Here is a 107,062-nt window from a genome sequence, read left to right on the forward strand (position 1 = left end):
ATACGACTTCCGCTTCTTCGACGCCATAACAGACATCCTCTCCGGCAGACCCGCAGGCCCGCCAACAAGGTGTCCGTCAAACAGGGTCAACCCCAACACCTCGAGTGGTGGGAGTGTGTTGTGGGTTTTCGTGATGGGCCGTTGTTTTTCGAGATGGGATCGTCGTTGCGGTTGGCGGCGTTTTGGGATGCTCGGGCGATGGGACAGTCGTTGGAGGTGATCGCTGCCGATCTTGGTGTGGGTGAGGGGACTCTGCGGCGGTATCTGGTCAGGTCGGGGGGTGTGCGGCCGAGGATCGTTGCTGATTCGAGGGCGCGGTTGTCTTTGGAGGAACGGTTCCGGATCAAGGAGCTGTTGGTCGAGAAACGGTCAGTGCGTTCGATCGCTGCGGTGTTGGGGCCGGCGCCGTCGACGATCTCGCGTGAGATCAGACGCGGCAGTGTGTCGGGCTATCGCAGCGAGTACCGGCCGATGCGTGCGCAACGACTGGCCTGGGAGGGGCGACGGCGGCCGAAGACGTTGAAGATTCCGTCGGAGCCGCGGTTGTTGACAGCGGTGAAGGCCGGGCTGGCCGAGCGGTTGTCGCCCGAACAGATCGTGGGACGATTACGGCGAGATTTCCCCGACGATCCGGCGATGAGTGTGAGTCACGAGACGATCTATCGAACCCTCTATCTGCAGGCCCGTGGCGGTCTGAAACGTGACCTGCAAACGAGCACTCGGACCGGACGCACGATCCGGCAACCGCAACGGCGTGCTGGTCACCGCCGATCCCAGATCAAGGACATGGTCTCGATCTGGGACCGACCGGTCGAAGCGCTGGACCGCACCGTGCCCGGCCATTGGGAGGGTGACTTGATCGTGGGCAAGCACGGCGAATCAGCGATCGGCACGATCGTGGAACGACACTCGAACTTCTTGATCCTGATCCACCTCGACCCGGCCAAGGAGAACCGGGTCATCGCGACCCGTGACGGGCTGATCGCCAAGTTGGCCGGCCTACCCACCACGCTGAAACGATCCCTGACCTGGGACCAGGGCCGAGAGATGGCCCAGCATCGACACATCAGCGACATGACCGGAATCGACATCTACTTCGCCGACCCCCGCTCACCATGGCAACGCGCGAGCAACGAGAACACCAACGGGCTACTGCGCCAGTACTTCCCCAAACGCACCGACCTGTCGATCCACTCCCAAACCGACCTCGACCACGTCGCCGACCAGATGAACCGACGCCCCCGCAAACGACTCGAGTTCGCCACCCCCTACGAAGTACTCTCCCAATACCTGTTGCACTGACCCATTGAATCCGCCGCACGAATGGCGACCATAAGTGACGACAGGACCGGTGGGCCGCGATCACCACCGAAGCAGCCCGCTAGATTCGGCGGATGCTGGACTCCTTGCTCGCCGACCCGCTGCTCGAGGACCTGTCGTGGAGCATCATGATCGTCCCACCGTCCGGGACGCCGCTGCTCCACGACCCCGACCGGCTGCTGCGTACCGCCAGTGTCGGCAAACTCTTCCTGCTGACCCGGACCGCAGAGTTGATCACCGAGGGCTCGCTCGATCCGGCCGAAGAACTCTCCCGGTCCACGGTCGAACCGGTGGCCGACTCCGGGCTGTGGCAGCATCTGCGCACCGACACCCTGCCGATCGCCGACATCGCGACCCTGATCGGCGCGGCCAGTGACAACTGGGCCACCAACGTCCTGCTGCGGCGGGTGGGGCTGGACTCGGTGCAGCGGCTGGCCGCGACACTGTGCGACGGCGGTTCCCAACTCTGGGACGCGGTACGGGATCATCGTGGCCCCGACCAGCCCGAGACCCTCAGCACGGGCTGCGCCCGGGACTTCGTGACACTGCTCGCTGCCGCCCACCACGGCAGCTTGGTCAACCGCCGGGTGAGCCAGCTGCTGCTGGACTGGCTCGCCCCCTCCTTCGACCTGTCGATGGTCGCTTCGGCCTTCGACCTGGACCCGCTCGCCCACGTACCCTCGGGCGCCGCGCTGGCGGCCCGGAACAAGACCGGCACCGATGACGGGGTACGTGCCGATGTCGGACTGCTGAGCGGACCGGCCGGATCGCTGACCTATGCGGTGGTCTGCAACTTCTCCGATCCGTCCGCGCTCGGGGCGGTGATGGCCACCATGCGAGAACTCGGTGAGCTGGCTGTCCGCAGCGTCTCGACCTCCCCTAAGACTGGAACAGTTCCAGACTCGGTCTAGACTGGGTCCCACAGGACCGGCCTACCCCCACCGCCTGTGCGGCCGAGGCGCCGCGATCGACCGTGGCGGAGGCCGGCACACGAGGAGAGGACCCCATCCCATGCCGACCAACGATTCCCAGCCCGGCACCGAGAACTTCGGCGTCACCACCAATGACTTCGGCGCGCCGGCCGGAAGCGACGAGCATTCGCTGACCGTCGGTCCGAACGGACCGATCCTGCTGCAGGACCACTACCTGATCGAGAAGCTCGCACACTTCAACCGTGAGCGGGTGCCCGAGCGCGTGGTGCACGCGAAGGGATCCGGCGCCTTCGGCACCTTCACCGTCACCAATGACGTCTCCGAATGGACCAAGGCCGCGCTCTTCCAGCCAGGCGCACAGACCGAGATGCTGGCCCGCTTCTCCACCGTTGCCGGTGAGCAGGGAAGCCCCGACACCTGGCGCGACCCGCGCGGCTTCGCGCTGAAGTTCTACACCACCGAGGGCAATTACGACCTCGTCGGCAACAACACCCCGGTGTTCTTCGTCCGCGACACGATCCAGTTCCCCGACTTCATCCACTCCCAGAAGCGCCGTCCCGACAACGGGTTGCGGGACAACAACATGCAGTGGGACTTCTGGACCCAGGTACCGGCCTCGGCCCACCAGGTGACCTGGCTGATGGGTGACCGCGGGATCCCGAAGACCTGGCGGAACATGGACGGGTTCGGCTCGCACACGTACCAGTGGATCAACGCCAAGGGTGAGAAGTTCTGGATCAAGTACCACTTCAAGACCGACCAGGGCATCGAGTTCTTCACCCAGGCAGATGCCGACGAGATGGCCGGAATCGACGGTGACTTCCACCGCCGTGACCTGTCCGAGGCGATCGAACGCGGTGACTTCCCGAGCTGGACGCTGAAGATCCAGATCATGCCTTACGACGATGCGCGCGAGTACCGCTTCAACCCGTTCGACCTGACCAAGGTCTGGTCGCAGCAGGACTACCCGCTGATCGAGGTCGGCAAGATGGAGCTGAACCGCAACCCCGAGGACTTCTTCACCGAGATCGAGCAGGCCGCGTTCGCCCCGTCGACCCTGGTCCCGGGTATCGGCCTGTCGCCGGACAAGATGCTGCTCGGGCGGGTGTTCTCCTATGCCGACACCCACCGTTACCGGATCGGCCCGAACTACGCCGAGCTGCCGGTGAACAAGCCGCGCGCGGCGAAGGTGACCAACTACAGCCAGGCCGGGCCGATGCGCTACACCAACTACCCCAAGGGGCAGATGCCGTACGCACCGAATCACTACGGCGGCCCGCATGCCGACCCGTCGCTGGTCACCGAGACCGACTCCTGGACCACGGACAGCGAGTTCGTCCGGCAGGCCTACACCCTGCGCGCCGAGGACGACGACTACGGTCAGGCCGGCACCCTGGTCCGGGAGGTACTGGACGATGCTGCCCGCGACCGGCTGGTCGGCAACATCTCCGGTCACCTGCTGGCCGGTGTCACCGAGCCGATCCTGGAGCGTGCCTTCCAGTACTGGAAGAACGTCGACATCGACCTCGGGACCCGGGTGGAGACCGTGGTACGCGAGTCGCTGGCCAAGGGCGCTCGCGACACCGCCGGCAACTCCTCCCCCGGCACCTCGGTCGACGAGGAGCAGCTCAGCGAGGCCTGAGCACGCCCCACCTGATCGACCGGTCGCTGCGGGTCGGACCTTCGAGGTCCGGCCCGCAGCGCGTTTCGTCTACACGGCGCTGATCCGGCGCGAGCCGGTCGGGGGTGGCGGTAGGGTCGGGCCAGCCGGTCGGCACCGATCCGTACCCGCCGGCCCCGAACGAAGTGTCGTCGCCCCGAACGACGCCACGCCCGAGAGACGAAGGACACCATGAGCGCTCCCGCCCGGATCCTGGTCCTGAACGGTCCGAACCTGAACCTGCTCGGTACCCGGCAGCCCGAGGTCTACGGCGCGGCCGGACTGGCCGAGGTCGAGCAGTTGGTCCGCACCAGGGCAGCCGAACTCGGGGTGGAGGTGGACTTCCACCAGTCCAACCACGAGGGAGAGCTGGTCGACCGGGTACAGGCCGAACGCGGTCGGGCCGCCGGAGTGGTGGTCAATGCCGGCGCCTACACCCACACCTCGATCGCCCTCCGGGACGCCTTCCTGGCCGCCGAACTGCCGTTGGTGGAGGTGCACATCAGCAATGTGCACGCCCGCGAGGAGTTCCGGCAGCGCTCCTACCTGGCCGACATCGCGGTCGCTGTGATCACCGGCGCCGGGATCCTGGGCTACCGCTTCGGCCTGGAGGTACTGGCAGAACGGCTCGCCGCACAGTCCTGACGCCGAGCACGGGGCCGACGCGAACACCGTGCGCCCGAGCCGTGGCGAATCATCACGCCCACACCCGCGGCGATCTGCCGGCGCTCCTCGGTTTCGGTCACGCCCAGACCACCACCCGGTTCGGTGCCGCCAGCCGGGGCCGATCAACTCAGGTAGGCGGCCAGGTGTTCGCCGGTGAGTGTGGAGGCATTGGCGACCAGTTGTTCGGGCGTACCTTCGAAGACGATCCGCCCACCGTCATGTCCGGCGCCAGGGCCGAGGTCGATGATCCAGTCCGCATGGGCCATCACAGCCTGATGGTGCTCGATCACGATCACCGTCTTCCCCGACTCCACGAGCTGGTCGAGCAGCCCGAGGAGTTGTTGCACATCGGCCAGGTGCAGACCGGTGGTGGGTTCGTCGAGGACGTAGATCTCGCCGGGCTCGCCCATCTGGATCGCAAGCTTCAGCCGCTGCCGTTCACCACCGGACAGGGTGGTCAGCGGCTGGCCGATGGTCAGGTAGCCGAGGCCGACATCGACCATCCGCTGCAGGATCCTGTGTGCCGCCGGCACCTTGGCCTCACCGGAGGCGAAGAACTCCTCGGCCCGGGCCACCGAAAGCTCGAGCACCTCGGCGATGTTCAGTCCGCCCAGGGTGTAGTCCAGTACCGATGCCTGGAACCGTCTGCCCTCGCAGACCTCGCACGGGCTGCTGACCGTGGCCATCATCCCCAGGTCGGTGTAGATCACCCCGGCGCCGTTGCAGGTCGGGCAAGCACCTTCGGAGTTGGCCGAGAAGAGTGCGGGTTTGACCTTGTTCGCCTTGGCGAAGGCCTTCCGGATCGGCTCGGACAGACCGGTGTAGGTCGCCGGATTGCTGCGTCGGGAACCCTTGATCGGGGACTGGTCGACCGTCACCACGTCCTCGCGGTGGGAGACCGATCCGTGGATCAGTGAGCTCTTCCCCGATCCGGCGACACCGGTGATGACGCTCAACACGCCCAGGGGGATGTCGACGTCGACCGATTGCAGGTTGTGCTGCTCGGCCCCGCGTACCTCCAACGTGCCGGTGGGGCTACGCACCCCGGCCTTCAGTTGCACCCGGTCGTCGAGGTGGCGGCCGGTCAGGGTGTCGCTGGACCGCAACCCCTCGACGGTGCCCTCGAAACAGATCGTGCCGCCCTCGCTACCGGCACCCGGCCCGAGGTCGACGACATGATCGGCGATGGCGATCGTCTCCGGTTTGTGTTCGACCACCAGCACCGTGTTGCCCTTGTCCCGCAGCTGCAACAGCAAGGTGTTCATCCGGTCGATGTCGTGGGGATGCAGTCCGACGGTCGGCTCGTCGAAGACATAGGTGACATCGGTCAGTGACGAGCCGAGGTGGCGGATCATCTTCGTCCGTTGCGCCTCGCCACCGGACAAGGTGCCGGCGGGCCGGTCCAGACTCAGGTAGCCCAGACCGATCTCGGTGAAGGACTGCAAGGTCGCATGCAGGTTCTGCAACAAGGGGGCGACGCTCGGCTCTGCCAACCCGGCCACCCAATCGGCGAGTTCGTTGATCTGCAGGCGACAGGCATCGGCAATGCTGATGCCGTTGATCTTGCAGTTCCGGGCGGCTTCGCTGAGCCGCGTACCGTCGCATTCGGGGCAGATACGGAAGATCGCCGCGCGTTCGACGAAGGCTCGCACATGCGACGGCAGCGAGTCGACATCCTTGGAGAAGATCGATTTGTGCAGCCTCGGGATCAAACCCTCGAAGGTGACGTTGACGCCGTCGACCTTGATCTTGGTCGGCTTCTTGTGCAGCAGATCGTCCAGCTCCCGTTTGCTGTAGGACTTGATCGGCTTGTCCGGGTCGAAGAATCCCGAGCCGATGAAGATCCGCCCGTACCAGCCGTCCATGCTGTACCCGGGAATCTTGAACGGGCCCTCGTTGAGTGACTTCTCGGCATCGTAGAGCTCGTCGAGATCGACATCGTTCACCCGGCCACGCCCCTCGCAGGTCGGGCACATGCCACCGGTACGGGTGTAGCTGACCTTCTCGGCCTTGCCGTCACCGACCTTGAGCGCACCGGATCCGCTGACCGACGGGGTGTTGAAGGAGAAGGCCGGCGGCGGTCCGACATAGGGCTGACCGATCCGGCTGAACAGGATCCGCAGCATCGCATTGGCGTCGGTGGCGGTACCGACGGTCGACCTCGGATCCGCACCCATCCGTTCCTGGTCGACGATGATCGCCGTCGTCAGCCCCTCCAGCACGTCGACCTCCGGACGGGCCTGGTTGGGCATGAAGTTCTGCACGAAACTGCTGTAGGTCTCGTTGATCAACCGCTGGGACTCCGCGGCGATGGTGCCGAACACCAGCGAACTCTTGCCCGAGCCGGAGACCCCGGTGAACACGGTGAGTCGCCGTTTGGGGATGTCCAGACTGACCTCGCGCAGATTGTTCTCCCGGGCTCCGATCACCCGGATCAGGTCATGGCTGTCGGCGATGTGGTTCCTGGTCGCGGCCACGGGGCCACCTCTCTGTCGGCTTTGCAGGGATCGTCGACGATCCTGCCATCCGCTGCGGACAGGCGCTGTCCGCCATCGGGTCGGGATTCAGAGCTCCATCCCAGCAGGTTCACCCCAGCAGGTTGACGATGGGTGAAGGCAAGGGGTGAAGGCAAGGGGTGAAGGCAACGGTGTCCGGATCAGAACAGTTCACCGGTGCCGGGCGCGACCACGAACCCGTTCTCCCCGTTCAGGCAGATGATCGTCTCCCCGGCCGACTCCTCCACCACCGTGCAGCCCACTCCGTGCGCGGCGAGCACCTGCCCGTAGGCCAGCGTCTGGGGCTGATCGATGCCCCCGAATGCCAGGTCACCGTAGCTGGCATAGATCGCTTCGTCGCCGCGGCCGACCAGCACCGTGTTCGCCTCGCCGTCAGGGACCGGACCGTCGGCGACCGCATCATCGGGCAACGATCCGTGACAGCCGGCAACTCCCGGGCCCCCGGCCGAATCGGTGACCAGGATTCCGCAGATCCACTCTCCACCCGGGCTGGTGAAGACATAGTCATAGCTGTTGGCGGTGTTGATGGTCGCCGAGTAGCTGCCGAAGTTGGCCCAGTCCCCTGCCGGTACGGGACTGTCGGCCGGCCACAACGAGAGGGTACGGCCGTCCTCGGCAGCACAGGCGGTGAAGGTGTCGTAGATGGTGGCATTGCCCGGACCGTCGGCGGTTCCACAGTGGTAGTCACCGACCTCGACACCGGGGATGTCGTCGCCGTCATCGCCGATCTGCAGGAACTCGGTGATCACCGCGTTCGCCTGATCGCAGTCGACCTCGCCTCCGGTGACCATGATCACCAGTTCGTCATTGCCCGGCATCGGGCCGCAGTCCGGCGCCACCTGGTAGACCGATTCCGGCGTCGGCGAGGGGCTGGGGCTCGGCGTCGGCGACTCCGTCACCGGCGCGGTGACCGCTTCGTCGTCCTCCTCCGGACCGCATCCGCCCACCAGTGCCACCACCGCAAGACCCACGAACATCCGCGCTGCCACCGTCGTCTTCTCCCCCATGCGCCGGAGTCTAGGCAACTCCTGCCTGCCACGCCGCCGGTCGGCAACCAGATGCCGCGCGAGCGGCAGATACCGACGCACTCACCATCACGCTCAGGCCGATCGGATCCGTCCGGCCAATCAGTCCGGGCAGATCAGATCAGGCCAAGGGGATGTCGTTCTCGGCCTTCGATGCCTGGTAGTCGGACGACAATTGGTCATAGGTCTGTCGCAGCGCGCTCACCTGTGCCTGCAGCGGTGCCGCCTGCGCGGGAGGCAGCGCGGCCAGCTCCTCGGTGATCGCATGGGCGCTCCAGTAGGCATTGCTGCGGGCGTACCCACCCGGTGCGACACCGAAGACCTCCTGCAGGATTCGCAGGTCATGCGGAATGGCGAAGCTGTCGCGGGAGTCGGTGTGGCTGAACAGGAACCAGAAGTTGTCGAACCCGGTCCAGGTGATCGCCGACAGGCACAGCGAACACGGCTCATGGGTGGCCAGGAAGAGGCAGTCGGAGGTCGACGGTCGCTCCGAGCGCGGGAGTTCGTAGAACTTCTTCAAGGCGTGCACCTCGCCGTGCCACAGCGGGTTGTCGATCTCGTTGTTGGTCTCGGCGATCACCACCGAGAGGTCGCGCTTGTCCAGGATCGCCGCACCGAACAGTTTGTTGCCCTCGGCCACTCCGGCGGCGGTCAACGGAACGATGTCGTCGTTGATCACCTGCAGCAGGCGAGTGATCAGATCGACCTCGGATGTCACGGCTGGATCCTCTCCCCGATGGAGTTCCAGCCTAGACTCCGGGCACCGGCTCCGGGCCGGTTCCGCGGTGCACACCCTGCCGCCGGACCGTCGAAGATTCCACCAGCGCGAAGACGGGTATCTGCTCGGCATGGGCAGCCAGTTGGGCGGGGTCGGTGGGATCGTCCAGTCCCTCGGGCAGGAAGCGTCCGACCTCCCAGCCCCAGCGGCGCAGGTACGCGGCGATGATCGGTACGCGATCGGCGGCCGGCACCTCGCGAGCCGACAACCGACGAGTCCGACGACCACGGCTGAGCTCCAGTTCACCGGCGGCGCGCAGGTTGCGTACCCATTGACCGTTTCCACGTACCGACACCAGATACTCCGCGCCATGCCAGTGCAGCGGGTTGACCGGAACGGCCCGCGGTTCGCCGCTGTACCGGCCGCGGACGGTCAGATTCTGCGATCCGGCCAGACCCACACCGCGGTCCCCCAACCAGCGGACCACGGTGTTGAATCGGCGGTCGGTCGCACTCGGCGGCCGGTGATGATTGATCTGCATGAGACCTCCCCAGATTAGTGAGCACCGCTCTTGTTATTAGTGTGCACTGCTCTCTACCGAAGGTCAAGAGCAGTGTTCTTCTCTGTGACAGGATGATCCGGTGACCGAGCACCATCGCATCGTCCCCGGCAACCGGGCCGAGAACCGCGCCGCCATGGAGGCCGAGATCCTGCGGCTGGGCCGCGAACATCTCACCTCGGTCGGCGCCTCGGCGCTGTCATTGCGGGCCGTGGCACGCGATCTCGGGGTGGCCTCCTCCGCGGTCTATCGCTATGTCAGCAGCCGGGACGAACTGCTGACCAAGTTGGTGGTGGAGGCCTACAACGATCTCGCCGACGCTGCGGCGCGAGCGATCGCCCCGATCGCGGACCCCGGCGACCGGCTGCGCGCGACAGCACTGGCCATGCGCGCCTGGGCCGTGGCCGACCCGCCCCGGTGGGCCCTGCTCTACGGCAGCCCGGTGATCGGGTACGCCGCCCCGGCCGACCTGACCACCGTGCCGGGCACGCGGGTGATCGCCTTGGTGCTCGCCGAGTTGGCTGCAGCCGGCGATGCCCGACTGCTGCGCCCGGACCTGCAACGGCCACCGGCGGCGATCACGACCGACCTGCAGCGCGCGGCCGAGGAACTGCAGGTCACGACCTCCGCGTCCGTGGTCGCCGCCGGTACGCTGCTCTGGTCGGTGATCATCGGCGGAATCAGCCTGGAGGTCTTCGGCCAGTACGGAGACGAATCCTTCTCCGATCCCGAAGCCTTGTTCGCGCACCAGATCCGGCAGGTGCTGGCATCGATCTTCGTCGACGCCGCCGATTCCGCCACCGGCGGAGAACCGGGCGCCCACTAGCATCGGGCAGATCCCGCCCGGCCAGCAGTGGCCGCCCGGCGGTGAACCAGCCTTTATCGCAACAGACAGCCGTATCGCAGCAGACAGGAAGGTGCCCGATGCTCTCACGCGCCCGAGCCAGGGCGATCGTTGCGTCCAAGGGATTCCAGCTGGCGGTGGTCGGGACGATCTTCGCCAATGCGATCGCCGTCGGTCTGGAGTCCTCCCCGACCATCCTGGAACGTCATGGCACCGCACTGCGGGTGGCCGAGATCCTGATCGTGATCGCGCTCTGCGTCGAGCTCGGCCTCCGCCTGTGGGCCGAGGGCAAGCGCTTCTTCCGCAGCGGCTGGAACTGGTTCGACCTGCTGATCGTCCTGGTGGCCCTGATCCCGGCCGTCAGCCATCTCCGGGTGCTGCGCGTGCTGCGGGTGCTGCAATTGGCCCGGTTGGTCTCGATCCTGCCCAGTCTGCGCCGGATCGTCTCGGCGATGATGTCGGCGGTACCGAGCATCTTCACCGTGATCATGATGCTGGGCGTCGCGCTCTACAGCGGCGCGGTGATCGGCACCCATCTGTTCTCCGATGTCGATGAGTACTTCGGCAGTCTTGGCCGGTCGATGTTCACCATGTTCGAGATCATGACCATCGAGGCCTGGCCCGATGTCGCCGCAGCGGTGATGGACAAGCACCCGGCCGGCTGGATCTTCTTCGTCATCTATCTGGTGATCGTCGGCTTCATCATGCTCAATCTGCTGATCGGTGTGATCGTCTCGGCGATGGAGACCGAGGTGAACCGGGAGCGTCTGGAAGCCGACCAGGAGCTGGAACGGATCCAGTACGAGGCGATCATGGCCAAGCTGGAACGGATCGAACGCCGGCTCGGCCCCGAGGGCAGCGACAAGGGGACGTGACCGCCGGTCACGTCCCCTCGTATCGCGTTCAGTCCTGGATCAGTTGCCGCCCTCGGTGAGGGTCACCTCGATCGGCGTGAAGGACTCCCCGGTCAGATCCAGATCGGGTTGCTCCTCGGCCAGCTCATCCAGTGCCCGCTGCATGTACTCGGTGGTGTAGGCGGTCTCCGGCGGCGCGGTGGTGATGATCTGTTCACCGTTCTCGTTGGTCGTCCGCAACGCCAGATCGACCGTCCGGTCCCATGCCTCGGGATCCATCATGCCGATCCCGTTCGGCGACGGCCAGATCAGCTTGTTGATCTCGTTCACCATCCACTTCTCATGGGTGAGCGGCCAGCTCGACCCCTCCTCGATCACCACATCGGCCATCTCCTCGGGATTCTGTGCCGCATAGGCCCACCCCTGGGCGACCGCCTTCAGGAAGGAGACCGTGGTCTCCTGGTAGGCGGGGTCGGACTCCAGCCGCCCGGCATCGGCCCAGATCGCATCCTGCAGCATCGCGCCGCCGGTGTCTTCCTCGTAGCTGATCACGTTGAAGTCCTCCGGGGTGTACAGCGCACCGGTGTCGGGATTCACCGTCTCCAGCAATTGGGCGTACTCGTTGTACGTCATCGCCTGGGCCGCATCGATGTCACCTTGCAGAAAGGCGTTCATGTTGAAGTCCTGGGTGATGATCTCCACCGAGTTGGAATCGAGGCCTTCCTCGGCCATGGCGGCGAAGATCTCCCACTCGTTGCCGAATCCCCAGCTGCCGATCCGCTTGCCCTCGAAGTCGGCGACGCTGGTGATCCCGCTGTCGGCCATCGAGACCTGCAGCGTGCCCGAGGTCTGCAGGATCTGGGCGATGTTGGTGATGTTGGCACCGGACTCAATCGACCCGAGCACCTTCGGCACCCAGGCGATGGCGTAGTCGGCCTCACCGTTCACCAGTGCATCCTGCGGCACGATGTCACCACCGGAGGGGACGATCTCGACATCCAGGCCCTGCTCCTCGAAGAAGCCCTGCTCGAGTGCTGCGTAGTACCCGGCGAACTGTCCCTGCGGCAACCACTGCAGTTGCAGGGTGACCTCGGTCAGCTCACCGCCCCCGTCACCCCCCGGTTCGGACCCTCCGTCGGAGGAACAGGCGGTGAGCGCGAGTGCTGCACTCGCGGCCACCAGGCCGGCCGCAATGCGGCGCATCGGTGTGGTCATGGATCTCCCCTTCATTGATGATCACCGTCAATGGCTGCTTGCCGACGGACGCCCCCCGCGGGCTGTTGCCCACCGCTCCATTGCGGCGGTGACGAGAAAGAACACCAGTCCGAGCAGGATCGCCACGGCCACATAGGCCCAGGCGCGTGCGTACTGACTGGAAGCCGAGGCGGTGGTGATGAAACTGCCGATACCGCCTCGCGGGCCGCCGAAGTACTCCGCGACCAGTGCCGAGATGACCGCCAGGGAACTGGCGATCCGGACCCCGGTGAAGATGAACGGTACGGCCGCCGGCAGGGTCAGCACTCGCAGCGTCTGCCAGGTGCTGGCGGCATAGGCCCGCAGCAGTTCCCGGTGCACCGGCCGGGTCTGCCGCAGACCACGCAGGGTGTTGACGAAGACCGGGGTGAACGCGGCCAGACCGGCGATCATCTGCCGGCCGGTCTCGGCGTCGGCACCGAACATGGTGTTCAGCACCGGCGCCAGGGCGACGATCGGTACGACCGCGAGCGCGGCGACCACCGGTGCGGCCATCGCATCGATCGGTTTCGCCATCGACGCGGCCAGGGCGAGCACCACCCCGATCACGGTGCCGCCGACCAGACCGACCAGGGCATTCCAGCCGGTCACCTTGGCGGCGGCGAACAACTCCGGGGCGAAGGCGACGAACTCCCCCGCGATCGCTCCCGGGCTGGGCAACAGGTAGTCGTCGACCACTCCGGAACCGGCCAACGCCTGCCACAGGCCGAGCGCAATCACCCCCAGGGCGACCGGCGCGATCACCCGGGTGGCCGGCGCTTCGGCGATGCTGGCCATCAGTGTGCCGCTCCTGCGTGCAGCGCCTCACGTACCGCGGTCACCATGGCAAAGTACGGGGCACTCTGGCGCAGTTCCTCGTCGCGGGCAGCGCCGTCGAACTCCATGGTCACGATCTCCTGGATCCTGCCCGGTCGTGGCGACATCACGACCACCCGGTCGGAGAGGAAGGCCGCCTCGGGGATCGAGTGGGTGACGAAGACGACCGCCGCCTCGGTCTCCTTGGTGATCCGTACCAGTTCGGACTGCAACCGCTCGCGGGTCATCTCGTCCAGCGCACCGTACGGTTCGTCCATCAGCAGCAGTTTCGGCCGCTCGGCCAGCGAGCGGGCGATCGCGACCCGCTGCTGCATACCGCCGGAGAGCTGGTCGGGATAGTGCTTGGCGAAGTCGGGCAGACCTACCAGTTCCAGCAGTTCCTTCGCCCGGGCGGTCCTCGCCGCCTTGCCGACCCCGTGCAGTTCCAACGGCAGTTCGATGTTGGCCAGGACGGTCCGCCAGGGCAGTAGCCCCGCCTGCTGGAACGCGATGCCGTAGTCTTGGTCGAGTCGTGCCTGCCGGGCGAACTTGCCGAACACCCGGACCGCTCCGGTGGTCGGTTGTTCCAGATCGGCGATCACCCGCAGCAGGGTGGACTTGCCACATCCGGAGGGGCCGATCAAGGAGACGAACTCACCGGCCGCGATCGTCAGCTCGATCCCCTGCAGGGCGACCACTTCACCCGAACCGGTGGCGAACCGCTTGTCCACCGCATCGACGGCGACAGCCGGTTCCCTGGACTCAGCACTCATGCATTGACCTCCGCGCGTCGATAGTTCTTCAAGATCATTCCGAGGATGCCGACCGAGCCGGCGGCGATCAGGCCCAGCAGGACCGCACCGATGATCGGCGCCCAGGCCTTCTCCGGGTCACCGGATGCCTGACCGGCGAAGGTCACCAGCATCCGGCCGATCCCGCCCTGCATACCGGTGGATACCTCGGCAACCACCGCGCCGACGACGGCATTCGCTGCGGCCAGTCGCAGCGCCGGCAGTAGGTAGGGCACCGCGGCCGGCAAGCGCAATCTGATCAAGGTCTTCGACCATCCGGCGGCATAGCTGCGGAACAGCTCGTTGTGGATGGCATCGGGGGAGTTCAAACCGCGCAGGGCACCGATGGCGATCGGGAAGAACGCCAGGTAGGAGGCAATCACCGCCACCGACATCCAATCGGCCCACTCGAAGTCACCGATCTCGATCTGTGAGCCCCAGGTTTTGACCAAAGGAGCGAAGGCGATCAGCGGTACGGTCTGGCTCAGCACGACCCAGGGCAGGACGGCGGCCTCGGCGAGCTTCCAGCGCTGCATCAGCAGGGCCAGTGCCATGCCGATGACCAACCCGACCAGCCAGCCGACCGCCGCGATCCCAAGGGTGACCGCACAGGCCAGCAACACGTCCAGCCACAACGGCTCCGAGCGGGAGGAACTGGTCGTCCCCTCGCTGATCCGGATGAAGATCTCCCAGATGTGGGGCATCGCCAGGTCGCTGGTACGGGGCAGCACCCGGACGCCGCCGATCACCAACCCGTCCTCGGGTCCGATGGCCTTGTAGCCCTCCCAGAGCAGCCCGAGCAGCAGTACCCCGGCCACACCCCAACCGATCCGCGACCAGTCCGGCCCGCGGCGGCGGGCCCGTACCGCAGGTGCGGTGTCAGCTGCGCTCATACCGCGACCCGATCATGATCACTTCGGACCACCGAAGATCAGGCACGGGCGGTCACCGTCTCCCGCAGTGCCGGGATCACCACCTCACCGTAGACCCGCAGGGTCTCCTCCTTGTTGTCGTGCTGGAGATACCCGGCGAACTGGTCGACTCCCAACGCCTTCAGCGCCTGCAGCTTCTCGATGTGCTGTTCGGCGGTGCCCAGCAGGCAGAACCGGTCGACGATCTCGTCCGGCACGAAGTCGACATGATCGTTCCCGGCGCGACCGTGGGTGTTGTAGTCGTACCCGGTCCGGCCGGCGATGTAGTCGGTCAGGGCCTGCGGCACCGAGCCCTGGTCGCCGTACTTAGCGACGATGTCGGCGACATGGTTGCCGACCATTCCGCCGAACCAGCGGCTCTGGTCCCGCATGTGCTGCAGGTCGTCACCGATGTACATCGGTGCGGCGACGCAGATCTTCACCGTCGACGGATCGCGTCCGGCATCGGCGGCTGCGGTACGGACGGTGTTGATCATCCATTCGGCGATGTCCAGATCGGCCAGCTGCAGGATGAACCCGTCCCCGACCTCACCGGCCAGTTGCAACGCCCGCGGACCGTAGGCGGCCACCCAGACATCCAACTGGCTGCCGCTCGACCAGGGGAACTGCAAGGTGGCGCCGTTGTACTCCACCGCCCGGGAGTTCGCCAGCTCCCGGATCACATGGATCGATTCCCGCAGCGCCTTCAAGGTGGTCGGCCTGCCACCGGTCACCCGTACCGCGCTGTCGCCGCGACCGATGCCGCAGATCGTCCGGTTGCCGTACATCTCGTTCAGCGTGGCGTAGAGGCTGGCGGTGACGGTCCAGTCCCGGGTGGCCGGGTTGGTGACGAACGGCCCCACCTTGATCTTGCGGGTCTCGGCCAGGATCGCCGAGTAAAGCACATAGGGCTCCTGCCACAGCAGATGGGAGTCGAAGGTCCAGGCATGACTGAAACCGTGCTGTTCGGCCAACTTGGCCAAGGCGACGGTCCGGCTGGCCGGAGGGTCGGGTTGCAGTACTGCGCCGAATTCCATGATCGGTTCCTGTCTCAGTTGAGGTACTGGCTGAGGCCACGCTTGATGTACTGCCCGTGTCCCTTGGTGCCGATGTAGTTGCCACCGTCGACGACCACCTTGCCGCGGGACAGCACGGTGTCCACCCGTCCGTCGATCTCGAATCCCTCCCAGGCCGAGTAGTCCATGTTCATGTGATGGCTGCGGCCGGTGGGATTGCCGTCGGCATCGACCGGCAGCCCGATCGAGGTGTGCCCGTTGGGGTCGTAGATCACCACATCGCCGTCGGCACCGGGGGCGATCACGCCCTTCTTGCCGTACATGCCGAACATCCGCGCCGGGGTGGTGGAGGTGATCTCCACCCACCGCTCCAGCGTCAGCTGACCGTTGACGACACCTTGGTACATCAGGTCCATCCGGTGCTCGACGCTGCCGATGCCGTTCGGGATCTTGGAGAAGTCACCGATCCCCAGCTCCTTCTGCTCCTTCATGCAGAACGGACAGTGGTCGGTGGAGACCATCTGGATGTCATTGGTCCGCAGGCTCTGCCACATGTGGTCCTGATGACCCTCGGCCCGCGAGCGCAGCGGCGTCGAGCAGACCCATTTGGCTCCCTCGAAACCGGGCGCACCGAGCTGTTCTTCCAAGGAGAGGTACAGGTACTGCGGGCAGGTCTCACCGAAGATGTTCAGGCCCTTGTCCCGGGCTGTGGCGATCTGGTCGACCGCCTGTTTGGCGCTGACATGCACCACGTAGAGCGGCGCACCGGTCAGGTCGGCGATCATGATCGCGCGGTGGGTGGCCTCCTCCTCGGCCTGCCACGGCCGGGTGATCCCGTGGTAGTAGGGGCCGGTGTTGCCGGCGGCGATCGCCTGCTGCACCAGGACGTCGATCATGGCGCCGTTCTCAGCGTGCATCATCATCATGGCGCCGTTCTCGGCACCCTTCTGGAAGGCCCGCAGGATCTGTCCGTCGTCGGAGAGGAAGACCCCCTTGTAGGCCATGAACAGCTTGAAGCTGGTGACGCCCTCGGTGATCAACTCATCCATCGCCTTCAGCGACTCGTCGCCGACATCGGAGAGGATCTGATGGAAGCCGTAGTCGATCGCGCAGTTCCCACCGGCCTTCTCCTGCCACAGGTGGTACTGGTCGAGCGGACGCTGGTCGGGGTACTGGACGACGAAGTCGACGATGCTGGTCGTACCGCCGATCGCCGCTGCCGTGGTCCCGGTCTCGAAGGTGTCGGAGGCGAAGCTGCCCCCGAAGGGCATCTCCATGTGGGTGTGGGCATCGATCCCACCGGGGATCACGTACTTGCCGGTGGCATCGATCACCTGGTCGACATCGGCGGCCAGATCCGTACCCAGCAGGACACTGCCCGGCGCCAGTACGGCAACGATCTTCTCACCGTCGATCAGGACATCGGCAGCGGTCCTGCCGGTCGCGCTGACCACGGTTCCGTTCTTGATCAGGATGGTCATCAGAATCTCCTCACGGGGCGACGATGTCGCCGTAGCTGTCGGGACGACGATCGCGGTAGAACTGCCAGTCGTCGCGCATCTCCTGCACCAGTCCGAGATCGAGATCGCGGATCAGCAACTCCTCGGATTCACCCGAACCGCGCTCGCCGACGAAATTGCCTCGCGGGTCGATCACCTGGCTGGTGCCGTAGAAGTTCACCGCCTCGTCCCCGTACTCGTTGTCCTCCAGGCCGACCCGGTTGGGTTGCAGCACGAAGTAGCCGTTCGCCACCGCTGCGGCCGGCCCCTCGATCTCCCACAGCCGGTTGGAGAGGCCGGGTTTGGTGGCGTTGGGGTTGAAGACCATGTGGGCGTCGTTGAGCCCGAGTTCACGCCATCCCTCGGGGAAGTGGCGGTCGTAGCAGATGTAGGTGCCGACCCGGCCGACCGCGGTCTCGAACACCGGGTAGCCCAGGTTTCCGGGGCGGAAGTAGAACTTCTCCCAGAACTTGTCCACATGCGGGATGTGGTGTTTGCGGTACTTGCCCAGGATCGTGCCGTCGGCGTCGACGATCACATTGGTGTTGTAGTAGACGCCGGTCTGCTCCTCCTCGTAGATCGGGAGGATGGTGACCATCGACAGTTCCTTGGCCAGGGCGGCGAAGCGCTGCACGATCGGGCCGTCGGCCGGCTCGGCGTAGCGGTAGTACTTCTTGTCCTGGGTGATCCCGAAGTAGGGACCATAGAAAAGCTCCTGGAAGCAGATCACCTGCGCACCCTGGGCGGCGGCATCGCGCATGAACTGCTCATGCCGGTCCAGCATCGACTCCTTGTCACCGGTCCAGGTGGTCTGGGTGATTGCTGCCCTGACTACGGTCATCGTGGCCCTCCCCGGCAGTACAGCGCTTCCAACGAAACGTCACTGCCTCGTCCTGTAAGTTTTGTTATGTTCACCGTTGAACATTTCGCCGTTGTTTCATCAGATCACACGGAGGTAAATGTGCGCCAGACGGTGGCGGAAAGAATCTCCGACCGTTCTCCCCACGGCATCGCCGCGGGTATCGCCTCCTTGATCAACTCCGGGGAACTGGCTCCCGGCGAGCGCCTGCCGACGGTTCGCGAACTCGCCCTCGACCTCGGTGTCAGCCCGGCCACGGTCAGCGCGGCCTGGCAGCGACTGTCGGGGCTGGGCCTGATCATCTCCCGGGGACGCAGCGGGAGTTTCGTCCGGGCGACCAATCGGCAGTGGATGCCGCCTCGCTTCCGGCCACTGGCCCGCCAGTCCGATGCCACCCGGCTGGACCTGTCGACCGGTACGCCGGACGCGCAGCTGTTGCCACCGCTGGACCATGCACTGTCCCGGATCTCACCGGGTGCGGCCACCAGCAGCTACCTCGACCGGCCGGTGATCGACGAGCTGGACCAATTGTTGCGCAAGCAGTGGCCGTACCCGGTCGAGTCCCTGACCGTCGTCGACGGAGCCCTGGACGGCATCTCCCGGGCACTGGACTCGATCCTGCGCTTCGGTGACGGGGTGATCGCCGAGGATCCCGGTTTCCCGCCGGTGTTCGACCTGCTCGACCACCTGGGCGGCGTCCGGCTCCCGGTCGGCCTGGATCACGAGGGGATCGTCGTCGATGATCTTGCCCATGCGTTGAACCATCACCCTCGGGTGCTGGTGCTGCAGCCGCGTGCGCAGAACCCGACCGGTATCAGCATGAGCCACCGGCGCGCCGAACAACTCGCCCGGGTGATCGGTGGGCACCCGAACGGGGAGGAGCTGATCATCATCGAAGATGATCACTCCGGGTCCATCTCCAGCTCCCCGTTGATCAGTCTCGCCGAGTGGCTGCCGCAGCAGGTGCTGCATCTGCGCAGCTTCTCCAAGTCCCACGGACCCGACCTGCGCATCGCCGCCCTGGCCGGGCCGCCGCGGCTGGTCGATCCGATCGTCTCCCGCCGGATCCTCGGCCCGGGCTGGACGTCGCGGATGATCCAGCAGTTGCTGTACGAACTGCTGAGCCGGGCCGAGTCGATCACCCAGGTTGCCCGAGCCCGGCGCGAGTACCGGAACCGGCAGCAGAACCTGGTCAGCACGCTGCAGCATGCGGGGGTGCCGATCAATCGTCCCGGTGACGGGTTGAACCTGTGGCTGCCGGTCGGCAACGAACGCAGTGCGGTGGTGCAACTCGCCGCCAGCGGGATCAAGGTGGCGGCCGGCAGCGCCTTCCAGGCCGAGGCCGGTGAACCCGGTGAGTTCATCCGGATCAGCCTCGGCCAGTTGCGCGGTGACGTGTCCGAGATCGGCGGCCTGATCGCCGATGCCGTCCGTTGAGGTGAGCGAAATCTGCCACTCGATCGCGAATTCGGCACCGGAGCGGCAGATCGGGCGATCGAGTGGAGGATCTCGCTCAGAAGCGGGCCCAGACCCCGTCGAATCAGACCCCGTCGAATCAGCCCCCTCGATTCAGACCCCGTCGAATCAGACCCCGCCGAAGAAGTCCCGCAGCAACTGTCCGCACTCTGCTGCCCGCACCCCGCCGACCACCTCCGGGCGATGGTTCAGCCGCGGATCGCGGACCACATCGAACAGGGAGGCGATGGCCCCCGCCTTCGGGTCGTAGGCGCCGAAGACGATCCGGTCGAGCCGGGCCAGCACCGATGCCCCGGCACACATCGCGCAGGGCTCCAGGGTGACGACCAGGGTGAGTCCGGTGAGTCGCCACTGCCCGACCCGTTCGGCGGCCCGCCGGATAGCCAGTACCTCGGCATGGGCGGTCGGGTCGCCGGTCAGCTCCCGCTCGTTGCCGGCCCCGGCGACCACCCGCCCCGCTGCGTCGATCACCACCGCCCCGATCGGGACGTCATGGTGAGCCAGCGCCCGTTCGGCATGATCCAACGCCTCGCCCATCGGCGGGTCGAAGCGGGAAGCCATCAGGAGAATTCGTTGTCGACAACCCGCCGGACGACCGGGCCGATGCCGATCCGCTCGGCGATCGCCAGCACCACCTCGACCGAGTCGGCATCGTCCTCGAGCTCGGCCAGCTGGGCCTCCAACTCGAAGTCGCTGATGCCGATGTCGCCGAAGATCCCGAGGTCGCCGATCGGCTCGAAGTCGTCGGAGTCGATGTCGTTCTCGTTCAGGTAGTCGGCGACATCGCGGGCGATCGGCCAATCCTCACTGGCGCCGCCGTCGGACAGGACGGTCTGCACCATCCGGCCGCGTACCCGTACCAGCACGATCAGTTCACCGACCAGGGAGACGAAGCCGATCGCGCCGGCATCACCGGGCAACCGACGCAGCTGGACGATCAACTCCTCCAGATCGTTGGCGAGTTCCAGGTCCAGCGCCCGGGCGACCGGCATGCCGTCCTCGCGATAGGCGGCGACCACCAGATCGATCTCGTCGGCGGTCGCGTCCTCGGGCTCGTCGAAGGCGTCGTCATCGAGATCTTCGTCGTCGGGATCGATCTCGGGCTCATCGGGGTCCCGAGCACCCGCGTCGTCGGCTGCGCGCCCGAGTTGGAAGGACTCGTAGTCCTCGGAGTCGTAATCGCTCACCAGGGTCTCCCGCTCACCGCCCCATGGTGCCAGATCGACGGCGATACCGGTACGCCGATCCGGGCCGGACCCGCGCATCGACGGCCCGTTTGTGGGAAAGTGCTCGGTGTGGAACTGCGCGTCGTCGATCATCCGCTGGTAACGCACAAGTTGACCGTCCTGCGGGACGAGTCGACCGATTCGGCGACCTTTCGGCAACTGACCGAGGAACTGGTCACCTTGCTGGCCTACGAGGCGACCAGGGAGATCCGGGTCGAGCCGGCGACGGTGCAGACCCCGGTCGCCCCGGCCACCGGGGTACGGCTGTCCGACCCGCGGCCGATGGTGGTGCCTATCCTGCGTGCAGGGCTCGGAATGCTGGAGGGCATGACCAAGCTGATCCCGACCGCCGAGGTCGGTTTCGTCGGCATGGTCCGCAATGAGGAGACGCTGCAGCCGGTCACCTATGCCGAGCGGCTGCCGCACAATCTGGCCGGCCGCCAGTGCATCGTGCTGGACCCGATGCTGGCCACCGGCGGCTCGCTGGCCGGGACCGTGCAGTTCCTGGTCGACCGCGGTGCCGACCACATCACCTGTATCTGCCTGCTGGCCGCCCCCGAGGGCATCGAGCGGCTGAAGGAGCTGCTCGAACCGCTGCAGATCCCGACCACCCTGGTGGTCGCCGCGGTGGACGAGAAGCTGAACGAGAAGGGCTACATCGTGCCCGGCCTCGGCGATGCCGGTGACCGGTTGTACGGCGTCACCGACTGAGGCCGTCCGCGCCCGGCGCCGGCTCCCGTCCTGCGAGTCGCCCGCCGACCAGCCCGGTCAGGGCCTCGCGTGCAGCCGGGCGAGCACCCGTTCCAGATCGGCCGGATGCCGCAGGCGCAGTACCGGTACGCCGTCGGGCGCGGCCTCCCAGGCACGCAGCTGCGCGCGTTTGCGACCGAAGGACTTGAAGTGCCAGATCAGGATCGAGTCCCGCGACAGGATCTGACCGAGGTTTTCGACGTTGCCGTTGCAGACAGGTTCACGGGTGAGCCACCGGCGGGCGGTACGGCGCAGCAACCGCCCGAAACTGAGCCGGCGCGAGTAGTCCAACCCCACCACCACCTGTGCCCGGGGAAGCACCTGATCGCGGAATGTCTGGTAGCTGGAGTCGAAGACCCAGGACGGGGCGGCGGCCAGTTCCGCAGCCAGTGATCGTTGCTCGGCCGGATCGCGATTCACCCAGCCGGGCAGCCAGCCGATCTCGTCGTCGACCAGGTGCACCGGCAGGTCCAGCAGCTCGCCGAGTCGGTGCGCTGCGGCGCTCTTGCCCGATCCGGTCACGCCGTGCAACAGGATTCGCCTTGCCGAGCGAAGATCCTCAGTGGTCGCGGCAGGCATCGGAACACGCTATCGCGCAGGCAGCGATGGCGCAGCCAGCTCTGCGACGTACCACCACCCGCACCGAGAGCGCCGGACTCACAGTCCCTCGTTCTCGGCCCAGTGTCGGAGCAGGGCGGTCAGTTGTTCGACCTCGTCGGCGCTGAGCGAACCGAGCAGCAGGCGCTCGTTCTCCATGTGGGCGGTGAAGGTCTCGTCGATCAGCTCGCGACCGGCGTCGGTGAGGGAGACGGTCCGTCCGCGCTGGTCGGCCTCGGAGACCCGGCGGGTGATCAGCCCGCGCGATTCCAGTCGGTCCAGTCGCTTGCTCATCCCACCTGTGGTCACCACCGTGTTCCGAGCCAGCTCACCGGCAGCCATTGCGTAGGGCACCCCTTCGCGGCGCAGAGTCGCCAGTACGTCGAACTCCCCCTCGGTCAGTCCGTACTCGGCATAGAGGGCGACCAGTTCGACCGTGAGGTGATTGGCGATCCGGTGCAGGCGCCCGATCAGTCCCAAGGGAGCGACATCGACACCCGGCCGTTCCCGCTGCCACTGCTGCTGCACTCGTCCGATGAAATCCACGCTCTGGAGTTTAGCTTCCGTGGAAGCTATCTTTATCTTCCATGGAAGCTAAATTGCGGGACGTCCTCATCACCGCGATCGCACCGATCGCCTGGGGCAGCACCTATGTGGTGACGGCTCAGCTGCTCCCGGCCGATCTGCCACTGTGGGGAGCTGCGCTGCGTGCAGCCCCCGCAGCAGTGTTCCTGCTGCTGCTGTCCCGGCGCCGGCCGCACGGCGCCTGGTGGTGGCGCGCGGCACTGCTCGGGGTGATCAACGTCGTCGCCTTCTTCATCCTGATCTACCTGGCCGCCCATCACCTGCCCAGCAGTGTGGCCTCGGTGATCATGGCCGCCTCACCGCTGGCAATGGTCGGCGCGGCGTGGCTGCTCGCCTCCGAATCACCCAGTGCACGGGTGATCCTGGGGGCTGCCGTGGGGATCATCGGCGTACCCCTGGTCGTCGGCTTCGCCCACGGTGGTGACCTGATCGGACTGTGCGCCTCGATCAGCGCGATGATCATCTCCGCGATCGGTTTCGCGCTCACCAAGCGTTGGAGCGGGCAGGTACGGGTGATCGATGCGACCGCCTGGCAGTTCGCCTTCGGCGGCGCAGCGCTGGTGGTGGTGGCGATCCTCGGCGAAGGTACACCTCCGGTCTTCAGCACCTCAGAACTATTGGGATTCACCTATGTGGCGGTGATCGCCACCGCTGCGGCATTCGTCTGCTGGTTCCACGGGCTCGCCGTGCTGCCCGCCGGTGTGGTCGGTGTGATCGGCCTGCTCAACCCGGTGACCGGGGTGCTGCTGGGTGCCCTGATCGCCGACGAGTCCCTGACCGTCGGCCAACTGGTCGGCATCACCATCGTCGGCATCGGGGTACTGATCGGGCAGCATCGCCCACGGCGGGTCGGCGCCGCGCCTCCCACTGCGAGTACGTGCATTCCCGGAGGCGAGCGATGACCAGTCCCCTTGCGAGTGCAGTGAACAGCCGGCACCCGACCAGACTCCGAGGGCGCGTACCCGCGCGAACGTACCGAGACGGTGCTCCACTGCCGGGTGGCCGGGTCACCTGCGGCACGTCGGCCTCAGGAACCGTCCAGAGCCGACCCGATCGTCACCGGCGAACCACAGGCGGAACAGTCGGCGCTGCCGAAGGCGTACCGAAGCATGGCGGCAACTCCACGACGCCCGTTGACCGTTGCCAGCCTGATCAACTGCGCTTCTCCGGGCCCTTCCGGATCGGCCACCGGATCGACGACCGTCGGTGTTCCCGGACCTTCCCACGGGGCCAGGGTCACCGGTTCGTCCTCCGTCCGCAGGACCAGCAGGCGTCGACAGTTCGGGCAATCGAGCAGTGCCTCACCCTCGCCGAGAACACCGAGGCAACGCGACCACGGCCCCCCGTGCGCGAGGGCCATCCAGGTCTCCAGCCCATAGAGGAAGTCGGCATCGGTAGCGCTCAGCGGCAGGCACTGTTCGGCCAGTTCGGCCAACTCGGCCAGTTCCCGGGCATAGCGCCGCCGTACCTGCGCGGGATCCTCGGGTCCGTCCTCGGCGGCAACGATCGCACCGACCAGTTGCAGCGGCGCGATGTAACCCCGTGGTCGCTGCTGCAGACAGATGTCGGTCAGCGCACCGATCGCGGCGTAGCTGGCACTCGCCACGGTCCCCTGATGACAGAGGTGGCTCCACAGCTCGTCCCAGACCGGCCCGGAGTCGTCGGCTTGTCGTGCCCGGGCCAACAACTCACCACCTTGGAGACGATGACCAATGCCCGGCTGGCCACCGGCATCAGCGCCGCGTTGCCGTACACCGTCTGCAGTTGCGTCCAGTCGATCACCCATCCTCCTCAAGGCATGTGGGCCCCTCAGGGCATGCGGGTCGGTACGCCCACGCCGGCCTGGAACAGGTCAGTAGTAGTAGGGGAAGCGCGACCAGTCCGGATCACGCTTCTCCAGGAAGGCATCGCGACCCTCGACCGCCTCATCGGTCATGTAGGCCAGCCGGGTGGTCTCGCCGGCGAACACCTGCTGACCGATCAGCCCGTCATCGATGGTATTGAAGGAGAACTTCAGCATCCGTTGCGCGGTCGGGCTCTTGGCGCAGATCCGGGCCGCCCACTCCAGGCCGACGGTCTCGAGTTGATCATGGTCGACGACCCGGTTGACCATTCCCATCCGGTGCGCATCCTCGGCATCATGGACATCGCCGAGGAAGAAGATCTCCCGGGCGAACTTCTGTCCCACCTGCCGCGCCAGGTACGCCGAGCCGAATCCGCCGTCGAAGGAGCCGACATCGGCATCGGTCTGTTTGAACTTCGCGTGCTCGCGGGAAGCCAGGGTGAGATCGGCCACCACGTGCAGGCTGTGCCCGCCTCCGGCGGCCCATCCGTTCACCAGGGCGATCACCGGTTTCGGCATGAACCGGATCAACCGCTGCACCTCCAGGATGTGCAATCGGCCCAGCTTGCCCGGGTCGACGCTCTCGGCGGTCTCCCCCTCGGCGTACTGGTAGCCCGCCCGGCCACGGATTCGCTGGTCGCCGCCGGAGCAGAAGGCCCAGCCGCCGTCCTTCGGCGACGGCCCGTTGCCGGTCAGCAGCACACACCCGATGTCGGAGCTCATCCGTGCATGGTCGAGCGCCCGGTAGAGCTCGTCGACGGTGCCGGGGCGGAACGCGTTGCGTACCTCCGGCCGGTCGAAGGCGATCCGCACCGCCGGGACGTCGATCGCCCGGTGGTAGGTGATGTCGGTGAAGTCGAATCCCTCGACGGGTTTCCAGACCGCGGTGTCGAGGTTCGAGCGGGAATTGGCTGCTGCGTCGTTCACCCCGCACACGCTAGTCGCCGCCCGCTCCCGGAAAACGACGGCCCACGCTGCCGCGCCCGCCCCGGACACCCTGATCGGCGCGGTGACGCCCCCGCGGCGCGGCGGCGAGCCGTCGAAATCCCACCAGTGGTGTCGCGACCCGGGACGCGAACGACCGCGCAAGGCCTCCCCTCTCCGCCGAGTTCCCCGACGAGTCCGCCGAGTTCCCCGCCGAGTTCCCCGAGTTTCCCCGACGAGCCGTCGCCGGCCGGGCTCGGGAACTCGGCATGATCTACCCTCGGGCCATGGCCGATTCGCTGCGCACCCAGCTCACCCGGGCCGCCAGCGGCCTGGCCCGGCGACTCACCCGCGACCTGATCCACAGCCGCGCGGCCAAGTCGAGCGCGAAACCGAAGCCGCCACGACGTCGACCTCGGCAGGGGCCGGGGCAGGATCGGCCGACCGACTACCCCGGTGACTTCGTCGGCGTCCCCGACTTCGCCTACAACCCCGAGCTCGACGGCGAGGCCGACCCCGGCGAGATCGTCTGGACCTGGGTCCCCTACGAGGAGGATCACCACCAGGGCAAGGACCGGCCGGTGCTGCTGATCGGCCACGACGGGCCGTGGCTGCTCGCGCTGCAACTGACCAGCAAGGACCACGACCGCGACACCGACACCCGCACCGGTCGTCACTGGGTCGACATCGGCTCCGGTGACTGGGATGCCGAGCGTCGCCCGTCGGAGGTACGGGTGAACCGGATCATCCGCGTGGATCCGAACGCGGTACGCCGCGAGGGCGCGATCCTCGACCGCGCACGCTTCGAGCAGGTGAGCCGCGCAGTGCTGGAACACCGGTGACGACGGGCTGGCTCTGGCCCACGCGGACTGACCCCCGGTCACCCCGGGCCCCGGGGAACCCTGCCGACTCCGAATCCCTCAGGATTCCAGGAGCTTGTGACTCAGGGCTGCGACAACCCCGGGGATCAGGACTTCAGGAACTTCACCGCCGCCGCGGCCAGCTTCTCCGGTGACTGCAGGGGCAGCCCATGTGTCCCCCGTTCGATCTCGACCAGCCCCGAGTTGGGGATCAGGTTCGACAGTTCCCTCGCCCCCGGGCCGGTGACCACCGGATCCCAGGTACCGCGAACGACCAGGGTCGGCGCGTTGACCGAGTGCGCAGCGTCCTCGACGCCGGTGCGCAGCGCCTTCTTCCAGGTCTGCCACATCAGCCTCGGCGTCGACCGCAGATAGTCGAACGTGGCCTGCCGGATCACCTGGGTCGGTTCCATCAGTGCATCGGAGGCCAGCCGCAGCGCGGCCTGCCACGCACGCGGCGCCGCCGGGTCGGGCGGGCAGGAGACCACGACGGCCTTGCGTACCCGTTCGGGGTACCGGGCGGCCAGCCGGACCACGATCTGCCCGCCGAGTGAATGCCCGAGCAGGTTGACCCGGTCGACCCCGATCTGGTCCAGCCAGGCGATGATCCCGTCCACCATTTCCGGCACACCGTAGGCACGCGGCGGTGTCTGGCTGTGCCCGCATCCCGGCAGATCGATCGCCAGGATGTGGAAGTCCTCGGTCAACCGGGGTGCCAACTCGGCGAAGGCAGCGCTCGACATCCCCAGCCCGTGGATCAGCAGCAACGGTTCCTGCTCGGGGCGAGGGTCGCGCTCCTCGCGGTAGGAGATCCGCAATCCGCCGACTGTCGCGGTCTTGCGCACCACCACCCGGCGCAGCTTCGAATCATCAGTCATCGAGACCCACATGGTGCCAGTTTCGGGCCGTCGCCCGCGCCTCGACGATCGGCGCCAGCCAACCCCGGTCCGTTGGTCTCGGCATGGACGGCGAGGCGGACAAACGCCTGGACGCGATCGGCGGCAACACGGAAACGGGTGCCACTATGGAGGCGTGCGTGCCGAGGCCAGTGTGCTGCATCTCGATCTGGATGCCTTCTTCGCCTCGGTCGAGCAGCGGGACAAGCCCTCGTTGCGGGGCAAACCTGTCGTGGTCGGTGGGCTCGGCCGCCGGGGAGTGGTCTCCACCGCCTCCTACGAGGCCCGGGTGTTCGGTGTGCATTCGGCGATGCCGATGCACGAGGCGCGAAGGCTCGCCCCGAATGCGGCCTTCCTGTCGGGCCGGTACGCCAAGTACCGCGAGACCAGCGCGGTGGTGATGGGCATCCTCCGGTCGATTTCGCCCCTGGTCGAACCGCTCTCCCTCGACGAGGCGTTCGTCGACCTCGCGGCAGCAGCCGATCCACCGGCCTTCGACGCAGAATCCCTGACCGAGTTCGGCGCCGAGCTGAAGTCGGCGGTCGCGAAGGCCACCGGCGGCATCTCCGCCTCGCTGGGCATCGGCACCTCGAAGTTCATCGCCAAACTGGCCACCGAACTCGGCAAACCCGACGGTTGCCGCATCGTCGCCCCCGGCACCGAGGTGGAGACGATCGCACCGTTGAACGTGGGGGTGATTCCCGGCGTCGGGCCGGTCACCCGGGACAAGCTGGCGCGCCTGGGGGTACGTACCGTCGCCGATCTGCAACAGCTCTCCCCCGCCGAACTCAACCGCGAACTCGGCCAGGCCCATGGCACCGGGCTGCATGCCCTGGCCTTCGCCCGCGACGAACGGGCGGTCGAACCGGACCGGGAGTCGAAGTCGATCTCGGTCGAGGACACCTTCGAGGACGACATCAGTGACCGTGCCGAGTTGCGGGCGATCACCGAACGACATGCCCGGCTGGTGGCGAATCGGGTACGGGAGGCCCGGCTCTTCGCGCGGACGATCTCGATCAAGATCCGCCGCCCCGACTTCTCCACCGTCACCCGATCGCGGACCCTGCACGGTGCCACCGACCGGGCCGAGGTGATCGCCGCCCAGGCCCATGCACTGCTGGCCGCGCTCGACCTGGGTGGCGGGGTACGCCTGCTCGGGGTGGGAGTGAGCGGTTTCGCCGGGTCGGCACAGGAGGAGCTCTTCGAACTGGCCGACGCATCGGCCGTCGGCGAGACCGACACCCAGACCACCAGTTGGGAGGAGACGCCCCGGCGACGGGTACCGACGCTCCAACCGGGTGCCGATGTCCGGCACACCCACTACGGGCAGGGGTGGGTCTGGGGCACCGGACTGGGCCGGGTGACGGTCCGCTTCGAGACCGTCGACACCGTCGGCCCGATCAAGACCTTCGCCATCGACGACCCCGAACTCGAACTGCTCGACTGATGCGGCCGGTGCGCCGCGCCCGGTAGGAGTCCCGAAGACCTGCACAGGGCGTTTACTGAGCGTTCGCAAAGGGGTTAGTCTTGGGCCCAGGAGGCCAACGATGCATCGCAAACTCAGTGCCGAGGACGCTGCCTTCCAGCAGCGCATGCGGGACTTCTTCACCCATCAGGTTCCCGAGGAACTTCGCCAGGGACCCAGCCGCCGGGAGCTGTCCCCGGAGGATCAACGCACCGCCCAGCGGTTGCTGAACTCCCACGGACTGGCCGTACCGGCCTGGCCACTCGAGTGGGGCGGACAGGACTGGTCCACCCTGCAGCACCACATCTTCCGCGAGGAGATGCAGCTGGCCGGGTTCCCGATGCCACTGGCCTTCAACGTGAACATGGTCGGGCCTGTGATCGCGACCTTCGGTTCCGAGGAACAGAAACAGCGATTCCTGCCGGCCACCGCGAACCTCGACATCTGGTGGTGCCAGGGGTTCTCCGAGCCCGACGCGGGCTCGGACCTGGCCTCGCTGCGCACCTCCGCGGTCCGCGACGGCGATGAGTACGTGATCAACGGCCAGAAGACCTGGACCACCCTGGGCCAGTACGCCGACTGGATCTTCGTCCTGGTACGCACCGACCCCGAGGCCCCGAAGAAGCAACAGGGCATCTCCTTCGTGCTGGTCGACATGCAGGACCCCGGCGTGACGGTCCGGCCGATCAAACTGATCGACGGCGGGCACGAGGTGAACGAGGTCTTCTTCGACAACGTCCGGATCCCCGCCGACCAGTTGGTCGGGGAGGAGAACAAGGGCTGGAACTACGCCAAGTTCCTGCTCGGCAACGAACGCGTCGGAGTCGCCCCGGTCGGATCGATCAAGCGGATCCTGGCCAAGGCCAAGACCTTCGCGAAGTCGGTCGCCACCGACCAGGGAACCCTGCTCGACGATCCGCTGCTGCGTACCCGGATCGCCGACCTCGAGTCGGAGGTGCTGGCACTCGAACTGACCGTGCTGCGGGTTGCCGGTTCGTCGAAGGAAGGCAAACCCGACCCGGCATCCTCGATCCTGAAACTGCGCGGATCCCAACTGCAGCAAGACATCCTCGAGTTGATCACCGATATCGCGGGTCCGGCGGGATTGCGCTGGAGCCACCCGGATGACAGCGAGGTACCCGACTGGGCCGAGGTCGCCAACCCGACCTACCTCAACTACCGCAAGGCGTCGATCTACGGTGGGTCGAACGAGGTCCAGCGACAGATCATCTCCACCGGCATTCTCGGACTGAAGGGCTGATCATGGACTTCACCATCGATTCCGATCTGCGCGCACTGCAGAGCGCGGCAAAGCAGCTCGCCTCCCGCCACCCGCGGGCGGCCACCGGTGGCGAGATCGCTGTCGGGCCCGGTGTGCACGACCCCGCGACCTGGCAGGCACTGAGCGAACTCGGGGCGCTGGCCCTGCCGTTCGACGAGGAAGCCGGCGGACTGGGAGCCGGCGTCGTCGAGGTGTCCCTGGTCGCCGCCGAACTCGGCCGGGCCAATCTGTTGACCGCCTACGCCGATGCCCTGGTCGCCGCCACCGTCCTCGCCGGCGCCCTGGAGGATGCCGAGCTCGGCGAGGAGCTCGCCGAGCTCCTGGAGCAGATCTTCGCCGGTGAGCTGCTGGTCGTACCGGCTCTCACCGAGCCCGGCCGGGCATGGAGCCTGGCCGCGACGGTAAAGGCCGAGCAGTCCGGGGACGGCTGGACCCTCAGCGGTGTGAAGGAACCGGTCCCCTATGCCGATGCCGCGCAGAAGCTGCTCGTCTCCGCCGACACCGCCGACGGCCCCGCCCTGTTCCTGGTCGATGCCGAGCAGCTCGGCACCGGCGGCCGCGTCGAATTGAACGGTACGCCGGGCAGATTGCTGGCGATCGGCGAGCAGGCGAGCAGCCTGCTGCAGCGTGGCATCAACATCGGCACCGCTGCCCTGGCCGGTGAGGCACTGGGCGCGATGGAACAGGCATTGGACCTGACCGTGGAGTACCTGAAGTCGCGCAAGCAGTTCGGCGTACCGCTGATGACCTTCCAGACCCTGTCGCAGCGGGCAGCCGATATGTACGTCTCGGTCGAGCTGGCCCGCAGCGCGGCGCTCTTCGCGGCGATGGTCGCCGGTGAGGATCCTGACGACACCGCGTCGATCTCTCGGGTGAAGGCAGTGATCGGTCGCACCGGCAGGCATGTCGGGCAGGAGGCGATCCAGCTGCACGGCGGCATCGGCGTCACCGCCGAGTACGCGGTGGGCCACCTGACGGCGCGACTGACCGACATCGGCCACACCTTCGGCGACCGTCGACAGCATCTGGCGTCACTCGCAGCCGACATCGATGGCTACGAGCACGTAACAATCCTCAGTTGAGGCGACACATCACCCTTCGTCGCTGAGTCAATCGTCGTACGGCTCAGCGGTTGTTGTGCGGATCTGTCCGTCGATGTGGGATCACGGCCCACGAGGACAGCAGCGCACACCGTCGCTACAGTCGGAAGGTCCCACCTGGCGTCCCGCCCGGTGGGCTACCGCTGCCCCCGAAGGATGGTGATGCGCCATGTCCGCGCCGACAGAACCCGCCGGCCCTCCGACACCGGAAGACGATCTACGCGAAGTGCTGCTCAGTGCTCGCACCACCGAGCAGGTACGTTCGACTGCCTTGGGCCGGGGCAAGCCCCGTATGGACTGGGTGGTTTTCGGTGTGGCGGCGATCGCCTCGGTGCTGTTCGTCATCTGGGGCATCGTCGGCCAGGACTCGCTGTCGAGCGCCTCCAGCGCAGCCCAGGGCTGGGTGATCACCAACCTCGGCTGGTTCTACGTCCTGGCCGCATCGGTGTTCGTGATCTTCGTGCTCTGGCTGGCGGTGAGCAAGTACGGCGGTGTGCGGCTCGGCGCCGATGACGAGAAGCCGGAGTTCAGGACGGTCTCCTGGATCGCCATGATGTTCTCGGCCGGTATGGGTATCGGCCTGATGTTCTTCGGCGCTGCCGAGCCGCTCAGCTTCTTCACCACCCAGATCCCCCCGGGGACCGAGGGGGGCACGGAGGCCGAGGCCATCCGTACCGCGATGGCGACCTCCTTGTTCCACTGGGGTCTGCATCCATGGGCGATCTATGCCGTGGTTGCCATCGCGATCGCCTACGGCGCCTTCCGCAAGGGCCGCCGACAGTTGATCAGTGCGGCCTTCTGGCCACTGTTCGGGCGCAAGTCCGAAGGCTGGTTCGGCAAGGTGATCGACTGCTTGGCGATCTTCGCCACCTTGTTCGGCTCCGCCGCTTCGCTGGGTCTGGGCGCGCTGCAGATCGGCGCCGGTATTCAGTTCCTCGGCTGGGTGGAGAATCCCGGCGTGATCCTCCTGGTGGGCACCATCGTGGTCCTCACCATCGCCTTCATCGCCTCGGCCGTCTCCGGTATCGCCAAGGGCATCCAGTGGCTGGCCAACATCAACATGGTGCTGGCGCTGGCGCTGGCGATCTTCGTCTTCGTCGCCGGCCCGACCCTGTTGATCCTGAACCTGCTGCCGACCACGCTCGGCGAGTACCTGGACCAGATCATCTACATGTCCAGCCGAACCGGCGCCGATGGGGGTGACGCCGCCGAATGGCTGTCGGGCTGGACCATCTTCTACTGGGCGTGGTGGATCTCCTGGACCCCGTTCGTCGGTCTGTTCATCGCCCGGATCTCCCGTGGCCGGACCATTCGCCAGGTCGTCACCGGCCTGCTGATCGTGCCGACCCTGGTGTCGCTGGTCTGGTTCTCAGTCTTCGGCGGTACGGCGATCGACCTGGAACGTTCCGGCTCCAGCCTGCTGATGGACGGGGAGGTGCAGTCCGACTTCGTGCTCTTCCAGCTGCTGGAGAACTACCCGCTCGCCTCGGTGACCACCGTCCTGGTGATGATCTTGGTGGCGATCTTTTTCGTCTCCGGCGCTGATGCCGCCTCGGTCGTCATGGGCGGTCTGTCCGAACGCGGCGCCGAGGAACCGCGGCGGTTGACCGTGGTCTTCTGGGGCGCGGTCACCGGCGCCGTGGCAGCGATCATGCTGTCCATCTCGCCCGGTGGTGATGCCCTGTCCGGTCTGCAGAACCTGACCATCCTGGTCTCCCTGCCCTTCGTCGTGGTGATGCTGCTGCTCTGCGTCGCGTTGGTGAAGGACCTGGCGAACGACCCGTGGATCGCGCGGCGACGGGTCGCCGACCGGTTGACCGAGGATGCAGTGGTCACCGGTGTCACCGAGCACGGGCCGAGCTTCGCCGTCAGCCTGGACAAGGCTGAATCGGTGGTCGACCACGACGATCTGACCAAGTCGTTCGTCGTCGATGAGTACCACCACCGCCTCGAGAACGGGGAGGAGCTGCCCGACGACGAGCCGACCGAGAACACTGATCCCACTGATCGACCTTCGGGCCGCAGCGGTACGGGCCCGGTCGGTGAGCATGTGGCGCCCGGAGACCCGGTCCCGGGCCCGGAGGATCCGGATCCGAAACGGGAGGCATGATCGGTTTGCCGATCTGACCTGACAGCAGGGCGTCGCCGATTGGCGGCGCCCTTGCTGTGTCCCGGGATCAGTGGCCGTCCACCACTCTTCGGTCATCAGCTCGCCCGAGACCCCTGTGGTTGATCAGACGCGGTCCGAGTCAGAACGAGTCCCCCAGTAAGAACGAGTGCCCGAGTCAGAATGAGGCCCCGATCAGAACAAGACCCCAGTCAGGACGAGGCCCGGTGGTCGATCAGGATCAGCAGCCGATCACTCCCGGAGGGTCGGTCACGCTGTCCGATCAGTGCCTGCTCACCCTCGAACCGCAGCCCCACCTCCCGGCTGCGCCCGGTCATCGGGTCGACCACGCGTGCACGATCCGCGGGCTCCGTCGGGGCGAGCTCGGCCGGCAGGCTCACACCGCGTCCATCCGTGGGTGCGAGTGATCCGTACCAGGCATCACCGCGGCGGGCGGACGGATCCGGTGTCTGTGGCGGATCTCCCTGCCAGGTCGGCGATTGCCCGGTCGGCGCCAGGGATCGCGCATTCGCGATCAGCGTGAGGTACTCCGATCCGGGCGGGCGTGGTGGCAGGTCGCGGCAGGTGGTGAAGGTGTAGACCGGCGCATCGGCGTGGTCGTCCAGACGGAGGATCGCGTTGTACTTGCCCCGCCAGTCGGCCGCGCCGCCGGGAATCAGCATCCGGATCCACTCACCTGGTTGCAGACCCAGCAGCGACGGGTCCGGCGGCAGTTCACCGACGAAGTTCTCGCTGCCGAACAGTGCGGCGAAGGTCGTACCGGTCATCGGGTACAACCGTGCCGGGTGGAGCACACCGGTCGGGATGAGCGTGAGGAAGGCGACACCACCGTGCCAGCGACGCGAGTTGCCGGCGAATTGCACACCATGATCAATGGTGGTCCACTGCGGCTGCCTGGCGGTCGACTCCGCCAGATGCCTGCCCAGGCGCTCGGGATCGAGATTGGATCCATAGGCCAGGTAGTACAGCTCCGTGGTCATGCGGGCGATTCTGTCGTCTCGGTCGGGGGTGATCGGCGGGCGCCGCTGAGGAACACCGCCGTCACGGATTGTGCGACGCGCCGCAGTTGATCATGGGTCTCTGTTCGCAACTCGGACAGGGTACGCGGACCCGGCGCGATCGAGAACGCGATGAGTCCGCGATCGGCGAGCTGCGCAGCGTCCAGTGCGACTTCGCCGGCGAGCACCACCACCGGGGTCGTGGCGGGTGTGAGCCTGCGGATCGTGTCGATCACCTTGCCGTTCAACGACTGCTCGTCCAATCGGCCCTCGCCGGTGACCACCAGGTCCGCAGCGGCGAGGGTTGGGCGCAGGTCGAGGACGTCGGCCACGAGCTCGGCGCCGGGCAGCAGTTCGGCGCCGAGGACGCCGTGCAGTACCAGCGGCATTCCGCCGGCGGCACCCATTCCCGGCTTGTCGATGACCGATTCGGGGTCGTCGAGCAGGGTCCGGGCGAACCTGTCCAGGGCGTCGTCCAACTGGCGTACCTGATCTTCGTCGGCCCCTTTCTGCGGACCGAAGACGGCCGCCGCCCCACGGGGACCGAGCAGCGGGTTGGTGACATCACAGGCGACTCGCCAGCTGATCCGGTGCAGACGTTGATCAAGGCCGGTGAGATCGATCCGGTCCAGCTGGGCGAGCGCACCCCCACCGTCGGGCAATTCCTCACCGTCGGCGTCGAGCAACCTTGCGCCGAGTCCGGCCAACAGTCCGGCCCCTGCGTCGGTGGTGGCCGATCCGCCGATGCAGAGCAGGATCTCACTCACCCCTCGGTCGAGCACGGCTTCGACCAGCGCCGCGACCCCGCGGGTGCCGGCCCGCATCGGTTCGAACTCGGCATCGTCGATCAGCGGCAGGCCGTTGGATTCAGCCGCTTCGATCACGCCCAGCCGCCCGTCGGGTGAGATGCCGAATCGTGCGCTGACCGGGCGGCCGAGCGCATCCACGGTGGGTACCGATCGGGCCTCCTCGCCCCAGGCCGAGAGCAGTGCCTGCAGAGTTCCCTCACCCCCGTCGGCAAAGGGCACCACCGTGATCTCGACCGGTCGCCCGGCGTTGTCGCAGGCTGCGCGTACCCCGGCCTCGATGCCTGCCGCCACCTCGGCTGCGGTGGCGCTTCCCTTGAAGGAATCCGGCACTGCGACCACTCGCAACGGATCCACGGTGTCGGCCATGGGAGCATTCTGCCGTCCGGCGACCGAGCATCGGGGCGACGGGGTACGCGAAAACCCCTGACACTCGGTATCAGGGGTTCTGTTGCGCGCTCGGAGGGATTCGAACCCCCAACCTTCTGATCCGTAGGTCGAGGCGACGCATCCACGACAGTCCGCTGACGGCCTTGGACGCACGGTCTTCGGCAGCGCCAACCGGGCGCCGTCGCACGAAACTCGTGTGCGTTGCTGTCACTGCTGCTGTCACCGGCTCAGCACCACCTGGGACACTGTTCGGCCGACCTAGGAGCCGTTTGACCCCAGCATCTCCTGTTGATTTGTGTCGGTGATTGTGCCCGCGTGGCGTGGCTCCCAATTGGCGCTGTACATGCATGCGGTGGCCGCCACTGGACCAGGACCGACGGGTATCCAGTAGCGCGGTGGAGAGCACGAGTCGCGAGCATTGCCCTCCACTACCACTGGGCCACCCAGCCCCGGGAACTGCCGATTCACGCTTGGGTTCTTGACAAGACTCCTGCCACGAAAGACTCTTGTCACCGATGCCCCCCAAGGATCGGATCCTAATGAAGTCACCAAGTCTAATCTGTTTGAGCATCGCACTGGTAGCAGCAGGAACGGTAACGACCGTGGGACCTGCTCCGGTAGCCGCAGCTGATGCAGAGTGCCCTGAGTTTTCGAGAGCTTCCTCCATGGCGGCCGTCAATCTTGCTGGAACTCAAGACTGCGACCTGACTGGAATTATTCTCGATTTTGACAATGGAACTTCGATATCCATACCGGAGGCGGGCTCTATGGTCACCCTGTCCGGCACCAGCGCAGACGAAAGCCCCGGAATTGAAATATCTGTAATGCACGACCAAGACGGTGTCGCAGTACTGCGTGATTCAAATATCAGCGAAAGCAATTCCAGCAAGACCGCAGCAGCGCTTCGGAAAGCTCACCGGCAATCCACAGCCGGACAGTCTTCACGGCGTGAACCTCAGGAGACAAAGTCCGCGTCCCGACGCTGCTCCACAGACGCGCCATATGTAGCCCGCACATTCTACTCGTCGAAGCGTTACGCATGGGGGTACAATTCCACAGGCCAACCAAAATCGTCGGCAAGGACGGACATCGTAGATGCGGGCCGCAGAGTCGGGTCAGGGACCAGCAATTCGTGCGGCAGCGACAATTCAGGCTTGGTAATCACGAGCGCCGGGAACACGTCCGACCGCCCAGGAATTTCCGCATCCGGAAAATGTACGTCGTTTGACGGGAAAAGCGTGGTTGGATTTGGGGACGTGGATGGCTCATACCTCGCTTGGGCCTGCACAAAGGTTACGACTACCAGCCAACGGTTGACCCAATCCGACATCCTCTTTGACAATAGTAGCCGCGCGTGGCATATCGGCTCCGGATCATGCAGCAGCGGGCATGACCTCAAGGCTGTCGCAATGCACGAGTTCGGTCACGCTGTCGGGTTGAGCCACACGGACGAATGGGACCCGGACGACTACTATGACCAAGTTATGTACTCCAAAATCGCCCGTTGCAGCTCAACCACTCTGAGCAAGCAACGCGACCTTGGCCGCGGTGACCAGAACGGCCTGTTCTCTCTCTACGGACCAGCGTGAATAAGACGCCTGACTGGATCAAACTAGACCCCGAGTCGCGAGTCCGAGTAATCAGGTGGGCCCTAGTCGTTGGCGGGGTCTTGGCCCTGCTTGTAATAGTCCTCGGCGTGCTGAGTATGGGATTGGGAATTGCGGAGAGTTGCTCTGCCGGGACGAGAGACTCTGGCTGCACCAGGACCTACCACTGGGATTGGCCGTTCTAGGCAGCCGGTTTCTCACACATGTGATCGGTGTGGAACGCGATAACGATAAATTGATCATTGGCTACTCGTAGGCATATAACCTAAGCCGCCATGCGGATCGGGATCATCGAATCTTTGACCGATGTTCAATAGCAGGCTCCCTGATCACCCGTCCTCAGCTCGCGGAACTTCTTGGCACCGGGCCCAGCCGACGATCGATCCGGGCTTCCAGGTAGCAAGGCGTCGAACGGTCGGCTTGACCCCTGAGACTAAGCGTCATGGCGCGGATGACGGGAAAGGATGTATTCCCAACTTGGGAAGGCGATCCGAGATGATCTGAGGCGTGCGGCCTCGGTGTTCCCGGGGGTTGGTTGTTGCGCAGCTGGGTGCCTGTGGGCCGATTCCGTACACGTCGTCGTACATACGATTCGACCGCGTGCCGGCTCCTCAGAGCAGCCACCGGTACAGACCGGATTGCGAAAGACCAGGTCGCGTTCTCCCTGCGACGGCAACGCCAGCAGACCTTCGGTGTCAGTCGTCGGTGATAAGAAGCTGGCATGGAACGACGCAATGAGCGACACTCCCTCTGCTACCGGTGCCACCAGGAAGTTGCCCCTAACGAAGGGTGGTTGCGCAAGTCCGTGACGCGATGGCTGGTCGTATGCGACTCGTGCAGCCACCCACCTGAGGGAACACACTCCGGCTGGCACACCGAACCCATGGTTGCGCTCGATCTGGAAACGACCGGGCGTGATGTTGCCGCTGATCGAGTAGTCAGTGCATGTGTGGTCCTCGAAGACGGAAACACTAAGTCATGGCTGGTCAATCCCGGTTGCAGTATTCCTGCTGAGGCGACAGGGATTCACGGCATCACGACCGCGATGGCCCAAGCTGATGGAGTCACCACCGAGGTCTTCCTTAACGAGATTCGCGCCCTTCTTGAAGTCTGGATCACTGAGCGATGGGCAGTCGCGATCATGAACGCTCGATTCGACCTGAGCGTTCTGTATTACGAGTTCGACCGGATGTCGGTCCCGCAACCCGACTGGAGCGGCGTCTGTGTCGCGGACCCGCTCATTCTCGATTGGCACATGGACAAGATGCGGGCTGAGCCTAGACAGCTCCCTGATCTGTGTTCCCGGCATGGCGTCGAGCTGGGGCAACACCACGATGCCACCGCTGATGCGCAGGCGGCTCTAGCTGTCGCAAGATCGATCGCTCGAAAGCACGTTCCAACTGCCCAACAACCAACTGGATATCTGACGTCTACACAACGGCGGTGGCGCCGCGAGTACTTCGAATGGGCAGCGAGAAAGCGTCGGATATCGTACGAGCCGGAGGCCGAAGGGTGGCCGATTACTGCGATCCTCGAGCATGCACCAATCGCCAAGAAGAGAGACGGGCAACGAGTGCCGGCAACACCACATCGGAAGTGGTCTGAAGAAGAAGCCAAGCTGATCGGCTCTGAGTACCAGAACGGTGCCAGCATCGAGGATCTCGCCAGACGCCACGGTCGATCCGAGCGAGCTATCGACGCCCGCCTCCGGAAGATCGGACTTCGCAGCTGGACTGCCGCGGTGGTTGATTAGATAGCACGCGTGAAAGAGGCATCAGGCTTGGAGCAGTCCTAATTGCTCCACGCTCGAGGCGGGACGCGGGGACACCGCGTGCACCCGTAGTAGTCTGCCCGCGTGGCCATACCAGCACTCGTGAACGGCACACTGCCGCTCGGGCGGTGGCCAGCGTCCGAGGCCGATCTGGATGCGTTCGCAAGCGCTCACGCCAGCACAGCCCGGCGGGAGAAGCTTCTGCAGGATTGGAGGACGCTGACTGATGCCGTCCGAAGCGCCGTAGATGAGGTCGCCGCATGTTGGCTGAGCGGGAGCTTCCTCACGGACAAGGAGCAACCGGGTGATATTGACGCAGTATTCTTGGTAAACCACGAGAGGATCAACGAGGCCAATACGGATCCGAAGAAGGCCCTGTTTCTTCAAGTCGTCGCGCGAAGCCAGGTGCGGCAACTCGGCCTAGAGGTCGACAGCTACATGCTGGCCTGGTGGCCCCGTCCCGGGGTTTTCCAAGGCACCACTGACAGACGGGAGAGCTATCTTCAGGAGAGAGGCTACTGGGATGATCTGTGGTCTCGAACACGCGAGACTGCGAAACCGCATGTGGACAAGCTCCCGCGCCGGGGATACGTGGAGGTGATCCTGGATGGCTACCGGTGAAGCTCCGTTCGAGCAGCTCCTGCGACATCTCGAGACTGATAGCGAACGTGTTGAGTGGACCGATTCAGCGGACCTCGCACGCATGAGCCTCGAGGCACTAAGCGGTAACGCTGACGAGCGTCGCGGTAGGTCGAGAGGAACTGTTCGTCTGTTTGGAGAGGCCGTCGATCGCAACTCGGCTGCCCTCGAGGACGTCAGTGCGGTCCTGCTGAACTGGCAACGCGCGGTCACAGCTGTCGGTGCGTCACTCGAAGGTGTCAAGACCCTTCGGGGCCGCTTATCTTCCACGCTCCTGACTAGGACAGCCATGGAACTCTCCGGCGCGGGGACTGGTTCCCTCGCACTTTCGATCGCCGCGAAACCTGATCCAGAGGCAGAGATCTCGCCAGGCGGACAAGACGCCCTGGTGTCGCCGCCGCGCCCACTTGTGGACCGCGCATCTGAGGCTCTGATCGGGGTGATGGCTCAGTTCGCGACGCGCGACGCTGTCGATGACACGTTGGCAGCCACATTGACTCTGCATGGCTCGAGATTCACAAGCGCACTACGCAATCTTGCAGACGCTATCGCCAGAGGTGGATTCGACTTCCAGGCTCGCTGGGAGGAACCATACTTCCCAACCCAGCGGGTCACTTGGACGACTTCGACCGCTCGTGATGCGCGAGGGTTCATCGACGGCCGCGACCTGGATGCTGAGGAAACCGAACTGGCTGGAACACTCGTCACGATCAGTAATCGTGAGCGGTGGCTGCTAGACACAGCTGATCCAGACTCCGACGACGGTGTTACAACAGTGAAGCTGTCCGCAACGAATATCACTGACGAGGTCGCACGATCGCTGTCCGTCGGCGACGAGGTCACGGTGCACGCAATCGTCAAAACACGTATGCAACCAGACGGGCGAACTCATTCCTCCTATCAGGCGCTGGCCGTAGAACGTCGAAGCGAGGACCGGCCCGCAGCCGAGTGAGGAACGATCGAGGTGAGGACACGGACCGCAGCGGCGACGCGCCGAGCTTGCGAGGCGCCTTGATTGAGTAGAGAACAATTCGGCAAGCGATCGGTGGTCGAGTGTCGGCGTACGCGGCTAACGTGGGGTGCGTCGGAGTCACCTGGGAGGGCCTTATGTCGGATCTTGTGCAGCGGGCAGAGTCGATCTCACGTCGAGCGCATGAAGGGCAGAGCGACAAGGCTGGCGAGCCCTACGCGGAGCATCCGGCTCGGGTGGCTGAGAGAGTAGCTGACCGTGTCGAGGCGGCTGATCGAGATCTGGCGGTATCGGCTGCTTGGCTGCATGACGTAGTTGAGGACACTGATGTGACGCTCGACAGCCTGCGTGAGGACGTCGGATCAGCTGTTTCCGAGATAGTCGATGCCCTCACTAAGCGCCCAGGAGAGCCCCGGGAAGACTATTACGAACGCATCCGGACTACAGGGCATCTGGCGGTCACAGTGAAGCTGGCGGACTTGGACGACAACACCGACCCTGCGCGACTGGCAGCCTTGGCTCCGGAGGTCCGTGAACGCCTTGAGGCCAAGTACCGGCACACCCGCGCGGAACTCACGAGATCGAGATCGACGAAGTGACAACTCGCGACGAAGGGCACTGGGAGACTTTCTCGGAGCGAACGTTGTACGACAGCCCATGGGTTCGGCTGGTCAAGGTTGATGTGCAGCCGCCCGGCGGGAGTCGCTTCGAGCACCACGTCGTCCGCCTGCAGCGCGTTGCGCTGGTCGCCATGGTCAATGACCGTGAAGAGGTCCTTCTCCTATGGAAACATCGCTTCGTAACCAACCAATGGGGTTGGGAGCTCCCTGGCGGGATAGTCGATCCCGGCGAAGAATCGGCAGACGCTGCCAAGCGAGAAGCCTGTGAGGAAACAGGATGGATGCCCCGCTCGGTGCAGCATCTGCTCTCATTCCAACCGGCCATTGGCATGGTTGACAGTCCCCACGACGTCTATGTAAGCCGCGATGCGGAGTATGTCAGCGATGCTCGGGACTCGGAGGAAACCGGAGTCGCGAAGTGGACACCATTGGCGAGCGTGACTGACATGGCCGCTCAGGGCGATCTGCTGGGCTCGGGATCACTCGTCGCGTTGCTCTACCTACTTGCTCGGCGCTAGGCGGCTTGAAGGGCCATGAGCCGGCGGGACTGTCGTCGTGAGCCACTGTCTCTGACCAAGTCTGTCGCGATCCTGCCGCACCGTCGGGCGTCGGCAGCGTTCCCCAGCGCTGAGTGACAGAGCGCGAGATCAGTGTGCATTGCTCCCCGGGCTCGGACAAAGTCTGCCGGCATGCGGTCTACCACTTCGTCCAGAATATCCACGGCCTGGCGGTCGCCCAGCATGCTCAGGGAGTGCCCTGCCCAACGCTGCAAGTGCGCTCGATCAAGGGTCACGTACGGCAGCTCCGGATAGTGGTCGTTGCTGCCCGGCAGCGCCTCGTCGGCTGCGGCCAGAGCGTCCTTGCACTCTTGTTGGGATCCGGTCGCGGCAGCTGTCTCGGCAACAGCTGCGTGAAGCCACGCTTGGAAGAGAGGTGTGACTTTGGGGATAGCTTGGTCACGCGTGGATGCCATTAGCTGGTGGGCCTCACCAGGGCGATCCAGATCGAGGTAGGCGATTGCTTGCCCGGCACGGGCGTGCGCAATCAAGTGCGGATCCTCAGAACGGAGGGCCGACTCTTCTGCCCTCCGATAATTAGCCAGTGCCGCCGTTGGCTGACCAAGATCAAGTAGCTGCCATCCGATCAGAGCCTCCGCATCGGCCAACAGCGCCGCCGCGCCGAGTTGGGCCTCTAACGGTCCGGTGCGCGCCCGTAGGAGGGTGCGCAAGGTGAGCGCGTAGGCCGTCAGCTGAGGATTCGTGATCGATGCGCAACCGAGTCGATCGGAGCGGCGCAAAGCCTCAAGAACGGGTGCCTGCGCTGTCACGACGGCAAGCGATAACCGGCCAGTCGGTCGCGTTGATCTAGCTTCCCTGGCTGGCTGCGTTTCGGACAGGGAAACACCGAGGGCCAATCCAAGAAGATCTTCGTACTCCGGGCTGGGACTGACTCGATTGTTCTCCCACCGTGACAGAGCGACCCTCAACGAGGAGTCGGACATCAAGCTGATGCCGTGCAGCCGAGCTGACCTGCGGAGCTCGCCGATCAGGCGCGACTGTGACCAGCCCCGCCGCTCTCGCGCCATGCGAATCGGGCTCGTCTCCATCACTGCCTCCCGTGCGTGGGCTGGAATCCCGTTGAACAGCATGGTCCCTTATGGCTCAGACAAAAGGAAGTGTTTTGCCCGTAGCACGCCCGTAGCACGGCCTGCTACGGGTTGCCACGTTCCGCTCTTCAGCTTTCCACGGTTGGTTTGTTTCACCGGGAAGGGCCCGGAGTAGCCAAAGCCGAGGAGAAAATGATCATGGGTGTTCAAGGACCGTTCGCAGTGAAGTTCGAGGATGTGTTCCCGCATGGTGCGGGTGTCGTCAGCGCGGTTTCCCAGCAGAGAGACTTCGATCGTTCGACCAAGGAGAACTCGGTTCAGCAGCTCGACAAGGACTCGGGCAAGCCCATCTGGATCGTTGACGTGATGGATTTCGACCCGGAGGCGCGGGAGCGGACGGTTCGGGTGAAGATCATCGCGGACGTGCAGCCAGTCCCGCCGGAACAACTTCAGGGGACACCGGTCCGTCCGGTGATCTTGGAGAACCTGACGGTCATGCCGTATCAGAAGGAGACCGGCAACGGACGATCACGGATCGCGTACTCGTTGAAGGCCACGGGCATGTCCTCGCCGAAGGGTGCACGGCATGCGGGCGGCGATCAGGGCAAGGCGGCGTGATGATGCGCTCGCTGTGGTGGTATCCGTGGCGGGCGCTGCGGGAGTTGGGGTGGTGGTTGATGCGGCTGTTCCGGTTGGTCGGTCGCCACCCTTTCCGCACTCTCGTTCTCGGCCTGGTGGTGGGGTGGTTCGCGTGGGGGCGTGATGACTGGCGACCGATGATCTTGGTCACGATCGTGCTGCTCGGCTTCGGGTTGTGGGCACGCCTGGCTCCGGCGCCCTTCGACCGATGGGTATCGATGCCGTTGTTCCGCTATCGAAAGAAGCGGTTCGTTCGTCGCTCCTGGGGTCGGGTGCTGACTGGGTCTGGTCTGGTTCAGCGCGAGTATGCCGAGCAGGAGAAGGGCCGGGTGACGGTGGTGCCTTCGCTGCGGCGACTTCAGTGGCGCCAGGGTCGGTTGATCGCCGTTCCGGGGATCTTGTTCGGCCAGACGGTAGAGGACTATCAGGCTGCTGCCGAGAAGATCCGGACCGCTTTCAACGCACGCCGGCTGTTGGTGGTTCCGAACGCGAATGACACCGCGTGTGAGCTGGTGATGCTGTTCGGTGATGCGTTGGCGGCACCGTTCCAGGCACCGATGCCGGAGTTGTCATCGGTGCAGACCGACAAGGTGCTGGTGGGTCGGACCGAGGAGGACGCACCGTGGTCACTGCCGTTGATCTCGACCGTGCTGGCTGGGTCCAGTGGCTCGGGTAAGGGGTCGGTGATGTGGGCGATCGTGCTCGCTCTTGGTCCGGCGGTGCGGATCGGGCTGGTCGAGCTGTTGGGGATCGATCTCAAGGGCGGTGTGGAGATGAAGATGGCGCCCAAGCTGTTCACTCGCCTAGCGACGACGGCCGAGGAGGCGGTACAGCTCCTCGAAGAGACGGTGATCTCCATGCAACGCCGGCTGGACGAGATGGGCGGCGTCACACGGCTGCATGAACCAAAGGTGGGTGCGCCGGCGGTGGTTGTGGTGATCGATGAGCTCGCCGCGTTGACTTCCTACATCACGGATCGGGACTTGAAGAAGCGGGGCGAGGCCGCGTTGGCGTTGATCCTCACCATGGGTCGAGCTCCCGGGTTCCATGTGCTGGCGTTTGTTCAGGATCCTCGCAAGGAAGTTCTGGGTATGCGGCAGCACTTCAAACAGTTGTTCGGGTTGCGGCTGGCGGAGAAGGAAGAAGTGGCGATGGTGCTCGGCGAGGGTGCGGTGGCTCGTGGCGCTGCCTGTCACAAGATCCCGCCGGGGAAACCTGGCACGGGCTATGTGCGTGGCGAGAACGGAATGATCACCCGGGTTCGTGCTGGTTTCGTGACCGATGCCATGCTGCGCCAAGCCAACGAGCTGTTCCGGGCTCCGCGGCAGATCCCGATCATCCCGCCCGGCCCGGAGGTTGAGAACCCGAAGCCGAACCGGCGGCCGCGCAAGCCCCGGCGAAAGGCCGACGAGGACCAGGACGAGACACCGCTGAAGAATCCGGGTGATTGCGAGAACCCGGACGACGGTGAACATCCGGGTCGCAAGCCGCGACGCCGTCGTCGCCCCCGGAACACCGGTCAGGACAATCCCGAGGAGTCGTCATGATTACCGCCGACAACACGGTGAATGCTGCGGTCGATGTGTGGACAGTGGCGAGGTGGGACTACCGGGCGCACGTGGTCACGAACGCCCTCTCCGACCGATGGCGTCGAGTTGGCTGGGTCTCCGCAGCGGCATGCAGCGATCAGGCTGCCACGGTCGAGTTGTGCGCTGTATGTCCTGTGGCATCGGAGTGTTTGGCGGCTGCGTTGATCATCGAGGATCCAGCTCCGCTACGGGCCGGGCACACGGTCAGGGACAGGTTGGTGCTGTGGCAGGAACTGGAGGATGCTGCCTGGGCCGATGACCCGGAGTTGTACGCGCTGCTCTCCCCGACCGGACAGATGAGGCCGGATCGATGACGGCGCCGATCATGGCCGGGCGTCTGGCCGGTGACGTGGTGCGCGAGCTCGCGACCAATGAGCGGGTATGTGTGCGGCCGATCATGCGGCGGGTGCTGGATCGTCAGACTGGGACTGAGACGACGGTCGCGATTGCTTGCGGGTCACGGCGAGAGGCGGTCTGCCCCTCGTGTGCTCACAAAGCGCGGGTTCTGCGGATGCACCAGTGCGAGGAAGGCTGGCACCTCACCGACGAACCGGATGGGACTGATTCCGCCGGAATCACTTCCGCTCCGCAAACGCCGCCCGAACAGGCACCAGACGAGCCCAGTCCTGGTCAGCTGGTGGCGGGGAGCCGCACATCGAGGTCGACCCGGCGTCGTGGGGATGCTCCGGATCTTCCGCGCGTACCGATGGACGATCGCACGGTGGGGATGGTCTATCGGACACCGGAGGGTCGGGAGTTTCGTCCGTCGATGTTCCTGACGCTGACGCTCCCCTCCTACGGCGCAGTACGGGACGGCGCTCCGGTGGACCCGGCGAGCTATGACTACCGTCGGCAAGCCCGGGACACGGTGCACCTGGCTGCGCTGTGGGATCGGTTCACCAAGAACCTGCGTCGGGCGACGGGGTTCAATGTGCAGTACTTCGCCACGGTGGAGCCACAGCTTCGTCTTGCCCCGCACATCCATGCCGCTGTCCGGGGTGCGATCTCGCACGAGACGATCCGTCAGATGATCGCTTCGACCTATCACCAGGTGTGGTGGCCCAAGCACGACGAACCGGTCTTCGTCGATGTTGTGCCCGTCTGGACCGGGGGCGGTGGTTATGCAGACCCCACGACAGGTGAGTTGTTACCGATGTGGGATGAGGCACGGACGGCAGCTTCGGAACCGGCACACGTGGTCCGGTTCGGCAAGCAGCACGAGTCACGCGGCATCGTGGCACCCTCGGCCGAAGCCGACCGGGCAGTGCGGTACCTGACGAAGTATCTGACAAAGTCGATCACCGATCCGCTTCATGATGACGAGAACTCGCCGCGTCGCCTCGCCCACATTCTGCGGATGGAAGCCGAACTGCGGTTCGAGCCGTGTTCGCCCCAGTGCGCGAACTGGTTGCGCTACGGCGTCCAGCCCGATCAGGCTCACCCCGGCATGATGCCCGGTCAATGCCCGAAGAAGGCCCACGACCGCGATCACCTCGGACTGGGCGGGCGCCGTGTCCTGGTGTCCCGTAAGTGGTCGGGAAAGACACTCACCCAGCATCGTGCTGATCGTGCCGCCGTCGTGCGTGAAACCTTGTTGTCCGCTGGCTTCCTCGAACCCGAGATTGAGTCGATGGCCGCCGACGTCACCGATGATCATGGTCAACAGCGCTACGTATGGACCGATACCAAGGTCCCACCAGAGATCTACCCCCAAGTCATCTATCAGCTCATCCGACAACGACGCGCCTGGCGGGACCAATACGACCAGGCCAAACAGGCTGTGGAAAGTCGCTCGGCAACCGGGCCCGACCCGTAACGCGCGGCCATGCTGCGGCTTCCCCGGATAGTCGCCATCCCTCGGTCACCGGGTGGCGGGTCCAGGGTGAGCAACGCGAATCACGCAGTGACACCGAAGGTGCCCTTGACGCGCCACCCGGTGACCGTACCCATTCAAGATCAAATCCGGGGAAGCCGTTTCCCGCAACTTGAGGAGGAGTCATGTCAGTGACGAAACTGCTGCTGAGCCCAGAAGAGGCGGGTGAACTGCTCGGGCTTGGGCGATCCACGATCTACGACTTGATCAGGATAGGAATGCTCCCGAGTGTGAAGATCGGGCGCGCACGGAAGATTCCGGCGAGCGAACTGCAGAAGTACGTTGATCGCCTGTTGGAGTCGGCGTCGTGAGCAAACGCGCCAATGGCGAAGGTTCGATCTACCAACGATCGGATGGGCGATGGACTGCAGCAACTTACGTGCTGCGGCGAGACGGTGGGCGAGTGCGTCGCCAGGTATATGGGCGAACACGCGCCGAGGTGTCGGCGAAACTGCGGTCAATGATCAGCAAGACGGAGAACGGGGTCCCCCTCGCGGTCGAGGCTTGGACGGTTTCGAGCTACGGGGCCCGGTGGCTGGATGATGTCGCTCGCCCGAGACTTCGCCCGGCGACGATCGCCAGCTATACAGCGACGCTTCGCCGTCACATCGAGCCTGAGATTGGCACGGTGCAGCTTCGCCGGTTACAGCCGACGCAGGTTCGTGCGCTCTTGGCCAGCAAGCTCGAATCTGGCCTGTCAGCTCGATCGGTGCAGATCATTCACTCGACTCTCCGGACCATCTTGGCCGAGGCCGTTCGTGAGGAGCTGATCGAGCGCAACGTTGCCGCACTGGTTCGAGCGCCCACACTGGAGCGTTTGGAGGCTGAGCCCTGGTCGGTCGATGAGGCGTCACAGTTCCTTGCCACAGCAGTCCGACACCGCCTTGGGGCCTTATTCACAGTGGGTGTTGCCATCGGCCTGCGGCGTGGTGAACTGCTCGGCCTCCGATGGGAAGATGTCGATTTGGCGTCGTCGCTCCTGCGCGTGCAACAAACCGTCCAGCGCCTACCCGGTTACGGACTGGTCATCGGCCCGCCCAAATCGCGCCGGTCCCGACGCACAATCCCCTTACCTGAGTCGTCAGCCTCAGCACTGGCCGAGCACCAGCGTCGCCAGACCGACGAGCGTCGATCAGCCGGCGATCGTTGGCAGGATTCCGGGCTGGTGTTCACCAGCACCATCGGCACCGTCGTGGAGCCCCGGAATCTTTCACGATTGTTCGAACAGCTGATGGTCGCAGCCGGTGTACGCCGGATCCGATTCCACGACCTCCGGCACACCTGCGCCTCGCTGTTGCTTGCCCAAGGCGTGCCGCCACGAGTGGTCATGGAAGTGCTCGGGCACTCGCAGCTCGCGATCACAATGGACCTCTACTCGCACGTGATGCCCACGGCCCTGCGAGAAGCGGCCGACGCGATCGACCGGGCGTTCGAGTCGTGAGGCGTTGCTGTCACGGTTGCTGTCACCCGTCGCCGAACGTGACGAACCCCAAGCCAACTACTGCTCTGACTTGGGGTTCTGTTGCGCGCTCGGAGGGATTCGAACCCCCAACCTTCTGATCCGTAGTCAGATGCTCTATCCGTTAAGCTACGAGCGCCGGTTGGTCCTTGACCAAGCGCATACGTTACCGCCGTGATGGCCCCGGCATCAAATCGTTCGCCGATGCACCCGGATCTCGCTCCCCCCAGCCACTCCACTGCGGTCCGAGCAGCCCCCGACCGTCCGACGACTGACTCGTACCACTGTGCCATGCAGCTCAGCATTCGGCTGGATCGTTTCAACCGCATTCACTCGACTGGTAGATACCAGTGGCCTCCTTTCCGTAACGCTGCTGAAACAACGTGGGACAGGTCACGAAAGCCGTCGCTGAAGCCGTGAAGCAAAGGGTTACGAGCGGGTAAGTGACGATCTTCACAGGCGAAATGTGGTCTGACTCCTATAAGACCAGTCGTATCGGTGGGCTACCCTCAATGCCACTCGCCAACTGGTAGCACTGCGGACAACCGCAGAGCCACACCTATACCAGCGCACCACCCAGGAGGACTCGATGACCGCGACCGCCGAACCACTGCACGACGCGACACCCACGACCCACTCGGGCCTGGTGGCCTGGGTCGAGGAGGTCGCCGCACTGACCAAGCCGGAGGCGGTCGTCTGGTGCGACGGCACCGACGCCGAGTACGAACGGCTGGCCCAGGAGATGGTCGATGCGGGCACCTTGGTCCGGCTGTCGGAGGAGTCGCTGCCCAACTCGTACTACGCCCGTACCGACCCCGACGATGTCGCCCGGGTCGAGGACCGTACCTTCATCTGCTCGAAGTCCCCCGAGGATGCCGGCCCGACCAACAACTGGCGTGACCCCGAGGAGATGAAGGCCGAACTGCGCGGCCTCTTCGACGGGTCGATGCGCGGCCGCACGATGTACGTGATCCCGTTCTGCATGGGACCGCTGGATGCACCGGACCCGAAGTTCGGTGTCGAGATCACCGACTCGGCCTACGTTGTGTTGTCGATGCGGATCATGACCCGGATCGGCCAACCGGTTCTGGACGCCATGATCGCCAACGGCAAGGAGGCCGACTTCGTGCCCTGCCTGCACTCGGTCGGCGCCCCGCTGGAGCCCGGCCAGACCGACGTCCCGTGGCCGTGCAACACCGAGAAGTACATCGTGCAGTTCCCCGAGGAGCGCGCGATCTGGTCCTACGGATCGGGGTACGGCGGCAACTCGCTGCTGGGCAAGAAGTGCTACTCGCTGCGGATCGCCTCGGTCATGGCACGCGACGAGGGCTGGCTCGCCGAGCACATGTTGATCTTGAAGCTGACCAGCCCGGAAGGCAAGAGCTACAACATCGCCGCCGCCTTCCCCAGCGCCTGCGGCAAGACCAACCTGGCCATGCTGGAGCCGACCATCCCCGGCTGGAAGGTCGAAACCCTCGGTGACGACATCGCCTGGATGCGCTTCGGTGACGACGGTCGCCTGTACGCCACCAACCCCGAGTTCGGCTTCTTCGGCGTCGCCCCCGGCACCGGCTGGGGCACCAACCCGAACGCCATGCGCACGATCGAGAAGGGCAACTCGTTGTTCACCAACGTCGCCCTGACCGACCACGGCAGCGTCTGGTGGGAGGGCATGACCCAGACCAAGCCGGAGCGACTGACCGATTGGCGGGGCAACGCCTGGACACCGGATTCAGAAACCCCCGCAGCGCACCCGAACAGCCGGTTCTGCACCCCGATCACGCAGTGCCCGATCACCGCCGCGGAGTTCGACTCCCCGGTCGGCGTACCGATCGATGCGATCCTCTTCGGCGGCCGCCGCGCGACCACGATCCCGCTGGTCGCCCAGGCCAAGGACTGGACCCACGGCGTGTTCATGGGCGCCACCTGCTCGTCGGAGACCACCGCCGCCGCCGCAGGCAAGGTGGGCGTGGTCCGACGCGACCCGATGGCGATGCTTCCCTTCCTCGGCTACCACGCCGGTGACTACCTGAACCACTGGCTGACCATCGGCGAGCGGCATCCCGAGGCGAAGCTGCCCGAGATCTTCTTCGTCAACTGGTTCCGCAAGAGCCCCGAAGGCAAGTTCCTGTGGCCCGGTTTCGGTGAGAACGGGCGCGTACTGAAGTGGGTCACCGAGCGTCTGGAGGGTACGGCCGACGCGATCGACACCCCGGCCGGTGCCGTACCCACTGCCGACGGACTCGACCTCGAGGGTCTGGACCTGGATCCGGCCAAGCTGGAGGCGGCGACCAGGGTCGACGTCGAGGAGTGGCGCGAGGAGCTCGAGCTGGTCTCGGAGTGGTTCGACTTCCTGGAGAAGACCCCGCAGCCGCTGCGCGACGAACTCGAGCGGATCCGTACCCAGCTCGGCTGACCTGATCCGTTCCGCAGCACCCGCACCCATCGAGGCCGGACAGGTGCAGGAACTGCGGAACGGACGAGCCTCAGCGGGCCACCCCGCCACTCCAGGGGTGGGCCGCTGTTCGTCCTCGATCGGAGCGTGACAGCGCCTCGTACCCGCGGTTCCACAGCCACTCGACCGGTCCGCGCCGGAACCGCCGCAGCCACAGGTGGGCGCCGAGTACGACCAGGGCGCAGATCGCGACCCAACCACCGATGCTCACCGCCGTCCGCCGCGGCGACCCGAAAGCGCCGAGGTCGAATCCCCAACCGTGGAAGACGATCGAGGCGATGATGTTCTGCACGATGTAGGCGCTCAGGGCGACCCTGCCGACCTCCGCCAGCCGCCGGCCGGCCCACCCCGGCTCCCGCGAGCCGACCAGTTCGACGATCAGTGCCAGCAACCCGGCCGCCACCACCGGCGAGATCACCCACCGCGTCAACGGCATCCAGTCCGGATCCGCGAGCCCGAGACCCAGGTCGGCGCCCAGCGCAACCGCGCCGATGAACATCAGTCGCCGCCGCAGCACCCGCCCATGGGCACCGAACACCCCATTGCGGTGGAGCCAGGCCCCGGCGAGGAAGAGGGCGATGCTGCCGGCCAGGATCAGTACCGGCTCGAACCGGAAGAGGCCGGGGTTCTGCCAGCGCAGCACGACCAGATCCCACCAGCTTCCGTCGCGGTACGGGTTCGGCTGCAACGGCTCGCCGCTGCCGAGGCTGGCCTGACCACTCAGCAGACCAGCGGTGATGAAGAGGATCAGCGCGATGTGCACACCGGCGGTGACGGTGAACCAGACCCGTTGGCTGCGGGGGCTGGTGGCCAGCAGGCACGCAACGATCGCGCCGGTCACCGCGTACCCCATCAGCACGTCGAACTCGATCACCAGCAGATAGTTGAGCAGCCCGTCGAGAAACAACAGCAACGCCCGCCACAGGTACGACCCGGGCCAGCGCAGCCCGCGACGAGCAGCGGCGTCGGCTTGGATCGCCAGGCCGATGCCGAACATCAGGGTGAGCAGTCCCAGGAACTTCCCGTTCGCCAGCTGTTGCAGCACCTTCTCCAACCAGCCCTGCCAGGCCGGGAGGTCGGCAGTCACCGGCGAGTTGAGGTAGCCGAACATCCCCTCCGGGTGACTGAAGATCCAGATGTTCGTCGCGAGCGTGCCGAGGATCGCCACCCCACGGGCGATGTCCAGTGCAGGAATCCGTTCGGCCATCTCCAGACCTTTCTATCACGAGTGAGATACAAAAAGTATCACAGGTGTGACAAAATGGATCCGTGCCGAAGGTCGTCGATGCCACCGAACGCCTTGCCCTGATCCATGACGCCACGATCCGCCTGATCGTGACCGGCGGGGTCGCTCATGCCTCGCTGCGCAATGTCGCCGCCGAGGCGGGCATCAACATCGGTTCGGTGCGGCACTACGTCGGATCGACCGGCAACCTTCTGCGCGGCGTGGTGGAGGCGATGTCACAGGCGGTGACCGATCGGCTGGAGTCCTATGACGTCGCCGTCCTGCAGCAACTCGGTCCGCAGGAGAGCTTCGAGCTGGCGGTGGACATGTTGTGCGAACTGATTCCGCTGGACGACCAACGCCGCACCGAGGCCGCGGTATGGCTCGCCCTGCTCGAGCACTCCCGGGTCCATGGCGACCTCGGCGGCGCGTTCGACTACATGGCCAGCGGAATCAGGATCCTCACCACCGGAATCCTGACCGCTGCCGGGGTGCGGGATCCCGAACTCCCGGCCGAGGCACTCGCCTGCGCCCTGGACGGTCTGGTCGTCGCGATGGTGGCGGCCCCGGAGCATTACAGCCCGGAGTTCGCCAAGAACCTGGTGCACTGGCAGCTGCGGCAGGCGGTAGCGGGCACCGGCCGGTCATGACGTGGGTCGCGCCTGAGAAGTGAGCGAAATCCGCCACTCGATGCCGGAATCGGCACCGAGTGGCCCGAATTACCGATCGAGTGTCCGAATCTGCTCAGGATCCCCCAACGACGCCGGCCTCCCCGACCCGAGCTGCGGCAGAACCAGGCCGCAGGCCGTCAGCTCGATGGTGGGGCCAGCTAGTTTCGGTTCATGCGTTTCAGAGCGTCTCGTCTGCTTGACCCGGGTGGCACCGGCCGGCCGGTCCAGCCCTGGGCAGCCGTGGCCGGCTGGGCCGCGCTGCTGTTGCCCCTGCCGGCGGTGGTCTGGCGATTGGCGATGGTGGCCGGGGTCCCGACCGGGTTCGCCGATGCCGAGTTCCCGGGCCGGTGAGCCGATCGGAGTCGGATCGGCTCCGGCGCGAGGTTTTGCCGAGGATCGGCAACGGCCGGTACAGTGACCGGCGACGCACAGCGTCTGGAGGCGTCGCCTAGTCCGGTCTATGGCGCCCGCCTGCTAAGCGGGTTGAGGGTTTATCCCCTCTCGCGGGTTCAAATCCCGCCGCCTCCGCTGCACACCGAGGGCCCCGGCACTAACAGCGTGCCGGGGCCCTCGGCGTTACGTCCGCTCATCCCGATCGCCGCCACGACTGCGGCGGGCGCAGAAACCGACGGTCGGCTCACCACAGCCGCACTATCCTCGTACCTCGTGACTCATCGCCTGCGACTCGGAGCCTTGGTGGCCACTGCCGCAGCCCTCATCACCCTGCCGGCCGCCCCAGCCGAGGCGGCCACGCTCCAGTGGTCCGACGAGCCGCCGGTCGCCGCCAGTGCAGCCACCGGTCGCGACTGCGGTGACCTGCTGTTCGTCGGGGTACGTGGTTCGGCCGAGCCCGAGCCCTACGGTGACACGATCGCGGCGCTGCGCGATTCCCTGGCCGAGCAGACCGCCGACCTGCCCGGCGCGGTCGACCTGCGGGTACGCGAGGTATACCTCGACTATCCGGCCGTCTCGCCGGAGACCCTCGGCAGCGTCGGCATCGACGGGCTGTTGTTCTCCACCGAGATGCCGCCGACCGAGTTCTACGACTCGGTGACCGCCGGGCGGGTGTCGATGGTCCAGGTGCTGCAGGACTCGGCGACCCGCTGCCCGGACGAGCACTGGGTGCTCGGGGGATTCTCCCAAGGGGCGCAGGTCGTCGCCGAGGCACTCGCAACCGAGGAACTCGCCGACGCCGCCGACGAGCGGCTGCTGGGTGCGGTCGTACTGGGGAATCCGGCCAATGCGCCGACGATGCCGGGGGTGACCTCGGTCGGCGATGCCGAGAACGACGCCGTCGGACTGACCCCCAGCCTGTACTACCTGCGGCAGCGGATCGCCGAAGCCCGCCAACCCGACGACGAACTCGGCGTCTCCGGGGCATTGCGGTCGGTGGTGGAACTGTCCGACGGGTCGTTGGATCGCGAGCTCACCTCCGAGGTGATGACCGACAACGGGATGCAACCACCGTCGGCGCTGTTCGACCGGATCACCCAGGTCTGCAACACCGGCGACCTGATCTGCGATGCCGGACCCGGCCTGGGCCGGATGGTCTTCTCCGCCTCGCCACTGCAGACCGAGGTGGACAACGCCGAACCGATCCACCTGGGGTACGCAAGCCTGATGGACCAGGCCACCGCGCCGACGATCCAGCGGATCACCGACTGGGCCCCGACCGTGCAGCACCCGGCACCGGCGCCGGCGGCCGAATCCGACCGGTTCCTGCTGGGCGTCGCGGTCGGTGTCGCCGGATCGGCGGTGCTGGTCGGGCTGGCCACGGCGCTCACCCGGATCGGTCGTCGCCGTCGACTCGACCGGGCCGACGGACAGGATCGGCTCGACCCCGAGCGGGCCGACCGCCCTCGCTCGGCACAGGATCGACCGTGACCGGCCGGAAAGTGATGTCACCCGGTGGCACCGCCCGCCCTGCCGGGCCGGGTCGCGCCACTCGGTGGCCTCTCCGGCACGGCCCGTCGCACGACAATCCACCCGCCGTGCACAATCCGCCTGCGCTGCTCCCCCGCCCCACGACGGTCTGATCCGTCGCAACCAGTTTCCAACCAAGGGCCGATTCGGGCCGACTTCCAGCCCGTATCATGGTCCGGTCAGCCCGCCGCCACGAACAGGTACTCATGAGCTCTGAACAGGTCACCGAGAAGCCGCAGCGCGCCCCCAATCGGCGCAAGCGATTCAGCTTCGGCCAGAGCACCTTCTGGACCGTGCTCGGGAGCCTGCTGCCGGGCTCGGGACTGCTGGCCGCGGGCCGGCGGCGACGGCTCGGCCTGATCGTCCTGGCCATCTTCTGTCTGGCAGTGCTCGGCCTGGCGATCTGGGCGGCGGTCGACATGAGCAGCTTGATCCGCCTGGCGGTCCGCCCCAGTTTCCTGATCGGCCTGACGATCGTGCTGCCGATCCTGGCGCTGATCTGGGTGGCGGTGATCGTGCGTACCCATCTGGATCTGCGGCCGGCGGCGTTGACCACCCTGCAGCGAGGGTTCGGCGCTGCCCTGGTCGGCGTCCTGGCCTTCGCCGTGGTGGCCCCGATGGCGGTCGCCAGCCGCTACTCCTACGACCAGGCCAGCCTGGTGACGCAGGTCTTCGCCGGTGGCGAGTCCAAATCCGGTACCCGCCCCGACCTGGGCGGCGACGACCCGTTCCAGGACAAGGAGCGGGTGAACATCGCCCTGCTCGGTGCCGATGACTCCGCCGACGGCGAAGAGGGCAACATCCGTACCGACACGATGATGGTCGCCAGCATCAACACCCGCACCGGCAACACCACCATCGTCACCATCCCGCGGCAGACGATGAACCTCCCGTTCCCCGCGGACTCGCCGCTGCACGAGTACTACCCCAACGGGTTCTCCGGCTACACCGAGGCCGAGGGAATGGCCAACAACCTCTACTACGCGGTGCCGAACGAGGTGCCGGCCGATGTCCTCGGTGAGACCGACGATCTCGGTGCAGACGCGCTGAAACTCGCTTTGGGTGAGGCCACCGGGTTGAAGGTCGACTACTACGCGATGATCAACTTCACGGGGTACGAGGAACTGGTGGACGCCCTCGGCGGGATCACCGTGAACATCAACTACTACGTGCCGATCGGCGGCAACACCGACCTGGGAATCCCCCCGGATGACCAGCTGGCACCAGGCCCTGACCAGCATCTCGACGGTTTCGAGGCTCTCTGGTTCGCCCGCGGCCGCTACGGGCTGGACGACTACCAGCGCAACGAACGCCAGCGCTGTTCGGTGAACGCGATCATCGAACAGGCCAACCCTGTGAACCTGCTGCAGCGTTACGAAGCGATCGCCAATGCCTCGAAGGCGATGGTGGAGACCGACATCCCGCAGGACGTGCTGCCGGCGATCGTCGACCTCTCGCTGAAGGTGCAGTCCGAGGGTGAGGTACGCAGCATCGCGCCGTTCGACGGCGACAATGCCCTGTCCACCGGCAGCCCGGACTACGACGAACTGCGGTCACGGGTGGAGAAAGCCCTCGGCGAGTCCGAGGCTCCGCCGGAGGACGATCAGCCGGCCGGCAGCGGCGGCGACGGAAGCGGCGGCGGTGACGGCTCGGAACCGGCCGAGACTTCGGAGCCGGAGCCCAGCGAGGAGCCGTCGACCGAACCCGACGACTCCGGGGCCGAGGAGACCGCAGCCGACGACCAGCCTGCAAGTGAGAACCTCACCGATTCCTGCGCCTACAACGCCGAGCAGGCCGAGGCCTCCACGCCGTACGTCCTGCGGAACTGATCGGTACGGCTCGGTCCGCTCAGTCGAGCGGCCGGTAGCCGCGGCTGTTGTCCAGCCGCCGCTTCAGGTCCGCAACCATCGCCTGCACCCGCGGATCGGACTCCGGCGCCGGGGAGACGACATGGCGATCAGGGTCGCCAAGGAAGCTGATCCGGTGCCCGCCGGCAGCGGTGGCGACCTGTTCGACCTGATCCCAGCGCCCCTCGACGGTGCCCGAGCGGCCACTGATCCGGAACCCCTGATCGTCGAAGACGAAGTCGACCCGACTGAGCCGGACCAGGACCAGGCCGACGACCGCCAGGGCGATCGCACCGGCCAGCAGCAGCCAGCCGAACACGGCGACGAGGATCGGCCAGCCCTGCGCACTGGCCAGGACCACCAGCACGGCACCGATCACCGCAGCGGCGGCGGAGATGGCGAAGGTACGCAGCGGCAGCGGCGCGGTGATCGGATGGTCCACGCGGTTCTGCATGACGGGGTTCTGCACCGGGGTTGGCCTCTTCTGCTCTGCGGAACGATGCTCACCGGCGGAACCGGATTTCCCCGGTCGGGCGGCAACCCGCGAGCGGCCGATGATGGCGGCGAGGGTGGGATTCGAACCCACGGAACGGTCACCCGCTCGGCCGCTTTCAAGGCGGCTGCACTAGTCCACTATGCGACCTCGCCGAGCCCGGTTCCCCCGGGCCGTCAGGCAATCGTAGCGGCTGACTAGCATCGACTGCATGTACGCAGTCACCCAGACGGCAGCCGGTGGACCGGACACCCTGACCTGGGACCAGGTCCCCGATCCGACGCCGCCCGGACCCGATGAGGTGCTGGTGAAGGTGGCCGCCGCCGGGGTGAATCGCGCCGACCTGTTGCAGCGCCAAGGACACTACCCACCGCCGGCCGGTGCCTCGACGACGATCGGCTTGGAGTGCTCGGGGACGATCGCGGCGGTGGGCGACAAGGTCACCGATCAGCAGATCGGCGAGCCGTGTGTGGCGCTGCTGTCCGGTGGCGGTTACGCCGAGTACGCGGTGGTCCCGGCCGGCCAGGTGATCCCACCCCCCGAGGGGGTGGATCTGGTCAGCGCCGGCGGACTGCTGGAAGTCGCGGCGACGGTGCTGTCGATGACCGAGCTGGCGCAACTGGCCGCCGGTGAGACCTTCCTGGTCCACGGCGGCGCCGGCGGCATCGGTTCCTTCGCCATCCAATACGGGGTGGCACTGGGCGCCCGGGTGATCACCACCGCCGGCAGTGCGGAGAAGCTCGCCTACTGCCGTGAGCTGGGCGCGGCGACGGCCATCGACTACCACACCGACTGGGTGGAGGCCGTGAAAGCCGAGGGTGGCGCCGATGTGATCCTGGATGTGGTGGGTGCGAAGTATCTGCGATCGAACCTCGAGGTGCTGCGAGCGGACGGCCGGTTGGCGATCATCGGATTCCAGGGTGGCACGAAGGGTGAGATCGACCTGGGCGCGCTGCTGGCCAAACGCGGCTCGGTGATCGCGGCCTCCCTGCGCTCGCGTCCGGTGGAACAGAAGGCGGCCATCTGCGAGGCGGTACGCGAGACCGTCTGGCCGCTGGTCTCCGCCGGCCGGATCACCATCCCGGCCGAGACCCGGATGCCGATCACCGAGGTGGTCGAGGCACACCGGCGACTGGAGTCCGGCGACAACACCGGGAAGATCATCCTGACCGTCGACTGAGCCGCTCGAAATCGGGTTCGCCCCGATCGGGGCCGGTCACTAGCCTGTGCACGTGAAGCTCTCGGCGTACCGCGATGTGTTGTCGATCCCCGCGGTCCGCCAGTTGATCCTGCTCGGCCTGCTGGTCCGGATCCCGCTGTTCGGATCCTTCCTGGTGATCACCCTGCACGTGGTGGACACCTTGGGCATGGACTACGCCGCGGCGGGGTTGCTGACCACGGTGTCCACCCTGGCGGTCGCCGTCTCCGGGCCTTGGCGCGGTCGTCGGCTGGACCGGCTGGGGCTGCGTCGCACCCTGGCGCCGTCCTTGATCATCCTGCCGCTGTGTGGGCCTCGTTCCCGTGGTTGCCCTATGTGGCCCTGATTCCGTTGGTCGCGATCGCCGGCCTGTTCACCCCACCGGTGTTCTCGATCGTGCGCCAGGGACTGGTGGTGGCCGTACCGCAACACCGGCGGACCGCGCTTGCCCTGGACTCGGTGGTGGTGGAGATCGGCTTCATGCTCGGGCCCGCACTGGGCATCGTGGTCGCCGGCTTCCTGGGTACCGGATGGACGGTGTTGATCTTCGAGTTCGTGCTGGTCGCAGCGACCGCCGGCTTCGCGGTGGTGAACCCGACGATGCGCAGCCGTACCCCGGATGCCGACGCCACCGAGGCCCGGCCGCCGTTGCGCAGTTGGTTGACCCTGCCGGTGGCGGCGGTCCTGGCGGCCAGTGTGACGGCCACCTTGTTGCTGACCGGGACCGAACTGTCGGTGGTCGCCGCTCTGCGGGAACTGAATGCGGCCGGGTTGATCGGAATCATCCTCGCCATCTGGGGATTCGGTTCGGCTGTCGGCGGCATCCTCTACGGCGCGATCGGACGGCCGATCGATGCGTTCTGGCTGCTCTTCGCCCTGGCCCTGACCACTGTCCCGGTGGCGTTCACCGGGACCTGGTGGTCGATGGCCGGGGTGCTGCTGCTGTCCGGCTTCTTCTGCGCACCGACGATGGCTGCCACCGTCGAGGCGCTGACCACCTCGGTGCCCGAGGCGGCTCGCGGGGAGGCGCTGGGTTGGCATGGTTCGGCACTCACCGGTGGCAGCGCGCTGGGCGCGCCGGTGGTCGGTTTCATGATCGACCAGGCCGGCTGGCCGGCCGGATTCCTCACCTCCGGACTGCTGGCCCTGGCGGTGGCGACGATCGGGCTGACCCTGGTCCGGATCCGTCGACGGCGTAGGGTGGCCGCATGAGTGAGCAACCCGGAACTCCGTCCGAGAACCAGGCTGGCCCCCAGGCCGTCGGCAACGCTCAGCCGGGCGGCAACGGCTCTGCCGGGCAGGCGATCGCCGGTGCCACAGAGGACGGCCGGGGCTACATCGTCACCCCCCACGGGATGGCCGTGGAGGAGGCACCGGATGCCAAGTCCGAGGGTTCGGAGCCGTCGGTCACCGATCAGGTGGAGGAGCCGGCGAAGGTGATGCGGATCGGCAACATGATCCGCAGCCTGCTGGAGGAGGTACGGTCGGCTCCGCTGGACGAGCCCAGCCGGGAGCGTCTGCGGAAGACCTACTCGGCCTCGATCGACGAGCTGAAGTCGGGTCTGTCGGAGGAGCTGGCCGCCGAACTGGAACGGATCGCTGCGCCCTTCACCGGTGACGAGACCCCGTCCAATGACGAACTGCGGATCGCTCAGGCCCAGTTGGTCGGCTGGTTGGAAGGCCTCTTCCAGGGCATCCAGACCGCGCTGGTGGCCCAGCAGGTGGCGGTCCGCTCGCAATTGGAGCAGATGCGCAAGGCGCTGCCCGGAGGTGGCGCGGCGGGACAAGGCCACCCCCAGGGCGGGCACCAGCCGGGTGCCGGCGGTATGTACCTGTGAGGGATCAGCCGCCGATCCGGATCCCGACGCCCGGGCCCATCGGCCAGCCGGCGAAGTAGAAGACCACCAGCACCAGCACCAGCACCAGCACCCAGGCCACCCAGAACGGGATCACGAACGGCAGCATCCGGGAGATCACCGTACCCAGGCCGGCCTTCGGTTCGTACTGCTTGACCAACATCAACAACACGAACAGGTACGGGTTCATCGGCGTGATCACCTGGGTGGCCGTAGACGATGCCGGGCACCAGAAACAGCAGGAAGACGATGAAGGTGACCGAATCAGCAGGGGCGAATCCGGCAGGAACCCTCCCTCCTCATTGCGCCACGGCGACATCGGCAGCAATGCCGCCACCAGCATCAGGGCGGCCAGTGCCAACCCGGCGATGGTGGCCAGCAGCAGACCTCGTCGTTCGGCCGGGTCGAGGTCGGGGTTCAGGTCGCGGGTGTCGTCGCGCCGCAGTGCGGGGGCGACCTGCCCGTTCTCGTCGGCCGGTTCGTCCACCAGCTCCTCGGGATCGGCGTCGGCGTACTCGGTGGGTACGTTCTGCCGGCGCAGTCGCGGTTCGATCACCTTGTCGATGATGAAAACCGGCCAGGATCGCCAGGACGACCGAGGAGACGAGGTTGAAGTAGTAGTAGTTCGAGACCGGGGTGACCGGTGCACCCGGGTTGGGCAAGGTGGCGACCACGCTGGTGGTGATACCGGCGAACAGCGCATCCAGGCTGGTCACGACCGGTGAGGTGGAGTAGCCGGCACCGGCTGCGGCGAAGCCGCCGATCAGTCCGGCCATCGGGTGTCGCCCGGCGGCTTTGAACACCATCGCCGCCAGCGGCGGGATGATGATCATCGATGCATCGGCCATCACCGATCCGGTGACGCCGACGGCGCCGACCGCGTACGGCAGTGGCCACCGGGGAGCCCGGCCGAGGGTCAGCCGGATCGCCGCACTCAACAGACCGGTACGTTGGGCGACGGTGACTCCCAGCAGGATGGTCAACACCGTCTCCAGGGGCGGGAAGCCGATGAAGTTCTGACCCAGGTTGGCGGTGAACCAGGCCAGTCCCTCGCCGGTGAACAATCCCTTGATCACCTTCGGCTCGTCCGAACCCAGGATGGTCACCACCGTTCCGGCCAGCGCCATCGCGGTGGAGATCACCCCGACGATCAGGAACAGGCCGAGGAACAGCAGGAAGGGGTCGGGCAGTTTGTTCCCGATCCGTTCCACCCCGTTGAGCAGTCGGTCCATCCGGCTGGTGGGCAGTGTGTCGGTCGAACTCATCGGTGCCTCATTCCGGTCGTGATCGGAGTCAGTCGAAGTAGTGGGGTACGTCGACGGCACCACCGGCATCGTCGAACTCGGCACGTACTTCCGCCTGCAGGTCTGGATCGCACAGGTAGTCCGCGGCGACCGCAGCCATCGCTCCGGCGGAGTCGATGATCACCCGGTCGGCAGTCTCGGTGATGGCCTCGGCGGCGAAGTCGCGGGTGTGCAGGGAGAACTCGGGTCCGGTGATCTTGACCATCGGATGCAGGGCCGGGGACCCGGAAGCTGACATTGCCGAAGTCGGTGGATCCGGAGAACTGCTCGGCAGCACACCAGCGGGCAGTACCTCGTGACCGCGATCGCCGTAGCGGCGGTTCCAGGACTGGGCCAGTGCGGTGTTGCCTCGCATCGGCAGGTACGGCGGCGCCTCGTCCCAGACCAGCTCCACCCCGCATCCGGCCATCAGGCCAGCTCCTTGGGCGATCTCCTCCATTCGGCTGCTGAGGATCTTCAGGGTTTCGGGGTACTGGCTGCGGACGTAGTACAGGATCGAGGCACGGTCCGGGATCACATTCGGCCGTTCGCCACCTTCGGTGATCACCGCGTGGACCCGGTCGGTGAAAGGCATCTGCTGACGGTTGGCCGCGACCCCCATGTACATCAGGTTGACCGCATCGAGGGCATTGCGGCCCATGAAGGGCTGGGCGGAGGCATGAGAGGTGATGCCGTGGAAGATCACCTTCAACTGGCGCCGGCCGAGGAAGACCGGTTCGGCGCAGTCGTAGGTGAACGGGTGGACCATGATCGAGGCGTCGACATCGTCGAAGGCACCCTCGCGGGCCATCAGTTCCTTGCCCGAGCCACCCTCCTCGGCCGGCGTACCCATCCAGATGATCTTGCCGGGAAGTTGATCACGGACCTTGGCCAGCGCCAGGAAGGCGCCGACGCCGGCAGTGGCGATGATGTTGTGCCCACAGCCGTGACCGATCCCGGGCAGGGCGTCGTACTCCGCCAGCACGGCGATGCTCGGCCCCGGTCCTGATCCTGCCACCTCTGCCCGCAGCGCCGTGGGGAGTCCGTAGGCGCCCCGGGTCACCGCGATGCCGTGGCTCTCGACCAGCTCGGCCAGCTGGGCCGCCGACCGGTGTTCCTCGAAGGCGACCTCCGGGTGCGCGGCAAGATCATGTGAGGTCTCGATCAAGCTGGCTGCGAGTTCGTCCACTGCCGAATCGATCGCCGCCAGCACCGGCGCCGGCGCACCGGCGGCATCGGAGGCGACAGAACTCATCAATCCGGCCCGGGCAGAGGTGATCTTGCTGAGCTCACCGAGGAGGAAAGGGTCGACCGGTTGGGGCAGTCCGTCGGTGGGCGAACTCTGGGGAGAATCGGCTGGGGCCGTCGCTGGGCTCCTTTCGGTACCTGGTGGGTACAGCATGCAGAATCCCGGCCGGTTGTGCAGCCGATGGGCGAGATTGTGCAGAAATGTGCGTTCGCTCCACGGTGTCCACGGCGCGGGCCACCAGCGGGAAACATCGGGGAAAGGTCACAGAAAACCCTCATCGATCGGGAACCACGGCTCCGGACCTGGCGTCGCATGTCGGCAAGCAGGAACCAACCACGAGTCAGCCGAACGCCTGAGAGGGAAAGCCGTGAACACGCCTCGTATCGAATCCACCGGACGCAAGCCCGGCTGTGTCACCAACACCGAGGTCTTCCAGCATCCGCTGATGGAGGAGCCGCCGGCTCCCAGCGCCGGCAAGGTCGTCCGCCGCCAGGCCGCCGACCTCACCAACCGGGCCCGCGCCCTGTGCTCCGGCTGCCCGCTGGCCGCCGCCTGCCTCTACGACGCCGTGGTCAAGCACGATGTCAGCGGTTTCGTCGCCGGCACCACCGAGACCGAGCGCAAGCAGATCCGGCGTCGCCTCGGGGTCACCGTCGAACCCGAGGACTTCGATTCCCTGGCCGGTTCCTTCCGCTCCGGCAAGCGGGTCGACCACAACGAGGTCGTCCGGCTGCGACAGGCCAACCCGCACGAATCGCTGGAGATGCTGGCGCAGCGCCTGGAGTGCTCGCTGTCGACGGTCAAACGGCACCTGCGCAAACACCGCCGGGGCGAGAGTTCGGAGCCGGCCACCAGGCGCGTACCCACCCAGGCCGAAGTACTGCAGGCCGCCGGAATGATGCCCGATCGCAGCAGCGGCGCCGCCTGAGGCCGGGGCGCCGCTCAGCCAAATTGTCGGAAGTTATGGCGGCCTGATCGACCCGCGAGGTCACCAGAGCTCCCGATGAGTTTCACGAGGTCACCAGAGCCCCCGATAAGTTTCACGGAGCCCCCCGGAATCGACGACCCCGCCACGTCAACCAAGTCGTCGGGAGATATGGCGACCTGATCAACCCGCGAGGTCACCAGAGCTCCCGATGAGTTTTCTCGAGGCCACCAGAGTCGACGACCCGACCGCAGTGACGGCGCCGCCGTAGGAAGACCCCGGCCGCAGTGACGGCTGGCGACGGGATCAGAACCAGCGGGAGAGTTCGTCGACCGTACCGCCGTCGACGAAGCGGCCGGTGACGGCATCGGCGACCGACTTCACCTCCGGCGGGGCATCGCCGAGGGCGACCCCGCGACCGGCCCAGGTGAGCATCTCGATGTCATTGCGGCCATCGCCGAGGGCCAGCACATCGGCGGCCTGCACCCCGAGCCGGTCACAGACCTGTTGCAGTCCGCTGGCCTTGTCCACCCCTTCGGGGGCGATGTCCAGCCAGGCGGAGTAGCCGATGAAGTACGACACCCCGTGCAACCCGAGCCGCTCGGCGAGGTCGATGAAGTCGGAGTCACTGGCCTCGGGGTCGCGGATGATCACCCGGGTGACCGGCTCGCCGCGCAGTTCGGCCACACTGGCCGGGATCATCTCCCCCGACAGGTCACCCTCGGGGAAGTCGCCACTGACCCGGTACCCGCGGCCGATCACTTCCGCAGCGATCAGCGCGTTCGGCGCGGCGGCGCTGACAAGATCGATCACCGCAGCCGGGTCGAAGGTCCGCTGGGAGACGATCTCGATCGGCGGGTAGTGCACCACCACCGCACCGTTGGAGGAGACCGCGTACCCCTCGGGCAGTTGCAGCTGCTCGAAGACGATGTCGGTGCCGTTCCAGCTGCGCCCCGTCGCCAGTACCACCGGCACGCCGGCGTCGATCACCTTCCGCACAGCCTCGAACACCGGCCCCGGCAGGGCGCCGTTGTGGTCGACCAGGGTGCCGTCGATGTCCAGGGCGACCAGTTTCGGCGCCCAGTTGTCCGGTGTGCTCATCTCTTGATCGGTTCGAGAACTTCGCGACCACCCAGGTACGGGCGCAGCGCCTCGGGCACGCGTACCGACCCGTCTGCCTGCTGGTGATTCTCGAACAGCATCACGATCACCCGGGTCACCGCGACCAGGGTGCCGTTCAGGGTCGCCACCGGAGCGACACCGTCGTCGAAACGCGAACGGATGCTCAGTCTACGGGCCTGGAACTCGGTGCAGTTCGAGGTTGAGGTGATCTCCCGATACCTTCCCTGGGTGGGCAACCACGAGTAGCAGTCGAACTTCCGCGCAGCGCTCAGACCAAGATCACCGGCGGCCAGGTCGAGCACCTGGAACGGCAGCTCCAGCGAGGAGATGAACTCCTTCTCGTACTCCAGCAACCGCTGGTGCTCGGCCGCGGCGTCCTCGGGATCGCAGTAGACGAACATCTCGACCTTGTCGAACCAGTGCACCCGGAAGATGCCCCGGGTGTCCTTGCCGTAGGAACCGGCCTCCCGGCGGAAACTCGGGCTGTAACCGGCGTAGCGCAGCGGCAGCGAGGCCGGGTCGAGGATCTCATCGGAGTGGTACGCGGCCAGCGGCACCTCGGCGGTACCGACCAGGTAGAGGTCGTCACGTTCCAGGTGATAGACGTCCTCGGCGGCCTGGCCGAGGAATCCCGTACCCTCCATCGCCGTCGGCTTCACCAGCGCCGGCGGCAGGATCGGGGTGAAACCCCATTCGGTGGCCTTCGCCATGGCGTAGCTGATCAGTGCCAGCTCCAACTGGGCACCGACCCCGGTCAGGAAGTAGAAACGCGACCCCGACACCTTCGCGCCGCGCTCGACGTCGATCGCCCCGAGCAGCTCGCCGATCTCCAGATGATCACGCGGCGTGAAACCCTCGGCGGCGAAGTCGCGGGGTTGGCCGATGGTCTCCAGTACGACGTAGTCGTCCTCCCCGCCGTCGGGGACGACATCGTCGACGATGTTGCCGATCTGCTTGATCAAGGTGTTGAAGCGTTCACCGGCGGCGTCGCTGTCGGCCTGCTTCTGCTTCACCTCGGCGGCCAACTGCTTCGTCCGCGACAGCAGTTCCTGCTTCTCCTCGCCACTGGCCTTGGCAACCTGTTTGCCCAGGGACTTCTGCTCGGCCCGCAACTCCTCGAAGGCGGCGATGGACGATCGGCGTTCGGCGTCGGCAGCCAACAAGGCATCGACGACCTCGCCGGAACCCCCGCGGCGCACCTCCGAGCGGCGGATGAGTTCGGGGTCAGTACGCAGCAACCGTGGATCAATCACGTCGCACAGCCTAGCCGGGTGGCCTCCGTGTCAGAATCGAGTAGTCATGTCCGAATCCTCCAGCCCCGCCACCCCCAGTCGGGGTCGGCCGTCGACCCCGGCCATCACCTTCTCCGCCTTGGCGATCGTGCTCTTCACGATCTGGACGGTGCTGGTGGCCACCGGCGTCCTCGACGGCATGGACCGCGCCACCTTGGCGCCGGTACCGGTCTTCGAGGCCCGCAGCGTGCAGATCGCGGCCGCGATCAGCATCGTCTTCAGCCCGCCGATCCTGCTGCTGGTGCTGCTCTGCCTGGCCTGGTGGGCCAGTCGGCGACGGCTGCACAACCTGACCGTCTCGCTGATCCTCGCCGCGATCCCGGGCACGGCGATCAACTGGCTGATGAAGCTTCTGATCGCCGACCCCCGGCCGCCGCAGCGGCTGCCCCTGCTGACCGTCTTCGGTCCGAGCTATCCCGCCGAACACCTGTCCTCGGTCGCCATGGTCGCCCTGATGGTGGGGGCCACCGTGGTGGTCAGCCGGCAGGACCGGATCGTGGTCTGGACCTGGCAGGTGATCGGCCTCCTGGCGGTGCTGCTGCTCGGTCTTTGCAGCTGGTGGTTGCGGAGCAACTGGCTGGCCGACCTGATCGGCGGGGTGCTGCTGGGCGTCGCCGTGGCTGCGGTGTCGCTGATGGTGGCCCGGGTACGGGTGTTGCCGCGGGAAGGCCTGATCGCGATGGCCATGTCCCGGCAGACCCCTGTCACCGCCGTCGACGGTGCCCCGGAAGCGCGTTGCGCGATCATCTACAACCCGAGCAAGATCGTCGACGAAGCCGCCTTCCGCCGGCATGTGGACTACGAGCTGTCCCGGCACCAGTTCGTCCGTACCCTCTGGTTGCCGACCACCGTCGACGAACCCGGCCGCGGCCTGGCCGAGGTGGCAATCTCCAAGTCTGTCGGCCTGGTGCTCGTCGCCGGCGGGGACGGTACCGTCCGCTCGGTCTGCGACGGTATGGCCGGCAGCGGTATCCCGCTGGGGATCGTCCCGGCCGGTACGGGCAACCTGCTCGCCCGCAACCTCGGCATCCCCCGCGACGAGCGTGCCGCCATCGATGTCGCCTTCGACGGCCAGACCCGCAAGATCGACCTGGTGAAGCTGCGGGTCGACGACCAGCCCGAGACCCAGCACTTCGCGGTGATGGGTGGTATGGGCTTCGATGCCGCCGTCTTCGAGCAGACCAATGCCGACCTGAAGAAGGCGGTCGGTTCTGCCGCCTACTTCGTCGCCGGCGCCCAGGCTGCCGGCTTCGAACCCTTCGCCGCCAGCGTGCAGATCGATGATCATCCCCCGGTCTCACGCCGCCTGAGTGTGGCGGTGATCGGCAATGTCGGCTTCCTGCAGGCGGGCATCGAGTTGTTCCCCGATGCGCGTCCCGACGACGGTGTGCTCGACGTCATCCTCGCCTCACCGCGTACCCTGCGCGACTGGGCACGGATCCTGACCACGGTGCTGGCCGTGCGCGGCACCGATGAGCACCTGGTCCGTCGCCGCGGCAAACGGATCTCGATCACCGCCGAGGAGCCGGTCGCCTACCAGCTCGACGGCGACACCATCGGCCACGCCCGGCGCCTGGTCGCCAGCGTCGACGCCCAGGCCCTGACGCTGCGCGTACCCGACCAGAGCTACGAGCGCCACAACCCGCTGGGCAATCTGCGCCGCTCAGCCCCCGAACAGTCGTAACCCGAGGATCACCAGCGCCACCGCGGCGAGGATGCCCAACACCAGCAGCACGATCTTGATCTTGCTCCAAGGACGCTCACCGACCACCTTGCCGGTGACCCCGTTCATGTAGACCTGGAACGGTTGCCCGCCGTAGGTCACCGTCAGCAGCCAGACCGGCAGCAGCAACTGGGCGAACAGCAGACGATCGATCCGCTGCTGTTTGGAATCGATCCGCTGCCGATCACCGCCGATGTCGGACCGGATCCGCTGATCGACACCGTTGTCGATCTTGGTGCGTATCTGTGCGTCGAAGACCTGCTGGGCATCGAGATCGTAGGTACGACTGAGGTGCCCGGCCACGTAGTGCGGTGCGTACCTGGTGATCTTCTCCCGGGGCCAGGGGGCGAGCGCGTCGATCTTGCGGTCGTCCAGGCCGGTGTTGGCCAGCGCGTCCAGGTCGCGGAACTCGACCCGTACCTGGCCGTGGACCGGATACCAGCGGGTATGGGTCTCCTGGCGTTCGCGATCACCGTCCTTGACCGTCACCTGGTAGTCCTCTCCACGCTGCCCCCGGTAGTCGGCGCCGGCGTCGGCGTCGTAGTCGAAGTAGGACAGGTAGACGCTGCTGAAGGCCCCCAGCGTCCGATACTGCTTGAACTCCTTGGGCGCGAACCGGCGACTGGCGATCCACTGTTCGATCGCATCCCGGGCATGGCGCTCGTCCAGCGCGAACGGCAGCACCCCGTCGATCGGCAACCGGGTGGGGGCCTGCTGCAGATCATCGCGCTGGATCGGGGTGGCGCAGTAGGGACATCGGGTCGCACTCAGACTGCCGGTGAACGCGGTGGTGCCCCCGCATGCCTGGCAGGTCACCTCCTTGTCCAGCGCCGCCTGCCCGTCCGGTCGGAGCAGTGCCGCCATGGCCGACTGCAGCGGATGTTTGGTCACGTCGGTCGATTCGACCTCACCGAGGTCTGCCGGCAGACCACAACTGGAGCACTGCAGGCCGGCCCGCCGCGGTTCCCACACCAACATGCCGCCGCAGGAGCGACAGGGATAGGTACGGGTGTCCTCGGTGGCGTGCAGCGCTGCCGGATCGGCCATCGCCGGCGGCGACGGCATCGGCTCGGGCGACGGCATCGGCCCAGGCGAGGGGTAGGGCAGTGGTGGTGGTGGCGGGGGCGCTCCCCCCGGGGTCGCTCCGCCGACCGGACGGGCTTGTCCCTCCTCCGGTCCCCCGGGGAGATTCCCCGGTCCCCCCGGGAACTGGGCGCTCATGCCGGTGCCGGTGGGGCCGGCGCCGCGGGGGGTGGCGGTGGTGGTGGAGCCGCCGGTGCGAACAGAGCGGACAGAGCGGGTACCTGACCGGCGGCGGTCCAACCGGGCATCCCGTCGGCCCAGACCAGCGTGTCCCGAGTCAGCTGGCCCTGCTGCACCGCGACCTGCAACTGAGCGACCTGGAACGGTCCGGTGGTCTGTCCGTTGACGGCGATGTGGAACGCCGGCTGGGCGGGAAGCGGCGGCGGTGCCGCGGCTCCGGCATAGGCATTGCCCATCTGCTGGCCCATGCCGAGCCCCATCCCGGCAGCGATCATCCCCCCGGCCAGGCCACCGGGTTGTCCGGCGGCGGTGGTCATCGCATCTGCGGCCTTCGCCTGTTGGTACCGATTCATATCGCCCAGGTTGTCGACCCAGCCCGCCTCCTCCACACCACGAGCGACCCCGCGGGTCATCGCCAGGGTGATCTCCTCCGGCAGCGAGATGTTCATGGTCACCGAGTCGATCGCCAACCCGAACTCGTCGTCGACCCGCTCGGCGACGAAGTCGCGGAGTTTGTCACTCAACTCGACCTGTCGCCCCTGCAGATCGATCACCCCGAGTTTGGTCTCCATCACCATGTCGGAGAAGGCCAGCGTGATCACCCGCCGGAGCAGTTCGGCGATCTCCTCCGAGCCCACCTCCGAATCGGTCCCGATCACCTCCCGGAGGAAGATCGGCGGCTCGGCGACCCGAACGACACACAGCCCGTTCGCCCGTACCTGCACCATCGTGAAGTCGGGGTCCCGGACCGTCACCGGGTTCGCCGTCCCCCATCGCAGGTCGGTCACCGGGCGGGTGTTGATGAAGTAGACCTCACTGCGAAACGGCGAGTTGAAGCCGTGTTTCCAGTTCTGCAGGGTCGACATGATCGGCAGGTTGGCGGTGGTCAGTTCGTACCGACCGGGACCGAAGGTGTCGGCCATCTGCCCTTCATGCACCATGATCGCCTGCTGCCCCTCACGGACGATCAGCTGGGCGCCGTTCTTGATCTCGTTCTGGTAGCGCGGGAAGCGCCAGGCCAAGGTGGTCCGCGAGTCATCGAGCCATTCGATGATGTCGACCAGCTCGCCACGCAATTTGTCCATCAGGCCCATGCGAACCCCCCGAGTCCGTGGTGCCCAGAGCTGGGCGACCTGCTGGAAGCATAAGCCTGCAAGGGGGCAGCGTCGATGGGTCGGTCGGTCGAGGATGTGTCCGGGATCGCGCCGGTGGCGGCCGCGGTGAGCGATCGTGCCGGGCAGGCACGGATTCGCGGGGGCTCATCCCTGCAGCGAACGCAGCCATTCGTGTGCGGCGGCATGATCATCATCGCTCGCACCGCGCGCGATCTCGGTGCGCCGGCCGTCGGCGCGCGGGTAGGAACCGAGGAAGACCACTCGCTGGCAGACGCGGTGCAGTCCGAGCAGCGCCTCGGCCACCCGCGGATCCTGCAGGTGCCCGTCGGCATCGATCGAGAAGCAGTACTCACCGAGAGACTTCTTGGTCGGCCGCGACTCCAGCCGGGACAGGTTCACCCCGCGGGAGGCGAACTGTTCCAGGATCTCCAGCAGACCGCCCGGCCGGTCGGTGTACATGTAGGCGACCAGGGTGGTCTTGTCCGCCCCGGTCGGTGGCGGTACGGCGGCCGGCCGGCCGACCAGGACGAATCGGGTGACCGCATCGGGATTGTCCGCGACGCCCTCGGCGAGGGCGCTCAACCCGAGCCGTTCGGCGGCGATCGGCGCACAGATGGCGGCATCGAATCCGGAGCCGGGATCGGCCACGGTGACTGCCGCGGCGGCGGTCGACCCGCCCTCGGTGACCTCGGCATGGGGCAGGTTCGCGATCAACCACTCGCGGGTCTGGGCGTAGGCGTGGGGATGGGTCAGCAACCGGCGTACCTGCGCGGCGGCGGTTCCCGGACGGACGTAGACGCCGAAGCGCACCGGCAGCATCACCTCGGCGGTGATCCGCAGACCGTTGCCCCGGGCGAGGGTGTCCAAGGTGGCCGAGACCCCTCCCTCGACGGAGTTCTCGATCGGCACCAGCGCGGCATCGACCACACCGCTGCGGGCGGCCTCCAGGGTTTCGGGAACGGTGGCGAACGGCCGGTACTCGGAGTCGATGCCGAGGTTGATCAGTGCCTGATGGGTGAAGGTCCCCTCGGGACCGAGATAGCCGGTGGTTGCCACGTCTGCAGCCTAACGACTTCCCCCAGCCCGGCTGCGAAAGCGAACCGGCGTCTCAGACGGTGGTGGCCAGTGACTCCGCCAGGGCCGCTTCGACCTCCGGCAGCGACACCGGCGGCGGCCCGTCGGCGGGCACGCCGATCACCGACACCCAGGCGGTACGGGTGCCGTCGGGCCACACCTCGGCCTGCACCCGGTAGCTGAAGATGTAATCGCCCTCGAGCCGCTCGGCCCGCTCCAGCTCGGCCCGGGCATCGAACTCGGCCATTACCGAACCCGAGCGCACGCCCGGGGACAGCACCGGTTCGGACAGGCTCGGGTCGGCCGCGGACAGGTCTGCCAGCTTCGCGCCCAGCGTCTCCCGTAGGCCGAGTGCCAGTTCCTCGGAGGTGTCTCCCGGGACCGCGGGATCGACCAGGCCGATGTAGTACTGGGCGGTCCAGTCCGGGGCCTCGTCGGCGGGAAGGTTGCCGATCGCGGCGGCCTCGAAGACCCCCTCATAGGCGATCGGCCTGGGGTCGGTGCGGTCGTAGGCCACGAAGGGGGTCGCTGGCACTTCGGCACCCCACAGACCGCGGACCGAGACCGCCGAGTAGTCGACGGTGATCAGCGGCGCCTCGATCTGCGGCTCCCCCGGCTCGGCCGGAGCCAGTGCCGCCGGTGGGGTCGCGCGGATCTCCTGCACACCCCGCCAGGTGAGGGCGGCGAGCACGCAGCCGATGCCGACCAGCAGGGCCGCGGTGATGCCGATCGCGGTCCGGGTACGTCGCCCGAGCAGCGGATTCGGCCGTACCGAGTGGGCGGCCTCACCGGGCGGCCCGGACTCCTCGGAGTTGCTCAGCCAGTCGGTCCAGGCCTGACCGTCCCACCAGCGGTAGGCACCGACCAGACCGCGTGGGTCGTGGTACCAGCCCGGTTCGGAGACCACGACCGGGGCCGGTTGGTCGGTCGGAGGCGGCGCAGAGGCGACGGCCGTACCCGCTGCCGGCCCGCCACTGCCGCCGACCGACGGCGGAGCATCCTCCGGTGGCGGCTGGCGCTGGTCGGGCACGGATCATGACTCCTGTCGAGGCGGTGCTGGGCCCACGGTAGACGGTGCTGCGGTCACCAGCGGCAACCGGGCCGGGGTCGCGTCCTCCACCCGGGAGCCGGTGAGCGTCCCGTTGCGGCGGCCGGTCCAGTACCACCACAGCAGCACCCAGACCACGATCAGCATCATCACCGTGGTGCTGCCGGCCTGCCGGATCCGGCGGATGACCTCCTCCATCAACTCGCTCTGGCCGACGGTCCGTCCGGGGTTGAACGCCAGGTTCAGGGCGAGGCCGCGGACCAGCAGGATCAGGTCGAGCCGGGTGGCGCCGTAGAGCGCCAACGGCAACCAGGCCGCGAGGTCGTACCAGGGCAGGGAGTAGGGCGCGGTGATCATCCAGGCGACCGTGAGCACCACCGCGGTACGGATGGCGATGCTGAGCGGGTCCCGGCGGGGATCGGCGTCGCCGGACAGCCCGAGCAGTCGTCGGTGCGGCAGCGCCCGGGACAGCGCCCAGGCGATCACGATCATCCCGACCCAGCCGAGCACCGAGACCATCACCGAGGCCGACTCTGCCTCCATGAACGTACCCATCAGCGCGTGGATGCCGAACAGCCAGCTCGCCTCGGACAGGTAGCCGCTGTTCCGGGCGGCCTGACTCAGCGCCTCGGGTTCGAGGATGAAATAGGCGATCGAGGACGGGATGCCGGCGCCGATGATCGCCCGGGCCATCGCCGGCAGATCCCGACGGTAGGCCCAGACCATGGCGATCCCGTACAGGCCGAGAGTGGCCTTCACCGAGCAGCCGATTCCGATCAGCAACCCGGCGATGAAGGGATGGCGGCGCAGGAAGTAGAAGGAGGCAATACCGAAGGCGACCGCGATCGCCTCGTTGTGGGCACTGACCACGACCGCCCAGACCAGCACCGGGTTCAGGATCGAAAGCCAGATCACCCGGGCCTGCAATTGCCGGTCACCACGAGCCAGGCCGATGGTCAGGGTGCAGGCGATGATCATGAAGGACATGCAGACCAGCTGCAGCCAGAAGACGACATCGTGCACGGTGTCCCCGCCGAGCCGGTTGGCGCCGATCTGGATCCAGTTGAGGATCGGCCCGTAGACGCTCGGGGTGTCCTGCCAGGGGCCCTCGGTCCAACGCAGGATCGGGTCGTACTGGGTACGGAAGAGTCCACCCGGGGTGATCGCATAGGGACTCATCCCGAGTACGGCGATCCGGCCGTAGGCCGAATACATCAACACATCGGCCGAGGTCAGCGGCGGTACGGTGATGGTCAGGGCACAGATGGCGACACCGAGGAAGAAGCAGCGACGCAGCCGCGGCAGCCAGCCCGCCGCCAACGCCCGAAGACCGATCCACATGCCACCGGCGCCGAGGATGATCGCCAGCCCGGTGGCGGCGGTGACCACCCACTCGTTGCGCAGTGCCGACGGTCCGTCGATGTTCCACGGCGGGAGCAGACTGCCGTTGCGCGGCCCGAGATCGAGGGTGACGATGGAGGGACCGAGGAAGCCGATCGCCAGATAGAGCAGCGCAGTCAGCAGCACCAGCAGGATCGCCACCCGTCCGCTGCGGTGCCACTCGGTCGCCGGCAGGCTGTCGGGGGCGGTGAACCAGTCCAGCCGTGCCAGCGCGGGGGCCGGTTCACGCGAGACGGGCGCAGGCAGCAGCGGCCGCGGATGGACCACGTCCTCACCCCTCTCACCGGCCGACAGGACTCCGAAAGGCTAGTCGAGGCAGCGGACTCGTGCCGCATCGACCGGGCCGCGGGCCGATGGTCACCGGTGATGGTGGTCGGCGGGCCGACGGTGAGACCGGGGTGGCGCACCAACGGGGTGCGGCCGGGGCCGGCCGGACCTCTGGGCGCCCCAGAGCCGCGCAGCTCGCCGTACCCATTCGGTACGCAGCCCCAGAATCCACGCCGATCCCGCTAGGGTCAGCCCATGGGAAAAGGTGTGCGAACCGAGACGGGCAAGCTGCGGACCGTGATGCTCCACCGGCCCGGTGACGAACTGCGCCGGCTGACCCCGCGGAACAACGACACCTTGTTGTTCGACGGTCTGCCGTGGGTGGACCGGGCCCAGGAGGAGCACGACGGGTTCGCACAGGTGCTGCGGGACCGGGGCGTCGAGGTCCTCTATCTGACCCAGTTGCTCGGGGAGACCCTGAACGACGGTCTTGCGCGTTCGCGGGCGATCGATCTGACCCTGACCGACAAGCGGCTGGGCGACCAGCTGCGGGCGGTGCTCCGCGACCACCTCGGCGAGCTGCATCCGGACGAGCTGACCACTGTGCTGACCGCGGGGCTGCGCAATGACGAGTTCCCGACCCGGACCCTGGTGACCTCGTTGCTGGCCGAGGACGACTTCATCATCGACCCGCTGCCGAACCTGTTGTTCACCAGGGATTCCTCGGTCTGGATCGGTGACGACCCGGCAGTCACCTCGCTGGCCATGCCCGCCCGCTCGCGGGAAACGCAGCTGACCGAACTGATCTACGACCATCACCCTCGCTTCGCCGACAACACCCCCATCTACGGTTGGGACCGCGAGCATGTGGAGGGCGGTGACGTACTCGCCCTCGCCGACGGCGTGTTGGCGATCGGCGTCGGGGAACGTACCACCCCGGCCGGTGCGGAAAGGCTGGCCCGGACGGTCCTGGAGGCCGGTCTCGCCCACACCGTGCTGGCCGTACCCATCGATCAGCAGCGCGCGACCATGCACCTGGACACCGTGTGCACCATGGTCGATGTCGACGCGGTCGTCATGTATCCCAACATCGCCCATCGACTGTCCGCGGTGAAGGTCACCGCCGGACCGCATTCCGACCATGGCGACGACCTCTCGGTCGGCGAGTTGCGCCCGTTCCTGGAGGTGGCCGCCGAGGCCATGGGGATCGACCAGCTACGGGTGATCGACACCGGCCTGGACCCCGTCACCGCCGAACGCGAGCAGTGGGACGACGGCAACAACACCTTGGCCGTGGAGCCTCGGGTGGCGATCGCCTATGAACGCAACACCGAGACCAATGCCCGGTTGGAGGCCGCCGGGATCGAGGTGATCCCGATCGCCGGTTCCGAACTTGGCTCCGGTCGAGGGGGTCCGCGGTGCATGTCCTGCCCGGTGGAACGCGAGCCGCTGCCCCCGAGCTGAGGCCCGCGCCACGCATCGACCTCCGGACATGGTTGAGCCGTCAAACGCTACCCTGTCTGCGACTGCGCAATCCGGCGCCGGAAGGAAGGGACCTGCACCATGTCTGGGCTGACCCTCGAGCTGATCGTGAACGACGGCGCCCTGTGGGGCATGCTCGCTCAGCTACGCCTGAACCAGCAGCTCGATGCCGTGCTCGGGTCCGACCGTTCCTTCGACGTCGATCTGGGCAACTCCTCGCTCACCCTCGGCGGCGGCGCCCAGCAGGTCAGCGCCGTACCGCACCTGATCGCCTCGGTCGCCCCGGGACCGCAGACCGTGCGCTGGGGGTGGGCCCTGGCCGAACTCGGCAACCTGCCCGCGACCGGCCTGTCCGGGCGACTGCGCGACTTCGGCCGGGCGCAACAGGTGCCGGCTCTGGGCAGCGACGAGGTTCCCTTCAGCGCGTTCGGCCCGGCACCGGAGGGTGTCGAGGAGGTCGACTGGGTGGCCGAGCAGGTCGGGATCCTCGCCTGTCAGGTGATCGGCGAGGTGCCGTGGTTCGTCGTACCGGCCGGTGACACCCGGGTGGTTCTGCTGCTGCAGGACGGGCCGGCCCTGCCCGCGCCGGAACTCGCCCAGGTGATGACCGTGCTGCCCGATGCCCTGATGGCCGGCCGCCTCATCGACCCGCCGAGGGCCCTGCAGCATCTGCTGGGACGGGTCCCGAACTGGCATGCCGAGTGGGGTCCGGCTGGGGTACGGATCTCCGACCCGACCGGCAACATCGACGTTCACCTGAACCAGGACGGCCAGGTCACCGAGATCCAGACCAACATCTGAGCGGACCGACGACGGTCCGCGAGACCGAACGGTGACGCCCTCGCGGCCGAGCAGGGCCACCAGTGAACTAGCCCGCCAACCGAGCCGAGCGGTGTCCGACCGACGACGGTCTCAGCCGCTGACCACCGGCTTGCCCTGGGCGGCCCATTCGAGGATTCCCCCGTCGAGGTTGACCGCTTCCTTGCCCGAATGGTTCAGGAAGGCGGTCGCCTGCGCCGACCGTCCACCGGACCGGCACATCGCGACCACCTGCGGCCCCACCTCGCCGACCCGTTCGGTCAACTGGTCCAGCGGGATGTGGGTCGCGCCCTCGACATGCGCCTCGTCCCATTCGGCCTGGGTACGTACGTCCAGCAGCTGATAACCCTCGGCCACCAGCGCCTCGGCACCGTTCGGGTCGGTCGTCGGCAATTCCTCGCCCATCGTCACCTGTTCCTTCGTTCCTCGATGCCCAGCGGGCACGTGTCCCTGCATCACCGGGCTGCTTCGTCCCGGCTACTTCAGTAGCCTGCTGAGTCTGCGGTCGGCCAGCGGTTTGCCACCGGTCTGACAGGTCGGACAGTACTGCAGGGAGGAATCGGCGAAGCTGACCTCGGCGATGGTGTCCCCGCAGACCGCGCACTTCTGACCGGTACGACCGTGCACCCGCAGCCCGGACTTCTTCTCGCCCTTGAGGTCCTTGGCCGCCAACCCGCGGGAACGCTCGACCGCCTGCCGCAGTTCACCCTGCAGCGCCTCGTACAACCGGTCGAACTCCTCCTCGTCGAGGGAGGAAGCGGGTTTGAACGGGGACAACCGGGCGGCGTGCAGGATCTCGTCGGAGTAGGCATTGCCCACCCCGGCCAGTTGTCTTTGGTCGCGCAGGATCCCCTTCAGCTGCGCCCGGCCGGCCGCGGCCAACAACTGCCGTAGCACCTGCGGGCTGAAGTCGTCGGCAAGCGGGTCCGGTCCGAGGGAGGCGATCTGCGGGACCTGGGCGGGGTCGGTGACGACGTGGATCGCGAGCTTGCGTTGCGTACCGGCCTCGGTGAGGGTGAAACCGGAACCGTCGTCCAGCCGCACCCGGGCAGCCGTCGGACCACGTCCCGGTTTGAGCGGGGTGGTCGGCAGGTCGTCGGACCAGCGCAGCCATCCGGCCCGGGCCAGATGGAACACCAGGTGGACCCCTTGGGCGTCGAGGTCGAGGAACTTGCCGTGCCGCTGCACATCGGAGATCTCCAGCCCGGCCAGGGCATCCACCGGCGGATCGAAGGTCTTCAGGGCGCTGAACGCCGAGACCTCGACGCCGGCGATGGCGTGGCCGACGGTCTTCTCGGTGAGGAAGCTCCGCAAGGACTCCACCTCGGGAAGTTCCGGCATCGGCAGCCCCCTGTCAGTGAGCGGGTCATCGCCCGCAGGTCAAGCCTAACCCCGGGCACCGACAGCCCAGGGCCGGGAAGCGAACTCACCCTCGCGGGAACCAGTGAGCCCGTGGCAACCACCCCACGTCAGCACCGACCGCACCCCGCGGCTGCACCCGATCGCACCCCGCGGCCGGCGCCGATCTCAGACCTGCGGCAGCTGCCACTGCGGTGACGGCATCCGCAGCGCGCGGCCGAGCCGGTTCAGGTAGTCGGCGCGGGAAACCTCAACCACGCCCAGACCGGACAGATGCGGGGTCTGCCACTGCACATCGAGCAGCCGTCGGTGACCGTCGCGGCCGAGCAGTTCGACCAGCGCGATCAGCGCCACCTTCGAGGCGTCACGCCCGTGCTCGGGATCGTGGAACATCGATTCACCGGCGAACAGTCCGCCGAGGCCGACCCCGTACAGCCCGCCCACCAGACGTCCCGCCGCATCCCAGGTCTCCACCGAATGGGCCAGGCCGAGGCGGTGCAACTCGCCGTAGACACGTTTGATCTCGTCGTCGATCCAGCCGCCGCTGCGGTTCGGGTCGGCGCAGCGTTCGACCACCTGGTCGAAACAGTGGTCGATGCTGAGGCGGTAGTGCCGCGCACTCTTGCGCAGCGAGCGGGTGACCCGCAGGGCATCGAGCGGCAGGATGCCACGCGCCACCGGCGAGTACCAGCCGATCAACGGGTCCCCGGTTTCGGCCAGCTCACCGGTCGGCATCGGGAAGGCGCCGGCGGCGTACCCCTCCACCAACAGCTCCGGCTCCAGCCCGACCGACCAGAACACCAGGTCCTGGTCCGGCCAGGTGCTTGCATCGGGGATCACACCCATGGACCCCATTGTGCCGGTGTCCCATGTGCCGGTGTCCCTGGTGCCGGTTCCTTGTGGCCGGTGTCCTCTCTTCGAGGTGACGTGTCCGGCGTTGCGCGGACTCAGGGATGGCTCCGGGCGGCGGTCAGGGATCGCGGCCTGTTCTCGTCGAACGAGCGGCGTACCCTTGAGCCCGGTGTCCGCCGCTGGGAAGGATGACGATGGCCGAGCAGGAACGTGCCCTGACGCAGGGTTGGAGCGTCGAACGGACGACCGATGCCGCCGGTGGGGTGCTGCGTCGGGTGCTGGAGCTCGCGATCGACGGATACGCCAAGGTCCCCGGTGCCCGGACCACCGCAGGCAAGCATCTGGCACGTACCGGTGAGGTCGATGCGGCGATCGAGGCGTTGATCGGCCAGCACATCGCCCTGGCCGGCGCTCAGGGATTCCTGACCAACCTCGGCGGCATCATCACCTTGCCGATCTCGATCCCGAGCAATCTGACCGGACTGGCGGTGATGCAGACGCGGATGATCGCCGGCATCGCCCACCTGCGCGGCTACGACCTGTCGCAGTCGCAGGTACGCACCGCGCTGCTGATGTGCCTGCTCGGGGAGGACGGCCTCGCCCGGGCCGACGAGTCGACCCCGCGCCGACCGCTGGTGGTGGCCACGGCCCCGGTCTTCGACCCGAAACTGGACCGATTGGTCGCCAGCGCGGTGATCACCCACTTCACCACCCGGGTCACCGGCAAACAGGCAGCGCTGCTCGTGACCAAGCGAATCCCGGTGATCGGCGGTGGGGTCGGCGCTGCGGTCGACAGCTACGGCACCCGGCAGGCCGGGCAGTTCGCCAAGAAGGAACTGGTGGCCCGGCGAGCCCTGCGGGGCTGACCGCAAACCCTTTCAGGAGCGGTCTGCCGCGCCCTGGTCCACCTGCACCTCGCGTTCGAGCTCGACCGGCACCAGCTGCGGACGTTTCGCCTCCCGTCCGCTGCGGTACTGCGGTCCGCGAATCCCGGAGACCACCCATGGGCCGAAGTGGCGCATGGTCCATTGCAGGTGGTCACCCATCCGCGGTTTGGCGTGGACGATCATCCGGGCGTCGAGGTCGGTCATCCAGTCCCGGTCGGCGCCGGGGACGCCGACCAGCCAAGACAGCGCCGCCCCGACCAGGGTGTGCCCGAGGGTGTTCAGGTGCAGCCGGTCCTCCCCCCACAGCCGCGGATCGGAGGCCATCGGGACCTGTTCGAAGTCGATCAGCTCCACCCCGTGCAGCAGTGCCGCCTCCCGCAGGATCCGGTTCAGCGTGTGCATCCGCTCGCGTACCACCGTGGCCAGCGGATTGGCCCGGCCGAGGTCCGGGTTGGTGAAGGTGAGCACCCGGATGCCGGCCGCCGTGGCGGTGGAGAACATCTCGTTCAGGTAGGCCGTGATGCTGACGAAATCGGGGCGCAGCCCGATCACATCGTTGATTCCCCCGGTGAAGGTCAGCAGATCCGGTTGCATCGCGATCGCCGCGTCGAACTGCCGCTCCCGGATGTCGGCCACCCGGAGCCCGCTGATCGCCAGGTTGGCGTACTCCAGGCCCGGTGAGGTGGTCGAGGCGAGTTGGGCGGCGAACCGGTCGGCCCAGCCTCGCCAGCCACCGGCGCCGTCGGAGTCGACCAGACCCTCGGTGTTGGAGTCGCCGATCGCCACGTACCGCCGGAAGCTGGACGAGCCCGACAACACCGGCGCCACGGTGTCGTCGACCAGCAACCGGATCAGGTTGCCCTCCGGATCGGCCACCTGATCGGCGATCGCATGACCCCCGGTACGCAGCACCTGGTCGATGCCGTTGTCCCGGTCGTGGACCCTCACCCCGAAGGAGCTGGGTTGTCCGCGCTCGGACAACTCGAAGACCAGCTTCACCCCATCCGGCGGAGCGACCACGGCACGGTCGGCTGCCGGCTCGAGCACCCGGCCGCCGAGCAGACGCGCCCAGTAGCAGGCCAGGGGCAGCGGGCTGGCGCTGGGCACGATGATCTGTTCCAGGAGCCGCGACATGGATCCATTGTGCCGCCGTCCCCCGACAACGGCGGCCACCTACGCAGTGGCCTCACCCACAGCCGGGCCAGCGGTCCCTCCGCGGCCGGCAGTCAGCAGTCAGCGGTGCTGGACCAGCGGCGGCACGATGGCCATTGCTGCGATGAGGACGACGCCGAAGACGGCGGCGGCGGTGATCAACAGGTTCAACATGGCTCCAGCCTGCAACGCGTACCCCGCTGCCAGCTCTGTCGATGCTGGGCATCGGCTGTGTATGTGCCGGCGGCCTCCGTACCCGGGAGAACGGTCGGCGGTATGCGATTACCGGTCCGGCCACGGTCCGCGAGTCGCGGGCGGTATCGTCGGGGCCATGAATCTCGAACGTCCAGTCGCACCCAATCCGTACGAGATCCTGCCTCAGGTCGGCTCGTTCACCCTGACCAGTGAAACCTTCTCCGAGGGTGACACCTTGGCTGCGCCGCAGACCGCCTCCGGTGGCAGTGTCGCTCCGCAGCTCAGCTGGTCCGGTTTCCCCGAGGGAACGAAGTCCTTCCTGATCTCCTGCTTCGATCCCGATGCACCGATTCCCGGTGGATTCTGGCACTGGGCCGTGGTCGGGGTGCCCGCCTCGGTGACCTCGCTGCCGCTCGGTGGCGCACTGCCCGAGGGGGCGCTGGCCCTGCCGAACAGCGGTGGCGAGGAGGCCTACATGGGCGCCGCACCGCCCCCCGGCGACCGGGCCCATCGCTACATCTTCGCGGTCAACGCACTGGACACCGAGTTCAGTGTTGATCCGGGCACCACACCGACCGTGGCGCACTTCCAATCGCTCGGGAACCTGCTCGCCCGGGCGACCCTGACCGGCACCTATGCAGAACCCGACGCCTGAGCCAGGCGCCCGTACCACCGAGGGGCCGGCGGCCGATTCCGTACCTACTGAGTCGGCGGATCCGGTCCCTTCGCCGAAAGCGCCACCGCACAAACCGCTGCCGGTCTACGACCACCCACCGGACAAGGTCTTCTCCGACGAGGTCCGGCCGCGCTACTTCACCGAACTGCTCGACGTCGGCTTCTTCGTCGTCGCCGCACTGGCGTCGATCTGGTTGGCGTTCATCCTCGCCGCCGACGGCCTGAGCATCTCCCGGCTCTGGTACTGGATCCCGTTCTGGGGGGTACTGGCCTATCTGGCACTCCCCCGGCTGCATCGGATCATGACCTGGATCTACGTCCCGGACTACTTCATCGGTCGCACCCGGACCAGCGACGGTCTGCTCGGCGACCCGGTGAACCTGGCCTTCCAGGGGCGGGAGAAACAGATCCACCAGGTGATGGAGGATTCGGGCTGGGTGCTGGCCCAGGAGATCACCCCGCGGACCACCTGGCGGATGATCGTCTCCTCGGTGCTCAAACGGTCGTACCCGCAGGCGCCGGTCAGCCCGCTCTTCCTGTTCGGCAACCGGCACAGCTTCGCCTACCAGCAGGAGGTGGACGGAAATCCGCACAAACGCCACCACGTGCGGTTCTGGGAGACCCCGGACGGCTGGTTGTTGCCCGGTGGGCACCGGGTCGGCTGGCTCGCCGCCGGCACCTATGACCGCTCGGTCGGTCTGTCGCTGTTCACCCTGCAGGTGACCCACCGGATCGATCAGAACATCGACATCGAACGCAACTACATCGTGAACACGATCGAGCACCACCACCCCGAGGTGCCGGTGGAGATCATCGAGGACTTCTCCACCGGTTATCACCACCGCAACGGTGGCGGCGACATGATCCAGACCGATGGCGACCTGCCGATCGTGGACCTGTCGGGGGTGCCGACTACCGGTTCGCAACCAGTGGCCAAGCCGCCGAAGCGTCCGGCATCGCTGTGGATCGGGTGCGCGCTGATCCTGTTGATGAGCATCGGACCGGCGGTGTCGGGAATCCTGATGGGGCTACGGCCCGAGGGCCTGGCCGCCGCACTCGCGCAAGCCGCCGACGCCGATGTCGACCTCAGCGTGATCCGGGCGACCATGTTCGGCCTCACCGGAGCCGTGGTGCTGTTGCTGACCGCGCTCGCCCTGTCCACCGCACTCGGCGTGGTCTGGACCAGGACGGTGCTGCTGTTCGCCCTGACCGGGTTTATCGTCGTCCTCGGCCTGACCGGTGCCGACGACAACCTGGCACGCTTGAGCATCTTCTCCCTGGCCATCCTGGCGCTGGTCTCCCTGTCCTCGACCTCGGTGCGTCAGTACGTGGAGGGGAAGCGCCAGCGGCTGCGCGACCTGGCACATCTGCCGCACCTGCCGCACCGCTGATCGCCCCCGACGTGCGGTCGGAATCGTCGAACTCGGCGTCGGGGTCGGTATCGGTTGGCCGGACAGGCGTGCGGGCATCGCGAGGCGTCTGTCGAGCCGACTGTGGGCGCATTTCCAGAACCCCCTCATCTGTTCCGCAGAACATGCACCCAAACGAGCCGAATGAGCGCGTTTGCTGCGGAACAGATGCAATGGACGCCCCTCTCAGCCCGATGGCACACCCGGCACCATGAGCTGATGGCACACCGGGCACCATGCGCCGATGGACTCGCCAGGCACCCATACGCCGATGGCACACCGGGGAGCACAGCACCGACGCGACCCGCGATGACCTACCGGACGCGACGGGGCATGGACGTCGACGGGCGCCGCCCCAGGAAATGGAACGCGACGAGGAAGCTGCGCCGACAGACCTTGAGCGCGGCGAGGCTCAGTTGCTGATCAGCGGCCGCATCTCCCGGGCCCGCTCCGGGGCCTCGGGGTCACCGCAGGTCGCCAGCCAATTCGCGAGCATCTGGTAACCACCTTCGGTGAGCACCGATTCCGGGTGGTACTGCACCGCTTCGACGGCGAGCTCCCGGTGCCGGACCGCCATGATCACCCCGGACTCGGTACGGGCGCTGACCTCCAGCACCTCGGGCAGGGACGGCGGTAGCAGCGCCAACGAGTGGTAGCGGGTGACCGTCAGCGGCTGTGGCAGGTCGGTGAAGATCCCTCGACCGTCATGGGTGATCACCGAGGTCTTGCCGTGCAACAGCTCCGGGGCCCGGTCGACCGTGCCGCCGTAGGCGACGGCGATCGCCTGCAGACCGAGGCAGACACCGAAGATCGGCGTCCGGCCACCCTCGGCCTTGATGATGTCGATACAGGCACCGGCGCGCTCCGGCGTACCCGGCCCGGGTGAGAGCAGGATCCCGTCGAACTCGGACAGGTCACCGGTCAGGCGCTCGTCATCATTGCGCCACACGGTGGTCTCCGCGCCGATCTGGCCGAGGTACTGCACCAGGTTGTAGACGAAGGAGTCGTAGTTGTCGACCACGAGAATACGTGCGGGCATGGGTCAATCCTGCCACTGTCCGCGCAACCCTGTTCACCGATCGACCGTCGTCATTCACCGCTGCTGCGGCGCACGATGCCATACCCGACGCCTCCTCCCCCGACATGTCATCGAGTGCCACTGCATCGGCGCTGCCCGTCACCGTCGGGCGATCACCGGGGTGCAATTGCCCGGCCACCACCGGGACACAACTACCCGACCACCACGGGGACACAACTACCCGACCACCACCGGGACACAACTACCCGACCACCATTGGGCGCAGCTACCCGAAGATGACTTCGTCGATTATCTCGACCAAATTGCGAGACATGCACGTGTTCGGTCGCGATCCCGGTTTGGATGAAGCCTCAACCGGTACACGAGGTACCGCCGGAGAAAGGTCACCCATGCCACGTCCCACTCGCCTGCTGGCAGCCAGCACAGCCCTGATCGGCTCGATTGCCCTGGTCGCCTGTGGCAGCACCGATGCGGGACTCTCCGGCGAAGGCCCCAATGCGGGTCAGACCATCAACATCGTCGGTTTCGCCGTACCCGAGGCCGCCAACAAGGCCATCGCCGAGGAGTTCAACAAGACCGAGGCCGGGGCGGGGGTCGAGTTCAGCACCTCCTACGGCGCTTCGGGCGACTAGAGCCGCGCAGTGGTGGACGGCCTGAAGGCCGACTACGTGCACCTGTCGGTGGCCAGCGATGTCGAACGCCTGGTCGACGCCGATCTCGTCTCCGAGGACTGGGACGCCGGGGAGAACGCCGGCATCGTCTCCACCTCGATCGTGGTCCTCGGGGTACGTGAGGGCAACCCGAAGAACATCCAGGGCTGGGACGACCTGGTCAAGCCCGGGGTCGAGATCGTCACCGCCAACCCGGCCTCCTCCGGCGCCGCCCGGTGGAACGCCCTGGCCGCCTGGGGACATGTGACCGAGAACGGTGGCAGCGAGGAGGAGGCGACCGCGTTCGTCGACCAGCTCTTCGCCAATGTGGTCTCGTTGACCAACAGCGACCGCGACGCCACCCAGAGCTTCCTCGGCGGCACCGGTGACGTGTTGCTGGCCTACGAGAACGAAGCGATCCTGGCCACCCAGAGCGGTGAGGGATTCGAGTACGTGATTCCCGAGACCACCCTGCTGATCGAGAACCCGGGGGCGGTGCTGAACGAGGCCACACCGGCGGCCAACGACTGGCTCGACTTCGTGCTCAGCCCCGACGGCCAGCGCCAGTTCGTCCTGACCGGTTTCCGACCGGTGAACCCGGAGGCACCGGGTGAGGCCGACCTGGCCGAGTACGGACTGACCCCCGAGGGCATCGAAGGCGCCGCCGACCCGGCCAACCCGTACCCCGAAGTGCCGCATCTGCTCACCCTGACCGAGAACTTCGGCGGGCCCGGCTGGGGCGGCATCGCCGACAAGCTCTTCAGCGACGGCTCCGACGGTGAACCCACCGGGATCGTCACCGAGGCGATCGCCAAATCGGGCAAGGCCACGTCCTGAGATGACCAGCACCACCGTCGGCCGGCCGGGGATCACCCGGCCGGCCCTGGGCAATCTGGACCGGACCTCGGGGATCGGTCTGGGGATCACCCTGCTCTGGTTCAGCCTGCTGGTGCTGATCCCGCTGGCGGCGGTGATGATCACCGCCACCGAGGGCGGTTGGTCGGGTTTCTGGTCCGCGATCAGCAACGAGCAGACCGCCCACGCGATCTCGATCACCCTCGGCACCGCCGCAGCGGTCACCGGGCTCAACATCATCACCGGTACGGCGATCGCCTGGGTGCTGGTCCGCGACGAGTTCCCCGGCAAACGCCTGCTGGAGATGATTATCGACGTACCGTTCGCACTGCCGACGATCGTCGCCGGTCTGGTGCTGTTGTCGCTGTACGGCAATGACAGCCCGCTCGGGCTGGACCTGGCCAACTCCGCGGCCTCGGTCTACCTCGCCTTCCTGTTCGTCACCTTGCCCTTCATCGTCCGCATGGTGCAGCCGGTGCTGGAGCAGCTCGACGGGGAGGTGGAGGAAGCTGCCGCCACCTTGGGCGCCAGCCGATTCACCGTCTTCCGGCGGGTCATCCTGCCCACCCTCACCCCGGCCATCGCCGCCGGAGCGGCCCTCAGCTTCGCCCGCGGTGTGGGTGAGTACGGGTCCTTGGTGCTGCTTTCGGGGAACCTTCCGTTCGTCTCCGAGGTGGCCTCGGTACGGATCCTCAGCGCGATCGAGAACGACAACCGGGCCGCCGCCTCCTCCATCGCGGCGCTGCTGTTGATCATCTCGCTGCTGGTGATCGTCGCCCTCGATCTGATCCAGAGGCGGGTGGCCGGTCGTGACTGAACTGCAGACTCCAGAACCGGTGACCATCGCCCCGCGTCGCCGACGGGCCCGTCGTCGCGGCCCGGTGACCTATCTGTTGCGGCTGGGCGTCATCGCCTACCTGGTGCTGCTGGTCGGGTGGCCGATGGTGCTGATCGTCACCACCACCTTCGCCGACGGCTTCTCGGTGCTGGAATCGGTGTTCAGCGATGCCGACCTGGTGCATGCGATCCGGCTCAGCATCGTGGCAGCGGTGGTCGCGACCGTGATCAACACCGTCTTCGGGGTGTCGATCTCGCTGCTGCTGGTCCGCCGCGAGTTCCCCGGCAAACGCCTCCTCAGCGCCCTGTTGGATCTTCCGTTGTCGGTCTCCCCGATCGTCATCGGGCTGGCGCTGGTGCTGGTCTACGGCGGACGCAACGGCTGGTTCGGCCCGACGCTGGAGAGCTGGGGGCTGCAGATCATCTTCGCCACCCCCGGAATCATCCTGGCCACCGCCTTCGTCTCCCTGCCGCTGGTGATCCGGGAGGTCGTCCCCGTGCTGCACGAGATCGGCACCGAGTCCGAGCAGGCCGCACACAGCTTGGGCGCGTCTGCCTGGCAGACGTTCTGGCGAGTGACCTTGCCGGCGATCAAGTGGGCCGTCGTCTACGGGGTCGTGCTCACCGCAGCCCGCTCCCTCGGTGAGTTCGGCGCGGTGAAGGTGGTCTCGGGCAATGTCTTGGGCCAGACCCGTACCGCCACCTTGGCCGTGGAGGAGCTGTACCTGAACTTCGACCAGGAGGCGGCCTACGGCATCGCCTTCCTGCTGGCCAGCGTCTCGGTGATCGCCATCGTCATCGTCTCCCTGCTCCGTACCCGCTCCGACCGGGTCTGACCCGTCGACGAAGAACGAGGAATCCATGAGTATCGAACTGAGCAAGATCAGCAAGTCCTTCGGTGGCTTCCATGCCCTCTCCGAGGTCGATCTGTCGATCCCGACCGGGCGCCTGACCGCGCTGCTGGGACCCTCCGGCGGCGGCAAGACCACCTTGCTGCGGATCATCGCCGGACTGGAGCAACCCGATTCCGGCACCGTCGAGATCGACGGCCGGGAAGCGACCGACCTGCCGGTGCAGAAGCGCAATGTGGGTTTCGTCTTCCAGCACTACGCCGCGTTCAAACACCTGTCGGTACGCCGCAACGTCGCCTTCGGATTGGAGATCCGTCGACGACCGAAGGCGGAGATCGACAAGCGGGTCGACGAGTTGCTGGAACTGGTCCGCCTCGGCGAGTTCGGGCACCGCAAGCCGGCCCAGCTCTCCGGCGGTCAGCGCCAGCGGATGGCGCTGGCCCGGGCGCTGGCGATCGAGCCCGGTGTACTGCTGTTGGACGAACCCTTCGGTGCCTTGGACGCGAAGGTACGCAAGGAGCTGCGCGACTGGTTGCGGCGGCTGCACGACGAAGTCCCGGTGACCACGGTCTTCGTCACCCATGATCAGGAGGAGGCGTTGGAGGTCGCCGACACGATCGTGGTGATCAACAACGGCCGGATCGAGCAGATCGGCACCCCCGACGAGCTGTACGACTCCCCCGCCACCGAGTTCGTGCTGAACTTCCTCGGCCCGGTGACCAGCATCGCCGGCCGTTCGGTACGCCCGCACGACATCGAGGTACTGACCGCCCCCGTACCGGGGGCCGTCGAGGGGACCCTGCGAAGGATCACCCGGGTGGGTTTCGAGGTCCGCTGGGAGGTCGATCTGAGCACCCAGGAGGCGCCGGTGCTGGTGACCCTGACCCGCCGGCAGGCCGCGGACTTCGAGGCCGAGGTCGGCTCCCGGGTGCTGCTGCTCCCGCCGCCTCCGCTCGACGGACCCGCCGGCGACCGGGCCGAGGCCCACGTACCAGCGACCGCCGGGGCGTCCTGACGCCGGCCCGCCCGCGTTCCCGGCTCGCCTGATTCCCCCATTCGGGCACTGTCCCGAACGCCCACCGGGCCACCCCGCGACACCCCGAATACGACACATTGTCGTAATCGGCCCCCGCGGTGGCGCCGGTTTGCCACACTGGTGGTCTGCCGAGACGAAAGGGCGTGGTGGCGGTGGGCAAGAAGTCTCCTCCGACCGGGGCCGACGACTGGGTCGCCAAACCGGTCCGGGACCATCCGGAGCGCTACAACAAGCAGGGCAAGCTGAAGGGGTCGTTCTACGACGCCGAGATCGAGCGCTTGCAGGAACAACTGGTCCTGCTGCAGTACTGGATCCAGCAACAGGGACTGAAGGTGGTGGTGATCTTCGAGGGTCGCGGCACTGCCGGCAAGGGCGGAGTGATCAAACGGATCACCGAACGCACCAGCCCCCGGACGGTCCGGGTGGCCGCACTGCCGAAGCCCACCGAGCGCGAACAGACCCAGTGGTACTTCCAGCGCTATGTCGAGCACCTGCCGGCCGGTGGGGAGATGGTGCTGTTCGACCGCAGTTGGTACAACCGCTCGAATGTGGAATGGGTGATGGGCTTCTGCACCGCCGAGGAGCACGAGGAGTTCCTGCGTACCGCACCGGAGTTCGAGCGGATGTTGGTCAGGTCGGGTGTGATCGTGATCAAGTACTGGTTCTCGGTGTCCTACGAGGAGCAGCGCCGGCGCTTCCAGGCCCGCAATGCCGAACCGATCAAGCGCTGGAAGCTCTCGGACATGGACCTGGCCGAGCACCGGTTGTACGTCAAGTACTCGATGGCCAAGGACACGACCTTCCAGTACACCGACATCAAGCAGGCGCCGTGGTACGTCGTCCCCTCCGATGACAAGAAGGCCGCCCGGTTGAACTGCATCTCCCACCTGCTGAGCCAGTTCGACTACACCGATGTGGCACCTGAGCCGGTGGTCCTGCCGGAGATGGAACAGATGCCCTATGTGCGGCCACCGATCCAGGAACAGACCTTCGTCCCGCAGTTGTTCTGAGCCGGATCGCCGATCATCGCCTCGGTCCTGAGCGACGATCGCCGACGACCGGTCCCGACACCCTTCCGAACGGAGCCAGCATGGTTGACCTGATCGTTCACGGTGCGCAGCTGCGCACGATGACGCCGGAGTCGAACCCGGCGCAGACGGCGCTGGCCGTGCGGGGCGGGCGGATCGTCGGCATCGGCAGCGATGCCGAGGTGCTGGCAACCGCCGGTCCGCACACCCGGGTGATCGATGCCGCCGGGCGGACGGTGACGCCGGGGTTGATCGATGCCCACTGTCACCCGGTCTGGGGAGCCGAGCTGACCGTCGGGGTCGACCTCGGCGGTCTCGATCTCGCCGGGGTACGCCAGGCGCTGGCCGCTGCCGCAGCACAGCTCGGCCCCGAGGAGTGGGTACGCGGATGGAATCTCGACTACAAGGTCTTCGACGGCCCGATCACCGGTGAGCTGTTCGACGAGGCTATCGGCTCCCGGCCGCTGGTGATGATCTTCTTCGATCTGCACACCGCGGTCGCCAACTCCCGGGCCCTGGCCCTGGCCGGAATGGACGGCCGGGAGGCCTTCGACGCCGCCAGCACCGTGGTGGTGGACGCTGACGGCCGACCGACCGGTGAGCTGCAGGAGATGCCTGCCTATCTGCGGCTGTTGGAGGCCGCACCGGTGCTGCCACGGTCGGAGGTGGCACGGCTCACCCGGTCGGAGCTGCAGAAGATGGCCGCCTCCGGGGTGACCACCACGACGATCATGGACGGCCGCGAGGACACCTTGGAGGTGCTCGCCGAGATCGAGGAAGCCGATCAGCTGCCGGTCCGCCTGGTGGTGGCGATGTGGCATGAACCGGGCGACGACGATGCACAACTCGCCCGACGCCAAGGACTGCTCGGCAGTGGCGGACGGCACTGGCAGGTGAGCATGATCAAGATCTTCCTGGACGGGGTGATCGACTCCGGTACGGCCTGGCTGCACGCCCCGGACACCGCCGGAGGTTCCCGGGTGCCGTTCTGGGACTCCCTCGACCGGTACGCCGAAGTGGTCGATGCCTATCACTCGGCCGGCTGGCAGATCGCCACCCACTCCTGTGGTGATGCCGGGGTGGCCGAGGCAGCCAAGGTGTACTCCCGGCTGGGAGCGCCGAAGGGTGGCGGTGCGCACCGGGTGGAGCATCTGGAGACGCTCACCGATGATGATCTTGCCGCGGTCGCCGAGTCAGGCCTGATCGCCTCCATGCAACCGCTGCACATGCAGTGGCGGGAGGCCGACCATGCCGACTCCTGGGCCACCCGCCTGGGGCCGGAGCGCGCCGCCCACGGCTTCCGGGTGCAGGATCTGCTGCGCGCCGGTGCCCGGGTCGCGCTCGGATCGGACTGGCCGGTGGCCCAGAACGATGCCCGGTTGGGAATGGCCTGGGCCCGGTTGCGGCGGCTTCCCGGTTCACCGGAGGCACCGGTCTTCGAGGCCGACCAGTGTCTGAGTGGCGAACAGGCGCTGTTGGGCTACACCCGGTGGGCAGCACCGGCCGTCGGCCGCGACGACCTGGGGACGATCGCGGTCGGCGCGACGGCCGACCTGGTGCTGTGGGCCGACGATCCGGTGACGACCGATCCCGATCGGTTGCCCGAGCTCGACGTGGCGATGACGATCATGGAAGGTCGAATCGTGCATCTCTCACCGCAATTCGACTGACGGCCGGACCGACAGCGACGGCGGGGATGGGCGAGACGTCGCGATGACTTTGTCGGTCCGCCCGGAGTTCTCCCGGCCTCAGGAAGCGGCAGCCGCCAGTCTCTCGAACCCCTCGGCCAGGCTCACCCGCGGACGCCAGTCCAGCACCTGCCGGGTCTCCCGCTGGTCGAACCAGTGCGCGGTCGACAACTGTTCGGCCAGGAACCGGGTCAACGGCGGCTCGGTGATCTCCGGCACCCCGGGCAGTCGCGCTGCCGCCCACATCGCCCCCTCCACCGCGGCACCGGCCGTCCACGCGAGCGACGGCGGGATCCGCAGGGTCGGGACCGGTACGCCCCCGGCGGTGCAGATGTCGGCCATCAGTTCCCCGATCGGCCGCGGTTCACCGTTGGTGACCACGAGGGCCCGACCCTGGGCGGTCTCGATCCGGTCCAACGCGGCGACGATCGCATCCACGGCATTCGTGACATAGGTGGTGTCCATCAATGCCGTCGCCGGGCCCAGCAGCGGCAACCGGCCCGAGCGGGCACGGTCCTGGATCCGGCCGATCAACTGGGTGTCGCCGGGCCCCCAGACAAGATGCGGACGGATTGCGGTGACCGCGAATCCGGGCCGGTCGGCGGCCAGGGCGAGCAGTTCGGCGGCGGCCTTGCTGCGGGCGTAGTTACCCCGGGCGTGGCGCGGATCTGCAGGCCCGGCGCCGACTCCGACCAGTGAGCGTCCGGCGTGGGCGACCGAGGGCGAGGAGATCTGCACGAACGCACCCACGCCTGCCTCCTGGGCTGCCTGCAGCAGGTTCTGCGTACCGTCGATGTTGGTCCGGACATAGTCGGCCCAGGCGCCGACCACATTCACCTTCGCCGCCAGGTGGATCACCGCGTCCTGGCCGGCGGTGGCCCGGCCGACCACGTCGGGATCGCCGAGATCCCCGCGTACCTCACGAAACGGGCCACCGGGCAGCGACCGGCGTTGCAGCACGGTGACGGTCTCGCCACGACGGTCCAGGGCATCGGCCACTCCGCGGCCGAGCATTCCCGACGCGCCGGTCACCAGCACCCGCATCAGCGGCTCCTGGTCACCGGGGCCGAGCCGGTACGCGGTTTCAGCGCCCGGGCTGCGTCCTTGCCGTGCAGCCAGCGGGTGGCCCAGCGCGCCAGCGCGGACCGGTCCACCTTCGAGGCATGGCGGATGTCGACCGGCAGCCAGTCGGCCTCCAGTACGGCGGCGAAGTCCACGCCGGCGGCTTCGCGTACCGTCTGCGCCACCCGTGCCGGTACGAGCGGTGAGCGCCGCGGCACCCGACCGTTCGGCACGATCACCGCCACCGGTTGCTGGGTGCCGACCGGCCCGACGCCGACCACTGCGGCGGCGCTGACACCGGGCAGTTGCTCGATCAGTTCCTCCGGGCCGTAGGGGGTCAGCGGCCCGTCGGCGGTCCACAGCACATGGGCCACCCGCCCCTGCACCCAGAGCCGGCCATCGGCGTCGTAGCAGCCCACGTCACCGCTGCGGTGCCAGCCGGGTGGGCACTCGCTGGCGACCTGAGTGCCCCAGAGCCGGTCGTAACGAGTCTTGGTGTGCGGGCCGAAGATCACGATCTCGCCGACCACCCCGGGATCGGTGGTCAGATCCTCCGGTGCCGCACCCAGCGGATTGAGTGCCACGGTGACCGCCGGCAGCGGCGTACCGACGCAGACCCCGGACGGTGAACCGGGCACCGGTTCGAGTGTGGTCGGGTCGATCGTTGCCACCGGCAGCGCTTCGGTCATCCCGTACGGCGTGTGGGTCGCCGCCTGCGGCAGCAACTGCTTCACCTGCCGCAACAGCGCCGGGGGTACGGGGGCGCCGGCGGACAGCACCAGCTCCGGGCGTTGCAGGGCCGTGCGTTGCTTCGGGCTCAGGGCTGCCGCGGTCGCCACCACATTGCGCAGCGCGGCCGGGGAGACGAAGACGATCGTGGCGTCGGCCCGTTCGACCGCCTCGGCCAGGGCCGCAGCGGTCAACGTGTGCGGCGCGGTGACGTCCATGTCCGGCACCGCCGAGGCCATTCCCAGGGCCGGTCCGTAGAGCGCGAAGGGGGCGAAGGCGGCGACGAAGCTGTCGTCGTGGCCGAAGCCGAAACCGTCGCGCAACAAGGCGATCTGCGCGCTCAACCGGGTACGGCTGTAGACCACACCCTTCGGCGGCCCGGTGGCTCCGGAGGTGAACAGGATCGCCCCATCGGCATCGGGTGCAGGTTCGGAGTCGGGCAGTTCGACACCGGTACCGTCCTCGATCAGTTCGGCGATCCGCCGACCCTCGAACCGGATCCGGCTGCCGGGCACCCCGGTCAGGCCGGTCAGGACCAGCGCCTTGCCGATCCCGACCACATGATCGACACCGGCACCGCGCAGGGCGCCGGCCATCCTTCGCAGACCCAGTCCGGCATCGGCGATCACGATCACCGCACCGAGCCGCCAGAGGGCGTAGACCACCGTGGTCAGATCGATTCCCGGCGGCACCAGCACCGCCACCCGATCTCCGGGTTCGACTCCCCGGGCCGTCAGGCCACGTGCCACCGCGCTCACCCGTTCGGCCAGATCCCCGAAGGTGATCGACGTCGGCCGATCACCGAGTTCGACGATCGCGGTACCCCCGGGATCGGTGACGTCGACGACGATCGGCACACCACCCACCTGCGCCGCTGCCGCGCGCGCATGATCATCGACGTGGTCATCGCCAGGGGATCGGTCGTGATCGGGTCGATCATCGGCCGCCTCTCCGTTGTCATGATCGACAACCCGATGATCACCAGCTGTCCGCTCGGCGGGTTCATGATCATCGCGTACCCGATCATCGGCGAGGTGGGTGGTGATCCACTGCCAGATGAAGCCGATCCCTTCGGGCCGGTCCTCCAGGACCAGATGGGACGCGCCGGCGAAACGGTGCACATCGGCCTGCGGCAGCCGTTGCATCAGGTCGTCGAGGTAGAGCTGGGAGAACACCGGATCCGATGGTCCCCAGACCAGCAGTGCGGGGAGGTCGGCGACCTTGTCCAGCCCGTTCCCGATGGCCTGCAGAGCCGCCATCGAGCGGTGTTCGTCGGCCAGGGGGATGTCGGCGACGAAGTCGGCCACGGCCCGGCGCCGGGAGGCGCTGTCGTAGGGGGCAGCGAACGCATCGCGCAGTTCCCGTCGCAGCGGTGGTCGGGAGATCGCGGTGGTCGCCCGGACGAAGGCGGGGGTACGCCGGCAGACCAGGTCCAACAGCAGCGGGGATCGGGCGATCCGGATCGCCGTCGGAGCGGGTGAGGAGGCCGGCTGGTGCACCGCGGTGTTGGTGAGCACGATGCCGGCCAGCAGATCGGTGTGGGCCAGGGCCCAGCCGAGTCCGATCGGCCCGCCCCAGTCATGGGCGAGCAGGACGACCGGGCCGGCCAGGCCGAGCGCGTCGCTCAGGTCACCCAGGTCGTCGACCCGCTCAGCCAAGGTGCGGGGCCGATCGGTCCGGTCGGAGAACCCCATCCCGAGCTGGTCGAGTGCGATCACCCGCCAGCCGGCCGGTGCCTGGTCGATCACATTGCGCCACAGATAGGACCAGGTCGGGTTGCCGTGGACGCAGAGCACGGTGCCGATGATCTCGGTTCCGGCTGCCTGCAGTTGCGGGCCGTTGTCCAGCAGATGCCAGGTGTGGTGGTCGCCGCGACGATCGGTGGTCCGGATCCAGCGCGACAGCGCCGGGTCCAGTTCGGGCAGCCGGGGCAGGACCTCCGGGGCGAGTGCGGTCGGATCGATTCCGGCGCTCGCGGCTGTCACCAGCGCAGTTCCATGCAGGTCATGTTCAACCCCGAACCGATGCCCATCATCAGCACCCGGTCACCGCTGGCGAGGTTGTCCTGTTCCTTGGCCAGGGTGATCGCCACCGCAGCCGGTCCGACATTGCCCAAGGTGGGGAAGGTCAGCGGGATCCGGTCCACCGGCAGGCCGAGCGCCTCGGCGGTCTTGGTCGTGTGCGGCTGGCTGACCTGGTGGACGAAGTAGCGGTCCATGTCGACCCAGTCGAACTCGGAGGCTGCGTCCTTCCACAGGTCGGTGGCCAGTTCCATGCCGGCGACCATCAGGCCCTGGGCGTCGGTCCGCATCTGCTCGAAGTCGCCGACGCAGAGCTCATTGTGCTGGGTCGCCGCGCGCGAGGCTCCACCGATCACCGGGTGCCCTTCGGGGTGCTCACTGGAGCGGCCCAGCACCATCGCCGCGGCCCCGGATCCCAGGGTCAGGGTGGCGAACTCGGCGAAGAGGTCCTTGGCCGTCGAGTCCGGTCCGCCGAGGCGCGCCAGGGTACGTTCCTGCGGTACCCGCGATCCCTCGCCGTCGACGATCAGTGCGTAGTCGATCTGTCCGGCGTCGATCATGGTCGCCGCCAGCTGCATCCCGTTGACGAAGCCGAGGCAGGCATTGGTCAGGTCGAAGTTCAGACAGCTGGTCGGCAGCCCGAGCTCGTGATGCACCCGTACCGCCACCGAGGGCTCCAGGTTCTCCCGGCACACCGAGGTGTTGATCATCAGGCCGATCTGGTCAGCCTCGACCCCGGCGGCCTGCATCGCCTGCCGACCGGCCTCGATCGCACCGTCGACGAAGCTCACACCCTCGGGCCACCAGCGGCGTTCCTTGATCCCGGCGAGCTTGGTCAGCATCCCCGGACGCATGCCGTTGCGCCCGTAGGAGTCCCCTATTCGCTCGTCGAACTCCTCCGAGGTCTTCACCTCCGGTGCATCCACTGCAGTGACCGACAACACCGCAGTGTCGTTGTGCCGGAAGGTGATGTTGCCGCTCATGAAACCTCGGGTCCGTCGTTGATAGCTGACCACGTAATCACACCACATGAATCCAAGTCGTGTGCCCGGGGCCGCTCCGGGCGGCAGTACGGCCTCGCGCGCGACGGGCCGAAACCACCGGGAAAACCGAAACGGTGGTGATGCGGATCGTCGCGATCCCCATTCACCACCGTCTCCTGTGGGTGCGCGAGAGAGGATTTGAACCTCCACGCCCTTGCGGACACTGCCACCTGAAGACAGCGCGTCTACCGTTCCGCCACTCGCGCAATGCTCATCCCTGAGCGACAACAGACCGTAGCACGATCACGGCGCCGACCCCAACTCCGGCGACCTGCCGCAGGGACTTCGCCGTACCCGCGACCGCGGTTCACCAGGTCCAGATGAATCCGTGGGCCCGCCCCGGGGCCATCCGCTGCTGTTCGACGCAGAACGAACCGGAGGGAGTCGGGCTCACCGGATCGCTGAGCACCGGAGTACGCCGGTTGCCCGAGACCCAGAAGGGGCGGATGACCCGCGGCACCCGGCCACGGAACCGCAGTTCCATCCGCAGCAGGTCGATCGTCGAGCGGGTCCCGGAGACGACCCGGTCGGGCAGCCTGCTGGTCCGGCGGATCTCGGTCGGCAACCGCTCGTCGGTGCTGTAGCCGTAGGTGATCGAATCCCCACGCCGGAGCGTCCGATCGAACTTCAGTTCGTAGACCACCACATTGTGCTGCGGCAGCACCCACTGTCCGGACAGCGAGCAGCCGTACATGTCGTGCATCTCCGGCACCCCGTGCCGGGGCCCGTCGGAGTAGTTGCAGACTCGCAGCACATGGGTCAGCTCGGGGACGGTGGAGGTGATCACGCGCTGGGTACGGGTCAGCTCGAAGTGACCGTCGCGGCCGATGTGGACCTGGTTGTGGTGGAACTGGCTGGTCCAGCTGCCCCCGAGCGCGGCCGTGGAGTGAATTCCCCGCAGTTGGCCCTGCAACAGTTCCGGGGAGGTTCGCAGCATTTCCGCCAAGGCGGTGACGGACGGCGATACCCCTTGTCCGGAGAGTTGAGCGAGTTCATCACGGGAAAGCTCCAACCCGAAGGCGATCGAACGGATCGTCGCCGCGTGCGGGCGCTTGCTCTGCCCGTTCTCGATCGCCCGAATGGATCGCTGGCTGACGCCGGAGCGATCGGCCAATTGTGCTTGGGTCAGGCGACGTTGCTCACGCAGTGCGCGCAGCTCCGTACCGGCGACCATGGTCCGTTCCATGGCCGAGATTATGCCGGGGGAAGGATCGCCGATCACCGGCAGAAAACCGGCAATTTCGAGTTGCCGGGCGGCAACAATCTGAGATTTCCCTTGACATTCGATCAGAAAACCGGAGCTGCGCCTCAGGCAGCGCCATCCGAGATGTTTGCCGCCGGTACCGACCTCGTCCCCGACCGCCTGGACAGTACATCGCGGTGAACGATTGTTGAACCCTTCGTAACAATGCAGGACTCTAGAGTTGTTCCCGTGAATGGAATTCCCGAATTGACCAGTGAGGAACAACGCGTACTCGGCAGTTTACTTGAAAAAGAAATAACCGTGCCGGGCAGCTATCCCATGACGCTCAATGCCGTACGCACCGCCTGCAACCAGACCTCCAGCCGCGAGCCGGTGGTCGACTACGACGAGCCGACGGTGAACGAGACCCTGCGGCAGTTGCGCGATGCCGACCTGGTGACCACCACCTGGGCCGGTTCCGGACAGCGCAGTGTGAAGTTCGCCCAGACCGTGGCCGCCCGCCAGGGCTGGTCACCGCAGGTACGGGCGCTGCTGACCGTGCTCCTGCTCCGCGGCGCGCAACCGGCCGGAGCCCTGAAGACCCGCGCCGAGCGGTTGCACGGTTTCACCGACCGCTCCCAGGTGGAGGCAACTCTGCGAGCCATGGCCACCGCCGAACCCGCCCTGGTCCGCGAGCTGCCCAGGCGACCGGGGCAACAGGACCCCCGCTGGATCCACCTGCTGGGGCCGGTCGCTGCCACCGAGGACGCAGCGCCGGCACCACCGGCCGACCTGGAGACCCCGCTGGCGGAGGGCTCGCAGGTACGCGACCAGCGGGTCCGTACCAGCTACGGCGTGATCGCCGCCGACTACGCCGAGGCGCTGGTCGACGAGCTGCCCGACCTGCCGTTCGAGCGATGGCTGTTGCAGCGAGTCGTCGAGTTGGCTGCCGGGGCGCCGATCGCCGACGCCGGCTGCGGACCGGGCCACGTCACCGACCACCTGGCCGGACTCGGGGCGCAGGTGAGGGGCATCGACCTCAGCGGTGAGATGATCGAGCAGGCACGGACCCGGTTCCCCGACCACGACTACCGGGTCGGTGACCTGCGCCAGCTGCTGCGGCCGGAGAATGCCGACGGTTGGGGTGCGGTCCTCGGCTGGTACTCGCTGATTCACCTGACCGCCGCCGAACTGCCGGCGGCCGTGGCATCCCTGGTCCGGCCGCTGCGCCCCGGCGGGTGGCTGCTGGTCGGCCTACATGCCGGTGCCGAGGTGATCCGGCACCCGAACTGGTTCGGCCACCAGATCGAGCTCGACTTCGTGTTCCACCCTCCCGAGTCGGTGGTCGCCGCCTTCGGGGCAGCCGGCCTGACCGACCTGGAGTACTACGTGCGAGGCCCGCAACGGCAGGAGACCACCACCCGCTGCTACGTCCTCGGCCGACGGCCCGACTGAGCCGCCCGGCCCACCCCACCGGGGTTCCGGACCGGGCCCAGACCCTCCACCTGCGGTCGAGAACCCACGCACGAAAAGTGTCACCGGCAGCGGCGCCCGTTAGTATCGGGGCCGGGTGCCCTTCCCCGGTGCCCGCTGCACCGTGCACTGAAAGGGGGCCTCATGAGTGTCTTCGACCGCTTCGAGAAGCGCATCGAGGGTGCCGTCAACGGCGTCTTCGCCCGCGCCTTCAAAGGCGATGTGCAGCCTGTCGAGATCGCCGCCCGACTGCAGAAGGAACTCGACTCCCAGGCCCAGATCATCTCCCGGCACCGCCGGCTGGTGCCGAACGAGTTCGTGATCGAACTGTCCCAGCACGACTACGACCAGCTGACGCCCTACGGCAAGAAGCTGACCGCTGAGATCGTCCCCGAACTGCGCGGTCATGCCGCCGACATGGGGTACGAGTTCAACGGCCCGATCATGCTCCATTTCGACCTCGACGAGCGCCTGCCCACGGGCAAGTTCAACGTCTCATCCGAGGCCGTCGCTGCTGTCGATTCCGACGAGGTCGCCCCGGCCGAGGAGCCGCTGACCACCGGAACCCTGCGCCGTACCAATCTGGTGGTCGAGGTGAACGGCATGCGCCATCCGCTGAACCCGCCCGGTTTCACCATCGGCCGCGGCACCGATGCCGACCTGCGGATCAACGATCCGGGCATCTCCCGGCTGCATGCCCGGTTCGAGGTCAGCGGCTCCGGGGCCGATCAGCAGTACAAGGTCGTCGACCTCGGCTCCACCAACGGCATCAGCGTGAACGGCGAGCGGGTCCACGAGGCCACGCTGCGCGACGGCACCCGGATCGAGATGGGCAACACCCGGCTGCTGGTTCACTCCCCCGCGAGGCACTAGATGGGTTCGGCCATCGTCGTCACCGTCGCCAAGGTGGCTTTCCTGGCGTTGCTGTGGGTCTTCGTACTCATCTGCGCGTCGATCATCCGTACCGACATGTTCGGTCGCCGGGTGACGACGAACGATCTTCCCCGCCCGGCGCTGGAGGAACCGCGCCGGAAGGGACGACGTTCCCGCAAGACCCCCCGTCGGGTGGTGATCACCAGCGGGCCACAGGCCGGGATCGAGGCAGACCTCAGTTCCGGCGAGGTACGGATCGGCCGCAGTTCGGACTGCCAGCTGATGCTGGACGACGACTACGTGTCCACCCGCCACGGCCTGATCACCGTGCAACCCGACGGCCTGGTGGTGGTCGAGGACCTCGGTTCGACCAATGGCGTCTACGTGAACAACCAGCGCATCACTCAGCCCACCCAGATCACCGAAGCCGACACGGTACGGATCGGCCGTACCCAGTTGAAGCTGGACAACTGATCGATGCATCTACGTTTCACCGCCCACTCCGAGACCGGACCGGTACGGAAGAACAACCAGGACTCGGGGTACGCCTCGACCCGGTTGCTGGTGGTTGCCGACGGCATGGGTGGTGCGGCCGCCGGTGACCTGGCCTCGGCGGTGGCCGCTGACCTGTTCCGCCGGCTGGACGCCTCGGCCGACAAGGCGACCGGCGAGGAGATGCTGGAGCTGCTGGCCGGCGCGATCTCCAGGTCCAATGACAAGATCGCCGACCTGGTGGCCGACGACCCGAACCTGGAGGGCATGGGGACGACCGTCTCGGCCTACATGTTCGACGGTCGGCAACTGGGGATCGCCCACATCGGCGACTCCCGCGGTTATCTCCTGCGGGACGGGCAGTTGCGGCGTACCACCCATGATCATTCCTGGGTGCAGTCACTGATCGACGAGGGCAAGATCAGCGAGGAGGAGGCGACCAGCCATCCGCACCGCAACCTGTTGTTGAAGGTGATCAACGGCCAGCCGCAGAACGAGCCCGATCTCGACCTGATCGAGGTACGCCCGGGTGATCGCCTGTTGCTGTGCTCCGACGGCCTGTGCGGGCTGGTCGACGATCAGCACATCGCCGCCGCGCTGTCCCAGGACACTCTGCTGGAGGCGATGGACGAGCTGATCGACCTGGCCTATGCCGGCGGTGGGATTGACAACATCACCGTGCTGCTGGCCGATGTGCTGGCCGATCCCGGGGAGGTCGTCGACGGACCGGGGAGCACCGGCGAGGGCACCGCTGCTGTGCCGGGCGGGGATCACCAGCCCGAGTTGAGTGGCACCGGCGGCGATGCCGCCGGTAGCGATGCCGAGCACACCGGCAGCGAAGGCGCCCACCCGAAGAGCATCAGCGCCGACAGCACCGACACCGACAGCAGCGACACCGCCCCCGAGGGCACCGAACCGGTCAAGGCCGACGGCTCCGAGACCGAGGGCACCGAATCGGCCGCTACGGCAGATGCCGACGCGGGGTCCACCACCGGCCCGGTGGTCAACCCCGACGGGACCGAGGACACCCTGGTCCGGGTCCCTACGCAGAAGGATCAGCCCCCGTCGACACCGGCCAGCCCGGACGAGCAGCCGCCGCACCCCTCGGAGGACCTGCCGACCGCACCGGTGATCCTCGGCGCCGCCACCGAACGCGCCATCCCGGCGGTACGCGACCGTACCCCCGATGAGCGGGCAGCCGCCGTCGCCGACGAACAGATGCTGGTCTCCGGCTCTCCCGCCGACCCCGCGGACGACGAGGAGGCCCGCTACGCCCTGTCCGCACCGCCGAAACTGCGGTGGCTGCGGATCGCGGTGACCGTCCTGCTGGCCCTGCTGGTGCTGTTCGTCGGCGGTCTGGCCGGCAACGCGTGGATCAACACCCAGTACTACGTGGGGCCGTCGGAGGAGAAGGTGGCGATCTTCCGCGGGATCCCCGACTCGGTCGCCGGGTTGAACCTCTCGCAGGTCTACGAGACCACCGACACCCAGGTCAGCGACCTGCCGGTCTACTACCGGCAGCGGGTGAACGAGACGATCCCGGCCAGTGACCTGTTGGCCGCCCGCAACACCGTCGACGAACTCGCCCAGGCGGCGCAGGCCTGCATCGCCCAGCGCGACGCAGAGGCTCCGTTGGACCCGCAGGCGAGTGCGTCGGCACCGCCGCGCCCGGAGGAGACCGAGAGTCCCGACAGCTCGGCCTCGGCGTCGGCGTCGGCGTCGGCGTCGGCCGAAGCGACCGCGGAGTCGACCACGACGACCACACCGACCACCACCCCGACCCAGGGGCTGGGGGGCGAGTGCGGATGAGCCAGACCCAGACCCCCGAACAGGCCCCGACCGTCGTCGTCTACCACAAGCGCCGCAATGTCGAGCTGTTCATGCTCGTCCTGGCCTGTGCCGTCGGCATCGGCGCCTACTGGATCACCTCGATGAACCTGCTCGGTGAGTCACCCGCCAACCTGCCCTATGTGGCCGGGGTCTGGCTCGGGCTGGCCCTGCTGTGCCACATCGTCGTCCGCTGGCGGCTGCCCTACGCCGACCCGCTGATCCTGCCGTGCGTGTTCTTCCTGAACGGCCTCGGCCTGGTGATGATCCACCGGTTGGATCTGGCCACCAGGTACGCCGACGAACCGGCGAACGACGCGGTGACCCAGCTGATGTGGACCGTGCTGGCGGTCGGCGTGTTGATCTTCGGCATCTTCGTGGTCCGGGACTACCGGCCGCTGCAGCGGTTCACCTACACCTTGGCGCTGTTGGGGATCGGCCTGTTGCTGTTGCCGCTGGTCCCCGGCATCGGCCGCACGATCAACGGCTCCAGCATCTGGATCGGGGTCGGCCCGTTCTCCTTCCAGCCCTCCGAAGTGGCCAAGATCGCCCTGGCGATCGCCTTCTCCTCCTACCTGGTGGAGAAGCGGGACGTGCTGGCGATGGCCGGCGCCCGGATCCTGGGCATCGACCTGCCCCGCCCGCGCGACCTCGGACCGATCCTGATCGTCTGGGGCGTCGCCATGGCGATCCTGGTCTTCCAACGCGATCTGGGTACGTCGCTGCTGTTCTTCGGCCTGTTCGTAATGATGATCTACGTCGCCACCGAACGCCCCGGCTGGGCAGTCCTCGGGTTGTTGATGTTCGCCGGCGGTGGCTTCCTCGGCTACAGCATCTTCGGCCACGTCCGTACCCGCGTGCAGGCCTGGCTGGATCCCTTCGCCGATCCCGAGGCGAACTACCAGGTGATCCAAGGCCTCTTCGGTTTCGCCTGGGGCGGGATGACCGGAACCGGTCTCGGTCTCGGCCAGCCCTGGCGTACCCCGCTGGCGAAGTCGGACTACATCATGGCCTCGATCGGCGAAGAGCTCGGTGTCGCCGGGTTGATGGCAGTGATCATGGTCTACGCGATCCTGGTCGCGCGCGCACTGCGTACCGCCCTGGCCTCGCGCGAACCGTTCGGCAAGCTGCTCGCCGCCGGTCTCGGATTCGTCTGGGCGCTGCAGGTGTTCGCCATCGTCGGCGGCGTCACCAAGCTGTTGCCGTTGACCGGTCTGACCACACCGTTCATGTCCCAGGGTGGCTCGTCGCTGCTGGCGAACTGGACCGTCGCCGGACTGTTGTTGATCATCTCCCATCAGGTCCGACGGCCGGTGATCACCGGACCGGCCCTGGTCGACAACGAGAGCACCCAGGTGATCAACCGACCCAGGGGGGTGCGATGAACCGCCCGATCCGCCGCATCTCGGTCGTCGCCATGGTGATGTTCGCCCTGCTGCTGGGCAATGTCACCTACTCGGCACTGGTGCGCTACAACACCTGGAACGCCGATCCGGCGAACAACCGGGTACGCGATGCCCAGTTCGGCCAGGACCGTGGACCGATCCTGGCAGCCGGTCAGGTGCCGCTGGCCGAGACCGAGCCCAGCGACGGCCGGTTCGACTACCAGCGCGTCTACCCGACCAACCCCGAGCTGTACGCGCCGATCACCGGCTACTACTCCTATTCCTACGGCCGCTCGGCACTGGAGAACTCCTACAACGCCGAGCTTTCCGGCACCGACGATTCGCAGTTCCTGAGCCGGGTGATCGACTCGGTCACCGGGGAGACCCCGACCGGTGCGACCGTCGAGACCACCATCGTCCCCGCCGCCCAGCAGGCCGCCTGGGACGGTCTGGCCGGCCGCAAGGGCGCTGTGGTGGCGATGAACCCGCAGACCGGCGCGATCCTGGCGATGGTGACCACGCCGAGCTACGACCCGAACGAACTGGGCACCCATGACAACGACGACGCCAGCGAGGCCTGGACCAGCCTGAACGACGACGCCGACCGGCCGATGGCCAACCGGGCGGCGCGGGAGATCTACCCGCCCGGCTCGACCTTCAAACTGGTCACCGCCGCCGCCGCCCTGGAGAGCGGTATGAGCCCCGATGACGAGATCGACTCCCCCGAGCAGTACACGCTGCCGCAGACCAACACCCAGTTGGGCAATGAGACCAACTGCGGCGGTGACCGGGTGAGTCTGGACCAGGCACTGCAGGTTTCCTGCAACACCGCCTTCGCCGGCCTCGGTGTCGACCTGGGAGCGGAGGCCTTGCAGGCCCAGGCCGACAAGTTCGGCTTCGGCACCCGTCCGCTGCCGGACCTGGCCGCCGTGGCCAGCCAGTTCCCCGACGACCCGAACGGGGCGCAGACCGCCCTGGCCGCGATCGGTCAGGGAGATGTCGCCGCCAGCCCGTTGCAGATGACGATGGTCACCTCCGGGATCGCCAACGGCGGCGTGGTGATGGACCCGTACGTGGTCGACACCGTCCGCGCCGACGACCTGTCGGTGCTGCGGCAGACCCAGCCGCAGGAACGTTCCACCGCCATGAGCTCGGAGAATGCCGATGCACTGGCCGAGATGATGGTGCACGTGGTGGAGAGCGGCACCGGCGTCAACGGTCAGATGAGCGGGGTGACCGTCGGCGGCAAGACCGGTACGGCGCAGACCACCGAGGAACGCCCGCCGTATGCCTGGTTCACCGCCTTCGGCGGCGAGGAGGGCAATCCCAGCGTGGCGGTGACGGTGTTCATCGAGGAGGCAGACATCGAACGCAGTGACATCGCCGGCGGCCGACTCGCAGCGCCGATCGCCCGGGACGTGATGGAGGCCGTGCTGTGAGATGCTTCGCGAGAGATCGCCGAGCCCGACAGGACTCAGTGGAGACGACATGAACGACGACGAGACCAAAGACTTCGGCAACTCGCCGACCGAGCCGATCGACAGTGCGCCGCCGACCCGCGCCCGCCGGGCCGCCGCTCCCATGCTGGGCGGCCGCTACGAGCTGCAGGGCCTGCTCGGCCGTGGCGGGATGGCCGAGGTACGTCGCGCCTACGACACCCGCCTCGGTCGCCCGGTGGCGATCAAGCAGCTGCGTACCGACCTGGCCAGCGACCCGATGTTCCAGGCCCGATTCCGCCGGGAGGCGCAGTCGGCGGCCGGATTGAACCACCCGAACATCGTCGCCGTCTACGACACCGGTGAGGAGGTCAACGACGACGGCACCGCGATCCCCTACATCGTGATGGAACTCGTCGAGGGCCTGACGCTGCGCGAGGTGCTGCGCGATGACCGGAAGATCCTGCCCGAGCGGGCGTTGGAGATCACCCAGGGGATCCTGGACGCGCTGGCGTACTCGCACACCGCCGGGATCATCCACCGCGACATCAAACCCGCGAACGTGATGCTGACCCCGCAGGGTCAGGTGAAGGTGATGGACTTCGGCATCGCCCGCGCGGTGGCCGACTCCTCGGCGACGATGACCCAGACCGCAGCGGTGATCGGCACCGCGCAGTACCTGTCCCCGGAGCAGGCCCGCGGGGAGACCGTGGACAACCGCTCCGACATCTACTCCGCCGGCTGTGTGCTCTACGAGCTGTTGACCGGGCGGCCGCCGTTCATCGGCGACTCCCCGGTGTCGGTGGCCTACCAGCACGTACGGGAGCAGCCCGTACCGCCGAGCCATTTCGATCCGGCGGTCACTCCCGATGTGGACGCGATCTGTCTGAAGGCGCTGTCGAAGGACCCCGACGACCGCTACCACGATGCGCGGGAGATGCGCGACGACATCAGCCGGGTGCTGGCCGGCCAGTCGGCCACCGCCATGTTGCCGGTCGGTGCGGCCGATCCGGATGCGACCCGGGTGGTTCCGGCCGCAGCTCCGCTGGCCGATCCCGATGCCCTCGACCCCGACGACGAGGACGCCGACGGTGAGGACGAGGAGGAGCGGCGCTCGAAGAAGGCGCCGATCATCATCGCCTTGGCGGTGCTGCTGGTCGTCGCCGGCGCGCTCGGGCTGTGGTGGTGGAACCGGTCGCAGCCGGTCGAACCGGTACTGGTGCAGGTGCCGGCACTGGAGGGGTCGACCCAGGCGGGTGCGGAGAGCACCTTGACCAACCAGGGGCTGCAGTCCACGGTGGAGGAGACCAAGGGCGCCGATGACGAGACCGTCGGCACCGTGGTCGACCAGGATCCGCCGGCCGGGGACATAGTCGAACAGGGTTCCACGGTGACCATCACGATCAATGTCGGGCCGGACAAGGGCGCCATCCCGTCGGGTCTGGTCGGCATGGACGTCGATGAGGCGCAGTCCGAACTGGAGGATGCCGGGTTCACCAACGTGACCGCCACCGCCGATGAGGACAGTGACGAGCCGGAGAACCAGGTGATCTCGGTCGATCCGAGCAGCGGCGAGGAGGTCGCACTGGACGACCCGGTGACGCTGACGTACTCGGAGGGACTGGTGACGGTGCCCGACTGGGTGAACGGCCCACGTGAAGATGTGGAGTCCGAGGCCTCCGAGTTGGGACTGGACGTCAGTTTCAGCACCGTGGAGACCTATGACACCCCGGACGGTTACGTGGTGAGCCAGTCCGTGGATCCGGACTCGCGGGTCACTCGCGGCACCCAGGTCGATGTGGTCGTCGCCGAGACCCCGCCGACGGTGGAGCCGAGTGATGAGCCCGCTCCCTCGAGCGAGCCTTCTGAGGACGACTCACCGTCACCCTCACCGTCGAACGACGACGGAGATGATGACGGATCCTCGGACCCGACGGAACAGCCGACCGCCTGAGCCGGGTCGGGCTTGAGGTCGGTGACTGGGCCGGGCCTGAGCCAGCGTGCCTGAGCGGCACAACCGATCGCCGCCGCACCCCGTGGGTGCGGCGGCGATTGTGTTGTCGGTGCGGCGGAACGCCGCTGGAACTGTCCCTGACCCCAACCGACACCACCGCAGCCGGTCCCGTCGGATCGGTCGCCCCAAGCCGAGGAGACCCAAGCCGACGAGCCCCGAGCCGAGGAGACCCGAGCCGACGAGACCGGAGCCGACGAGACCCAAGCCGACGAGCCCCGAGCCGAGGAGACCCGAGCCGACGAGACCGGAGCCGACGAGACCCGAGCCGACGAGACCCGAGCCGACGAGCTACGGCCTACGCCGTTCGACCGATCGGCTCCGACCTGCCCATCAGTTGGGATTGCCGGAGCTTCGGTTGCCCAGGCAGTCGTCGGCAACAAAACAAACGTCACACTCGATGCACGTTTCGCCGCGACACGCCACCCGGAAGGCCGTTACCGCCGATCGAGTGTGACGTTTGTTTGGTTGCGGGCACCGATCAGCTGCGCCACGACCGCCACTGCCTGAACCACCGACGACCAAGCGACACAGCTGGACCCACCGCCCCTTGGCCAGCTGCATCAGCCGACCCGCCACCAGCTGAACCACCCGACGACTCGCCACCCGGTGAACCACCCGACGACTCGCCACCCGCTGAACCACCCGACGACTCGCCACCCGCTGAACCACCCAGCGGCCTCGCCACCAGCTGAACCACCAGGCGACCTCGCCACCCGATGAACCCCCACACCACCCGCCACCCGCTGACCCACCGGCACCAGCGTCAACAAGCAGCGCTGGCGGTCCCGGGAGATCGCCGGCCCACCAACAAGACAAACGTCACACTCGATCCACGTTTCACCGCGACACGCCACACGGAAGGCCACCTGGGGTTGACCCTGTTTGACGGACACCTTGTTGGCGGGCCTGCGGGTCTGCCGGAGAGGATGTCTGTTATGGCGTCGAAGAAGCGGAAGTCGTAT

The 107,062-nt window shown here is 67.0% G+C and carries 97 protein-coding genes and 4 tRNA genes; 56 read left to right on the plus strand and 45 right to left on the minus strand.

All coding sequences use genetic code 11. The annotated features are described in order from the left end of the window. Positions 1-198: 198 nt before the first annotated feature. The 4 genes from CLV29_RS15590 to aroQ all read left to right on the plus strand — a co-directional run bounded on the left by CLV29_RS15590 (position 199) and on the right by aroQ (position 4,557). The gene (locus CLV29_RS15590) at positions 199-1,302 is read left to right on the plus strand and encodes an IS30 family transposase (protein ID WP_166649320.1); all 1,104 of its coding nucleotides are present in this window, start codon (positions 199-201) and stop codon (positions 1,300-1,302) included. Positions 1,303-1,394: 92 nt separating this feature from the next. Beyond that, complete coding sequence (locus CLV29_RS15595) at positions 1,395-2,231, plus strand: serine hydrolase (protein WP_133756044.1); 837 nt, start codon at positions 1,395-1,397, stop codon at positions 2,229-2,231. Positions 2,232-2,331: 100 nt separating this feature from the next. Continuing rightward, the gene (locus tag CLV29_RS15600; RefSeq protein WP_133756045.1) at positions 2,332-3,894 is read left to right on the plus strand and encodes a catalase; all 1,563 of its coding nucleotides are present in this window, start codon (positions 2,332-2,334) and stop codon (positions 3,892-3,894) included. A gap of 210 nt (positions 3,895-4,104) precedes the next feature. After that, on the plus strand, positions 4,105-4,557 hold the full coding sequence (aroQ, locus tag CLV29_RS15605; protein WP_133756046.1) for a type II 3-dehydroquinate dehydratase: 453 nt from the start codon (positions 4,105-4,107) through the stop codon (positions 4,555-4,557). Positions 4,558-4,700: 143 nt separating this feature from the next. Here the strand turns inward: aroQ and CLV29_RS15610 are convergent, their stop codons facing one another. The 4 genes from CLV29_RS15610 to CLV29_RS15625 form a co-directional block, all read right to left on the minus strand. After that, the gene (locus CLV29_RS15610; RefSeq protein ID WP_208293003.1) at positions 4,701-7,055 is read right to left on the minus strand and encodes an ATP-binding cassette domain-containing protein; all 2,355 of its coding nucleotides are present in this window, start codon (positions 7,053-7,055) and stop codon (positions 4,701-4,703) included. Between the two features lie 179 nt (positions 7,056-7,234). Further along, positions 7,235-8,101, minus strand: coding sequence for a hypothetical protein (locus tag CLV29_RS15615; RefSeq protein ID WP_133756048.1), 867 nt, complete (start codon positions 8,099-8,101; stop codon positions 7,235-7,237). Positions 8,102-8,240: 139 nt separating this feature from the next. After that, a complete protein-coding gene (locus tag CLV29_RS15620; RefSeq protein WP_243831985.1) occupies positions 8,241-8,837 on the minus strand; it encodes a nucleoside deaminase in 597 nt (198 codons plus the stop codon). Between the two features lie 31 nt (positions 8,838-8,868). Continuing rightward, a complete protein-coding gene (locus CLV29_RS15625) occupies positions 8,869-9,378 on the minus strand; it encodes a nitroreductase family deazaflavin-dependent oxidoreductase (RefSeq protein WP_208293004.1) in 510 nt (169 codons plus the stop codon). A 100-nt stretch (positions 9,379-9,478) separates the two neighbouring features. Here CLV29_RS15625 and CLV29_RS15630 point away from each other — a divergent pair, with 100 nt between their 5' ends. Next, positions 9,479-10,222 carry a TetR/AcrR family transcriptional regulator gene (locus CLV29_RS15630; RefSeq protein WP_243831986.1) on the plus strand — a complete coding sequence of 248 codons (744 nt, stop codon included), beginning with the start codon at positions 9,479-9,481 and terminating at the stop codon, positions 10,220-10,222. Positions 10,223-10,320: 98 nt separating this feature from the next. Next, positions 10,321-11,115: an ion transporter gene (locus CLV29_RS15635; protein ID WP_133756050.1), complete on the plus strand. Its 795-nt coding sequence runs from the start codon at positions 10,321-10,323 to the stop codon at positions 11,113-11,115. Positions 11,116-11,154: 39 nt separating this feature from the next. On the opposite strand, the gene CLV29_RS15640 is transcribed toward CLV29_RS15635, so the two are convergent. Genes CLV29_RS15640 through CLV29_RS15670 form a run of 7 tightly spaced genes read right to left on the minus strand, consistent with a single transcriptional unit; the run spans position 11,155 to position 18,201 of the window. Beyond that, positions 11,155-12,309, minus strand: coding sequence for an ABC transporter substrate-binding protein (locus tag CLV29_RS15640; protein WP_243831987.1), 1,155 nt, complete (start codon positions 12,307-12,309; stop codon positions 11,155-11,157). A gap of 27 nt (positions 12,310-12,336) precedes the next feature. Continuing rightward, positions 12,337-13,125 carry an ABC transporter permease gene (locus CLV29_RS15645; protein WP_133756051.1) on the minus strand — a complete coding sequence of 263 codons (789 nt, stop codon included), beginning with the start codon at positions 13,123-13,125 and terminating at the stop codon, positions 12,337-12,339. After that, entirely contained in the window at positions 13,125-13,916 is a 792-nt protein-coding gene (locus CLV29_RS15650) for an ABC transporter ATP-binding protein (RefSeq protein WP_133756052.1), read from the minus strand. The genes CLV29_RS15645 and CLV29_RS15650 overlap by 1 nt, the downstream gene beginning before the upstream one ends. Continuing rightward, positions 13,913-14,827 (minus strand): ABC transporter permease, encoded by a 915-nt coding sequence (locus CLV29_RS15655; protein WP_133756053.1) that lies wholly within the window; start codon positions 14,825-14,827, stop codon positions 13,913-13,915. The genes CLV29_RS15650 and CLV29_RS15655 overlap by 4 nt, the downstream gene beginning before the upstream one ends. Before the next feature lie 38 nt (positions 14,828-14,865). Then, entirely contained in the window at positions 14,866-15,882 is a 1,017-nt protein-coding gene (locus CLV29_RS15660; protein WP_133756054.1) for a TIGR03842 family LLM class F420-dependent oxidoreductase, read from the minus strand. A 14-nt stretch (positions 15,883-15,896) separates the two neighbouring features. Then, a complete protein-coding gene (gene hydA / locus CLV29_RS15665; protein ID WP_208293005.1) occupies positions 15,897-17,342 on the minus strand; it encodes a dihydropyrimidinase in 1,446 nt (481 codons plus the stop codon). Between the two features lie 10 nt (positions 17,343-17,352). Then, positions 17,353-18,201 (minus strand): nitrilase-related carbon-nitrogen hydrolase, encoded by an 849-nt coding sequence (locus CLV29_RS15670; RefSeq protein ID WP_133756056.1) that lies wholly within the window; start codon positions 18,199-18,201, stop codon positions 17,353-17,355. A gap of 120 nt (positions 18,202-18,321) precedes the next feature. On the opposite strand from CLV29_RS15670, the gene CLV29_RS15675 reads away from it, so the two are divergent. Next, positions 18,322-19,656: an aminotransferase class I/II-fold pyridoxal phosphate-dependent enzyme gene (locus tag CLV29_RS15675; RefSeq protein ID WP_208293006.1), complete on the plus strand. Its 1,335-nt coding sequence runs from the start codon at positions 18,322-18,324 to the stop codon at positions 19,654-19,656. A gap of 147 nt (positions 19,657-19,803) precedes the next feature. Here CLV29_RS15675 and CLV29_RS15680 read toward each other — a convergent pair whose 3' ends face one another. After that, on the minus strand, positions 19,804-20,232 hold the full coding sequence (locus CLV29_RS15680) for a nucleoside deaminase (RefSeq protein ID WP_133756129.1): 429 nt from the start codon (positions 20,230-20,232) through the stop codon (positions 19,804-19,806). 23 nt (positions 20,233-20,255) lie between these two features. Next, positions 20,256-21,014, minus strand: coding sequence for a tRNA adenosine deaminase-associated protein (locus tag CLV29_RS15685; protein WP_243831988.1), 759 nt, complete (start codon positions 21,012-21,014; stop codon positions 20,256-20,258). On the opposite strand from CLV29_RS15685, the gene upp reads away from it, so the two are divergent. Then, the gene (gene upp, locus CLV29_RS15690) at positions 20,991-21,632 is read left to right on the plus strand and encodes a uracil phosphoribosyltransferase (RefSeq protein ID WP_133756058.1); all 642 of its coding nucleotides are present in this window, start codon (positions 20,991-20,993) and stop codon (positions 21,630-21,632) included. The genes CLV29_RS15685 and upp overlap by 24 nt on opposite strands. A 57-nt stretch (positions 21,633-21,689) precedes the next feature. Here upp and CLV29_RS15695 read toward each other — a convergent pair whose 3' ends face one another. After that, the gene (locus tag CLV29_RS15695; RefSeq protein WP_133756059.1) at positions 21,690-22,250 is read right to left on the minus strand and encodes a P-loop NTPase family protein; all 561 of its coding nucleotides are present in this window, start codon (positions 22,248-22,250) and stop codon (positions 21,690-21,692) included. Between the two features lie 78 nt (positions 22,251-22,328). Then, entirely contained in the window at positions 22,329-22,814 is a 486-nt protein-coding gene (locus tag CLV29_RS15700; RefSeq protein ID WP_133756060.1) for a MarR family winged helix-turn-helix transcriptional regulator, read from the minus strand. 41 nt (positions 22,815-22,855) lie between these two features. Here CLV29_RS15700 and CLV29_RS15705 point away from each other — a divergent pair, with 41 nt between their 5' ends. Further along, positions 22,856-23,755: a DMT family transporter gene (locus tag CLV29_RS15705; RefSeq protein WP_133756061.1), complete on the plus strand. Its 900-nt coding sequence runs from the start codon at positions 22,856-22,858 to the stop codon at positions 23,753-23,755. 125 nt (positions 23,756-23,880) lie between these two features. Here CLV29_RS15705 and CLV29_RS15710 read toward each other — a convergent pair whose 3' ends face one another. Together CLV29_RS15710 and CLV29_RS15715 are read right to left on the minus strand one after the other, a co-directional pair. Next, a complete protein-coding gene (locus tag CLV29_RS15710; protein WP_133756062.1) occupies positions 23,881-24,639 on the minus strand; it encodes a hypothetical protein in 759 nt (252 codons plus the stop codon). Between the two features lie 66 nt (positions 24,640-24,705). After that, complete coding sequence (locus CLV29_RS15715) at positions 24,706-25,623, minus strand: 1,4-dihydroxy-2-naphthoyl-CoA synthase (protein WP_133756063.1); 918 nt, start codon at positions 25,621-25,623, stop codon at positions 24,706-24,708. Between the two features lie 284 nt (positions 25,624-25,907). Between CLV29_RS15715 and CLV29_RS15720 the strand changes: the two genes are divergently transcribed. After that, entirely contained in the window at positions 25,908-26,462 is a 555-nt protein-coding gene (locus tag CLV29_RS15720) for a type II toxin-antitoxin system PemK/MazF family toxin (RefSeq protein WP_133756064.1), read from the plus strand. A 125-nt stretch (positions 26,463-26,587) separates the two neighbouring features. On the opposite strand, the gene CLV29_RS15725 is transcribed toward CLV29_RS15720, so the two are convergent. Continuing rightward, positions 26,588-27,358 (minus strand): alpha/beta fold hydrolase, encoded by a 771-nt coding sequence (locus tag CLV29_RS15725; protein WP_166649321.1) that lies wholly within the window; start codon positions 27,356-27,358, stop codon positions 26,588-26,590. Positions 27,359-27,512: 154 nt separating this feature from the next. Here CLV29_RS15725 and CLV29_RS15730 point away from each other — a divergent pair, with 154 nt between their 5' ends. The 4 genes from CLV29_RS15730 to CLV29_RS15745 all read left to right on the plus strand — a co-directional run bounded on the left by CLV29_RS15730 (position 27,513) and on the right by CLV29_RS15745 (position 33,333). Next, positions 27,513-28,823 carry a DNA polymerase IV gene (locus CLV29_RS15730; protein WP_133756066.1) on the plus strand — a complete coding sequence of 437 codons (1,311 nt, stop codon included), beginning with the start codon at positions 27,513-27,515 and terminating at the stop codon, positions 28,821-28,823. Between the two features lie 100 nt (positions 28,824-28,923). Continuing rightward, positions 28,924-30,102, plus strand: coding sequence for an acyl-CoA dehydrogenase family protein (locus CLV29_RS15735; protein ID WP_133756067.1), 1,179 nt, complete (start codon positions 28,924-28,926; stop codon positions 30,100-30,102). A 2-nt stretch (positions 30,103-30,104) separates the two neighbouring features. Beyond that, on the plus strand, positions 30,105-31,205 hold the full coding sequence (locus CLV29_RS15740) for an acyl-CoA dehydrogenase family protein (RefSeq protein ID WP_133756068.1): 1,101 nt from the start codon (positions 30,105-30,107) through the stop codon (positions 31,203-31,205). A 187-nt stretch (positions 31,206-31,392) separates the two neighbouring features. Beyond that, positions 31,393-33,333, plus strand: a complete 1,941-nt coding sequence (locus CLV29_RS15745) for a BCCT family transporter (protein WP_133756069.1) — start codon at positions 31,393-31,395, stop codon at positions 33,331-33,333. 209 nt (positions 33,334-33,542) lie between these two features. On the opposite strand, the gene CLV29_RS15750 is transcribed toward CLV29_RS15745, so the two are convergent. Together CLV29_RS15750 and CLV29_RS15755 are read right to left on the minus strand one after the other, a co-directional pair. Beyond that, positions 33,543-34,331, minus strand: a complete 789-nt coding sequence (locus CLV29_RS15750) for a hypothetical protein (protein WP_133756070.1) — start codon at positions 34,329-34,331, stop codon at positions 33,543-33,545. Further along, the gene (locus tag CLV29_RS15755) at positions 34,328-35,524 is read right to left on the minus strand and encodes a glycerate kinase (RefSeq protein WP_133756071.1); all 1,197 of its coding nucleotides are present in this window, start codon (positions 35,522-35,524) and stop codon (positions 34,328-34,330) included. The genes CLV29_RS15750 and CLV29_RS15755 overlap by 4 nt, the downstream gene beginning before the upstream one ends. 845 nt (positions 35,525-36,369) lie before the next feature. On the opposite strand from CLV29_RS15755, the gene CLV29_RS17270 reads away from it, so the two are divergent. The 6 genes from CLV29_RS17270 (at position 36,370) to CLV29_RS15785 (ending at position 41,670) form a co-directional block, all read left to right on the plus strand. Next, positions 36,370-37,134 carry a matrixin family metalloprotease gene (locus CLV29_RS17270; RefSeq protein WP_424991539.1) on the plus strand — a complete coding sequence of 255 codons (765 nt, stop codon included), beginning with the start codon at positions 36,370-36,372 and terminating at the stop codon, positions 37,132-37,134. 901 nt (positions 37,135-38,035) lie between these two features. Beyond that, on the plus strand, positions 38,036-38,905 hold the full coding sequence (locus CLV29_RS15765) for an exonuclease domain-containing protein (protein ID WP_166649323.1): 870 nt from the start codon (positions 38,036-38,038) through the stop codon (positions 38,903-38,905). Positions 38,906-39,007: 102 nt separating this feature from the next. Next, a complete protein-coding gene (locus tag CLV29_RS15770; RefSeq protein ID WP_133756074.1) occupies positions 39,008-39,544 on the plus strand; it encodes a DUF6932 family protein in 537 nt (178 codons plus the stop codon). Between the two features lie 307 nt (positions 39,545-39,851). After that, positions 39,852-40,514 carry a hypothetical protein gene (locus CLV29_RS15775; protein ID WP_133756075.1) on the plus strand — a complete coding sequence of 221 codons (663 nt, stop codon included), beginning with the start codon at positions 39,852-39,854 and terminating at the stop codon, positions 40,512-40,514. A gap of 155 nt (positions 40,515-40,669) precedes the next feature. Further along, positions 40,670-41,131 (plus strand): HD domain-containing protein, encoded by a 462-nt coding sequence (locus tag CLV29_RS15780; protein ID WP_133756076.1) that lies wholly within the window; start codon positions 40,670-40,672, stop codon positions 41,129-41,131. Between the two features lie 44 nt (positions 41,132-41,175). After that, the gene (locus tag CLV29_RS15785) at positions 41,176-41,670 is read left to right on the plus strand and encodes an NUDIX hydrolase (protein WP_133756077.1); all 495 of its coding nucleotides are present in this window, start codon (positions 41,176-41,178) and stop codon (positions 41,668-41,670) included. Here CLV29_RS15785 and CLV29_RS17280 read toward each other — a convergent pair. Then, positions 41,667-42,800, minus strand: a complete 1,134-nt coding sequence (locus tag CLV29_RS17280; RefSeq protein ID WP_481819217.1) for a helix-turn-helix domain-containing protein — start codon at positions 42,798-42,800, stop codon at positions 41,667-41,669. The genes CLV29_RS15785 and CLV29_RS17280 overlap by 4 nt on opposite strands. 180 nt (positions 42,801-42,980) lie before the next feature. On the opposite strand from CLV29_RS17280, the gene CLV29_RS15790 reads away from it, so the two are divergent. The 5 genes from CLV29_RS15790 (at position 42,981) to CLV29_RS15815 (ending at position 48,300) form a co-directional block, all read left to right on the plus strand. Further along, entirely contained in the window at positions 42,981-43,376 is a 396-nt protein-coding gene (locus CLV29_RS15790; protein WP_243831989.1) for a hypothetical protein, read from the plus strand. After that, on the plus strand, positions 43,376-44,944 hold the full coding sequence (locus tag CLV29_RS15795; protein WP_133756079.1) for an FtsK/SpoIIIE domain-containing protein: 1,569 nt from the start codon (positions 43,376-43,378) through the stop codon (positions 44,942-44,944). The genes CLV29_RS15790 and CLV29_RS15795 overlap by 1 nt, the downstream gene beginning before the upstream one ends. A gap of 352 nt (positions 44,945-45,296) precedes the next feature. Further along, entirely contained in the window at positions 45,297-46,802 is a 1,506-nt protein-coding gene (locus CLV29_RS15805; RefSeq protein ID WP_133756081.1) for a replication initiator, read from the plus strand. Positions 46,803-46,990: 188 nt separating this feature from the next. Beyond that, entirely contained in the window at positions 46,991-47,170 is a 180-nt protein-coding gene (locus tag CLV29_RS15810) for a helix-turn-helix domain-containing protein (RefSeq protein WP_133756082.1), read from the plus strand. 149 nt (positions 47,171-47,319) lie between these two features. After that, a complete protein-coding gene (locus tag CLV29_RS15815) occupies positions 47,320-48,300 on the plus strand; it encodes a tyrosine-type recombinase/integrase (protein ID WP_208293009.1) in 981 nt (326 codons plus the stop codon). A gap of 84 nt (positions 48,301-48,384) precedes the next feature. Here the strand turns inward: CLV29_RS15815 and CLV29_RS15820 are convergent. Then, a tRNA-Arg gene (locus CLV29_RS15820) sits at positions 48,385-48,457 on the minus strand. Positions 48,458-48,907: 450 nt separating this feature from the next. On the opposite strand from CLV29_RS15820, the gene CLV29_RS15825 reads away from it, so the two are divergent. Then, positions 48,908-50,734, plus strand: coding sequence for a phosphoenolpyruvate carboxykinase (GTP) (locus CLV29_RS15825; protein ID WP_133756084.1), 1,827 nt, complete (start codon positions 48,908-48,910; stop codon positions 50,732-50,734). A 70-nt stretch (positions 50,735-50,804) separates the two neighbouring features. Here the strand turns inward: CLV29_RS15825 and CLV29_RS15830 are convergent, their stop codons facing one another. Further along, on the minus strand, positions 50,805-51,980 hold the full coding sequence (locus CLV29_RS15830) for a DUF418 domain-containing protein (protein ID WP_133756085.1): 1,176 nt from the start codon (positions 51,978-51,980) through the stop codon (positions 50,805-50,807). A 62-nt stretch (positions 51,981-52,042) separates the two neighbouring features. On the opposite strand from CLV29_RS15830, the gene CLV29_RS15835 reads away from it, so the two are divergent. From CLV29_RS15835 to CLV29_RS15855, 5 genes are all read left to right on the plus strand, one after another. Next, the gene (locus CLV29_RS15835; RefSeq protein WP_133756086.1) at positions 52,043-52,648 is read left to right on the plus strand and encodes a TetR/AcrR family transcriptional regulator; all 606 of its coding nucleotides are present in this window, start codon (positions 52,043-52,045) and stop codon (positions 52,646-52,648) included. 192 nt (positions 52,649-52,840) lie between these two features. Then, entirely contained in the window at positions 52,841-53,020 is a 180-nt protein-coding gene (locus CLV29_RS15840) for a hypothetical protein (protein ID WP_133756087.1), read from the plus strand. A gap of 86 nt (positions 53,021-53,106) precedes the next feature. After that, positions 53,107-53,197: transfer RNA gene (locus CLV29_RS15845), tRNA-Ser, on the plus strand. Positions 53,198-53,335: 138 nt separating this feature from the next. After that, positions 53,336-54,553, plus strand: a complete 1,218-nt coding sequence (locus CLV29_RS15850) for a cutinase family protein (RefSeq protein WP_166649325.1) — start codon at positions 53,336-53,338, stop codon at positions 54,551-54,553. Positions 54,554-54,798: 245 nt separating this feature from the next. Beyond that, positions 54,799-56,421 (plus strand): LCP family protein, encoded by a 1,623-nt coding sequence (locus CLV29_RS15855; RefSeq protein WP_166649326.1) that lies wholly within the window; start codon positions 54,799-54,801, stop codon positions 56,419-56,421. Between the two features lie 19 nt (positions 56,422-56,440). Here the strand turns inward: CLV29_RS15855 and CLV29_RS15860 are convergent, their stop codons facing one another. Together CLV29_RS15860 and CLV29_RS15865 are read right to left on the minus strand one after the other, a co-directional pair. Continuing rightward, entirely contained in the window at positions 56,441-56,893 is a 453-nt protein-coding gene (locus CLV29_RS15860; protein ID WP_133756090.1) for a hypothetical protein, read from the minus strand. Between the two features lie 104 nt (positions 56,894-56,997). Continuing rightward, positions 56,998-57,087, minus strand: a tRNA-Ser gene (locus tag CLV29_RS15865). Between the two features lie 56 nt (positions 57,088-57,143). Here CLV29_RS15865 and CLV29_RS15870 point away from each other — a divergent pair. From CLV29_RS15870 to CLV29_RS15885, 4 genes are read left to right on the plus strand one after another with little or no spacing between them, the layout of a single operon-like run. Further along, on the plus strand, positions 57,144-58,112 hold the full coding sequence (locus CLV29_RS15870; RefSeq protein WP_133756091.1) for an NAD(P)H-quinone oxidoreductase: 969 nt from the start codon (positions 57,144-57,146) through the stop codon (positions 58,110-58,112). A 52-nt stretch (positions 58,113-58,164) separates the two neighbouring features. Beyond that, the gene (locus CLV29_RS15875) at positions 58,165-58,476 is read left to right on the plus strand and encodes a hypothetical protein (RefSeq protein WP_133756092.1); all 312 of its coding nucleotides are present in this window, start codon (positions 58,165-58,167) and stop codon (positions 58,474-58,476) included. Then, complete coding sequence (locus CLV29_RS15880) at positions 58,437-59,342, plus strand: MFS transporter (protein WP_133756093.1); 906 nt, start codon at positions 58,437-58,439, stop codon at positions 59,340-59,342. The genes CLV29_RS15875 and CLV29_RS15880 overlap by 40 nt, the downstream gene beginning before the upstream one ends. Next, positions 59,339-59,968, plus strand: coding sequence for a bacterial proteasome activator family protein (locus CLV29_RS15885; protein WP_133756094.1), 630 nt, complete (start codon positions 59,339-59,341; stop codon positions 59,966-59,968). Before CLV29_RS15880 ends, CLV29_RS15885 begins: the two co-directional genes overlap by 4 nt. Positions 59,969-59,972: 4 nt before the next feature. On the opposite strand, the gene CLV29_RS16600 is transcribed toward CLV29_RS15885, so the two are convergent. The 3 genes from CLV29_RS16600 to CLV29_RS15895 all read right to left on the minus strand — a co-directional run bounded on the left by CLV29_RS16600 (position 59,973) and on the right by CLV29_RS15895 (position 62,524). Continuing rightward, a complete protein-coding gene (locus CLV29_RS16600) occupies positions 59,973-60,188 on the minus strand; it encodes an AbgT family transporter (RefSeq protein WP_208293010.1) in 216 nt (71 codons plus the stop codon). A gap of 97 nt (positions 60,189-60,285) precedes the next feature. After that, a complete protein-coding gene (locus CLV29_RS15890) occupies positions 60,286-61,251 on the minus strand; it encodes an AbgT family transporter (RefSeq protein WP_208293011.1) in 966 nt (321 codons plus the stop codon). A gap of 28 nt (positions 61,252-61,279) precedes the next feature. Further along, entirely contained in the window at positions 61,280-62,524 is a 1,245-nt protein-coding gene (locus CLV29_RS15895) for a M20 family metallopeptidase (protein WP_166649327.1), read from the minus strand. Between the two features lie 361 nt (positions 62,525-62,885). On the opposite strand from CLV29_RS15895, the gene CLV29_RS15900 reads away from it, so the two are divergent. Further along, a complete protein-coding gene (locus tag CLV29_RS15900) occupies positions 62,886-63,446 on the plus strand; it encodes a WhiB family transcriptional regulator (RefSeq protein WP_166649328.1) in 561 nt (186 codons plus the stop codon). Between the two features lie 303 nt (positions 63,447-63,749). Here the strand turns inward: CLV29_RS15900 and CLV29_RS15905 are convergent, their stop codons facing one another. Together CLV29_RS15905 and serS are read right to left on the minus strand one after the other, a co-directional pair. Beyond that, a complete protein-coding gene (locus CLV29_RS15905; protein WP_133756097.1) occupies positions 63,750-64,544 on the minus strand; it encodes an HAD family hydrolase in 795 nt (264 codons plus the stop codon). After that, positions 64,541-65,818, minus strand: coding sequence for a serine--tRNA ligase (gene serS / locus CLV29_RS15910; RefSeq protein ID WP_133756098.1), 1,278 nt, complete (start codon positions 65,816-65,818; stop codon positions 64,541-64,543). Before serS ends, CLV29_RS15905 begins: the two co-directional genes overlap by 4 nt. A gap of 46 nt (positions 65,819-65,864) precedes the next feature. On the opposite strand from serS, the gene CLV29_RS15915 reads away from it, so the two are divergent. After that, a complete protein-coding gene (locus CLV29_RS15915; protein ID WP_166649329.1) occupies positions 65,865-67,541 on the plus strand; it encodes a bifunctional phosphatase PAP2/diacylglycerol kinase family protein in 1,677 nt (558 codons plus the stop codon). On the opposite strand, the gene CLV29_RS15920 is transcribed toward CLV29_RS15915, so the two are convergent. From CLV29_RS15920 to mptB, 5 genes are all read right to left on the minus strand, one after another. Continuing rightward, the gene (locus CLV29_RS15920; RefSeq protein ID WP_208293012.1) at positions 67,521-68,663 is read right to left on the minus strand and encodes a TFIIB-type zinc ribbon-containing protein; all 1,143 of its coding nucleotides are present in this window, start codon (positions 68,661-68,663) and stop codon (positions 67,521-67,523) included. The genes CLV29_RS15915 and CLV29_RS15920 overlap by 21 nt on opposite strands. A gap of 134 nt (positions 68,664-68,797) precedes the next feature. Next, entirely contained in the window at positions 68,798-69,928 is a 1,131-nt protein-coding gene (locus CLV29_RS15925) for an SPFH domain-containing protein (protein WP_243831990.1), read from the minus strand. Between the two features lie 174 nt (positions 69,929-70,102). Continuing rightward, positions 70,103-71,014: a prephenate dehydratase gene (gene pheA, locus CLV29_RS15930; RefSeq protein ID WP_133756101.1), complete on the minus strand. Its 912-nt coding sequence runs from the start codon at positions 71,012-71,014 to the stop codon at positions 70,103-70,105. Between the two features lie 52 nt (positions 71,015-71,066). Beyond that, positions 71,067-72,062 carry a DUF2510 domain-containing protein gene (locus tag CLV29_RS15935; RefSeq protein WP_133756102.1) on the minus strand — a complete coding sequence of 332 codons (996 nt, stop codon included), beginning with the start codon at positions 72,060-72,062 and terminating at the stop codon, positions 71,067-71,069. A 3-nt stretch (positions 72,063-72,065) separates the two neighbouring features. Then, positions 72,066-73,748, minus strand: a complete 1,683-nt coding sequence (gene mptB / locus CLV29_RS15940) for a polyprenol phosphomannose-dependent alpha 1,6 mannosyltransferase MptB (RefSeq protein WP_133756103.1) — start codon at positions 73,746-73,748, stop codon at positions 72,066-72,068. A 255-nt stretch (positions 73,749-74,003) separates the two neighbouring features. Between mptB and CLV29_RS15945 the strand changes: the two genes are divergently transcribed. Together CLV29_RS15945 and CLV29_RS15950 are read left to right on the plus strand one after the other, a co-directional pair. After that, a complete protein-coding gene (locus tag CLV29_RS15945) occupies positions 74,004-75,212 on the plus strand; it encodes an arginine deiminase (protein WP_133756104.1) in 1,209 nt (402 codons plus the stop codon). Positions 75,213-75,311: 99 nt separating this feature from the next. Next, on the plus strand, positions 75,312-76,031 hold the full coding sequence (locus CLV29_RS15950) for a DUF6882 domain-containing protein (RefSeq protein ID WP_133756105.1): 720 nt from the start codon (positions 75,312-75,314) through the stop codon (positions 76,029-76,031). Positions 76,032-76,142: 111 nt separating this feature from the next. On the opposite strand, the gene CLV29_RS15955 is transcribed toward CLV29_RS15950, so the two are convergent. The 3 genes from CLV29_RS15955 to aat all read right to left on the minus strand — a co-directional run bounded on the left by CLV29_RS15955 (position 76,143) and on the right by aat (position 78,263). Beyond that, a complete protein-coding gene (locus CLV29_RS15955) occupies positions 76,143-76,454 on the minus strand; it encodes a rhodanese-like domain-containing protein (RefSeq protein WP_133756106.1) in 312 nt (103 codons plus the stop codon). 72 nt (positions 76,455-76,526) lie between these two features. Further along, positions 76,527-77,390: an Fpg/Nei family DNA glycosylase gene (locus tag CLV29_RS15960; RefSeq protein ID WP_133756107.1), complete on the minus strand. Its 864-nt coding sequence runs from the start codon at positions 77,388-77,390 to the stop codon at positions 76,527-76,529. Between the two features lie 186 nt (positions 77,391-77,576). Continuing rightward, a complete protein-coding gene (gene aat / locus CLV29_RS15965; RefSeq protein ID WP_133756108.1) occupies positions 77,577-78,263 on the minus strand; it encodes a leucyl/phenylalanyl-tRNA--protein transferase in 687 nt (228 codons plus the stop codon). 191 nt (positions 78,264-78,454) lie between these two features. Between aat and CLV29_RS15970 the strand changes: the two genes are divergently transcribed. Further along, positions 78,455-79,126, plus strand: coding sequence for an EcsC family protein (locus CLV29_RS15970; RefSeq protein ID WP_133756109.1), 672 nt, complete (start codon positions 78,455-78,457; stop codon positions 79,124-79,126). A gap of 12 nt (positions 79,127-79,138) precedes the next feature. Here the strand turns inward: CLV29_RS15970 and CLV29_RS15975 are convergent, their stop codons facing one another. Beyond that, positions 79,139-80,281 carry an SGNH/GDSL hydrolase family protein gene (locus CLV29_RS15975; RefSeq protein ID WP_133756110.1) on the minus strand — a complete coding sequence of 381 codons (1,143 nt, stop codon included), beginning with the start codon at positions 80,279-80,281 and terminating at the stop codon, positions 79,139-79,141. Between the two features lie 349 nt (positions 80,282-80,630). Between CLV29_RS15975 and CLV29_RS15980 the strand changes: the two genes are divergently transcribed. Further along, on the plus strand, positions 80,631-81,149 hold the full coding sequence (locus CLV29_RS15980; protein ID WP_133756111.1) for a YbhB/YbcL family Raf kinase inhibitor-like protein: 519 nt from the start codon (positions 80,631-80,633) through the stop codon (positions 81,147-81,149). Continuing rightward, positions 81,130-82,560 (plus strand): LssY C-terminal domain-containing protein, encoded by a 1,431-nt coding sequence (locus CLV29_RS15985; protein WP_133756112.1) that lies wholly within the window; start codon positions 81,130-81,132, stop codon positions 82,558-82,560. Before CLV29_RS15980 ends, CLV29_RS15985 begins: the two co-directional genes overlap by 20 nt. A 430-nt stretch (positions 82,561-82,990) precedes the next feature. Here the strand turns inward: CLV29_RS15985 and CLV29_RS15990 are convergent, their stop codons facing one another. Further along, positions 82,991-83,617, minus strand: a complete 627-nt coding sequence (locus tag CLV29_RS15990) for an aminodeoxychorismate/anthranilate synthase component II (RefSeq protein WP_133756113.1) — start codon at positions 83,615-83,617, stop codon at positions 82,991-82,993. Positions 83,618-84,006: 389 nt separating this feature from the next. Between CLV29_RS15990 and CLV29_RS16915 the strand changes: the two genes are divergently transcribed. From CLV29_RS16915 to CLV29_RS16020, 7 genes are all read left to right on the plus strand, one after another. Next, the gene (locus tag CLV29_RS16915; RefSeq protein ID WP_243831992.1) at positions 84,007-84,249 is read left to right on the plus strand and encodes a hypothetical protein; all 243 of its coding nucleotides are present in this window, start codon (positions 84,007-84,009) and stop codon (positions 84,247-84,249) included. Between the two features lie 9 nt (positions 84,250-84,258). Continuing rightward, entirely contained in the window at positions 84,259-85,104 is an 846-nt protein-coding gene (locus CLV29_RS15995; RefSeq protein ID WP_243831993.1) for an extracellular solute-binding protein, read from the plus strand. Position 85,105: 1 nt separating this feature from the next. Next, on the plus strand, positions 85,106-85,939 hold the full coding sequence (cysT, locus tag CLV29_RS16000) for a sulfate ABC transporter permease subunit CysT (RefSeq protein ID WP_133756114.1): 834 nt from the start codon (positions 85,106-85,108) through the stop codon (positions 85,937-85,939). After that, the gene (locus tag CLV29_RS16005) at positions 85,932-86,795 is read left to right on the plus strand and encodes a sulfate ABC transporter permease (protein ID WP_243831994.1); all 864 of its coding nucleotides are present in this window, start codon (positions 85,932-85,934) and stop codon (positions 86,793-86,795) included. Before cysT ends, CLV29_RS16005 begins: the two co-directional genes overlap by 8 nt. A 25-nt stretch (positions 86,796-86,820) precedes the next feature. Further along, positions 86,821-87,825 (plus strand): sulfate/molybdate ABC transporter ATP-binding protein, encoded by a 1,005-nt coding sequence (locus CLV29_RS16010; protein WP_133756115.1) that lies wholly within the window; start codon positions 86,821-86,823, stop codon positions 87,823-87,825. A 164-nt stretch (positions 87,826-87,989) separates the two neighbouring features. Further along, positions 87,990-88,856 carry a polyphosphate kinase 2 gene (gene ppk2 / locus CLV29_RS16015; RefSeq protein WP_243831995.1) on the plus strand — a complete coding sequence of 289 codons (867 nt, stop codon included), beginning with the start codon at positions 87,990-87,992 and terminating at the stop codon, positions 88,854-88,856. Between the two features lie 80 nt (positions 88,857-88,936). Beyond that, positions 88,937-90,544 carry an amidohydrolase gene (locus CLV29_RS16020; protein WP_133756116.1) on the plus strand — a complete coding sequence of 536 codons (1,608 nt, stop codon included), beginning with the start codon at positions 88,937-88,939 and terminating at the stop codon, positions 90,542-90,544. A 78-nt stretch (positions 90,545-90,622) separates the two neighbouring features. Here CLV29_RS16020 and CLV29_RS16025 read toward each other — a convergent pair whose 3' ends face one another. The 5 genes from CLV29_RS16025 to CLV29_RS16045 all read right to left on the minus strand — a co-directional run bounded on the left by CLV29_RS16025 (position 90,623) and on the right by CLV29_RS16045 (position 96,603). Continuing rightward, positions 90,623-91,606 carry an NAD-dependent epimerase/dehydratase family protein gene (locus tag CLV29_RS16025; protein ID WP_133756117.1) on the minus strand — a complete coding sequence of 328 codons (984 nt, stop codon included), beginning with the start codon at positions 91,604-91,606 and terminating at the stop codon, positions 90,623-90,625. Continuing rightward, positions 91,606-94,338 (minus strand): alpha/beta fold hydrolase, encoded by a 2,733-nt coding sequence (locus CLV29_RS16030; protein WP_243831996.1) that lies wholly within the window; start codon positions 94,336-94,338, stop codon positions 91,606-91,608. Before CLV29_RS16030 ends, CLV29_RS16025 begins: the two co-directional genes overlap by 1 nt. Then, a complete protein-coding gene (locus CLV29_RS16035) occupies positions 94,335-95,357 on the minus strand; it encodes a 3-oxoacyl-ACP synthase III (protein ID WP_133756119.1) in 1,023 nt (340 codons plus the stop codon). The genes CLV29_RS16030 and CLV29_RS16035 overlap by 4 nt, the downstream gene beginning before the upstream one ends. Positions 95,358-95,540: 183 nt before the next feature. Beyond that, positions 95,541-95,623, minus strand: a tRNA-Leu gene (locus CLV29_RS16040). A 101-nt stretch (positions 95,624-95,724) separates the two neighbouring features. Further along, positions 95,725-96,603 carry a helix-turn-helix domain-containing protein gene (locus CLV29_RS16045; RefSeq protein WP_133756120.1) on the minus strand — a complete coding sequence of 293 codons (879 nt, stop codon included), beginning with the start codon at positions 96,601-96,603 and terminating at the stop codon, positions 95,725-95,727. A gap of 222 nt (positions 96,604-96,825) precedes the next feature. On the opposite strand from CLV29_RS16045, the gene CLV29_RS16050 reads away from it, so the two are divergent. The 7 genes from CLV29_RS16050 (at position 96,826) to pknB (ending at position 106,040) form a co-directional block, all read left to right on the plus strand. Beyond that, on the plus strand, positions 96,826-98,055 hold the full coding sequence (locus CLV29_RS16050) for a DUF480 domain-containing protein (RefSeq protein WP_133756121.1): 1,230 nt from the start codon (positions 96,826-96,828) through the stop codon (positions 98,053-98,055). A gap of 162 nt (positions 98,056-98,217) precedes the next feature. Beyond that, positions 98,218-98,946 (plus strand): FhaA domain-containing protein, encoded by a 729-nt coding sequence (locus tag CLV29_RS16055; RefSeq protein ID WP_133756122.1) that lies wholly within the window; start codon positions 98,218-98,220, stop codon positions 98,944-98,946. Next, on the plus strand, positions 98,947-99,420 hold the full coding sequence (locus CLV29_RS16060) for an FHA domain-containing protein FhaB/FipA (RefSeq protein WP_133756123.1): 474 nt from the start codon (positions 98,947-98,949) through the stop codon (positions 99,418-99,420). It begins immediately after the preceding gene. 3 nt (positions 99,421-99,423) lie between these two features. Continuing rightward, a complete protein-coding gene (locus tag CLV29_RS17095; RefSeq protein ID WP_279586505.1) occupies positions 99,424-101,247 on the plus strand; it encodes a protein phosphatase 2C domain-containing protein in 1,824 nt (607 codons plus the stop codon). Continuing rightward, positions 101,244-102,650 carry an FtsW/RodA/SpoVE family cell cycle protein gene (locus tag CLV29_RS16070; protein WP_133756124.1) on the plus strand — a complete coding sequence of 469 codons (1,407 nt, stop codon included), beginning with the start codon at positions 101,244-101,246 and terminating at the stop codon, positions 102,648-102,650. Before CLV29_RS17095 ends, CLV29_RS16070 begins: the two co-directional genes overlap by 4 nt. Further along, positions 102,647-104,089, plus strand: coding sequence for a peptidoglycan D,D-transpeptidase FtsI family protein (locus CLV29_RS16075; protein WP_133756125.1), 1,443 nt, complete (start codon positions 102,647-102,649; stop codon positions 104,087-104,089). The genes CLV29_RS16070 and CLV29_RS16075 overlap by 4 nt, the downstream gene beginning before the upstream one ends. Before the next feature lie 142 nt (positions 104,090-104,231). Further along, positions 104,232-106,040 (plus strand): Stk1 family PASTA domain-containing Ser/Thr kinase, encoded by a 1,809-nt coding sequence (pknB, locus tag CLV29_RS16080; RefSeq protein ID WP_133756134.1) that lies wholly within the window; start codon positions 104,232-104,234, stop codon positions 106,038-106,040. Positions 106,041-107,062 lie beyond the last annotated feature (1,022 nt).

The sequence above is a fragment of the Naumannella halotolerans genome, from assembly GCF_004364645.1.
In the GTDB taxonomy this organism is placed as follows: Bacteria; Actinomycetota; Actinomycetes; order Propionibacteriales; family Propionibacteriaceae; genus Naumannella; species Naumannella halotolerans.

Bases quoted from the DNA above. Each gene is read 5' to 3' on its own strand.
- CLV29_RS15950 (WP_133756105.1), top strand. From the start codon at position 75,312: ATGTCTGGGCTGACCCTCGAGCTGATCGTGAACGACGGCGCCCTGTGG.
- CLV29_RS15915 (WP_166649329.1), top strand. From the start codon at position 65,865: ATGTCCGAATCCTCCAGCCCCGCCACCCCCAGTCGGGGTCGGCCGTCG.
- CLV29_RS17270 (WP_424991539.1), top strand. From the start codon at position 36,370: ATGCACGACCAAGACGGTGTCGCAGTACTGCGTGATTCAAATATCAGC.
- CLV29_RS16035 (WP_133756119.1), bottom strand. From the start codon at position 95,357: ATGAGCGGCAACATCACCTTCCGGCACAACGACACTGCGGTGTTGTCG.
- CLV29_RS17095 (WP_279586505.1), top strand. From the start codon at position 99,424: ATGCATCTACGTTTCACCGCCCACTCCGAGACCGGACCGGTACGGAAG.
- CLV29_RS15975 (WP_133756110.1), bottom strand. From the start codon at position 80,281: ATGTCGCGGCTCCTGGAACAGATCATCGTGCCCAGCGCCAGCCCGCTG.
- CLV29_RS15980 (WP_133756111.1), top strand. From the start codon at position 80,631: ATGAATCTCGAACGTCCAGTCGCACCCAATCCGTACGAGATCCTGCCT.
- CLV29_RS15855 (WP_166649326.1), top strand. From the start codon at position 54,799: ATGAGCTCTGAACAGGTCACCGAGAAGCCGCAGCGCGCCCCCAATCGG.
- CLV29_RS15590 (WP_166649320.1), top strand. From the start codon at position 199: ATGGGACAGTCGTTGGAGGTGATCGCTGCCGATCTTGGTGTGGGTGAG.
- CLV29_RS15775 (WP_133756075.1), top strand. From the start codon at position 39,852: ATGGAACTCTCCGGCGCGGGGACTGGTTCCCTCGCACTTTCGATCGCC.
- CLV29_RS15710 (WP_133756062.1), bottom strand. From the start codon at position 24,639: ATGGGTGATCGACTGGACGCAACTGCAGACGGTGTACGGCAACGCGGC.
- CLV29_RS15750 (WP_133756070.1), bottom strand. From the start codon at position 34,331: ATGACCACGGAGCTGTACTACCTGGCCTATGGATCCAATCTCGATCCC.
- CLV29_RS15885 (WP_133756094.1), top strand. From the start codon at position 59,339: ATGAGTGAGCAACCCGGAACTCCGTCCGAGAACCAGGCTGGCCCCCAG.
- CLV29_RS15595 (WP_133756044.1), top strand. From the start codon at position 1,395: ATGCTGGACTCCTTGCTCGCCGACCCGCTGCTCGAGGACCTGTCGTGG.
- CLV29_RS15735 (WP_133756067.1), top strand. From the start codon at position 28,924: ATGCATCGCAAACTCAGTGCCGAGGACGCTGCCTTCCAGCAGCGCATG.
- CLV29_RS15860 (WP_133756090.1), bottom strand. From the start codon at position 56,893: ATGCAGAACCGCGTGGACCATCCGATCACCGCGCCGCTGCCGCTGCGT.
- CLV29_RS15805 (WP_133756081.1), top strand. From the start codon at position 45,297: ATGACGGCGCCGATCATGGCCGGGCGTCTGGCCGGTGACGTGGTGCGC.
- CLV29_RS15920 (WP_208293012.1), bottom strand. From the start codon at position 68,663: ATGCCGTCGCCCGAGCCGATGCCGTCGCCGCCGGCGATGGCCGATCCG.
- cysT (WP_133756114.1), top strand. From the start codon at position 85,106: ATGACCAGCACCACCGTCGGCCGGCCGGGGATCACCCGGCCGGCCCTG.
- CLV29_RS16075 (WP_133756125.1), top strand. From the start codon at position 102,647: ATGAACCGCCCGATCCGCCGCATCTCGGTCGTCGCCATGGTGATGTTC.
- pknB (WP_133756134.1), top strand. From the start codon at position 104,232: ATGCTGGGCGGCCGCTACGAGCTGCAGGGCCTGCTCGGCCGTGGCGGG.
- CLV29_RS15830 (WP_133756085.1), bottom strand. From the start codon at position 51,980: ATGGCCGAACGGATTCCTGCACTGGACATCGCCCGTGGGGTGGCGATC.
- CLV29_RS15970 (WP_133756109.1), top strand. From the start codon at position 78,455: ATGGCCGAGCAGGAACGTGCCCTGACGCAGGGTTGGAGCGTCGAACGG.
- CLV29_RS15685 (WP_243831988.1), bottom strand. From the start codon at position 21,014: ATGATCGACGACGCGCAGTTCCACACCGAGCACTTTCCCACAAACGGG.
- CLV29_RS15640 (WP_243831987.1), bottom strand. From the start codon at position 12,309: ATGACCACACCGATGCGCCGCATTGCGGCCGGCCTGGTGGCCGCGAGT.
- CLV29_RS15890 (WP_208293011.1), bottom strand. From the start codon at position 61,251: ATGAGTTCGACCGACACACTGCCCACCAGCCGGATGGACCGACTGCTC.
- CLV29_RS16020 (WP_133756116.1), top strand. From the start codon at position 88,937: ATGGTTGACCTGATCGTTCACGGTGCGCAGCTGCGCACGATGACGCCG.
- CLV29_RS15815 (WP_208293009.1), top strand. From the start codon at position 47,320: ATGATCAGCAAGACGGAGAACGGGGTCCCCCTCGCGGTCGAGGCTTGG.
- CLV29_RS15960 (WP_133756107.1), bottom strand. From the start codon at position 77,390: ATGCCGGAACTTCCCGAGGTGGAGTCCTTGCGGAGCTTCCTCACCGAG.
- CLV29_RS16050 (WP_133756121.1), top strand. From the start codon at position 96,826: ATGCAGGACTCTAGAGTTGTTCCCGTGAATGGAATTCCCGAATTGACC.
- CLV29_RS15670 (WP_133756056.1), bottom strand. From the start codon at position 18,201: ATGACCGTAGTCAGGGCAGCAATCACCCAGACCACCTGGACCGGTGAC.
- CLV29_RS16070 (WP_133756124.1), top strand. From the start codon at position 101,244: ATGAGCCAGACCCAGACCCCCGAACAGGCCCCGACCGTCGTCGTCTAC.
- CLV29_RS16060 (WP_133756123.1), top strand. From the start codon at position 98,947: ATGGGTTCGGCCATCGTCGTCACCGTCGCCAAGGTGGCTTTCCTGGCG.
- CLV29_RS15925 (WP_243831990.1), bottom strand. From the start codon at position 69,928: ATGGACAAATTGCGTGGCGAGCTGGTCGACATCATCGAATGGCTCGAT.
- CLV29_RS15955 (WP_133756106.1), bottom strand. From the start codon at position 76,454: ATGGGCGAGGAATTGCCGACGACCGACCCGAACGGTGCCGAGGCGCTG.
- CLV29_RS16010 (WP_133756115.1), top strand. From the start codon at position 86,821: ATGAGTATCGAACTGAGCAAGATCAGCAAGTCCTTCGGTGGCTTCCAT.
- CLV29_RS16025 (WP_133756117.1), bottom strand. From the start codon at position 91,606: ATGCGGGTGCTGGTGACCGGCGCGTCGGGAATGCTCGGCCGCGGAGTG.
- CLV29_RS15905 (WP_133756097.1), bottom strand. From the start codon at position 64,544: ATGAGCACACCGGACAACTGGGCGCCGAAACTGGTCGCCCTGGACATC.
- CLV29_RS15780 (WP_133756076.1), top strand. From the start codon at position 40,670: ATGTCGGATCTTGTGCAGCGGGCAGAGTCGATCTCACGTCGAGCGCAT.
- CLV29_RS15625 (WP_208293004.1), bottom strand. From the start codon at position 9,378: ATGCAGATCAATCATCACCGGCCGCCGAGTGCGACCGACCGCCGATTC.
- CLV29_RS15600 (WP_133756045.1), top strand. From the start codon at position 2,332: ATGCCGACCAACGATTCCCAGCCCGGCACCGAGAACTTCGGCGTCACC.
- CLV29_RS15705 (WP_133756061.1), top strand. From the start codon at position 22,856: ATGGAAGCTAAATTGCGGGACGTCCTCATCACCGCGATCGCACCGATC.
- CLV29_RS15660 (WP_133756054.1), bottom strand. From the start codon at position 15,882: ATGGAATTCGGCGCAGTACTGCAACCCGACCCTCCGGCCAGCCGGACC.
- CLV29_RS15825 (WP_133756084.1), top strand. From the start codon at position 48,908: ATGACCGCGACCGCCGAACCACTGCACGACGCGACACCCACGACCCAC.
- CLV29_RS15720 (WP_133756064.1), top strand. From the start codon at position 25,908: ATGGCCGATTCGCTGCGCACCCAGCTCACCCGGGCCGCCAGCGGCCTG.
- CLV29_RS16055 (WP_133756122.1), top strand. From the start codon at position 98,218: ATGAGTGTCTTCGACCGCTTCGAGAAGCGCATCGAGGGTGCCGTCAAC.
- CLV29_RS15725 (WP_166649321.1), bottom strand. From the start codon at position 27,358: ATGACTGATGATTCGAAGCTGCGCCGGGTGGTGGTGCGCAAGACCGCG.
- CLV29_RS16045 (WP_133756120.1), bottom strand. From the start codon at position 96,603: ATGGAACGGACCATGGTCGCCGGTACGGAGCTGCGCGCACTGCGTGAG.
- CLV29_RS15745 (WP_133756069.1), top strand. From the start codon at position 31,393: ATGTCCGCGCCGACAGAACCCGCCGGCCCTCCGACACCGGAAGACGAT.
- aroQ (WP_133756046.1), top strand. From the start codon at position 4,105: ATGAGCGCTCCCGCCCGGATCCTGGTCCTGAACGGTCCGAACCTGAAC.
- CLV29_RS15740 (WP_133756068.1), top strand. From the start codon at position 30,105: ATGGACTTCACCATCGATTCCGATCTGCGCGCACTGCAGAGCGCGGCA.
- CLV29_RS15870 (WP_133756091.1), top strand. From the start codon at position 57,144: ATGTACGCAGTCACCCAGACGGCAGCCGGTGGACCGGACACCCTGACC.
- CLV29_RS15635 (WP_133756050.1), top strand. From the start codon at position 10,321: ATGCTCTCACGCGCCCGAGCCAGGGCGATCGTTGCGTCCAAGGGATTC.
- CLV29_RS15755 (WP_133756071.1), bottom strand. From the start codon at position 35,524: ATGGCCGACACCGTGGATCCGTTGCGAGTGGTCGCAGTGCCGGATTCC.
- CLV29_RS15895 (WP_166649327.1), bottom strand. From the start codon at position 62,524: ATGAGTTCTGTCGCCTCCGATGCCGCCGGTGCGCCGGCGCCGGTGCTG.
- CLV29_RS15655 (WP_133756053.1), bottom strand. From the start codon at position 14,827: ATGAGCGCAGCTGACACCGCACCTGCGGTACGGGCCCGCCGCCGCGGG.
- CLV29_RS15990 (WP_133756113.1), bottom strand. From the start codon at position 83,617: ATGCCCGCACGTATTCTCGTGGTCGACAACTACGACTCCTTCGTCTAC.
- CLV29_RS16915 (WP_243831992.1), top strand. From the start codon at position 84,007: ATGCCACGTCCCACTCGCCTGCTGGCAGCCAGCACAGCCCTGATCGGC.
- aat (WP_133756108.1), bottom strand. From the start codon at position 78,263: ATGGGGTCCATGGGTGTGATCCCCGATGCAAGCACCTGGCCGGACCAG.
- CLV29_RS15985 (WP_133756112.1), top strand. From the start codon at position 81,130: ATGCAGAACCCGACGCCTGAGCCAGGCGCCCGTACCACCGAGGGGCCG.
- CLV29_RS15695 (WP_133756059.1), bottom strand. From the start codon at position 22,250: ATGCCTGCCGCGACCACTGAGGATCTTCGCTCGGCAAGGCGAATCCTG.
- CLV29_RS15645 (WP_133756051.1), bottom strand. From the start codon at position 13,125: ATGGCCAGCATCGCCGAAGCGCCGGCCACCCGGGTGATCGCGCCGGTC.
- CLV29_RS17280 (WP_481819217.1), bottom strand. From the start codon at position 42,800: ATGCTGTTCAACGGGATTCCAGCCCACGCACGGGAGGCAGTGATGGAG.
- CLV29_RS15680 (WP_133756129.1), bottom strand. From the start codon at position 20,232: ATGGGCGAGGCGTTGGATCATGCCGAACGGGCGCTGGCTCACCATGAC.
- CLV29_RS15650 (WP_133756052.1), bottom strand. From the start codon at position 13,916: ATGAGTGCTGAGTCCAGGGAACCGGCTGTCGCCGTCGATGCGGTGGAC.
- CLV29_RS15615 (WP_133756048.1), bottom strand. From the start codon at position 8,101: ATGGGGGAGAAGACGACGGTGGCAGCGCGGATGTTCGTGGGTCTTGCG.
- hydA (WP_208293005.1), bottom strand. From the start codon at position 17,342: ATGACCATCCTGATCAAGAACGGAACCGTGGTCAGCGCGACCGGCAGG.
- CLV29_RS15765 (WP_166649323.1), top strand. From the start codon at position 38,036: ATGGTTGCGCTCGATCTGGAAACGACCGGGCGTGATGTTGCCGCTGAT.
- CLV29_RS15945 (WP_133756104.1), top strand. From the start codon at position 74,004: ATGGGAAAAGGTGTGCGAACCGAGACGGGCAAGCTGCGGACCGTGATG.
- CLV29_RS15795 (WP_133756079.1), top strand. From the start codon at position 43,376: ATGATGCGCTCGCTGTGGTGGTATCCGTGGCGGGCGCTGCGGGAGTTG.
- CLV29_RS15840 (WP_133756087.1), top strand. From the start codon at position 52,841: ATGCGTTTCAGAGCGTCTCGTCTGCTTGACCCGGGTGGCACCGGCCGG.